Here is a 115,343-nt window from a genome sequence, read left to right as displayed (position 1 = left end):
GATGGCGTGGGTCCAGATGCAGAAAACCCGTTTGCTGACATTGATCCTATGGTTGATGCCATTGTAGTCGTTATCAATGCAACCGAAGGAGAATTGTCTCATACAGTTCCCACAGCGGCAGGATTTGAATTGCATAGCATCCAAGCGAGCTCAATTGATCCCATGGTCCGCGGTGCATCATTTGTTGCAGGTGAAGGGGAGGAAGTCGAAGGCACCTTTACAGTACCAGCGTTGACGACCGCCGTGTTTGTGATCCCGCAAATGGGCGATCAAGGAGCAGGTCTTTCTGCACTGGCGACCTCAGGTGCGCCTGATGTTGTACCTTATGGCAGTACGCTAGTGTATTTGCGCGGTTCAATGAACGACTGGGGTGCGGTACAGCAATTTGTTTATCAAGGTGATGGTATCTATGAGACAACGGTAGAGCTTACCGCTAATACAACCTACAACTTTAAAGTTGCTGATGCGGATTGGGGTTCTGAGTCTGGGGTTAACTTTGGCCCTCAAACTGGCGATGCGACTGTTGTTTTGGGTGAAGCCAAACCTATCGAAAATCCAGGTGATGGCAATATATCCTTCACACCAACCTATGACGCACCTTATACTTTCTCGCTTAATGCTGCTGAACCTACAGCACCAGAACTGACAGTAAACGATGCTAGACCCTTTGGTGAGACTGTCGTTTATCTGCGCGGTGTTGAAGGTGATTGGGGAACAAATAACCCGATGACATACGATGGTGAGGGTGTCTACACCGCTACTATAGCGTTGTCTGCAGGCGAACAAGAGTTTAAAGTTGCTGATGCGGATTGGGGTGCATTTGGTGTCAACTTTGGTGTTGCTGATGGTGCCGATCAAATTACCACAGGTAGCACGACAACCCTTGTCGGTTCCAATAACAATGTTCGATTAAACGTTGAGACAGCAGGAGATTACGTCTTCAGTTTTGATGCATCGGATTTAGAGAACCTTTCTCTGGAACTTTTTGCTCCGGGTATGTATGGCGCTACGGAAATATTTGTCCGTGGTGGTCACAATGGTTGGGCCGCAGATACAGCGATGACCTTCGACGGTAGTCACAAATACTCTGTTGAACTAGACTTAACCGAAGGGGATATGCAGTTTAAAGTCGCTGATGCCGATTGGGCTGACATCAATATGGGTGAAAGCTCTGATGGTTCACAGGTGACTTTAGGCGACCGAGTGAAGATAGAACCCAACAGTGGAGGTAACATGCAGTTCAGTGTTCCCGCCACAGGTACTTATGTGGTTGAAGTGAAAGGCCCTAACCCGGCTAATCCTTCAGTGGTATTTAACCGCAAAACCAACTAAACCTCGGTATCAATAAAATTCAAAATCCCGGCGAAAGTCGGGATTTTTTTTTGTTACTATAACAGCAAATGTTTTTTAGCACGCTTAGGTGAAAATTAAAAAAACATCATGAAGAAATTGTCATTCTATTTCATTGCATTGCTGATCCCCTTTGTTTTGCTTTTATCAATCGAAGGGGTGTTAAGGATAATTGAATTTCGTGAGCCTCAACCTTTGTTTATAGAAGCAACAGGGCAGGCAGGATATTTAATGCCAAATGAAAAGGTTATTCAGCGTTTTTTTCCTTCAGCGAATTTGGCTCCCAATGTCAGTCCCGACACGCAGTTTTTTAGGCAATCTAAATCGCCCGATAGCCTTCGAATTGTTGTACAGGGTGGCTCAACAGCTGCGGGTTTTCCTTATGGCCGTTGGGGCTCACTTTCTGGCATGTTGCAACAGCGTTTTAAACGCCTTTATCCAAACAAAGATATTGAAATTATCAATACAGCAATGGCATCGGTTAATTCCTACACTTTGTTGGATTTTGTCGATGAAATTATTCAAATTGAGCCTGATTTAGTGCTCATATACGCTGGTCACAATGAATACCTGGGAATCATGGGGGTGGGGTCAGCGTATGCCTCCAGAGGAGGGCGCAGTGCTAATTTACTTTATTTGGCACTAAAAGACTGGCAATTGTATCGAATGGTTGAGTCACTTTATTACGGTTTTGCTGCTAGCGTGGAACAAAATACCGAATCGGATCAACTCAACGACAGAACTCTAATGGCCAGAATTGCCAAAGATAAAGATATTCCACTTAACAGTGATATTTTTCATGCGGGTATTGCGCAATTCGAAGGCAATCTTTCTCTTATCTTAGACAAATATGAAGATGCTGGGATACCAGTAGTGATCGGCGATTTGGTCAGCAATGAAAAAGATCTCATTCCTTTTTCAGCCATTAACGCACTTGCGGGCGAAGAAATACAAGAAATTACCTTGATGGGTTCGACACAACATCGGGAATTGATATCGAATTTGAGGCATGTGATTGACAATGACCTGTCGAATAATTTAGCTGCAGACTATTTTAAACTCGGGCACGGGCTATTAATGTCGGGGCAGGAAAACAAAGCCAAACAAGCCTTTATCGACGCTAAGGATCACGACACCTTGCGCTTTAGAGCGCCGTCTGAATTTAACCGAATTATTGAAGCCTTGAGTGATCGCCCAAACGTTTATTTGGCGGGTGTTCAAGAGGCTTTTGTCGCCGATTCACCAGAGGGAGTGATTGGTAGCAAGCATATGCTGGAGCATTTACACCCCAGTGTGCGAGGATATTTTATTCTCGCCAACGCCTACGTTGATGCACTAATCCTGAATGATTTATTGCCAGAACCGGCAAATAACGATTTACAAGGTGCTTGGCAAGAACAGCCTGTAACGCTTGCCGATAAACTCTACGGAAACTTTAAAGTTGAAAGGTTGGTGTCAGATTATCCGTTTACCACTGAAAAGAAAAATGTCATTTTGCCACCATCCGACTCTTTAGAGTCGTCTGCGTTGAAAAAGCGAGTTGATGGTGCAGATTGGTTAACAATCAATCAAGATTTATTGAGGGCATATCAGGAAAATAGAAACCTCCCTGAAGCCGCAAAGGTTGCTGGTTTAATGGCAGATGCTTTGCCAAATAACACGCAACTTACGTTTATTGCGGGTATGCTTTACAAGCAGATTAACAATCTGCCTTTGTCTACTCATCATCTATTGCGGGCTGTAAACCTTAACCCTGAAAACCTGCAAGCACGATTATCCCTCGCGCAAAATTATTTTCAGTTGGGTAACAAAGCGCGAAGCTTAATGCAGTTAGAGCAAGTCAAACGGCAGCAACCAGATCACCCACAGGTCGATCAATTTATTCAAATGGTTAAAGATCATTAATGATAAACTGCTGCTCTAATTCAATTGTTTTATTTATCTTCTTCGGCCCATTTAGAGCGTTGTATGTATGTGCTAGCCCGAGCGGTTTGGCCAGTTTTCATCAACATATCAGCGGCTTGCACATTTAATCTAGCCTCGTAAGGTAAGGCATCAGCTAACATAAGCTGGGTTTTAATGACTTGTGAGGAATTACGCTCTGCTTGATAATTAGTTTGTGCGTGTTGAACCATACTTAACCAATTCAGCTTTTTGTCGAACAAGTCTTTTCCAAGTTGTTGTTGCCAATTTTGTGGCGCAGGAAGTTTTAATAGTTGAGGCTCATCGACAAAAGGATAATCAGACTTGAGTTGGAGCGCTTTGGCAAAACCATAATATTCTTCCGCTTGCAGCAACATCCGTTGTTTCCATGCAACATTAGGCGTGATTTCTTGTTTAAATGATATAGCTTTGGACATGCTCATTGACTGATAAAAGGCGTCAGACAATAAAAAATATCCTTCTACGTTTGGGTGTAAATGCTCGAGCATTAAATTGTTACCCACCACACCGAGAGGGGATTGCTGTTCAAAACGTTGTTGCGCGTTGACTAATATGGCGCCATAGCGCAGCGCATGATTTCGGATTATTGAGTTGATCGCTTCGGGCGCTCTAAATCGCAGCAAGTCGAGATCCTTAGCTTGGGTTAAAAACAATTTGGCTTTTGTTGAATCGCCCAAAGCATTAAATATTCTCCCTAGCTGAAAGTGGGCATCTGCACTATCTGTGATTGAGACACTTTTAGCGGTTTGCTCAAGCAGCACGTTATCAACGGATTGTGTTGTAATTTGTTCGCTAAGTTGCCGTAATGCATTTTCCAAGTTTGAGGGTGTTGGCAAGCTGGAAAATGGCCGTTGGTCGAGCAGATTGCTGACGAGTGTCGAGATGAACACGGGAATGCCAGCACCTTGATATTTTTCCAAAATCAAGCTCAGATTTTGTTCAAATTGCGCCACGCCAGCGCTAAATAGCTTACTGTCCTGGGGGATCGTTTTATGTTTAGCAACCTTAGCCATAAAGGTTCGAGACGCTGCAAAATTAGCTTGTACCGTCGTTTCTGATTCCTGGTTTTTTTCCTCTATAAAAGCGACTTTCAGGCTATGGTAAAGACTTTGTATTAACTGAAAGGTTCTGTACTCTTTTAATTTTAAAAAGAGTAATGTGGTTGCCGCAGAGCTCGCGGCTGTGTAGTTTGAACCCACTCCCATGATGCCAAGAAATTCGTTGTGTCCCATATAAATTAATACTGCATCAGGCTGCTGCGCGATAATTTCATCCACCAAATCCAAATTGGTGTAGGAGTTGACCGCCGCTAGTGAGGTATTGATGATCTCGACGTAATTGTCTGGGAAAGACTGTTTCAGTCGGTGATCTAACATGCCGGCAATTGAGGCACCTAACCCGTAAGGAAACCCGGCGGCCGTTGATCCGCCTTGAACGAAAAAGCGCAATCCATTCTTGGGTTTTTCAGCGCGAAAAAAGTTTGCTTCTATGGTTACACTAGGCACGTCCGAAGCGTTTGGAAAATAGCGTTTTACGATGTCAGGACGAGGCAACAAATAGTCTGGCGCATCAGGGTTAGGAATAAATAATGGATATGACTGACCATAACCCGCGAAACGAAGACCTAATTCGAGCAATATAAAGAAAAGAAAAGGGATGAATACGGCAATGGCACGAAACAGCCAGACTTTCATGTTAAACCTTTGATGGCGTGCTAATTTGGTTAATTCATCAACCTAACCCAATCTATGATTGCCTTCAAGGTTGAATTCGTATTCAATGTAAAGATTACGTGAAATAGTTGTCGTTTCTTAGTTAAATACAGGTCACAGAAGTAGCGGTTTATATATGACGATCATTCTTGGCATTTCAGCCTACTATCATGACAGCGCAGCCACTATCGTCGTAGACGGTGAAATTGTTGCAGCAGCGCAAGAGGAACGATTTTCGCGGGTCAAACACGATCCCGCTTTTCCTGCTCAGGCGATCCTGTTTTGCCTTGAACGTGCGAACTGCACACTGGAGCAGATAGATGCAGTCATTTTTTATGACAAGCCTATGCTTAAGTTTGAACGTTTACTCGAAACCTATCTTGCTCATGCGCCGTCAGGCTTCCTCTCTTTTTTACGCGCAATGCCCATTTGGCTCAAAGAAAAGCTCTATCTTAAAAGTGTTTTGCGGCAGGAGCTTCGCACGCTCATCCATCAAGGAAGAGCAGATAAAAATCAAACGACAATAGCCGAAGAGAAGAAATACGAGAAGCGTCCTAACTTACCGCAATTATTGTTTAGTGAGCATCATCAATCCCATGCGGCATCTGCGTTTTTCCCCAGTCCATTTGAAAAGGCTGTGGTGTTATGTCTTGATGGTGTTGGCGAATGGGCGACCTCAAGTGCGTGGTTGGGGGAAAAGAATCAACTTACTCCGCTGTGGGAAATTCAGTTTCCTCATTCATTAGGGTTACTCTATTCGGCATTTACCTACTATTGTGGATTTCGGGTTAATTCCGGCGAATACAAGTTAATGGGGTTAGCGCCTTATGGTGAACCCAAGTATGTGGACACCATATTCAATCATCTTATTACCGTAAACGAAGACGGCAGTTTTGCTTTAGATATGTCTTACTTCGATTATCCAGCGGGTGATCGAATGACTAACAAAAAGTTTGATGCTTTGTTTGGTGGGCCTGCGAAACAACCCGATGATCAAATCACTCAACGAGAAATGGATCTTGCGCGGTCAATTCAGGTTGTCACGGAAGAGATCGTGTTAAAGATAGCCAAGTATGCTCATCAACAGACCGGTATGGAGTATTTGTGTTTGGCAGGTGGTGTTGCTTTAAATTGTGTCGCGAATGGGCGTGTACTGCGTGAAGGGCCGTTTAAAGATATTTGGATCCAACCTGCTGCAGGCGATGCCGGTGGATCACTCGGGGCCGCATTGTTAGCTTGGCACGAATATTATGAAAAGCCCCGGGATGTGTCTACCCAGTCATCCGACTCCATGCAGGGCGCGTATCTGGGCACAGAGTACACGAATGCAGAAATCGAAGGATTACTGAAACAGAAGGGGGCACCATACTCTTACCTAAACGATGATGAGCTATTTGCAAAAACGGCAAAATACATAGATGAAGGAAAAGTGATTGGCTGGTTCCAGGGAAAAATGGAGTTTGGCCCCCGTGCGTTAGGGAACCGCTCAATTATTGGCGATCCTCGCAACCAAACGATGCAATCTCAAATGAATTTGAAGATAAAGCAAAGAGAGTCCTTTCGACCCTTTGCACCTGCAGTTCTAATAGAAGATTCAAAGACCTATTTTGATCTAGAACATGCAAGCCCATACATGCTGTTAGTGGCCGAGGTTAAATCTGAGCATCGAATCAATAACAACAATAGCGCTCTACGTTTTGGTATAGAACGGTTGAACGAAGCGCGATCTGTAGTCCCTGCGATCACTCATGTAGATTATTCTGCCCGGGTACAATCGGTGGATCAAAAGACCAATCCAAGATTCCATCGGTTATTGAGTGAATTTAAACAAATGACTGGCACTGGCATGCTAATCAATACTTCTTTTAATGTAAGAGGCGAGCCGCCTGTTTGCTCTCCAGAAGATGCGCTGAGGTGTTTTCTGGCAACAGAAATGGACATGCTAGTGCTTGAAAACTGTATGCTGTTTAAAGCTGAACAAGACCAAAAGCTCATTGTAAAAGCAAAGCAGGTAGTGTTTGAAAAGGATTAACTAACACTATGAAATATAAACGAAATGTCTGGTTACGCGTAACATAAAGTATGTTGATTTTATTAAAAAAAGACGATCATGAGAACCTAAGAGCATTTGCCATCACAATGATGTGGGTGTTTCCTGCCGTTTTCATGTTACTTTTACCCTATGTGTTTGAGCAAATTATACCTTGGTGGCCTGCGTTGCTTAGTGGCGTACTGGCGATTCTCTACATCGTTCATCCGTCAGGTTTGTATTATCCTTATCGTGTCTGGATGTGGATCGCGTTGATCTTAGGCTGGTTAAATACGCGGATCATTCTTGGGATCGCATTTTATGGTTTGATTTTACCCATAGGCATTTTGCTTAGAATTTTTGGAAAATTACAATATTCAGCTATGTCCAAAAACAAAGTAAAAAACACCTCATCGTTTTGGATTTCAAGTGATAAGTCCAAAACCAAATCCAATTTAAAGGACCCATTTTAATGCTGGAGTTTATTCAAGATCTTTGGGCGTTTTTACGCGTGCGTAAAAAAATTTGGTTGTTACCCATAGTCGTCGTCCTGGCACTGTTGGGCGCCCTCGTGGTGGCGACACAACAATCTTCTTTAGCAACGTTCATCTATACCTTGTTCTAAAAAACCCTGCGCACATTGTCGAATGAAATGCTGAATTTCAGCGATGTTCACGTCGTGTGTGGCAGGTGAACTTGCGCCCAGAGGCGGGAACCTGCCATAACCTGCCAACAAACAGTGCCAGGACACAGCAGGATAATAGTGACCGATATTTTGGCGATTGATTTCCTGTGTCAGATCGCCACCTTTGTCCCAACAATCAAGAATGTGTAACAACGAATCTGACAGATGTTTATTGTTTGCATTGTCCAACCAATAATTTCCCTTGTTACGAGAATTCACTTTGTAATGACAGACAATATAATCCCGGATCCCTTCAAAACGACTCGAAATCAACTGGTTAAATTCTGCCTGGTGTTGGTTGCTAAACTGACCAGAGGTAAAAGCGCTGATGAAAGTCTCTACTGTATATAGAACCAAATGCAATGCTGTGGCTTCCAGAGGCTCAATAAAACCCTGTGATAAACCCACAGCGAGACAGTTTTTAACCCAATGTTGTTTGGCACATCCCACGCGCATTTTAAGATGTTTGACCGGTACTTCTGCGTCAAGCAATCCTAACTTACTTCTTAACTCCAGTTCTGCCTGTTCAGGTTCTATGTATTGAGTTGAGTAAACATAACCATTGCCAGTGCGGTTGGTGAGAGGGATATCCCAGCTCCATCCGGCCGACATGGCCGTTGAAATTGTTTCTACGTTTCTCGGTTTGGTTGCTGCAGAGGGAATGGCAACTGCCGCATCGTTAAAGAGATTGTCTTTGTATTCAACAAATTCCGTGCCCAATGTTTTTTGTAATAAGACTGCCGCAAAACCACTACAATCGACAAACCAATCTGCGGTGTAGCTATGGCCATTTTCATCGATCAATGCCTGGATATCACCGGATAAATGGGTTTTAACCTCATCAATTTTAGCTTCAATGTGTTTAACACCGCGGTCTATTGCAACACGTTTTAAGTATTCCCCCAGCAGTGCGGAGTCAAAATGATAGCCATAATTGATTGAAAGCGGGAATTTGGCTTGGGTTTTGGGATGTTTAAAATGTTTGGCTAAATAGGCAGACAAAAAGTACTGATTTGGATGGGGATCAACATCGTGACCCTGTCTACGTAACAGGCTATTAATTAAAAAACCTCCGGCGGTTTGCCGATCTGGACGAGAAGGGAATGGATGGAAGTAGTGTTCAAACCCCGGTTCTAAAGACCAGCCTTTGAAGGTGATCCCGTTTTTATAGGTGGCATTGCATTTTGGCATCCATTGTTGTTCCTCAATTCCTAGAGTATCGAAGAACACTTTTAAATGTGGGGTAGAGCCTTCTCCCACGCCAATAATACCGATGTCCGGTGACTCAATTAAGGTGACAGTGAATTCGTGCTGACTCAGGGTATGTTGAAGCAGGTTGGCAGTCATCCATCCTGCGGTTCCACCGCCTAAAATGATGATCTTCGGATCTGGCTTTTTACTCACTATTTATTAACACCTTAAGCGCACATCTAATTAACAAAGATTAACATTGGCATTTTTTCCTGACTATAACGAATCTGGGTTAAATGCCCTAATGGCGGTTGTTCTGAGGTCTGAACTGACCTGAATACGTATGCAGAGGTTTGTTTCACTTGAATCGCAAAGGTAGTATCTGCTCTTTAAGGTTGTTAACGGTTATTTAACAAATTCTGTCGGGACTCATTGATGCCATGCTAAATCCAAAAATAATGGTAGGTTGCCTCCTGCTTGCCGCCTCTTTTACTAGCGTATCCTTTGCAAAAAACGTTAAGGTGACATCACCGAACAAAGCACTTGTGGTCGAAATCAGTGACGAAGGGGATGTTCTGAGCTATCAAGTCTCTTTAAACGGACAAAGGATCCTAAAGCCGTCAAAACTTGGTTTGTTGTTTCGTGAAAAAGCAGGCTTTGCACAGCCATTGTCGATCGCTAAAACACAATCCGGCCAATTGGATACAACCTGGGAGCAACCCTGGGGAGAACGAAAATTTGTGCGGGATCATCATAATTATTTGATGATTTCACTGAAAACTGGCGACAATCAAGATTTCGATGTGAGCATGCATTTTAAGGTTTTTGATGATGGTTTTGGTTTTCGTTATGAGGGACAGGGCAGCGCATCAGAAGAGGTAGCTGTTATAGATGATTTAACCGAGTTTGTGTTTGAATCGCCAGAGCAAACACAGTCTTTGTGGATCCCTTCGAGAGCGTGGAATCGCTATGAGTTTCTCTATGAAAATACCTCAATGGACAAAATCGATCGGGTACACACACCGGCGACCTTCAAACTGCCGACCGGCGAGCATATAAGCATTCATGAAGCGGCATTAGTTAATTTTGCTGCGATGACGTTGGATCAGCAGCGCACAGGCACCTTAAAATCGGATTTAACGCCTCGCTTTGATGGATTAAAAGTCTTAACTAAAGGCGATTTTAAAAGCTCATGGCGCACCGTCCAGGTGAGTAAAGACGCCGTGGGGTTGCTCAATTCCGATCTGATTTTAAATCTAAATGAACCAAACAAATTAGGTGATGTTTCCTGGGTTGAGCCAGGCAAGTATATTGGCATCTGGTGGGGGATGCACCTAGACGTCAATACCTGGGGCAGTGGTCCAAAACATGGTGCGACGACAGAACGAACAAAGGAATACCTGGATTTTGCCGCAAAATATGGTTTTGATGGCGTGTTAGTCGAAGGTTGGAATCTGGGATGGGATGGCAGTTGGTTTGACAACGGTGATGTATTCAGTTTTACCCAGAGTTATGACGATTTTGACCTCAGCGCTGTTTCTACACATGCAAAATCTAAAGGTGTGCGTCTAGTCGGGCATCACGAAACCTCAGGAAGTATCAGTAATTACGAGGCGCAAATGGAAGAAGCCTATGCTTTATATCAAAAACATGGCGTGCGCCAGGTGAAAACCGGGTATGTTGCCGATGGCGGCAATATCAAGCGTATTGATGAAAAAGGCATTGCTCGCAAAGAATGGCATGATAGCCAGCTAGTGATTAATCATTATTTGCACAGCATACAGCGGGCAGCGGAATATCAAATCAGCATCAACACTCACGAGCCGATAAAAGATACAGGATTGCGCAGAACCTATCCAAACTGGATAAGTAGGGAAGGCGCAAGGGGGCAAGAGTTTAATGCCTGGGGCTCGCCTCCAAATGATCCAGCTCATACTGTGGAATTGGTCTACACTCGCATGTTGTCCGGACCAATGGACTTTACACCAGGTATTTTCAACTTAGCGTTTGAAGGGCTAGATGCAGAGAATCGAGTTCAAACGACATTGGCCAAGCAGTTGGCATTATATGTCGTCTTGTATAGCCCAATTCAAATGGCTGCGGATTTGATAGAGCACTACGAACAAAATCTGCCAGCGTTCCAATTTATTCAAGATGTTCCCACCGATTGGCAACAGAGCAGAGCGTTGGCTGGAGAGCTTGGGCAATATGTGGTGTTTGCTCGCCAACAACGAGATAGTCAAGACTGGTTTTTAGGTGCCATTACCGATGACAAAAAACGCAGGGTTGAAGTTTCACTGGATTTTCTGCCGCCAGGAGCGGTTTTCGAAGCACAGATTTACCAAGATGGTAAAGATGCCAATTGGCGCGACAACCCATATGATCTGGACATTATTAAAAGGCAGGTTAAGCATAGTGACAGCTTGACATTAAATTTGGCGTCAAGTGGCGGCGTAGCCATTCGCTTCAAAGCATTGTAGGGGAAAATATGAAACAGGTTAGTCAGCAAAAACAAATGAGTGTCAGCCGGAACTTTATACTAAGTTTAAGTTTCCTCCTCTTATGTGTGAGTCATTTAACGTCTGCAAAGTCCATCGAGCATTTAGAGCCCGCATTTTGGTGGGTTGGTATGGCACATCCTGAATTGCAACTTATGGTCCATGGGCAAGAGATTGGTCTGACAACACCGCAAATTGATTACAAAGGGGTTGCGCTTACATCTGTTGAAACCACCGATAATCCTAATTTTCTGTTTATCAATTTGAACTTGGCCGACGATGTGAAAGCGGGAAGCTTTGATATTGTCTTTACGCGAAACGGTTTGACTGTTGCCAATTATCAATATGAACTGAAAGAAAGGGAAGCGCTATCTGCGCAGCGCGAAGGTTTTTCACCCAAAGATGTTATTTATCTTATCACCCCAGACCGTTTCGCTAATGGCGACACCAGCAATGATTCGATGGACTCTCTAAAAGAGCAAAAAAATCGTCAGTACAAAGGCGGCCGTCACGGTGGAGACATACAAGGGATTATCAATCATTTGGATTATCTTGATGTCATGGGCTTTACCCAAATTTGGACCATGCCGTTAATGGAAAACGACATGGAACGTTATTCCTATCATGGCTATTCAACAACGGATTATTATCAGATTGACCCAAGATTCGGTTCTAACGAACTGTATAAATCCCTGAGCCAACAAGCCAAAACCAGAGGGATAGGCATTATCCAAGATGTGATATTAAATCATATCGGATCTGAACATTGGTGGATGTACGATAGACCCAGTAGTGACTGGATCAATAACAACTACGAGTTTACGCCAACCACCCATATGCGCGAATCGCTCCATGATCCTCATGCGGTCGAGTCAGATATCGTTGGTTTCAATGATGGTTGGTTTGTTCCAACTATGCCTGATCTAAATCAGCGAAATCCATTGCTGGCGACTTACTTAATTCAAAATGCGATTTGGTGGATTGAATACGCGGGTTTGTCAGGTCTTCGTGTGGATACTTATTCGTACTCAGATATGGACTTTTTATCCGATTGGACAAGACGAGTGATGCTTGAATATCCAAATCTAAACATTGTAGGTGAGGAATGGTCGGTCAACCCATCGATAGTAGCGTTTTGGCAAAAGGGTTCACCACGACACAATGAATATAAAAGTGATTTGCCAAGTGTTATGGACTTTCCAACTCAGGTGAAGTTAGTCAATAGCTTAACCAAATCCGAAACCTGGGCCACAGGCTTGCGTGAACTGTATGAAAGTGTTGCCAGTGATTTTGTTTACGGTGACCCATACAATCTTGTGGTGTTTGGTGACAATCATGATATGAGCCGTATTTATTCACAGTTAAATGAAGAAACGGACCTGTTTTATATGGCAATGTCCTACGTATTGACCACTCGAGGAATCCCGCAAATCTTCTATGGAACAGAAATATTAATGGCCAACCCTGGTACCGATGACCACGGTATAATTCGCACCGACTTTCCTGGGGGATGGCAGTCTGACAAGGTCAACGCATTTACTGGAGAAGGATTATCAAAAGCCCAGCGTGATGCTCAATTGTTTATGAAAACATTATTGAACTGGCGCAAAACCAGCTCTGCGATCACCCAAGGAAAGATGAAGCATTATACGCCTAAAGATGGGGTGTACGTGTATTTCAGGCACAGCGAAGAACAAGCAGTGATGGTGATATTAAATAAAAACGATGTTTCAGTTGATTTACCCTTGGCGCGTTTTTCCAAAATGATAGGTGAGGCGTCTCACGGCATCAATGTTATTGAGAAATCTAGGGTTAGTTTAAACAATAAGTTAACCCTTTCTGCAAAAAGTGCGACAGTTTTAGAACTAAAATAAGCGAAGTTATCGCGGGACATAGTCGCTTTAAAAGCGAACGAAAATAAGAGTAGGTATAATGCAAAAAACACAACCACAGTTAAGTTTCTGGCAAATATGGAATGTCAGTTTTGGCTTCTTGGGCGTCCAATTTGGCTTCGCTTTACAAAATGCCAATATTAGTAGGATCTTGTCTGATCTGGGTGCTGATTTGCATTCATTATCATTGTTTTGGCTCGTCGCGCCTATCATGGGGCTACTTGTTCAACCGATTGTTGGTGCCGCTTCAGATCGCACCTGGAACAGAGTAGGGCGTCGCAAACCTTATATTTTGGCTGGGGCTTTTGCCGCTGCATTGGGAATGTATTTGATGCCCAACGCGCCTTTGTTCGTGGCAATCATGGCACCTATGTTTTTTGGTGCAATGATGTTGGCAATCATGGACGCGTCATTTAATGTGTGTTTTCAACCTTTTCGCTCGTTGGTGTCCGATATGGTGCCTCCAGAGCAGCGCAACAAAGGCTATTCAATTCAATCTTTATTGATCAACATCGGTGCCGTTGTCGGTTCGATTCTTCCTTTTGTTTTAACTAACGTGGTGGGCTTAGAAAATACCGCAAAAGTAGGTGAAGTTGCGCCTTCTGTTACTTGGGCATTTTATATAGGTGCTTCAGTTTTACTTGGTTCTGTTATTTGGACAGTGATCCGCACAAAAGAATATGCACCGGAAGATTATTATGCGTATAAGGGACTGGATGCTGCGCAGATGCTCAAAGAACAACAAGTCAAACGCAGTCTAGGCGAAAAACTAAGTGAGTTTTTTAAGTTAGTGGCGAGTATGCCCAAGACCATGCGCCAACTCGCAGTTGTGCAGTTTTTCTCGTGGTTTTCATTGTTTATTATGTGGGTCTACACGACGCCAGCTATTACCCAGCATATCTGGGGAGTAGAACCCAAATGGTTTGATCAGGACTTTTTGTCTTCTTTGTCAGAAGTTCCTGCAGATATACTTATTGCCAAAGGTGCTGCTGGAGATTGGGTTGGGATTATGTTTGCGGCGTATTCTTTGTTTGCAGCGCTATTTTCTATCGTCTTGGCAAAATTGGCAGACAAATTTGGTCGCAAATTTATATACTCCAGTTCGCTGTTACTGGGTGGGTTAAGTTATATCAGTTTTATGTTTTTTCAAAATCCAGAAGCAACGGTGGTCAATCTATATATCACTCAGGTCACAGTGCCAGCAGGTGCGGTAAATCTGATGATCCCCATGATTGGTGTAGGGATAGCCTGGGCGGCGATTTTGGCAATGCCATATGCAATGTTAGCCGGTGCATTGCCAGCTGATAAGACCGGAGTCTACATGGGAATTTTTAACTTCACTATCGCGATGCCGCAAATTGTATCAGGCCTGCTATCAGGCTTTATTGTCAGTTATGTATTTGATAATCATGCTATCTACATTCTAATAATGGCAGGTATATCGATGTTATTAGGTGGTTTGGCGGTCTATTTTGTGCAGGAACACGAACAGGTTACAGATTTAGAAGCCGTGTCCTAATGAATGTAAAGAGCCGAGCATACGCTCGGCTTTTTTATTCATTTACGAAGTTAATTGTCTTGGGCGTGAAGCTACTATTAATCGCTACCGCAAGATTTTCTGACAACAACATCCACCGCCATCAACTGAGGGGCAACCTCTTCGCCATTAATCAATTTTAACAAGCTGTTGACCAACAACTGACCTGCAAGGCTAGTATTTTGGGCCACAGTAGTCAGTGCTGGGTTGGTAAAACGTGCAACGGGAATATTGTCGTAACCTACCACTGCAACATCATTTGGCACATTCAATCCTTTGTCTTGAAAGGCCTGCATGACACCAATTGCGATCAAATCGCTGGCACAGAATATAGCGTCAACATTTGTTTTTTGACGCATTAAACTGACGGCCGCCTGATAACCCGATTCTTCTGTCGATATCGCTTCAATTTGGTTAGCAGAATCGACAGACAAATTGTGCTTGTGAATCGCATCGCAATGTCCCAGGTAACGAGCGTGAAACTCGGGGGCATGATTGTCTGCACCGCCTATAAATGCAAAATGCTTTTTACCTAACTTAATGAGATGTTCGGTAATATCGAATCCGCCTTGATAATTGTCACATCCAATAGAGACTCCAGGGTGGTCTTTATCTTCCGCTCCCCAGCGAACAAAATGGGTTTCTTGCTCTTCAAGTTGGGTCAATTTATCTCGATAATCGACAAAATCACCATAACCCAACAAAATGATCCCATCGGCTTTGTTTGTGTCTTCAAAATCTGCATGCCAATCATCACTCATGTTTTGGAACGAAATGAGCAGATCATATCCTGCTTGAGCACTGGCTTTGGTAATGCTGCCTAACATGGATAGGAAAAATGGATTGATCAACGAATCATCGGTGGTGGGATCTTCAAAAAGCAGTAGCGCAATTGTGCGGCTCTGCTGTTGCCGAAGGTTACTGGCGTTTTTATCGACTTTGTAATTTAATTCTTTCGCTATGGCTTTAACTTTGTCCCGGGTTTCCTGATTAACCAACGGGCTGTCTCTCAATGCTCGAGACACCGTGGACTGAGAAACGCCGGCTAAATGGGCTATATCAAAGGAGGTCGCTTTTGCTTTCATACCATTCTACTTTCAAAACTCATTAGTCAGGATGAACCATCACCAATTTGAAAATAATTCATAATAACTAACGTTTATACACCAGGTCTGACCTGAAATCTTGTATTTATTTTGTCATATCAACAACGTCATGGTGACGTATTTGCGGCTAAACGCTTTATATTCTTGGTTTTGCCCATACATGAACAACTTCGCATGGGTAGTTAATTTTTTTAAAAAGCGTTTTGCCTTTTTATCAAAGTGCTATACTGCGTTCTTTTTTCAGCATTCGATTTACAGGGGAACACTCAATGGCCGAGACAGACATTCGTCCGACCAATTTTATACGTCAAATTATCGATAAAGATTTGCAATCTGGATTGCATTCAACAGTTTGTACTCGTTTTCCCCCAGAGCCAAATGGTTACCTTCATATTGGGCATGCCAAATCCATATGTTTAAACTTTGGAATTGCTCAGGATTACAAAGGAAGCTGTAATTTACGTTTTGATGACACCAATCCTGACAAAGAAGATATCGATTTTGTCAATTCGATCAAAGATGACGTGCACTGGCTAGGTTTCGAATGGAATGGAGAGGAGCGTTATTCTTCAGGATACTTTGATCAACTGCATGGATATGCGGTGGAACTGATTGAGAAAGGTCTAGCCTATGTGGATTTTTCGAGCCAGGAAGCCATGCGTGAAATGCGCGGAACGCTAAAAGAGCACGGCAAGAACAGCCGATTCCGCGAAACGTCTATTGAAACAAACTTAGCTGAGTTTAGCAAAATGACCGCCGGGGAATACGCTGAAGGTCATTGTGTGTTGCGCGCTAAAATCGATATGTCGTCTGCATTTATGTGCATGCGCGATCCCGTCATTTATAGAGTGAAGTTTGCTCACCATCATCAAACCGGTGACAAATGGTGTGTTTACCCGATGTATGATTTCACCCATTGCATTTCAGATGCGATTGAAGGGATCACTCATTCATTATGCACACTCGAATTCCAGGACAACAGACGATTATATGATTGGGTCATCGAGAATATCAGTATTCCTACGCAACCCCGTCAATACGAATTCTCCAGACTGAATCTTGAATTTACTGTTTTGAGTAAGCGAAAGTTGATCCAGTTGGTTGAAGAAAAATTTGTCAGCGGTTGGGACGATCCCAGAATGCCGACCATTGCAGGACTGCGACGTCGCGGCTACACGCCAGCTTCAGTTCGCGAGTTTTGTAAACGCATCGGTGTGACTAAGATGGATAACATGGTCGAAATGGGTATGTTAGAAGCCTGTATTCGTGATGATTTAAATGAAAACGCGAATCGCGCAATGGCTGTCCTGGATCCGGTGAAAGTGGTGATTGAAAATTACCCACAGGATAGTAGCGAAATGTTAAACGCGGCCAATCACCCTAATGATGAAGGTCGAGGGACACGCGAAGTACCTTTTTCAAGAGAGCTATATATTGAAGCGGAAGACTTCCGTGAAGAGGCGAATAAAAAATTTAAGCGATTGGTATTGGGCAAAGAAGTGCGTTTGCGAAACGCATATGTGATCAGAGCCGATAAAGTTGAAAAAGATGCTGACGGTAAAGTCACTACAATTTTTTGTCACTATGATGGCGATACGCTAGGTAAAGATCCCGCCGATGGCCGCAAAATAAAAGGGGTTATCCACTGGGTGAGTGCTATCCATGCTGTACCTGCTGAAATTCGTTTATATGATCGCTTATTCAACGTGCCAAACCCTGCCGCTGAAGAAAACTTCGCTGCAGCCATTAACCCTGAATCCTTGGTAACCAAACAAGGTTGGGTTGAGCCAAGCTTAAAAAATGCAGAGCAAGGGGTAGCGGTCCAATTTGAGCGCACAGGCTACTTTTGCCAAGATAAAGACAGTAGTGAAGAACGGCTTGTATTTAATCGAACAGTTGGTTTACGTGACACTTGGGCAAAAATGGGTGGCTAACTGACAGGTTTCCAAAACAAACGTTTCGTTGGACCAAGGTAAAACTTCGATGCTTATTAACCAGCGCCAATCGGTTGTAATTTAACTGATTGGCGCTTTTTTGTTTGCTGGCTATTTATTTCGGTTGTGCAACGAAGGTGTTGCCGGTTTTGTCGCTGCTGTCATCACTCATTAAATATAGATACAGTGGCATGATCTGCTCTGGTGTTTTCAGCGTTTTTGGGTCTTCGCCTGGAAATGCTTTTGCTCGCATTGTGGTGCGTGTACCGCCAGGGTTAATACAATTAAATCTTAATGAGGAGTTTGCATACTCATCTGCCAATACTTGCATCATACCTTCGGTCGCGAATTTTGAGATCGAGTAGCTGCCCCAAAATGCTCTGCCTTTATTGCCTACCGAAGATGAGGTAAAAACCACAGATCCATTAGGTGCGAGTTGCAAAACATCTAATAACGCTTGCGTCATCAAAAACTGACTTTTTACATTGACCTGCATGACTTCGTCATACATATCTTCGCTAATCTGATGAAACGGTTCCAAATGACCCAATATACTGGCATTGTGCAGAACACCATCCAATCGACCAAATTGGTTTTCTATTGTTGACGCCATGTCTTGGTAGTGCTTTTTTGTGGCGCCTTTTAAATCCAAAGGTACGATAGCAGGCTCTGGATATCCTTTTTCGACGATTTCATCGTAGACTTTTTCGAGCTTTTTGACCGTACGACCTAACAAAATAACCGTCGCACCAAAGCTCGCATAAGATAGGGATACTGCGCGTCCGATACCGTCCCCAGCACCAGTAACTAAGATGATTTTATTTTTTAAAGAGTTTGCTTGTGGTGAAAAATTGAGCATTGCTAAAGTTGCGTTAAACTAAGGGAGAGGGATCTTATCATTAGCATGCATTCTGAGGTATCCATTTCTTTATGAGAAACAGCTAACAAATACTTAACAAACCTTTGCAAATAGGTAACAAAGTCAATACTATGGGTGGAATGATAACTGGTCATACTTGTTGAGAAAGCGATTTGTTGAAGCTTTAAACTAACTTTGATTAAATTGTGAGCTTTTTCTCTAAGTTACTAAGAATTAACCGTATTGTGGGAGAAATAATGAAAAAACTGTTAATCAGCACAAGTATCGCTGCAGTGTTTGTGCTCGCTGGTTGCGGTGGTGGAGATGAACTTAAACAAATTCAGGCTGAGACACCGAGCACGGTGCCGGCTTCAAGAATTATGTTTGATCCTACCAACAGTGTACTCAACGTTCCTAATGATTTGTTTTTCGCATTGGTAGAACAAACAGATGACGGCACGTTAGAGTTGCCCGACGAAGTCGCAGGGCAGGCTAACGGTGGAACGCCTGATTTTGGTAATCCTTCCGCTGCACTCGGTGCCCTGGATGGTTGGTCGACACAACATCCTTTTTTCTTTTCTACTAGCCATCCCGCCGGTGTATCCTTAGATGCGTCGTCTGCTGCTGCACCGGGTGCAGTACGAATTTTTGAAGGTGCAATAGGTGGTGACTTAAATGATCCGGACTGCACAACAGCGCCCCCGATCACAGGGTGTAAAGTAGGCGAAGAGCTTACCTTCGGTGTGGATTTTATTACCCAAGCCAATGGAAACGATGTTGTTATCGTTCCCCTTAAACCGTTCAAAGAATCTACCTCTTACTACGTTGTTGCAACCACCGGATTAACCGCAGGGGGTCAAGCGCTTCAACCCTCTACAACCTACGAGCTCGTGAGTCAGGACATTAATACTTTACCCTTGGCTACAGAGTCACAACGTGGACTTCAGGGCATTATTAATTCTTATGAAGCAGTATTGACCGGTCAAGCAGGGGTAAATCCTGATTCAATTATTTTTACATTCACGTTCACAACCCAATCGACAACGCAAATAGTAAATACGGCTAAGCAGTTACAAATTGCCGGATTTGCACAAGCCTTACAAGCAGGTCAGACACCTCAGCAAGCGGCGGCTTTCTTGCCAGTTATGCCGGTTACTGAAGCGCCAGTTGACAATGCATTTGATGTCTTAGCGTCGGTGCTTATCCCTGCCGACCAGCTCGCTCAACTTACAGCGGTTGGGTTAAATACCTGTAGTGGTTTAATTGCAGCCGTGACTAACCCTGCTTCGCCATTGTTCTCAACGGCTGCTGGTGTGTTTCCTTCTGTTGGTGCATTCTGCGCAGCTTCAATGAAGGCTGGAACCGTAGATTTACCCTATTATTCTAGTGCTGCAGATCCGCTCAACGGTCGTTGGACAGCGGCTTGTACAAATGGCCTAGCTTTGCAAACAATTGGTGCTGAACAGATTGGCGCATTGTTAGCCAATGGAACTATTACGGCTGGCCCGAATAATGCGCTTTGTCAGGCAGCTTCAGGTGGGCAGTTGCTAGATTTGGATTTAACGAACCTTGGTATCAATGATTTGCGTCACGTTACCCGTTACAGTCCAATCCCTGCGCGCCAGGGTCGTAATGAAGATGGAACAGAAACACTCGATGTGCAAATTACTGTTCCTGACGAGTCTGTTATCGCAGTGTTGGCAGCATTACCTGGTTCAACTGTTGCACCAGTGACCAAGCCAGAGTCAGGGTGGCCTGTTGTGATCTTACAGCACGGTATCACGTCTAAAAAAGAAGACTTCCTTGCAATTACTGGCGCGTTATCTGTGGCAGGTTATGCAACAGTAGCCATTGATCATCCGCTGCACGGCAGCCGTGGATTTGAAGTTGACGGCCGAACGGTTAATACGTCAAGAGGTTTTGGTGGTTCAACAACGGACTACATGAACCTGGCATCGTTATTGACAACTCGAGACAACAATCGTCAAAGCATTGTGGATACTATGGGATTGAGATTAGCACTCAACGCAGTTGTGGACACCACAGGTGGAACTGTTGATTTGGATGTGGGTAAAGTTTCTTTCATTGGGCAAAGCTTAGGGTCGATTTCTGGCATAGGCACGGTATCGATGTCTAATCAATCCTTTGGTGAAGGCAACCCTCTGGCTGCATTTGATGGAATGTATGCGTTTGAATCAGCAGTCTTTAGTGTCCCTGGTGGCGGTATTGCTGGATTCCTGATTGAGTCTCCTAGCTTTGGAAGCTTGATTAAGGGTTCATTGTTAGCTGCTTCTAGTACTGACTTTCAACAATTTCTTGGTGCATTTGCTGCGCAAAATGGCATCCCAGTTGAACAAGCTTTAGCGCCTGCGTTCGATGCATTTGAAGCGCAACTCAGTGCGGCTCAACTAGCTGAAGTCAATGCAACTTTTGCCAGCTTCGTATTTGCCGCGCAAACCATTACTGATGCTGCTGATCCGAATAACTATGCTGCATTGCTAAGTAGCAATTCCTCGTTCATGTTTCAAGAAATTGTGGGCGGTGGTTTAAATGATGATGGCAGTACTGCTTTGCCAGATCAGGTGATCCCAAATAGTACAACTCGCTCTCCCACATTTGCTGGAACAGAACCTTTGGCAGCGTTCGCAGGTTTGCAAGGCGTGTCAAGTACCGCGCCAGGTAATGGCTTGGTGCGTTTCATTGCTGGTGTTCACTCTTCGTTGCTTAACCCCTCACCAAGTGCGGCGGTTACAACAGAGATGCAAAGACAGGCAGCTGCGTTTTTAGCAACACAAGGCACAATTGTGATTACTGATACTTCTGTGGTTGCTAACTGATCGATTAGTCGAGCTTTATAGGCCAAGTCATTGACTTGGCCTTTTTTTTGCCTTTAACTTCGAGTTTAAAACAATAAAAATGTCCCCACATTATTGGGGTAATTTAAAAATGGAGTGTTAATTTGGATTTTTTATTTCAGTATGGTTTGTTTGTCGCTAAAGCAATTACCATAGTCGTTGCGATTTTGCTAGTTGTAGGAGGGGTTATCGCTTTGGCCTCCAAACAAAAGCAGGGGGCAGGTAATTTAGAAATTAAGTCATTGTCTGAGCAAATAGATGACTTAAAGCAAAATGCACAACAATTGTTGCTTTCAAAGGAACAACTTAAAAAACGCGAGAAAGATAAGAAAAAAGCGGATAAAGAAAAAAAGAAAAACAAATCAAATGACGAGAATGAGGACAAGCCAAACTTGTTTGTCATTGACTTTAAAGGATCAATGGATGCCCACGAAGTTGATAACCTGCGAGAAGAAGTGACCGCTGTTATTTGTAGTGTACAGGATAAAGATGAGGTGCTTGTTCGATTAGAAAGTGGTGGCGGTGTCGTCCATGGATATGGGTTGGCTGCTTCTCAACTACAGCGACTCAAAGACAATGGAATACACCTTACTGCAGCGGTGGATAAAGTCGCCGCAAGTGGCGGATACATGATGGCATGTGTGGCCGACACGGTTCTGAGCGCAAAATTTGCAATTATTGGTTCAATAGGCGTCATTGCTCAACTTCCTAATTTCAACAAATTGCTTAAAAAGAATAATATAGAATTTGAACAACACACTGCAGGTGACTTTAAACGCACGTTGACTATGTTTGGCGAAAATACCGATCAAGGTCGTGACAAATTTAGACAAGAATTAGAAGAAGTGCATGTAATGTTTAAAGATTTCGTTTCTGAACATCGCGATAACATTAATATCGATAAGGTCGCGACGGGTGAATATTGGTACGGCAGCAAAGCCGCGGAATTGGGACTGGTTGATACCATCCAAACATCAGATGACTTTCTTTTAGGTAAACTTGATTCTCATAAAATTTATTCAGTGAAATATACTAAAAAGAAACCTTTGCCCGAAAGACTGGGAATGGCTGCGTCAGCGGGCTTAGAGTCAGCCTTTGTAAAGCTATGGACAAAAGGGCAGAGCCTATTTAGGTAATGCCCAGTAAGATATACTGTGTAACTATTAAAAAGAGCGACTAATGTCGCTCTTTTTGATTGCCAAGGTTCATCGAATTACCAGCCACATTGACGATCTTTATTTTGCTCGTCCAACCAACCTTTTAGCGGTGCAAAGTAATCTAAAATGGCCGTCGCGTCCATTTGATCTTTGCCTGTTAAGGTTTGTAACGCTTCTTGCCAGGTTTTACTCTGACCTAATTCAAGCATGTCATTCAATGCCTTACCCGCTTCAGCACTGCCATAAATTGAACATCGATGCACTGGACCCTCGTCACCAGCGATTTCACACAAAGATTTGTGGAACTGGAACTGCAAAATATGAGCGAGGAAATACCTTGTGTAGGGCGTATTAGCCGGCACATGATACTTGGCTCCTGGGTCAAATGCATCTGCTGGGCGCTCGACTGGTGCCATCAAACCTTGATACTTTTCTCTAAGCTCCCACCACGCCGTATTGTATTGTTCTGGTGTGACTTCACCAGAGAGCACTTTCCATCTCCACTGATCGACAAGCAAACCAAAGGGTACAAAAGCGATTTTATCCAGGGCGAGTTTTAATAACATGCCAATATCGTTGGATGCATCTGGTACTTGATCTACCAAACCAATTTGTTTTAGGTATTTGGGTGTAATTGAAAGGGCAATAGTGTCGCCAATAGCTTCATGGAAACCATCGTTAGCTGAACCTTGGTACAATAGCGGTAGGTGATTATAGGCACGTTGGTAATAATTGTGTCCCAATTCATGGTGAATTACGGCAAACTCTTCACCGGTTTTTTGAATACACATCTTGATCCGAAGATCATCTTTACTGTCAATATTCCATGCAGAAGCATGACATACGACATCACGATCGGCTGGCTGGCTAAATTGAGAGCGTTGCCAGAAAGTTTCAGGCAAAGGTTCGAATCCAAGTGATGAGAAAAATGACTCTGCCTGTTTAACCATTTTCACTTCATCGTAGTCATGCTGAGCCAACGCGGCCGTAACATCTATGACATCTAATTTTTCTTCCGGTTTGACAATGTCGTATATGTTGCCCCATGTTTGTCCCCACATGTTACCCAGCAAATGGGCAGGGATTGGTTTATCTTGCGATACCACATCCTCACCATATTGTTCGCCAAGCTCAGCACGAACATGGCAATGTAATGCTTCATAAAATGGTTGCACTTGTCCCCAAAGGCGATCTAGCTCTGCTGCAAACGCGTCGGCTGGCATATCGTAGCTGCCGCGCCACAATTCACTCACATCTGCTAGTCCCAGTTCCTTTGCGCCTTCATTTGCAAGTTCAGCTTGTTCAGCGAATAATTCTTTCATTGGCGGAGATACTTGTCGCCAGCCTTCCCACATTTCTAACAATAATTCATGGTCGCGTTCAGTAGCCATGATGTTAGCCATTTCTGTCAATCGGAAACATTCGTCTTCTGAGCGGCAATACTTACCACTGCCATACATACCGCCTAACTCTGATCCTAATTGCGACAAACGAGCGGCCTTGGCCTCGTCAGCTGGTGCTGGCATTACTAGACCGTTTCGCATCAAGTTCAGTTTTCTACGGGTATCTGGATCGACCTCTACGTTATTAAATTTGGCGGACTCTTTCGCCAATTCAGACGCCCGAGCCGTTAGTTTCCCAGACAAATGGGCAGTAACAGCCGCTGTATCTTGATTGATGTAAGTCTGATATGCCCACTCAGCTTGCGCTGCGGGCAGCTGTAGCGCAGCAAGTTCAGCTTGTGCATCATCGATAAACTTTTTAGCATCTTCGGCTGTTAGTGCAGGCTCTTCAGTCAATGCTGGAGATTGACTATTTCCGCAGGCGCTTAACCCCAGAGAGGTAAGCATAAATAGTGCGATTTTTGTATTTCGTAAATACATTTTATTCCTCGTTTTAGAAATAAAAAAACGGCCAATAAGCCGTTTTTATAAATATTTAGTCAAACTAAACCCTATCTTGGTAATCTAGAACCAGGGTTGCGTTCAAGGATCTGCTCCGCCCAATAAGCTTTAACTGAGAATCCTGAATCCGCTTTTTTCTTTGTAGCTTTTTTGGCTGCAGGTTTTTTCGTCGCTTTAGCTGCTTTCGCTGGTTTTTCAGTTTTTTCTGCAGCTTTTTCAACTTTGGCTGGCGCCGCAGAACCTGAAAGTTCTTGGGTCATTTCTTCCAAAGCCGCTAAACGAACGTTTTTTCCGCCATCTACACTATACCAACCACCTTTGGCTTCGATTTCGGGTGCTTTTCCATTAGCGGCTGTGTAAGCTTGTACAAAATTTTCAACGACTTGTTCTTTATCCAGTTTACTCATTGCGTGATTAAACCCTTTTCTAGTTAATTGTATTTGAATTTCGTAGCCAGCTTTTATACCTTGTTTTGCAAATAAAGTCTAATTTCGCATTTTATGTAGCGAGACTGTGTTAAAAATGTAAATGGAACCCTTGATGACCTTAAGTAATAAAACGTTGCTAGACTATTTAAATCAATTACTACAACCACAAAATGTACGTGATTATTGCCCTAATGGATTACAAGTTGAAGGCAAAGAGCACGTCTCAAAAATAGTCTGCGGCGTAACTGCTTCACAAGCCTTAATTGATCAGGCGATTTTACATAAGGCCGATGCAATTTTTGTTCATCATGGTTTTTTTTGGAAAGGTGAGAATGACTGTATTCAAGGGATGAAGCGCAAAAGAATCAAAGCACTATTAGACAACGATATAAATTTGTATGCTTACCATCTTCCTTTGGACATTCATCCTCAATTTGGCAATAACGCTCAACTTGGTAAATTGTTAAGTATTCAAGATTGCAGGGTAATTGATCCTCGTGACAAACAGTGTGTTGTTATGCGAGGGGAGACTCAATACCCAACTAGCGCAGAAGATTTTACCAACAAAGTTGAAAAGCTACTTGGCAGAAAACCTCTTTTAGTTGATGGGGGCGGTCATCAAATACGCACTATTGCCTGGTGCACAGGCGGAGGGCAAGGGTATATTGAGCAAGCAGCAGAAAAGAATATAGATGCTTTTGTTAGCGGCGAAATTTCTGAACAAACGGTGCATACTGCCAGAGAAATGGGTATTCATTTTATCGCTGCCGGGCATCATGCAACAGAGCGCTATGGTGCGAAAGCCATAGCCGACCATTTGCAAGAGCAATTTAATTGTGATGCAGAATTTATTGATATCGATAACCCAGCATAATTTTTCATCAGACAGGTTCAAAAGAATTAGGCGAACAGCGACGTGATCCAAACATAGGTATTGCCTAACCATTCGTACCACCAACGTTCGAACTTTTTAATGTTTTGCGAATCTGGAAAAAAAGCTCCTAATGTTGGGTTATCTGATTCTCTCACAAAATGATGGGTGGGCGCTGCGATGGGGGATAACCCCGCTTGCTCGAATAAAAACACTGCGCGTTTCATATGGGTTGCCTGAGTCACTAATGCGAAGGGTTTTCCATTTAACATTTTGCGCAGATTTTGAGCTTCTTCACCAGTATCTCTGGATAACTCAACAGCAATTATTCGGTTTGAGTCAACGCCCATTGCAGTAATGAATTGTTTAGTCATGTGGGCATTGCTGAAAGTTTGGTTTCCAACATGCCCCGAGGTGATGATTTTGGCTTGTGGGTTGAATTGCAAAATACGTATGGCTTCTGCAGCGCGCACGGAGGAGCAGGGAGAAAGCTGCGAGGTAATCGGCAGCGCTCTGTCATTTACATGCTGACAGCCCAATACTACGATATAGTCGACAGGCTTGGATAAATCATACTGGGGGTACTCACGTTCCAGTGAATAGAGAAGATGGTTAGGTAACGGGGAAAATGACACGACGACGAGTCCTAAAGTTGCAAACGATATTGACCATTTCGCTTTCACATAATTTTGTCTAAATAAAAAAAACAACCCGACGATCATTAAAACAAGTATTATAGGAATTGGCATGACAAAAACGCCTATAAACTTTTTTAATAGAAAAAAATCCACTTTATAAACACTCCATTACTCGTTTTGGTTATACAACAATGACAGAACCTTCCGATCACAGCTTTGACGCGATAATTGAAAAGTTTGCGCAAAATATCTATGGTTCTACCAAAGGTAGATTGAGGCATGAACTACTCGTGCACCACCTAAAGTATCATATCAATTACGCACAGCCTACGCTTGATAAATCGTTGCAGGTGATTGATGTTGGTGCCGGTACGGGGATCATGTCTGCAGAATTTGCCCGTTATGGTCATCAAGTAACATTTAACGATATATCAAATGATGCCCTTGGCTTCGCGAAGGGCCAATTATCCGATTTTAATAATGTGCACTTTTTATCCGGTAGTTTAAGCGAATTATCCATGCAAAACCGCTTCGATATTGTGCTGTGTCATGCGGTTTTGGAGTGGCTGGTCGACCCACACGCAGCCATCGTTAAACTATTGTCATTGCTGAAACCAGGTGGTCATCTATCCTTGAGTTTTTTCAATCAAGATGCACATCGATTTGGAAATTTACTTTACGGAAACTTCGACTACGTGATGGCCGGTATGCCACAGAAAAATACTGTGCGGTTAAATCCCAAAAATGCACTAAGTCCAAACCAAATATTGACCTTCATCGAAACACTGGATGTCACAGTTTTACATACTGCAGGGTTAAGGTGCTTTCATGATTATCTGTACGATCGCGACAAGCAAATTGAAGAATATAATGTTCTGAAAAAAATGGAGATTGAATATGGAACGCAATCACCCTACAAGTGGCTAGGTAAATATTTTCATGTGATTTTAAGAAAAAATCGCCAAGAATAATCCGAGGTTAAACTAAAAAGGTGTCTTCTGATTTTTTACCGTCGTTAAACATTTTAATATTTTGTAATGTGGTAAGCGCAATCTGCTGCAAAGCTTCGTGGGTAAAGAATCCCTGATGCCCGGTAATTAATACATTAGGAAAACCAACCAGGCGGTCAAAAACTTCATCTTGCATGATTTCCCATGATTTATCTTCAAAGAACAGTTCGGATTCCATCTCATATACATCCAATCCTAAGTAACCAATTTTTCGTTTTTTCAACCCTTCAATGACAGCCTTCGAATCGATTAGACCTCCACGAGATGTGTTGATCAACATGACATTGTCCTTCATTTTCGCAATACTTTGTTCGTTGACTAAGTGCTGGCTTTCGGAAGTTAAAGGGCAGTGTAATGTAATAATATCTGACCTTTCGAGCAGGTTTTCGATACTGGTGTAATCCACATTGTGCAGTTGCGAAATCGAAGCGTCAGGGTAGGGGTCGGTGACAAAAATGTTACAACCCATTCCATGTAAAATGTTGATCACGCATCGACCAATTTTTCCGCTACCTACGACCCCAACAGTCTTACCATGAAAATTAAACCCAACCAGCCCGTCTAAACTAAAATTATTCTCGCGGACTCGATTAAAGGATTTGTGAGTTTTCCTATTAAGCGTCATCATAAGCGCTATAGTGTGCTCAGCAACCGCCTCGGGTGAATAGGCAGGTACCCTGGAAACGCTAATGCCAAGCGCCTTGCAGTGCTCCAGATTGACATTATTAAAGCCTGCGCAACGTAGCGCAATATGCCTAACTCCGTAATTTTTCAGTTTATCTAATACGCTGGAGTTGAGTTGATCATTAACAAACACACAGACACAATCGTATCCTTTGCACAAAGGCACTGTTTCGAGGGTTAGGCGTGCTTCTTGAAAATCTATTTGCAGGCCTAACGCCTCATTTGTCCGAGAAAAATATTCTCGGTCATGTTTCTTGCTGCTAAAACACAGCGTTTTCAATGGCTTGTTCTCACTAGGTTTGAGCGAATTTGTTAAAGTTGTTTTTCGATGTCTTTTGCCATGTCTTCGGGCTTGGTATTCGGTGCATACCTTCCCACTACCGTGCCATCACGAGCAATAAGAAATTTAGTGAAGTTCCACTTGATGCTTTTACTTCCGAGTAATCCCGGAGCCTGATCTTTTAGAAAGTTATATAAAGGCGAGGCGTTCTTGCCGTTTACTTCAGACTTTTTAAACAATGGAAAATCAACATTGAAGTTCAACGAGCAAAATTGCTCAATCTCTCCATCATCCCCTGGTTCCTGGTGTCCAAATTGGTCACAGGGAAATCCCAACACAACAAGCCCTTTGTCTTTATATTCATCATAGACACTTTGAAGACCTGTGTACTGTGGGGTAAATCCGCATTTACTCGCAGTATTTACGATAAGAATAACTTTGTCTTTATAGTCTGCAAGCGATTTTGTTTGGCCATTATTAAGAGGCATTTCAAAATCGTAGATGCTGGTACTCATAGTATGTTCTCTTTAATCCATGTAATTGAGAAGGCAGTCTACATGTTTCACTACTAATCGGCCAGACCATCAAACTAATTGGCCAGGGCAGTGCACTTTGGCAATCCAAACGTTGGCTATACAGCCTTACATTAATGGATCGTAATTCCATTGATGCCCTTCGTAATGCACCTTTGCCTTGCCATATTCTCGTTCAGCTCGCCATGTGCGATTATTTAATTTTACAACGACACCCGCATACAGACGTTTGTTAGCAATGAGTTGTATATCTTGTTGATAGGACTCTTTGAGGAGTCTCATTTTTTCGACTTTCATTTCAAGCCATTCTAGTAGTTGAATCTCACCTCTAAACAATTCTTCAGCTTCTTCGAGCTTCTTTTTCAATTCAGGATGTATCCTTTTACTACGGATGATGTCGAATTTGTCTTGATGCCTGGATTTGTTGTCTTTTATTTGCTGTAGCAATTCATCAACCGTATCTTTTCTCTCTAGGAGAGTATTAAATCCTGGGCTGAAATCTACATTTAAGTGACTACCGGAAACGGCCCCAAGCGTGCCAGCCGTCACCGCCGCATTGCATTGAATGTCGCATGCAAATAAATTTCCATTGGGTTTGTCAATGGGCCCCACTGTCACGCTGCCACCACACACAATTTTGCTGTATGCAAGCTGCCTACCTATGGTGACATTACTTTTGCATTGAATGTTTAGTCCTTGACCGTGTTGGACGTGGACACTGCCATCTGAAACGAGTTTTGTGCTAAATTCAGTGCTATTCTCATTCACTTTACCCATAGCGCCTTCAGTGATGATGATATCTCCACCGGCAATAATGGTAGCAGATTCAACAAAACCATTAACAGTAACGTCTCCGCTGGCGTGGATCTCCATTTTTTCAGTCACATCACCATTAACAAGCACTGCACCGTCATACTTGATGTTCCCTGTGCCAACGTTCACACCTTTGCAAATGAAAGTATCGTCAACCCACATTTTGTCATTTTGAAATTTAGGCATTCCGGTAATTGCTGCAAGATAAATATTTTCGTCTTTGTCACTTACCTTGGTGCCATCGCCTGGTCGGAATTTAATCCATTTACCAGGCTTTCGCTCTAATTTCGAGCCAGTCACGGTAAAGCCGTGTCGTCCATTGGTTGGTGGATTTCGTTTGAGAATTTCTGTTTCAGCTTTTACGCAAATGACATCGCCCAAATTACGCATGTCTACTCTGCTAGACCCAGAAGTTTGTGGGCGAAGTATGCGCTCTAACGCATTTGGTACAAGAGGCTTTAACTTGGAGTCGCGACCATTTTTAACAGGCAATCCTTTGGCAACTATATCCTCAATTACAACTCCAGGTTTGGCTTTTTTCGCTTGAATAGCCATTGCTCTAAGGCGTTTTTTACTTAATCCGCGGACAATGCCTTTTTCTTTAGCTTGTTGAAGAAGTTCTTTTGGCGAAGGGGAGTGCCCACCATAAGTCGTTGTAATGCTGAGCGAACCTATCATGTCATTGTCTTCAATCCGAAACTTTACTACAGCGTCTTTTTTTTCCGCTACGGTTTCGACGATAGGTTCATTATTGCCATCTTTTGAGGCTGTCTTATAGGCGTTGAACGCATTGAGCAAATTGTCTTCGGACAAATAAAAGTCTTTGTATGGACTTTTATCGAAAGCTTTACGCAGCGCTTTAACGTCAAAATTGCCCATAATGTCAGCGGGCTTAATAACGACGTCAAGAAACACTTGTGTTTGGTCTAACTTAAATTCAATCCCATTCATCGCGACACCCAGATTTCCGTAACAAGACTTGTGAATTATATATCGACACTTTTACAGATAATATTATGTAAATGGATGGTTAATCTACAAATTTTCAGCATATTGATATAAAGCCCTGAGAATAGCCTGTTTTTCAGGGTTATTCTGATGTTCTGTGCTCAGTTGTTCAATTTGCATAATATACTCATCTAGTCCAATACTGGCCGTTGATTCAGGGTCGGCTAGCCTATGTTGTCGATGTTTTTGCCATTGCATTACTTGCTCATGATTAAGCGTGCTTGGATAATTTCTAGCTTTGTATCGAAATAACATAGTTTGTAGGCGGCTATCATCAAATTGCCAAGTCTCGGTTTCTAATTGTTTGGTAGAAGCTGTTCGGATCTGTTCCATGACTTTTTTGTCATGGTCTGAGAAAAAGCCACCCGAATAAAGCGCAAAATCTACATCGAGTGTTGTCGTTTTCTGTTCTTCTTCGAAAAGGTTGATGAGTTTGTGTTGAATAGACGAAGCTCGCTTAATTTTGGTCAGGTTTTCCAAACATTTTTTTCTGTCAATACTCAGTCTCTGTGCATTGTCTTCGGTAAGGGTTTTTGCTGAAGCAAGGATTGGGCATTTGTTTAGGTGAATGAGTTTAATTGGAAGTCTTTGTTCTCCAGGTGCCAACTCTGATGAGGGTTGATACAGCTTGTCTTTTAACTCTGAAGGTTCTAAATCAAACAAAGGCGATGGGTCGAGGGCTAAATTCAAGCAAATAACCGCATTTTTATTTGTCGGATGCCACGCCACAGGCACTATCCATGTACAACATCCTTGAATAGCGGGTAGTTTTGACGAAATATGTACTAAAGGTGTAAAACCCTCTATATCAATTAACGCTTTAACCTTGTTTTTTGAGCGAAGATTGAAGGCGTAATCAAATAATTTCGGTTGAGCTTCTTTCAATTTCTTGGCCAACCCTATAGTTGCATAAACATCCGACAATGCATCATGGGCATCCGCATGGCTTATCTCATTAGCTTCACTTAGCACTTCCAGTTTGAAATTTGGTGAACCATCGTCTTTGTATACCCAATTTATGCCTTCTGGTCTCAACGCATAGCAGGTTCTAACCAAGTCAATAATATCCCAACGGCTATTACCGTTTTGCCACTCTCTGGCATAAGGGTCATAAAGATTTCGATATAGAGTGTAGCGCGTCACTTCATCATCAAAACGAATGCTATTGTAACCGGCACTGCAGGTCCCAGGTCGAATCATTTGCTGGTGAATTTTTTTAATAAATTCAGCTTCAACAAGGCCATCTCGAAGGGTCAATTGTGGGGTGATGCCTGTTACCAAAGCAGCTTGCGGTTGAGGCAAATAGTCGTTGGGGATCTGGCAATACCATTTTACTGGCCGATCAATGATATTCAACTCTTCATCGGTGCGAATTCCTGCAAATTGGCATGCAACATCTTTTTGAGGGTTTACGCCCCAGGTTTCATAATCATGCCAAAATATAGAGCGGCTCAAATTTTTCTCTCATTCTCTACGACTTAATTTATTGCCCCAAAGAGTAACAAACCTGGGAAGGACACTCACCTAACTTTTAAAAAAAAGTGCTTTTCCATTAGTGGAAAAGACATTATTCCAAAAAAACCGTGATTTTTTTAGAAATCGTTAGGTTTTTTAATCAGTTATGTCTATCTTTAACTTGTGGGTTGAGCAAATTAGACGCCGCCCGTTTGACTATTACTTAGGAGGCACAGTGGAGTCTTTAAAAGTCAACGATTATATGAATAGACGTCCGGTTACATTTACCACAGAAATGCCAGTCGCTGAAGCAGTTGAAAGGTTACTGGGTGGTAGACATACCGGCGGAGCAGTGATTGATATTAAAAACAAACTTGTTGGATTTTTATCTGAACAGGATTGTATAGAACAAATGATAGAAAGTAGTTACTACCGAGAGCAAGTAGCCAGAGTTAAGGACATCATGCGAACTGAAGTTCTATCTGTGAAATCTTATGATTCAATACTAGAAGTTGCACAAAAAATGTTGGCTGAAAAACCAAAAATCTATCCGGTGGTTGATGATGACGGCTATTTTTTAGGTTGCATTAGCCGCGCAGACGTACTTTATGCGATTGATGTACAACTTCGAGACGGTTATAAACGATAACGCTCAAGTTTATCGCGATTATTACAGACAAACGCTAGAATTTCGCAGAGTATTCTTCTAGGATCTCTGCGTTTTTATTTCTGAATTGAGTATCCTTTGTCTGCCCCTAATCCACCAACGACTTTAACCATCAAACAAATGTATGATGCGTTGCCCGAATGCTTGGGTGCAGATCGGCACAAATTACGCCGCAAAATACGTCAAATTACTAAGAAAAATAACGAGGATTCAACTGAGCGACAAGTTTCCCTTCAACAACAAATTTTACGTTCCCAACAAAAAAGGATGTCGCGAACGCAAAATGTTCCCGAAATTGAATATCCAGATCTGCCAGTTAGCGAACATCAACCACAGATTGCCGAGGCCATTCTCAACAATCAAGTCGTTATCATCGCGGGAGAAACTGGCTCGGGCAAAACCACGCAAATCCCCAAAATTTGTTTGCAATTGGGCAGAGGCATCGACGGGCTCATTGGTCACACTCAGCCAAGACGCTTGGCGGCGAGAACCGTAGCTGGGCGCATTGCAGAAGAATTAAATTCTGAATTAGGCCATTTCGTAGGATACAAAGTACGCTTTAACGATCAGGTTAGCGAAAATTCCTATATCAAACTAATGACAGACGGGATCCTGCTTGCAGAAATGCAAAATGATAGGTATCTCAGTCAATATGATACTTTGATTATCGATGAAGCCCACGAGCGTAGCCTGAATATTGACTTTATTCTTGGCTTTGTCAAACAGCTGTTACCCAAACGCCCTGACTTGAAGGTGATTATCACCTCAGCAACCATTGACCCCGAGCGTTTTTCTGAGCACTTTGACCAAGCACCCATCATTCAGGTAAGTGGCCGCACTTACCCGGTCGAAATGCGCTACCGGCCATTGGAAGAATACGTTGATGGCGCCGACCAAGTGCAAGGGATTATTCGCGCAGTGGAGGAACTCAGTAACGAAAAACCCGGTGACATTCTAGTTTTTTTAAGTGGTGAACGAGAGATTCGCGATACTGCAGATGCTCTGCAAAAACGCCAATTTCGGCATACAGAAATATTACCGTTATATGCCAGACTTTCAGTAGCGGAGCAAAACAAAATATTTCATTCCCATTCTGGACGCCGAAGGATTGTATTGGCAACTAACGTTGCGGAAACCTCTTTGACTGTTCCGGGAATAAAGTACGTTGTTGATCCGGGCTTTGCCCGGCTTTCTCGCTACAGTTACCGAAGTAAAGTACAACGCTTGCCTATCGAAGCCATTTCTCAAGCGTCTGCTAATCAGCGCGCCGGTCGCTGCGGTAGGGTATCTGAGGGAATTTGTATTCGTTTGTATTCAGAAGATGATTTCCTTAATCGAACAGAATTCACGGATCCCGAAATTCTTAGAACCAATCTTGCATCGGTTATTTTGCAAATGCTCTCTTTAAAACTGGGGGACATTGGTTCTTTTCCATTTGTACAACCACCAGATAATCGTTTTGTGAATGACGGATTTCGTTTACTAGAGGAAATCCAAGCGGTTGAAAAGCGCGAAGGTAAGTTAGTTTTAACCCAAATTGGCAGGCAAATTTCAAAATTGCCGATTGATCCACGTTATGCGCGTATGGTTGTAGAGGCAGGTAAAAATGGCAGTCTAGCCGAGCTTATCACTATTGCCGCTGGGTTAAGCATACAAGATCCTAGAGAACGACCTCAAGATAAACGCAGCGCCGCAGACCAGTGCCATGAAGCCTATACTGACAAGCAATCTGATTTTATCGCTCTGTTGAATTTATGGAACCAATTTAAATCAGAACAAAAATCCCTTTCTTCAAATCAACTGCGCAAATGGTGTCAGCGAAATTTTATTAATTATTTGCGAATGCGCGAATGGCAAGACGTGGTTAGCCAGCTTAAAAAGGCCATCGTGGAATTAGGATATCGTCTTAATTCTCAGCCTAGTGAATATCAAAATATACACAGTGCTGTATTGTCGGGTTTGTTATCACATATCGGGTTTAAGGATAAAGAACGAGAGTTTTTAGGTGCTAGAAACATGCGGTTTTCTATATTTCCTGGCTCTCCGATATCTAAAAAGCCACCCAAATGGACGGTAGTTGCCGAATTGGTCGAAACATCCAAATTATTTGGACGTTTTGCAGCAAAAATTGAACCTGAGTGGATTGAGCCACTGGCCACACATTTGACAAAAAGCCAGTACAGCGAACCTTACTGGTCAAAACGTCAGGGAGCTGTGCTCGCGTTAGAAAAAGTACTGTTATTTGGTGTCGCAATTGTCAATAGCCGTAAAGTTCAATACAGCCATATTAATCCTGAAGAATGTCATGAAATTTTTATCCGCGAGGCGTTAGTCAACGGCGAAACAAAACTCACGCAGGCTTTTATTGCCCATAATTTGTCTTTGGTTGAGCAAGTACTGACGTTAGAGGATAAAACCAGGCGACGAGACGTTTTAGTTGATGAAGAAGATCTTGTTAGTTTTTATCAGCAACGCATTGCAAAGAATGTGGTTAATGAAAAAAGCTTTAATAAGTGGTGGAAGTCATTAAATGAATCGCAGAAACAGTCTTTAAATTTTGATTTGGACTCACTCAAAAAACATCAACCGCAAAAAGCCAATGCATTTAACTACCCAGATGAGTGGCAACAAGGGAATCTACGTTTAGCCTTACAGTACAAATTTGAACCCAATCATGCTGATGATGGGGTCAGTGTTGTCATTCCACTACCGCTATTAAATCAAGTGGAAGAGCAGGGGTTTGACTGGTTGGTACCGGGTTTTCAACATGAATTGATTGTCACATTAATTAAATCCTTGCCGAAAAAGTTGCGCCGCAACTTTGTGCCTGCACCAAATTATGCCGATGCGTGTATGGAAGATATGTCTCGCACAGACAAAAAGGGTAACGGGCTAACGTTTATTGAGGCATTAAGTCGCAAATTGCAAAGAATGACGGGTATTGAAGTCAGTAATGAGGAATGGCAGTTACAAAGTTTACCGGCGCATCTAAGATTCAACTTCGTCGTTGTTGATGGTCAAGGTAAAACCGTTGAGCAAGGCAGAGATTTGCACAAGTTGAAAAACGCTTTGCAAGGCAAGGTTACCCAAACACTCAAAAAAGCCGCAAAACCCGATATTGAAAAGCAAGAATTAACCACTTGGTCGTTTGGTGAACTCGAAACAGAGTATGTGGATCGTGCTCAAGGCTATGAAGTCAAAGCCTACCCAGGGTTGGTTGATGAAGGCAAGTCGGTATCTATCCGGTTATTTGATAACAAAGAAAATGCGCAAGCGTCGCATAATCTCGGGGTACGCAAATTAGTTAAATTGAATATTCCATCACCCCTAAGTTATTTGCAGGAAAAACTGCCTAATAAAGCGAAACTGGGACTGTATTTTAACCCTTTTGGTCAAGTTAAAGCGTTGATTGACGACTGCATTGATGCTGCTATTGATCAAATGCTTTTGCGTGTCAATGACACCAGCCAATCACAAATTAGAGACCCTCACGGTTTTGACACGATAAAGGAACAGGTTAGGGCCAATATTAATGACGAAGTACTGCAAATCGCGGCAAAAGTAGAAAAAGGCTTAACGCTGGCCCATCAGATCCAAAAGCGTTTAAAGGGCAATGTGCCACTCAATCTAATTAGTGCTCACGGCGATATCAAACAACATTTGTCGAGCCTGGTGTTTCCTGGTTTTGTGGCAAGTATCGGTGCGGATAAACTGGACGATTGGAATCGGTATATCACAGGCATTCACAGACGTTTAGAAAAGTTACCTATCGATCCAAATAAAGACAGAATGCACCAGATGGTCATTGACAAGGTTCAGCAATCCTACCAATCCAGTTTGAAAAAAATTCCTGATGGCAAGATGGTCCCGTCTGAGCTAAAGTTTGTTCGGTGGATGATCGAGGAGTTACGTGTTTCATTGTTCGCTCAACAGTTAGGCACGTCCTTCCCCATTTCGGCAAAAAGAATAGAAAATCATTTGCAATCATTTTGAACAATGTTCGTTGACTTTGTAAACAATGCGCCCTATAAAAGTCATTGAACGCCATTCGCTAGGAAGAGGTAAAAAATGCTGGGATACGATGATAAACGTAACTTTTTTCGCATGATGTTAAATTCACCCTGTGAATTGACGGTGCATGACGAAGAGTCAAGCCGCTCTTTGCAGGCAGTATGTAAAGATATAAGCGCGACAGGCATGTCGTTCGAAGTTGAAGAACAATCCGTAGAAATTGGCACTCAGGTAGATGTATCGATTGAATCTACAAGCAGCCAGATCCCTTCTTTAAATGCAAAAGCAAAAATAGTGCGTTGCGATAATATCTCTGAAAATAGCTGTGTGATTGGTGTAGAAATCAGCGAAATGAAATAACTCTTCCCACGTCAGGATTAGTATTTCAAAGTAAACAGGGTGGTATTAATTTACATTAAGCCACTCTGCAAACCAACCCTTTCAAATAGAATCCCTCTGGGTATTGGCTGGCGACAGGATGATCCGCAGCTTGGCCAAGCTTGTAAAGATAGTGAACGCTTTTTTGTGCATCCAATGCAGCATCAGCCACCACTTTTTGAAACAAATCAGACGATAACAACCCAGAGCAACTAAATGTAAATAACAAACCACCTGGCTTAAGGATCTGCATCGCAAGCATGTTAATGTCTTTGTATCCACGGCACGCTCGATTAAGAGATGCTTTAGATTCTACAAATTTGGGCGGATCAAGAATGATCATATCAAACTTGCTGCCATTTGCTTTGTATTCGCGCAATGCTTCAAAGACATCTTTATTAATGAAATCTGCTTTTTCTGTATCAAGTTCATTGATAAGTAAGTTTCTCTTAGCTAAAGCTAGCGCATTATCCGAAACATCTATGTTGGTCACGCGACTCGCGCCAGCTTTTAGTGCGTAGCTGGCAAATGTGCCGGTATAGCAAAAACAGTTGAGGATATGTTTGTTTTTAGCAAAGGATGCAGCGATCTGGCGATTGTCTCTTTGATCTAGGTAAAAGCCAGTTTTGTGGCCATGCTTTAAATCAACAATTATTTTGACATTATTCTCTGTAATCACGACTTCATCAGGCACATCTCCATGAAGGGTTTGCACCACTTGCTGTAAACCTTCTTTTGCTCTGACTCCGACATCACTACGCTCATGGATTGCACATTCCGGAAAACATTTATTTAACGCCCAAACAATTTTAGATCGATGTTTTTCCGCACCGGCTGAGAGTAATTGGCAGACTAAAACATTATCGTATTTGTCGATAGTAATACCGGGTAACCCATCAGCTTCAGCAGCAACTAAACGGTAACCGGTTATTCCTTGACGCTCAAACAAAAATTCACGTAGTGCATAGGCTTGTTCAATTTTACGTACAAAGAAACCATTGTCGATGATATCGTTTTGATCAAAACTCCAAACCCGTGCTTGGATTTGAGATTGGGGAGACCATGCAGCTTTTGCCAAAAATGTCCCATCCGAGTCAACAATATCTACCGTATCACCACTTCTTAATTTGCCCTTTATTTCTTTGATCGCACTAGCAAATACCCACGGATGTTTGCGTAATAATGATTTTTCGCGATTAGGTTGCAGAACAAGGGTTGCAGTCATGATGTATTCCTGTCGTTTTGTGAATGGGAATTGTACCTCAGCCACGTTAATATAGTGAATCTTACCCGATGAACTAGGCAAAGTGATGCAAAAAAGTTCAGAAAAAATGCACTATGTGCAGCATGAAATTAGTGCAACAGATATTAAAATGGTTATCGCACAGACCAATATTCCCATTCTGCAAGCCGGGCAGGTGCTAGTTAAAGTGCATAGTTTTGGCATTAATCGTGCCGATACACTACAACGACAAGGAAAATACCCTCCACCACCCGGAGAGAGTGACATTTTGGGGTTGGAAATGGCGGGTCATGTGGTTGAGACCTTCAGTAATGTAACTGATTACCGCATAGGTCAGCAGGTTTTTGGCCTTGTTGCCGGTGGCGGGTATGCGGAATATGTTGCCGTCGATGTTAGGCATATTATGCCCATTCCTGCTCAATGCGACTGTATTCAGGCTGCTGGGATTGCGGAAGTATTTTTAACCGCTTATCAAAGTCTATTTAGTATAGGTCAGCTCAAACCTAAACATTCAGTATTAATCCATGCTGGAGCAAGTGGTGTCGGTTTAGCGGCCATTCAATTGGCCAAATTGGCGCAATGTACGATCGCAACGACAATATCAAATCAACAAAAGGCCGCAGCATGCCTGGAGGTTGGTGCCACATATTGTATTTTGTACCCGCAAGAAGATTTTGTTGAATCACTAAAATCTAAACATTTCGCGGCAGACATTATCATTGACTTTGTGGGAGGAGATTACCTTAACCGAAACCTTAAAGTGCTTTCCTTAGATGGCAAAATTATTCAATTGGCTATGTTAAATGGCCGGTTTTCTGACCCTGTTGATATCGCAACATTGTTGCGAAAAAGAGCGACTATTCAAGGCAGCACTTTGCGCAATCGAAGTGATGAATACAAAGCAGAATTGATAGAGTCTTTTTCTCAAAATTGTTTACCGAAGTTTGATTCAGGGCAACTTAAAGCCAATATCCACAAGACTTTTTGTGTACAGCAAATCAATGAAGCACACAAGTTATTAGAGCAGAATGAAACGATTGGGAAGTTAATCTGCTCTTGGTGATTTAAGATTTATAAAGGCTATTCGAAGCCTTTATCTACTATTAAGTTTGAGGAGTTTGCCGCTTCTCGGGCTAAGTCATCGCAGCGTTCGTTCTCAGGATGACCAGAATGGCCTTTCACCCAATGCCAACTGATCGTATGTTTGCTTACCGCATCGTCAAGTTGCTTCCAAAGATCAACGTTCTTTACCGGTTTTTTATCTGCGGTTCGCCACCCGTTTTTCTTCCAATTTTTGATCCATTGATTAATGCCGTTTTTCACATATTGGCTGTCAGTGGTGAGAGACACATTGCACTTTTCCGTCAGTGTTTTTAACGCTTCAATTGTGGCAAGCAGTTCCATTCGATTATTTGTTGTGTGTTTAAATCCTTGGCTAATTTCTTTTCGATGTCGGTTGAAAACTAGCACGGCGCCGTAGCCACCGGGCCCTGGGTTACCTAAACATGAGCCGTCTGTAAATATCTGAACTTGTTTCATTGAATTATTGGTGAATTAATCATGCTGGCCAGTATAATGACCTTAATTTGAAAATGCACTTGAGTTGTTATACATGCGACAAATCGTACTAGATACAGAAACGACTGGAATCGACCCCAGACAAGGCCACAGAGTGATTGAAATCGGATGTGTTGAGCTGGTTAATCGAAAATTGACCGGTAACCATTTTCACGTCTATATCAACCCTGACAGATTTGTCGAGCAAGAAGCCATTGAAGTGCACGGAATTACCAACGAATTTCTTGCCGATAAACCCAAATATAGAGACGTCCATGAAGGCTTTGTTAATTTTATCAAAGGAGCCCAATTGGTCATTCACAATGCGCCATTTGATACGGGGTTTATGGATCATGAATTTGCGCTGTTTAATCCAATAAACCCTGTTAAAACCCATGATATCTGCACAGTGCTCGACACCTTAGTCATGGCCAGGGATTTGCACCCAGGCCAGAAGAATAATTTGGATGCTCTTTGTAAACGATACGGAATTGATAATTCCCATCGTGAATTGCATGGTGCCTTATTGGATGCCGAAATTTTAGCCGATGTTTATCTGTTGATGACAGGTGGACAAACCGACCTGAATTTGTCGGGTCAAAAATCTACTGATAGCAATTCTGAGCAACAAACCCAAATTCAACGGATACAAAGAGGACCAAAACCATTCAAGATCATTCAAGCTTCTGCCGATGAACTAGAACAACATGAAGCTCGTTTAACACTAATTGAGGACAGCAGTGGTTCGTGCATTTGGCGTCAATAAACCAAAACTGAAGAGTCTTTGGTCGGCATTTTTAGTGCTGGCAATGTGCTGCCCAATGTTTGTTGGCGCGCAACAGCAGACGAATGAAAAAGTTGATACCTCACCTTTGCAAGAATTGGGTGATGAGTATCACAATAGCATTAAACTTCTGCAAAATCGTTTTCGGATAGATTACCAGGTGGATGAAATTACCATGGTATTCTTTCGTGAATTTGGCAGTGCGCCTGTGGTGTTAGTTCGGCCAGATGGCTCTAAAATTTTTCAAAGCCAAGCAGACGGTGAAAATGTTTATTGGTACGACTCAACGACCTTCGACTTAATCAACATCAAAAATCCTACCCCTGGTCCTTGGCAGGCAGTAGGGCAAATTTTGCCGGAAAGCAGAGTGATGGTGTTGAGTGATTTAAAACTCAATGCTGAACCTTTGCCGGACGTACTTTTTTCTGGGGAGATCCTCAAGCAAACAGCGCAACTGACTAATGGCGGTGAGGCCATCGACAATGTTGAGTTTCGAGATGTAGTGTCTTTGGAAATCAAATTTGTTTCTACCAACAATCCAAATTACAACAATTTCGGCGCTGAATCACAAACGATCGCGATCTTCGAAGATAATGGTCGCGGTATGGACGAAACTCCCTTAGATGGCATTTTCACCGGTCAATTTAATTTGTCCGTGGCAAATGGTGAATGGACGCCGGTATTTGTTGTTAGCACACCCATGTTGTCAAGAGAACAGGTTGATCCTCCGCTTATGTTGTTGCCCAACCCGATCAAAATATCATTAGAAGAAGACGGTGGGGGAGACGGGTATCACAAACTCATCATTGATTCTGAGCGTGAATACGTAGATATGAGGACCTTGCTTATTGATGGAAAAGTACGTTTTCCTAATGGGGATGTGCAAAACTTTTCCCTTACCGAGCAATCACCCGTTGCGCGGGAATATTTGATTGTCAATTACGAATCAGGGGTGTATCGAATTAAACTTACCGCCTATGGTAATACCCAGAATGGTAGAGATTTTATTTTAGATGTTCCAGAGTTTACCCACCTTGTAGAAGAACCTGCACCTGCTGTGCAGTCGCCAAACGCGCCGAGCGATACCCAAGCGCCGGTTAGTACGGATAATTCCGCACAAATGGCGAATCCTGCACCCATTATGGAACAAAACAAAGAGGGGATGTCACCCACGCTTTTTTGGGGGCTGATTATAGGTCTTAATTTATTGGTATTGATTGTTGGCGCGTTGATGTTGTGGATTTTTCTTCGCCCTAAGCCGGTCAAACAGGCGAAGCGAAAAGATCCCGCACCATCAGAGAAAATCGGTTTAATCGCAAAACTTAAATCTATTTTTGCAAAATTTTCTAAACAAAAAGCCAGCACCAAAAGCGAATCAAATAAAGAAGAAACGGAAAGTGGGATCATTGATCTGTCTATACCAAAAGGTTAGTTTATTTAGGCCATTTCTGATGGCCTTTAGCGAGTGAAATCCATCTACTCAAACGAAACATATTTGGCCTACCGAAATCACCAAATACTGGCCAACACACTCTGTGATTTATGTTGTTAAGAAACGCATTTTCACGTTGTTCTGTGTAAAAATAAATCAATCGATTCGTTCCAGTAATGATATCGACAAAAAGCCGCAAAAAGCTGTTGACTCACCTTTGGCTAAGCCGTATCATCTGCGCCGCAGTTGAGTTAGGGGCTTCTATACAGGCCTTGCAAATCACTAGATTTAAACTCAATCGCCAAGCAATACAGTCGCGGAGTGGTAGTTCAGTTGGTTAGAATACCGGCCTGTCACGCCGGGGGTCGCGGGTTCGAGTCCCGTCCACTCCGCCAATTGTGTTGTGTTATTTGCGAATGGAGTGGTAGTTCAGTTGGTTAGAATACCGGCCTGTCACGCCGGGGGTCGCGGGTTCGAGTCCCGTCCACTCCGCCAGCAAATACATCCCGTTTTAAATGCGGAGTGGTAGTTCAGTTGGTTAGAATACCGGCCTGTCACGCCGGGGGTCGCGGGTTCGAGTCCCGTCCACTCCGCCATTTAACGGCAAAATGACTATCCTTTTGGATAGTTTTTTTATGTCTAAATTTCACCAAAACACCTGCATCAAGCTGCTACGCAATTTCTTGGGTTAAACAATGTGTTGCACCTGGAGGTAAACTGAACGTTTGCGTTAGGGCCGTTTCCACACAAAGCATAGTGCTATATCCACGGCTTTTCATGTCCTTCATTTTTTCGCTGTTCTCGGCCCAAGGGTTCCAAACAACAATGCTGTCATGTCCACTAGATAACACCTTAGTCGTTTCTGCGCCGTCCAAGATGTCAACCTGCTCTGCTGCAAACAAGTGTACACGATCAGTTTCTTGAGAAAACGTGTACGGAATCGGTGTATCAAATTCATGCCAATTTTGGGTTTTATCCTTGTAGTTTCCCCGTAGTCCTTTCAACTCGACCGCCAATATATCCTTCACATTAAAATAGGTATGCAGGGCACAATTAAGGTTTACTGATTTAGTGTCGTTGTTTTTAGTTTGAAGTGAAATTTTAAGGGTTTTACCGACGAGCAGTGTTAGTGTTAAGGACGTTTCGTGGTTCCAACCTGGCCCATTATTGCTATGTGGTACAAGTGTTACTTGTGTTGCTTCAGAGTGCTCCAGTGTGCCAACAATGCGCCAATTTTGGGTTCTTACAAACCCGTGAGAAGGTAGATCATTGCGATCCTGATTGTGCGCATCACTAAACCATGGCCAACATACAGGTATACCTCCACGAATGGCACTTTGATTATCAAAAATGGCATTCTCGCTGACCCATAATCGATCTCTTAGATCCGTTTTAGGAACAAAGCTCAGCACATGACCTCCGAACAACGACACCTCGGCAGTAGAGTGGGGCGTGTCAATATGTAGAATTTCAACCTTACCTTTCTTGAGCGTTTTAATACCTTTGCAATTTTGCATATGAGTTCCTGAAAAGATTTTGCCATTTTTATTGAGGGGATTTCATTGGTTAATGATATAAGAATTCATCAAAACAAAAAAATGCATTAAAAAAGGCGACTCTTCGGGCCGCCTTTCTTCACAGTTTATGCTGACTTATTTACTAATGTGAGCAACCAAATCAAGTACTTTGTTTGAATAACCAATTTCATTGTCATACCAAGAAACAACCTTAACAAAGGTGTCAGTTAATGCAATTCCTGCTTCTGCGTCAAAAATTGACGTTCGGGTGTCACCAATAAAATCTTGAGAAACTACTGCATCTTCGGTGTATCCCAAAATTCCTTTTAGGCTGCCTTCTGATGCTTGTTTCATCGCGGCACAAATTTGTTCGTACGTAGCAGGTTTGGCTAAATTTACGGTTAGATCGACAACAGAGACGTTGGCAACAGGAACACGAAACGCCATCCCAGTCAGTTTACCGTTTAACTCTGGAATAACCTTTCCTACAGCTTTCGCAGCGCCAGTCGACGAAGGAATAATGTTTTGTGAAGCACCACGGCCGCCGCGCCAATCTTTTGCAGAAGGCCCATCAACGGTTTTTTGTGTTGCTGTTGTTGCATGCACGGTAGTCATCAAGCCATCAACAATACCAAAATTATCGTGTAAAACCTTTGCCAGTGGGGCAAGGCAGTTGGTTGTGCACGAGGCATTAGACACAATGTTTTGTCCAGCATAGGTGTCTTCATTAACGCCCATAACGAACATGGGGGTAGCATCTTTAGACGGGGCGGACATGACCACTTTTTTAGCGCCAGCGTCAATGTGCTTTTGCGCTGTTTCCTCAGTTAGGAATATGCCGGTTGCTTCAACAACAACGTCCGTTCCGACATCTCCCCAAGCTAAGTTAGCTGGGTCTCGTTCTGCACTTATTCTGATTGTTTTTCCATTGACAACTAACTGACCGTCAACTACATCTACATCACCATTAAATTTTCCATGAGTCGAATCATATTTAAGCATGTAAGCCATGTATTCGGCGTCGAGAAGATCATTGATCGCTACGATTTCGATATCTGAACGTTCGTTTGCCGCTCTAAAGACAAAACGACCGATGCGGCCGAAACCGTTAATTGCAACTTTAATTGCCATGGAGATTCCTCACTGTCACTATATGTTGTAAGATAATTACAGAAATTATGGATCAAACTTGTTAATAAGGCAAAATATTCCCCAATAAATGTTATTTTATTACGGAAATGGCACTGCAAACGTATTCAATAACGTTTTGTTTACAACTTAGCTGATAATGATTAACTCGGACTTAGTATCAGTCTAGAATTTTTTTAACAGGACACAAATTAGAATGACATCTCCTTTAATCGACAAGCTTGTAGAGCTTAAAGGTGTAGAATCCAACTACATAGATGCTTGGGGCAACCCAGCGACGGTCAGTGAACAAAGTAAACATAAGCTTTTGCAAGAAATGGGCTATTCTGTTGACGATGAATCTCAACTTGAAAATCAAGTTGAGCAAGAGTTTCAACGCAATTGGATGTCACCGTTAAATCCTGTTCAAGTTAATCGAGAAAATCAGGAGGTTTACATTACGGTCAGATTACCGATTGAATTGGTCAATGATAATTTTACTGTATCTATTTCGTGTGAATCCGGCGATGTTATCGAACAAGAATTTGTGCCAGTCGACGGCGATTTGATAAATTCTAGTGTGATAGATGACGTTGAATTCCAAGAGTATCTTTTACAAATCAATAATCCTATTCCATTGGGTTATCACAACCTTAATTTATTAGCGCATGATGGTGATGTGATCGCGTCGATGCGCCTGATCATGGCCCCAACTGCGTGTTACCACCCCGAGGAAATGCTTGATGGTCAGAAGGTGTGGGGCTTGAGTGTGCAACTCTATTGTTTGAGAAGCGCTAAAAACTGGGGGATTGGTGATTTTTCAGATCTTGCCCAGTTAGTTGAGTCGTCTGCCAAAAATGGTGCGCAGTTTATTGGGCTTAATCCTATACACGCTTTATATCCGGCGAATCCTAACGCTTGCAGCCCTTATGGTCCATCGTCGAGACGTTGGCTAAATTTCATTTATCTAGACGTGACGGCCATTGATGGATATCAGGCACAGAGCGTTCAAGACATCGTCGCGGAACCTGAATTCCAGTCAAGTTTGACTTATGTGAGAGACGTGGATTACGTCGATTATGAAGCCGTTACCCGTCTAAAGTTGCGCGCTTTGGAAGCGATATTTGAAGTCCAGAACGATATGTATTTGAGTAAAAATACAAAAATAAATAAAGCGTTCAAAGCCTTTGTTGCACAAGGCGGTGAGAGTTTGCAAATGCTTGCAGTATATGACGCGCTTCAAGCCCACTTGGCAGGAGAGGGAAAACCTTCTTGGGGATGGCCGGTTTTTCCAAAAGAGTATACCGATTACCAATCGCCAGCGGTCGCCAAATTTAAAAAAGCGCACGCCAAAAAAATAAAGTTTTTCCTGTTTCTTCAATGGCAAGCCGCATTGCAATTAGACGCTGCCAACAAGAAAGCAGAAGACGCCAACATGGCGATCGGCATTTATCGTGATTTGGCGGTTGGTGTGAGTGAAGGTAGTGCCGAAATTTGGGGCAACAAGGATTTGTATTGTACGAATGCAAGTGTCGGCGCACCACCCGATGTTTTAGGTCCTTTGGGGCAAAACTGGGGGTTGCCTCCAATGGATCCGGAAAAACTTTATCAACAACAATACCAACCCATTATCGACTTATTCGATTCAAACATGAAGTCATCGGGTGCACTTCGAATCGATCACGTGATGGCTTTATTGCGTCTTTGGTGGGTGGTCCGCGGTGACGATGCTAAAGATGGTGGTTATGTTTATTATCCAGTAGATGATTTGCTCGGAATATTAGCGCTTGAGAGCCAACGCCATAAAAGCCTAGTCATTGGCGAAGATTTAGGCACTGTCCCAGAAGAAATCAAAAGTAAACTGGCAGAAAATGGTGTGTATTCCTATCGCGTGTTCTTCTTTGAACAGGCGGAGGATGGTGGATTTTATTCTCCCTCACATTATCCTGTGCAATCGATGGCAACATTAACCACACACGATATGCCTACCTTGTCTGGATATTGGCATTGTTACGATTTGGAGCTGGGTAAAGAACTAGGTTTGTACCCGACTGACGATATACTCTCAACCTTATATACCAGTCGTCATGACAACAAACAGCAAATACTAAATAGCCTGCATGGTCATTATTCAATACCTGAATGGATGGACAGAGACGTTCACCACTTGTCAATGAATAAGGACCTTAATTTTGGTATGCAAACCCATATGGCTGGCGGTTCAAGCGCGCTGCTTAGCTTGCAACTGGAAGATTGGTTACAAATGGATAAACCGGTTAATATTCCAGGAACCTTCAACGAATACCCAAATTGGAAACGAAAATTAAATCGTGAACTCGAGCACATCTTTACTGACCCAGAGTTAGTGCAACTTGCGCAAAACTTGACAAACGCTCGACTTAACGCCAGTAATAAAGACTGAAACTTAATCACCAAAGAAAACAAAGAACCGAAGTAGTCGGTTCTTTTTCTTATGAGGCACCAATATGTTGTTAGAAGACCAATTAGAACAAGCGCAGTGTAGAGACCCATTTGATGTTCTTGGAATGAAAAAAGACGGTGACCTAACCCATTTTAAGACATGGATACCAGGCGCTCTTAAGGTCAGTGTGTTTGAGTTGGTTTCAGGCAAAACAATTGGTGAGTTGCAGCAAACGGGCAGTTCAAGTTTGTTCACCGGTAGTTTTAAGAAGATACAAGGCGGGCTTGTGTACGCTTATAAAGTTGAAAATAGTGAACATGAATATGAAGTGATTGATGCGTATCAATTTCAAGAGCAAGCCTATCATGCTGTGCATTACGTTGATCATGCTCCGGAAAATGTATATCACCAATTGGGTGCGCAATTATTAGATCTGGATGTGGGGCTAGATGGTCCAATCAGTGTTACGCGCTTTGCTGTATTTGCTCCAAATGCTAAGGCTGTTTCAGTAATCGGCGATTTTAATTATTGGGATGGTAGTTGCCATCCAATGCAACGCACCTCAATGGGATATTGGGTATTAATCATTCCTGGTGTGCACGCAGGGCACAAATACAAATACCAAGTTAAAGATTCTTTTGGGAATTCATTGCCTCACAAAGCGGATCCAGTTGGTTTCAGTGCCGAGCAATATCCTTCGCACGCGTCGATTGTTTACGATCATTCCCGTTACGAATGGAATGATAGTGAATGGTTGAAGAAAAATTCTGGCGACAAGTATCGGCAGGCCATGAGTATTTATGAAGTACATTTGGGTTCTTGGAAACGACCCGGAGATAATTCAGCTAGTCGCTATTTGAGCTACCATGAATTGGCTGATGAACTCATCCCCTATGTTAAAGACATGGGCTACACCCATCTAGAGGTTTTGCCGGTTTCCGAATTTCCGTTTGATGGTTCTTGGGGGTATCAGCCTGTCGGCTTATTTTCGCCGACTAGTCGTTTTGGTGATCCCGATGACTTCAAGTATTTTGTTGACCAATGTCATCAAAATGGCATAGGTGTCATCATTGATTGGGTGCCCGCGCATTTTCCAGAGGATGGCCACGGTTTAGCGAGATTTGATGGCACTCACGTGTATGAATACGAGGATCCGCGTAAAGGGTGGCATCCAGACTGGAATTCCTGCATTTACGATTTTGGCAAAGAAACCGTCAGACAGTTTTTGGTCGCAAACGCGCTTTTTTGGGTGGATAAATTTCATGTGGACGGATTGCGTGTCGATGCAGTTGCATCCATGTTGTACCTCGACTATTCACGCAAAGATGGCGAATGGATCCCGAATGTTGATGGCGGAAATGAAAATTACGAAGCGATCAGCTTGTTACAATGGATGAACCAAGCTGTTTACGAAAAGTTTCCTCATGTAATGACCATAGCTGAAGAATCTACTTCCTTCCCAAAAGTTTCTCGACCTGTTTATGAAGGGGGATTAGGTTTTGGATTTAAATGGAATATGGGTTGGATGCATGATTCTTTGCACTATATAAGTAAGGACCCATCTTATCGTCGATACCACCATGGAGAAATTACCTTTAGCATGGTGTATTCATTTAACGAGAGTTTTGTTTTACCCATTTCTCATGATGAAGTGGTTCATGGGAAAGGCTCTTTGCTACGCAAAATGCCGGGAGATGAGTGGCAACAAGCCGCAAATCTTAGATGTTATGCAGGGTTTATGTATGCGCACCCTGGCAAAAAACTAAATTTCATGGGCAACGAAATCGGCCAGGCCGCAGAATGGAATCACGATAGTTCATTGCAATGGAATTTATTAGAGTTTGATAAACATAAGGGGATTCAAACGCTCTATCGAGATTTGAATGCACTATATAAAACATTACCTGCACTTTTCGAAAGTGATCATGAGCCTAATGGTTTTAGCTGGATTGACCATGAAAATGCAGATCAATCTATGCTGTCTATGCTCAGACAATCCAACGACGGTAAGCAAAAAGTAGTCATTGTTAGTAATTTTACTCCTGTACCTAGAGATGATTTCCGAATTGGTGTGCCACAACAAGGAAACTATAAAATTGTTCTTAACTCAGATGATAAAAAATACTGGGGAAGTGGTTACAATGAGCAGGACACGTTGACGTCAGACGATACGCACTGGAACGGCCAGGAGCAATCCATTCGGATTGATTTGCCGCCGTTAGCGACCCTGTTTATTCTGTTGCAGGAATAACTTTAACAGGTATGACAAACGAAATTTATACAGTCACAGAAGGCAAGCCTCACCCGTTAGGTGCGACATTGACTGAAACGGGATGTAATTTTGCCGTTCATAGTCCTAATGCAGAAAAGGTGATGCTTTGCTTTTTCAAATCTGACACTGAGGAGCCAATTCAGTGCTTTGCTTTGCCGGCAAAAACGGGGCAGGTATGGCATTGTCATATTGAGAATATCCAAGCGGGTCAATTGTATGGCTATCGTACCCATGGTAGCAGTCAGCCTCACAAAGGCAGGTACTTTGATCCTGATAAATTACTGATCGATCCTTACGCAAAACAGATCAATCGCCCGTTGGTTTGGAATAATCGCCAATACGATGGTGACAGTCATTTCATGATCCCAAAATGCGTGGTGATTGATGCGCGGAAACAAAGCGAGCAACGAAGACCACTTAGACCACGGAACAAATTATCTGATACCGTTTTATACGAAGCTCACGTTAAAGGGATAACGAAGTTACATCCAGAAGTGCCTGATGAGCTAAGAGGGACATATCTTGGCGCTTGTCATCCAGCGATAATTAAGCATTTAAAGTCGCTTGGGGTTACTGCCGTTCAGTTTCTACCTTGTATGGCATTTATGCCGGAACCATATATTAGCGAAAAAGGCCTGACCAATTATTGGGGTTATAATCCCGTCAATTACTTCTGTCCTGAACCCAGATATGCAAAGCTAGACCCCATCAGTGAATTTAAAAAGATGGTCGATACCTTTCACGAGGCAGGCATAGAAATTATTTTGGATGTGGTTTTTAATCATACCGCGGAGGGCTCGAAAGACGGCCCGGTTTTGTCATTCAAAGGCTTTGACAACGCGTCTTTTTATCTATTTGACCGTAATGAATTTGGCGTCGTCGATTACGAAAGTTACGTTAACAATTCCGGATGCGGTAATAGTGTCAATACGGCGTATCCATATGTACTAAAAATGGTGATGGACTCACTCAGATATTGGGTGAGCACAATGGGGGTAGATGGCTTTAGATTTGACTTGGCGGCTAGTCTTGGTCGCGACCCGTACGAATATTCGAGCCTAGCAGGGTTTTTTCGCACCATTCGACAAGATCCGGTTTTAGCGGATGTTAAGCTCATAGCTGAGCCTTGGGACATAGGTCATGGCGGATATCGCTTGGGGCAATTTCCCTCCAATTGGCAAGAGTGTAATGATAAGTTCAGAGATACAGTACGCGGGTTCTGGCGAGGTGATGGCGGTTTGACAGGAGAGTTTGCCACGCGTTTATTGGGCTCCAGAGATATATTTCCCAAGGGACAACGATCGATTCACACGTCAGTGAACAACGTCACATATCACGACGGCTTCACACTTCACGATTTAGTGACTTACTCTTCACGGCATAACGAAGCTAATTTGGAAAATAACCGTGATGGTCACGGGCATAATCTAAGCGCTAATTATGGTGTCGAAGGGCCAAGTCAGTGCCCCAATATTAACGCATTGCGCGAAAAGCAAAAGCGTAATTTATTTATCACATTGATATTATCTCAAGGGATCCCGCATATTTTAGGTGGAGACGAATTGAGTCGTTCACAATCAGGCAATAACAACGCCTATTGCCAAGACAACGAGTTAAATTGGCTAAATTGGAATTTAAATGAACGTCAGCAAGACTTTTTAGATTTCTGCAATCGAGTGGTTCAACTACGTAAGGAGAGTGTCATCTTGAAGGAGTTGTCATTACTCGATGACAACTATAATTTGCACCACAATGTAGATGAGGTGAATTGGTATCGGCCTGATGGCGCAACAAAAGTTGCTCAAGACTGGCAAGACCCGAACAACAAAGCCTTTGCTGTTGAATTAAAAGGTTGTGGCAAATACACTGATGAACATTGGGTGCTGATATTTAACGCCTTTGACAATGATGTTCGATTTCATCTTCCAACCTTGCCAGAAGGGGGGTGGCGTCTTGAAGTTGATACCCGATATGGCAAATGGAAGCATCAACCAAAAGCAAAAGTGAACCATGTCTTCCTACAAGCGTACAGAAGTGTTAGCGTTTTTAGACGAGTCAAATAATGTGGTGGTGTGATGAAAACAAGCGAACAACAATGGAAAGAAAAGCTCTCTGACGAAGAATTTCGTGTTTGCCGGCAAAAAGGAACTGAGCGTCCGTTTACGGGGGAGTTGCTAAATAATAAGGATACTGGTGAATACACCTGTACCTGTTGCGGAAATGTGTTATTCACCTCTGAAGACAAGTTTGACTCAGGGTGCGGCTGGCCGTCATTTTCAGCGCAGTCTCAACACCAAAATGTAGAGTATCACCGTGATACTTCGCATGGCATGATACGAACTGAGATTGTTTGCAAACATTGTGATGCCCATTTGGGTCATGTATTTCCAGATGGCCCCAAACCGACGGGTCAACGTTACTGCGTTAACTCTGTATCTATGAAATTTCGCGCCAAAGAAGACAACTAGCCAGTTTTTTTAAATTATTTTTCGTAATCCAATTTCACTATCGACAGGGTCTTTTTAACCAAAATTGACAGTTATGTTACTGTAAGGAAGATATTGTCGGAAACTTACCGTCAATTCACTGTAGATAAAGCTTTTTCTCTCAATACTGAAAATTTACTCCAATTTGTCGGAAAGCGCCGATGCCCTTAGAATGGCGCGCGATTTTATCCAGGTAACTAAATTAGGGTAGTAAAGAATGAATCAGCAGTACGAACAGGAACTTTTGAGTAGTTGGCAGGAACGTCAAGAATATGCAGAAATGATGCAACCATTATTGGGTAAAATGTATCGTGATAGTGCAGTTGAAATTTCTATATTTGGTCGTCCAATGTTAGGTGCCAGTGCAATTGATATTATCAAGGCGCATCGTACTGTTAGATTGCATACCGGAAATAAACTTAGACTCAGGGAAAGTTGGCCAATTTTAGAAGAAATGTGCAAACATACTTTGGTTCCGGCACATGTCGATTTAGGTCGCTTGGCTTACGAATATCACCATAACGATGAATACAAGAACCTCTCAATCGAAGATTATGTGGCGCAGCAACTAGGTTCAATTTTGGACAAACAAGATGGTCATGCTGTACAAGACATTGTTTTATACGGCTTTGGTCGCATCGGTCGATTACTTGCTAGATTGTTGATTGAGAGACAAGGGAAAAACAACAAGTTACGTCTTAAGGCGATTGTAGTTCGTGGTGGAAAAGAAGGTGATCTTGAAAAACGTGCCAGTTTGCTAAGAAGAGATTCTGTGCACGGTCCATTTAATGGCAGCATTACCGTTGATCACGAGCGCAATGCATTAAAAGCAAACGGCTCCTTTATTCAGGTTATTTATGCAAACTCACCTGACCAAGTTGATTACACTCAATATGGTATCAAAGACGCCATCGTCATCGACAACACGGGTATGTGGCGTGACGAAGAAGGGCTAGGGTTACATTTAAAAGCCAAAGGTACCAAAAAAGCCATTTTGACTGCGCCAGGTAAGGGAAGTGTTAAAAATATCGTTTTTGGTGTGAATGACGACGATATAAAAGATACTGACACCATCCTTTCTGCAGCTAGCTGTACAACCAATGCTATTACACCGGTTTTAAAGGCCTTGGATGAAAAGTTTGGCATTGAAAATGGCCATGTTGAGACTGTCCACTCATTTACCAACGACCAAAACTTGATTGATAATTTTCACAAGGCGGACCGTCGTGGAAGAAGCGCCGCATTGAACATGGTTATTACCGAAACCGGTGCTGCGAAGGCTGTGTCTAAAGCTTATCCACAGTTACAGGGCAAGCTAACGGGAAGTGCGATTAGAGTGCCAACACCAAATGTGTCTTTGGCTATTTTGAACTTAAATTTGGCTACCGGCACTGACAAAGAAGAGATCAATGATTTCTTGCGGGATACATCATTGTTTTCTAGCATGCAGCATCAGATTGACTTCACTTCTTCAAAGGAGATTGTTTCAACTGATCTCGTCGGTTCACGTGCCGCTTCAGTGGTCGATTCACAAGCTACTATTGTTGCGGGGCAGCGCGCTACGCTTTACGTTTGGTATGACAATGAGTTCGGATACAGTTGCCAGGTAATGCGAGTTGTTCAAGCAATGGCCGGTTTACATTACCCTACAATCCCTGCTTAATCACAAAGTAATATATCAGATTGATTAAAGCTAAAATGTGGCCGAGTGTTGCGATACACTACGGCCACTTTTTTTAGCAGTCGTGCCTACATGAAAATCACAAAAAAGAAATTGTTGACCGGTTTAGGTGAGCTAGCGATTATGGGGCTAATCATTTACGCCATCAGTAACTGGCAAAGCAGAAATTTATTAGACGATGATGGCTCCGTTATTATTGAAAACCAGTTTTTAGTCTCATTAAATGGCGAAGTTGATCCGTTATTCGAAGAAAACAAACGAACTCTCATTTACTTTTTTGCTCCCTGGTGCAAAGTGTGCGAATTAAGCATAAACAATCTTGATTATTTGAATGATTCTGACCTTAACGTCGTGCGCGTGGCACTTGATTATCGTTTAGAAAACGACGTTGCCGAGTTTGTATCGAATAATGATGTAGAAGGGAAGGTGTTGCTTGGATCAAACAACCTAAAATCACAATTTCAAATTCCGGGCTATCCTACCTACTACTTACTTGACGAGCAGCGAAAAATTATTGGCCATTCTTTTGGTTACAGCACAGCATTGGGTTTGAAGCTAAAAAATTTCCTAAATAAATAAGCCTCAGTAGGTTATTTTTGTTCAGACTGTGTTAGATTTGTCCGCGATAAAAACCATAGAGACTCGCCTTGTGAAAATAAGCAGCAATTTTGATTCTGGCAATATCATTGTCGATAAAGCCGACAGTCCGCAAGATATTCAACTTCGTATTAAAAAAGACAATCAGTCTGATTTTTATCAATGGTTTCATTTCAAATTAGATGGTGAACCCTTTGTCGAACACCGATTAATCATCACAGATCTCGCTAAATCAGCCTATCCGGATGGATGGCAGGGATACCAGGCGGTTGCGTCCTATGACCGTCAAGAATGGTTCAGAGTAGAAACAGAGTTTGATGGTGACGCACTGACGATAAGCCATACGCCAGAACATCAATTTACTTACTTTGCTTACTTCGCACCTTACAGCTACGAACGCCACCTTGATTTGCTAGCGATGGCGCAATTATCTTTCGATTGCAGAGTGCAAAACCTCGGTCAAACTCTTGATGGAAGAGATTTGTCGATGCTTGTTGTAGGACAAGCTGAGGAAGGGAAAAAGACCATTTGGATCACTGCACGTCAACATCCTGGAGAGACAATGGCCGAGTGGTTAACTGAAGGGTTGTTAGGGCGTTTATTAGACGAAGATGATGGCGTTGCTAGAGATTTGTTAGATAAGGCAGTGTTTTATATCGTACCAAATATGAATCCTGATGGGGCAGCTCGTGGTCATCTTCGCACCAACGCTGTCGGCGCTAACTTGAATCGTGAATGGGCGACTCCCAGTATGGAAAGAAGTCCTGAAGTGTTTTTAGTGATGGAAAAAATGGCTCAAACAGGCGTTGATATGTACTTAGATGTGCATGGAGATGAAGCGTTACCGTACAATTTTGTAGCAGGAAGTGAAGGCAATCCAGGCTACACCGATCGTATTAAATCATTAGAAGACGCGTTCAAATCTGCTTTGCTTGTTGTGACACCAGAATTCCAAGATGAATTTGGCTATCCAAAAGATGAGCCTGGAAAAGCAAATATGACCGTCGCATCTAACGCAGTGGGTGAAAAGTATGACTGCCTTGCCTATACGTTGGAAATGCCTTTTAAAGACAATGCTAATCTTCCGGACCCAGCCTACGGTTGGTCACCGGTAAGAAGTAAGCAACTTGGTGAAGATGTGTTAGTAGCAATTAATGCAGTTTGCAAGCAACTGCGGTAGTCTATTCATATAGCGATCAATGCAGTATCGAACAGTTGGTTGTGATTAAAACATTAAAACAATAAAAAAAGGGGAGTCAATTGGAAGCCTTACATGATTTTTTAAAGCTCATGGATAGCTATTTAGGTGGGAATGCGCTGTTTCCGTTCATCTTATTAGGAACAGGTTTGTTTTTTACTCTGTACCTAGGGTTTCCACAAATACGCTACTTTAAGCATGCCTGGAAAGTCGTGACCGGCAAGTTCGACAAAGACGGTTCGCCTGGTGATACCACTCACTTTCGTGCATTAACCACTGCACTGTCCGGAACCGTTGGAACCGGAAATATTAGTGGTGTGGCGTTTGCCATCTTTTTAGGTGGCCCTGCAGCACTATTTTGGATGTGGGCAACTGCGTTTTTTGGTATGACCACAAAGTTTGTTGAGGTAACGCTTTCACATAAATATCGTGAAAAAACCGAAGATGGCACCATGGCCGGTGGCCCCATGTACTACATGGACAAGCGCCTCAATATGAAATGGCTCGCTGTCGCTTTTGCTATCGCAACAGTGATCAGCTCATTTGGTACCGGCAACCTTCCGCAAAGTAACGGAATTGCGACAAGTATTGAAGAAACCTTTGGTTTTGAACCGTGGATAGTTGGTAGTGTCCTTGGCATTCTATTGGCGTTAGTCATTTTAGGCGGGATACAACGAATTGCTGCGGTGACGTCAAAAATCGTTCCCTTCATGGCTGTTGTTTATCTTATTGGCGCGTTTGCGGTGATATTTGCCAATTTAGAAAATATTGGCCCATCGTTCGCAGCTATTCTTGGTGATCTGTTTACTGGTTCAGCGGCAACGGGAGGATTCTTGGGTGCGTCTATTGCTTACGCCTTTAACCGAGGTGTTAACCGTGGACTATTCTCCAACGAAGCGGGACAAGGCTCTGCACCTATTGCCCACGCCGCGGCAAAAACTGACGAGCCGGTTTCTGAAGGCATGGTATCTATTCTTGAACCCTTCATTGATACCATTATTATATGTACGCTGACTGGTTTGGTGATCTTGTCTTCAGGTGTATGGAAAGAAAAACATCAAAACGTTTTTGAGCGCTCGAGCTTGGAAATCATTGCCGGCACCTATGATGAGACTAACGAGCAAGACCGCCTCAACCTCTATCGTTATTTGAACCATATAGATGGCTCTGATGTCGAAAAATACAGCGGCGAAATACAAGTTGTATCAGGTAAAGCGGTTAGCGGCGGTTTTACAATAATGCATGCGCGCTCTTTGGCGGAAGACGTAGTGATCAGTGTTGGAGGCGTTGAAGACCCATTTACCGGCACGATTAAAGTGAATGATGGGGATATTGTTAAAGATAATATTGTATTAAGTGGAAAGTCATTAGTGCATTCTGCGAGATTGACAACGATTGCCTTTACCAAAGGATTTTTTGGTGATTTTGGACAATATATCGTTTCAATCGGACTACTACTTTTTGCGTTTTCGACCGCCATTGCATGGTCGTACTACGGTGATCGGGCGATGACTTATTTGTTGGGGGCTCGCTCGGTTATGCCTTACCGGGTCGTTTATGTTGCAGGCTTTGTATGGGCATCATTCTCTGACACGGAGTTGGTATGGACGTTGGCCAGTGTTGCAATTGTCGTGATGACGCTGCCCAACTTGTTTGGCATCTTAATGTTAAGCAAAGAGATGAAAGGTTCGATCAAAGATTATTGGGCTCGCTTCGATAAGCAAAACAAGTCCTAATAAGCTTTTTTCAAGTATTAAAAAACGCGGCTAGTCCGCGTTTTCTGTTGTAACAAGGCCGGTGAAACAGCCTTAAATCGTTTTTTGGGAGTATGAATATGGCATTAACTAATTGCCCTTCATGTAATAAGAAAATTTCCGACAAAGCCAAGACCTGCTCGCACTGTGGTTTTGCTGTAGGAGATGCTTCGGCGGAAGATCTGTTGCGTAAAAAGAGTTTGAATAAATTTAAACAGCAACACAGTATTCAAAATCAATCGATGTTAGCTATGTTGATGTTTGTTTCTGGTTTTGGATTTATGTATTGGGGAGGGGCGCAGCCAGGGGATCTTCAGCATACCTTAGCCATCGCCTGCTCAGTGCTTGGCTTTGTCTGGTACGTGGTAAACCGCATCCGTTTAATTTTTATAAAACGAGCAGACTGATGAATGTAGACGCAATGGTCATGGCAATGACGGAAGAGACTTATCAGAGACTTTTGCAGGCCGTCGAGACAGGCAAGTGGCCAGATGGAAATCTATTGACTGAAAGTCAACGGGAAAACAGTATGCAAGCAGTGATGATGTACCAAACCAAGGTACTTAAAGCTGATCAACACATGATGTTAAACGAGAACGGTGAAATCAACCATAAAAGCCGACAACAACTCAAGAATGAATTTGCCCCACAAGACAGCATAGCGCGGTTTAAACAAGATGATTTTTAAAAATTTATTTAAGCCAAAATTTCAGGATCCGAATCCGCAAGTAAGATTGAACGCAATTGAGAGCCTCTCGCCAGAACAAGCTGAGCAAAAGACGCGTTTACATGAATTAGCCTTTAATGACGAGGATGCTAATGTCAACTTGGCAGCATTGACCAAACTAAATAGCTTTGCCCTATGGTGCAAAACCGCTGAGATCGCCAAAACGGAACGAGTCAGGAAAAAGGCTCAATCTATGGTTGAAGCGGCACTATTTGATAGCGGAGAGTTGGATATTTCTGACACTGAGCGCAAGCAATTTATAAAGGAGTGCAAAAGCATACCTCTTTTAGAAAAGACGCTGAAACTTAATTGGTTGCTGAATGATGAATCAGGGTTACTGCTTAATGTGTTGGATAAAATAGGCAAGATTCACCTAACCAAACAGGTGTTGTTGAATTCAGAATCTGAAACCGTTCAACAGCAATTGTTGGCAAAAATCGAAGACCAAAATCTACTCAATAAAATACTTAAAAAAACACGTTTTGCCTCCATAAAAGAGCAGGCCAGGCTGAAGCTTGAGGCGATTGAACAGGCAAAAACGAAACCCATCGATGTTGAAAAACGTGCTCGCTTGGTTCTCTCTCAATTATTGGCATTAAAAGATCATAATGATTTAGAATCTATTCGAGTATCTATGGCTCAACATGTCCAAGTATATGAACAAATCAGTACAGAATTTGACTGCTTGCGAGCTGAAATTAAATTGAATTTGCAGGAGCGTTTTGAGCAGATTGTTAACCAAGTAAACCGACAAATTGAACGATTATTGCCTCAATGGCAAACAGATAAAGAACGCATCGAAATCGAAGATAAATTATCTTGTATCGAAGAGTCTATCGATACTTGCATTAAAAGCGTTAACAAAGCTTTTGCAGCGGATATCAGCAGTATTACGCTTGGTGATGTTGAGAAATTCGAAAACACACTACAATCCTTACAAAATGATCTAGATAGTCTTCGCGCAGAGTTAGTCAACAAAGAAATTGGCGGCGAATTTGACAATATTCATAAAAGAATTGAACGTAGCAGCAGTAGAACGATTTTATGCCGGTCAACCTTATCCAAGCTTCCAGAATTTCAGCAGAATTTGTCGTCTGCTCAATCATTGTATTTGCAATTGCGTGATCTCACTAAACCCAATGACTTTAGCCAGATAGAGGCGTCAAAAGACTATTTGAAAGAGCAAAAGAGTCTTTGGAAAGAACTAAAAACTCCGTTTGCCGCCAATTGGCCTGGAGAATTACAGCGCCAATGGTCTGACTTAGTTAATGAATGGAATAGTGCCATTGAAGGTTTGCAAGCTACGTTGAAACAAAATGAAGCAAAATGTCGTAGTAAGTTGAAAGCGATAGAAGGCATGGTTCAACAGGGAAAATACAAAGCGGCTATTGGTTTGTTCAGTAAAACCCGAGTGCTTTTCGAATTGTTACCTGATAAAAGCCAGTCGTCATTATCCCGTTCTTTTTCCAAAGTGTCTGAGCAAGTCGAAAACCTAAAGGACTGGCAAGCTTATATTGCGCAACCCAGAAAGCCGGCACTATTAGATGAAGTTGAGCAATTGCCCGGCCAAAACCTGTCGATTGAGCAGCAAGCAAAGGAAGTTAAACGTTTGCGCCATCAATGGAATAGTTTAGGTAATATCGAAAGCGAAGCTGACACTGCTCTAAATCTGGCGTTTGACCAAGCTATAGAAAAAGCCTTTGCTCCCTGTCGAGAGTATTTTGCAGAACAAGAAAAACAACGGGATAACAATGCTAAAGCCAAATTGGTGATTATTGAAAAATTGCAAACGTTGGACGTTGACAATATTGATGACGAGCAGCTTTCAAACATCTATAACGACGTACAAAAAAGTTGGAAACGTGTTGGCAAAATAGACTACAAAGTAGTTGAAGAATTTAATCAAAAATATAGAACATCTCTCCAACCTCTCAGAGATAAAGTGTCTGCGTTTTATAAACGCAACGCTGAAGCTAAACAAGCCCTAATTAAGAGGCTTGCCAGTCTCATAGAAGCGCAAGATAGTGTTGAGGCTTCTGAGCAAGCTAAAAAATTGCAAAAGTCCTGGAAAGCAATTCCCTACGCAGGGGATAAGGCAGAAAAGCGTTTGTGGAGTGAGTTTCGCAAATTGAATGATACATTGTTCTCAAAGCGCCAAACGATGCAAGAGCAAACGAAAGCGCAGATCAACTTACAAAAAGCGCAATTCGAAAATGCCCTTAACCAATGTATTGATAAATTAAATATCGCTTCACGATTGAGTGATGTGGATGAAACTGCTGAACTTCTCTCTAACCTAATCGCTGACGAGGAAAGCTTCGAACAAGGCATTGTGAAATCATTTTTAAAAAATGTAAAAAGAGTCGAACAAGACATTGCACTGAAAAGACAACTATTCATAAATCAAAGTCACCAGGATGACATGGCTCGGGTATTTAGTGTTCTAGAGCACTCCGTGCAATCAGATTGGACAGATGAACAGCTTCGTGAGCTTCCTAAACATTGGAGAAATGCTTTTAATCAATGTAAACCACCTGAAGAATCAAGAGCAGACTTGAACATTCTTCTGGATATAACTGCTGATCAGGAAAGTCCGAAAGAAGAACTGGCACGTCGTCAAGAAATACAGTTACAACGATTGGGCGATAAGTTTGATGGGGGGAGGGATTTAACGTCAGAGGACTTATTACTAAGATGGATTCAGCATGGAAAAGTATTGGCCGAAGAAAAACCATTGTTAGAAAGGCTAAAATCTCACTTTAGTGTGAAATAACCCGTTTCACACTAAAGCATTAGCTCAATTCACCGCGCAAGTTGGTGACAAGCAGGCGTTTAATTTCTTTAACTGGCAAATTTTTGCTAAGTAAATAATGCAGTTTGGCCAACGCTGCTTCTGGCGTCATGTCGCTACCTGATACAACACCAACTTCACGCAGAACATGACCATTTGCATAGCCACTCATGTTCACTTTTCCGCTAACGCACTGTGTACAGTTGAGCACAATAATGTCATTTTGCTGCGCCTGTTCAAGTTGTGCCAATAATTCTGGATTTTGTGGTGCGTTGCCTACACCGTAACTAAGGAGGATCAATGCCTTTACCGGTTGTTGCAAGGTGTTACGTATAACTTCGGCACTGATCCCTGGATAAAGCGTCACTACGCCAATGGGTTGAGAACTCATCTTGCTAACTGATAGTGTTGTACTGCGGTTTTGTTGGATTTTTCCTGCAAGCAATTCAATATTAATTCCTGCTTGCAGTAGTGCTGGAAAGTTTGGTGAGCCAAATGCATCAAAACCGTCAGCGTCGACTTTTCGACTGCGGTTTCCTCTAAACAATCGGTTGTTAAAATATAAAGACACTTCGGCAATAGGGTAGTTTGCGGCAATAAACAGCGCATTTAGCAAGTTTACTTGTCCATCAGAACGAAGCTCTGCTAACGGTATTTGTGATCCAGTTACAATAACAGGTTTAGTCAGGTCCTCTAACATAAAAGACAAGGCTGAAGCTGTGTAGGCCATGGTGTCAGTGCCATGCAAGATTATAAATCCGTCGTATTGGTGATAATGGCTTTGAATGTCGTCTGCGATTTGTTGCCAGTCATTTGGGCTCATGTCTGACGAGTCTATCAGGCTGTCATACTCATGAATGTCGAAATTGGGCATTTCATCGCGGTGAAATTCAGGCATATTGGCCAAGGTTTGTGACAGAAATCCAGACACAGGAACATAACCATGAGAGGACGGACGCATACCTATTGTTCCACCAGTGTATGCCACATAAATTTGTTTTTTCATAATCTGCTTCAAAAATATTAACGCCAGAAGTTTAGCCTGTTTAATCGACTAAAGCACTATAACGGCTGTGCCATTGTTAAAATCAACTGCTTGTATTTCAAACGAAATTCAGAAAAGATGTAAAAAATTCTTAACAAGAGTCATGCATGAATAAATTCACCTTACTAGTGTTAGCTTCTCTGATGTATCCAGTTGTGACCCATGCCGATGTTCTGCCGATGCGAGAACGTTCTGCGATGATAGATAAAATGCTAGAAGACAGATTGGCAAATATACTGCCAACACTGATGGAAAGGGAAGGCATTGATATGTGGGTGCTGATTTCCAGAGAATACAATGAAGATCCTGTGTTAAAAACCATGTTGCCATCGACTTGGTTGTCGGCACGCAGGCGAACAATCCTCGTAGTGTTCAATCCTGGTGAGGGCAAACCAATCGAGCGCATGGCCGTTGCACGCTATGACGTCGATAGCTTATTTAGCAAGCGTTGGGATAAAGAAAAGCAACCTAATCAATGGCAAAGACTTGTTGAGCTGATACAGCAAAAAAATCCTAAACGTATTGGTATCAATAAATCACAGCACTTTGCCCTTGCAGACGGGATGAGCGCAACGGAATACCAAGAGTTTATGCAAGTGCTCCCTGATGATACTAAAAAACGAGTCGTTTCAGCTGAGATGCTTGCAGTAGCTTGGTTAGAAACGCGCTCAAAGATGGAAATGTCTGTATATCCGTCATTAATTAAGTGGGGACATGCGCTGATTGCGCGAGCATTTTCGAATGAGGTGATTACTCCAGGTAAAACAACTACCGATGATGTCGTGTGGTGGTTAAGAGAGCAAAGTCGTGAAAAGAAACTGCTTAATTGGTTCCACCCAACCGTTTCTATTCAACGCTCAAATGACCAAGCGTTTGACCATATCAAGGCCTTTAGCGGTTCAAAAGCGGATCAAATTATTCGACCAGGTGATTTGTTGCATGTTGATTTTGGGTTGAGTTATTTGCGTTTACATTCTGATCAGCAACAACATGCTTACGTATTAAAACCGGGCGAAACTGATGCGCCAGAGTATTTGAAAAAGGCACTCGCTAACGCCAACACGTTGCAGGATATCTTTACTTCTAACTTTAAACAGGGGCGTAGTGGCAATGAAGTGTTAAAGATGTCTCGGGAGCAAGCGATAAAGCAGGGGATTAAACCGTCAATCTATACGCATCCAATTGGTTTTCATGGGCACGCTGCAGGAACGACCTTAGGTATGTGGGATGCACAAGGAGGCGTGCCTGTTCAAGGTGATTATCCGTTGCATTATAATACTGCGTATTCCATCGAATTAAACGCTGCGACTTTTATTCCCCAATGGCAAAAAGAAATCCGAATTATGCTCGAAGAAGAAGCTTATTTTGATCACCAAGGAGTACAATACATGGATGGCAGGCAAACACAATTTCACCTGATCAAAAGTGAATCTCGATAATCATTAAAGTGTGCGCGAATTAACTTGTTACAGAATCTTTCAGTCACTGATACATCTGTCTGGCTTTGTTATGATTTGTTACAACACACAAGTGCTCATTTCGCATAGGAATTTCAATGAAAAATAATAGTAAAAATTCTATCAAACTTGCATCCATAGCCCTCGCAGTCAGCCTCAGTCTGGCAGCATGTTCTTCTAACATGCAATCATCGTCTTCAGTTTCATCTGCGTCTGCAGTGGCAACAGAAGCTGCCATCAAAGCTGAGTCAGAAAAACTACAGGCATTAACCGAGAAGTACTTTGATGAATCAATACAGCGCAGCCCGGTCTATGCGACCTTTGTTGGCGTGAACGATTATAATGACAGATTTAGTGATCCGATTAATGAAAAGAATCTGGCTGACGACTTAGCTTTTGAAAAAAAATACCTAGAAGCTATCAATAAAATTGATGGCACTTTGTTGAGTGGTCAGGATTTATTGAGTTACGAAATTTTTAAACGTGACCGGGAGCTTGGAATAAAAGGGTTTTCGTTTAATACACACATGCTTCCTATTAGCCAAATGGGGGGCGCACATAGTTTCTTCGCCATCTTGGGCTCTGGAAGCAGTGCTCAACCTTTTAATACGGAAAAAGATTACCGCGACTTTATGAAACGTGCTGTAGGTTTTTCGATATACATGGATAGTGTCATCGAAGCGATGCGTGAAGGCATGAAAATTGGAATGGTGCATCCAAAGCCGATTGCAGAGAAGTTAGCGCCACAACTGAGTGCCCATGTTGTTGATGATGTTACGAAGAGTGTTTTTTATGCTCCAGTGAAAGCATTGGAAGAAAACTCTGAAATCGATGATCCAACCAAACAGACACTCACTAAAGAATACACAGCCGTTATCCGACAAGTGATCATTCCAGCTTACAAGAAGGCTCATGAATTTATCATCAACGAGTATATTCCAAAGACCCGTGATTCCGTTGGCTTGTCAGCTCTTCCCAAAGGCAAAGAGTGGTACGAATATCGAATCGAGACGAATACTACTTTACCTTTAACTGCGCAAGAAATTCACGATTTTGGTAAAGCCGAAGTGGCCAGAATTCTGTCGGAAATGAAAGCAGTCAAACGCACTGTCGGATTTGAGGGCGATTTGCAGGCATTTTTTGAGTACTTACGCACTGACGATAAGTTTTACTTCGATTCTAAGGAAGCGTTGATTGCCGGTTATACCGATGTAAAAGATAAGATTAATGCCAGACTTCCAATGTTGTTTGAAGTATTCCCTAAAGCCGATTACGTCGTGAAAGCCGTTGAACCGTTTAGAGAAGCCTCCGCAGCTGGCGCCAGTTATATGGCCCCTGCGCCTGACGGCTCGCGACCAGGGATCTTTTATATTAACGCTAGAGATTTAAAAGCCCAGCCCAAGTTTGGTTTAGAAACCCTAAGTATTCATGAAGCTGCGCCAGGTCATCACTTCCAAATAGCCATTCAACAAGAAGTTGAAGGTTTACCGCGCTTTAGAAAATTTGGCGGTTATACCGTGTTTGCTGAAGGGTGGGCACTGTATGCAGAGAGTCTAGGTAAGGAGCTTGGATTATTTACCGACCCCTACATGTGGTATGGTCGCTTGTCAGATGAACAATTACGCGCCATGCGACTGGTAGTGGACACAGGGTTGCATGCTTTTGGCTGGAGTAGAGAGCAAGCGATTGATTTTATGAGAGAAAACTCATCAATGGCGGAAAGTGATATTGTCGCCGAAGTTGAGCGTTATATCTCTATTGGCGGCCAGGCTTTGGCATATAAAACCGGAGAGCGTCATATTCGCATGCTTAGGAATAAAGCGGCCGAGGCGTTAGGTGATAAGTTCGATGTGAAAAAATTTCACACTCAGGTGCTGATTGACGGAGCATTACCCATGCCGATTCTTGAAGCAAAAATTAACCGTTGGATAGAAAGTCAAAAAAGCTAAACTGACTTTGCAAGTAAACAGAAAGACGATTAAATCCTAATCTTGAGTTGAATGGATTTAATCGTCGTTTGCGCTCGTTAGTCGTCTATTTTACGAACGCGGGCAAAATTCTTTGGGCGATGGTTTGCAGGTAACTGGCATCGTTATCATGTCCTGTTATCACAACCAACAGGTCTAGTTCCTCTATGATCACGATCAATTGACCTCCACCCCCTTGAGCCGAAGCGCTGAAGTAACGTTTATCGTTGTAGTGCATGTCTGCACTCCACCAGTAATAACCGTATCCCTGATTAGAGACATCTTTACCGCCGAAGTGCACATCATCATCGCCAGTATAGAGGAGCCTATCCATTGATTTGCTCATAAAGGCTTCTGGGATCAACTGTTCTCCTTTCCATTTTCCTTTGTTTTTGGCCATAGTGCCAAATTTAAGCATTGCGCGAGAGGTCATGTTAGCACCCCATCCCGCGGTAGGTAGGCCACTTACCTCAGTCCGCCAGCCATAATTGGTGATCCCCATTTTGTGGAGCAGTTCATTTTTAATAAAATCCTTGGCTGTTCCCGGTACAACAGCTTCAAGAACTTGCATGACCAAAGTTGGATTGAAATTACCGTATGAAAAGTTCTGAGATTGTTTAGTAACAGGCGCACTGTGCTCAAATAGAGCCTGAACTTGTCCTCGGCCCTGCAATATTGTTGGCATTTTCTGAAGTTCTGTCCATTTATCATCACTTATGCGCAGTCCTCCACGCATGGTTAACGCTTGGTTTAAGGTGATTTTTTCGACGCCTGCTACAAACTTTGTTGAGTCCAGATCCGTTAGAAAAGTAATCAACGGCTTGTCCAAATCGGCCATGCTTAGATAACCGAGTTGCATGGCTCGGCCAAGAGCTAAGCCAGTATAGGCTTTTGTTGCTGACGCTTGAGGATGTGGGAGATTAATTCGGCCACGTAAATAATAGGATTCAAATAAGAGCTTGCCCTTATTGGCAATAAGTAGACTATCAAATTTACCGTGCTGACCATCTGCAATTTCCTCAGCCAACTTAATAATCATTTTTTTATTACCACCATCAATGCCCAACTCACCTACTGCAAGACCGTCTTTAGTGTCCGAAGGTTTTGCATTGATAAAAGCATTGTTAAGAAAGGGGATATCCCTAAATGATAGCTCGGCTTCGGCGGCAGTAGCTTGCGGCGCGAGGGGACGACTTTTCTCTGTACTTGAAACAGTCAAGCTGATGAAAGCACTTAACAAAGTGCTCGCCATCAAAATTCTAATTATTACGTTGATAATCATAGTTTTCCTTTGGTTTTCTCTAAGCCCTACTTAGATTGAGTTCAATACATGCTAAGCACGGCTTATCTTTAAGAGTGGATTAACAACAGCAAAGATAAACAAATGAAAACGTAATACTTGAAGTTCTGCTGATTTTTCGCTGACGTCTCTCTACATTTATTCAATTGCCGAAAGATTAGAAGTTTGAAATCGTGGAGTTGGCCACATGTTGAGGATTATTATAAGGTTATAGTTTTATGTCTTAATGGCTGTTCTTGACATCAATCGATTTGGCTGAAAAGATAATGTCATGAACACTTGCCTTTCACTTAACAAAGCACGAATTATCATCATTCCATAGGAATGGTGGGTTTTTGTTCGTGTATAGATAGTTTAACCCGCCTTAGAGGCGGGTTTTCTATTTCTGCCTCTTGGCACAATTTTAGTAACAGGAGGGAATATGAAAAAAATAGCAGTGTTTGGAAAACCTGGAAGCGGAAAATCTACGCTTAGTAAGAAGCTGGCAAGAACTACAGGTATTACCTTGCATCAACTCGATTCAATAGTTTACGAAAAAAATGGTGATTTTGTTGAACGAGGAGTCGTTGATGCAGCGCATCAAAATATTGTGTCATCAGAAAGCTGGATCATTGATGGCCTTGGCCCAATGGAGCTATTCTATAAACGCCTGCACGCTGCTGACACCCTAATTTATATAGACTTGCCCTATGTAGCCAGTTACTGGTTGGTGACAAAAAGGTTATTAAAGGGAGTCACACCAGAGGGATGGCCAAAAGGTAGCTCTATTGTTAAAGGGACGCTGAATAGTTATAGAACGTTAAGAAAGTGTCCCCAATTCTGGAACCACAGTTTTAGAAAAAAGTTAGACGAGGTTTCAACCGGAAAATCACTCTTTGTCATCTCATCATTGTCCGAATTAGACAATTTTGTTGAAACCTATGTAAGGCTGTAGTGCATGTTTTAACGTGTCACTTTACCACAAAGAAAATCGACGTTATAAAGTGCGCGTTTTGAGCTGGTAGTAGCACATATCCAAATTGCCATTGCCTTTAAAATGAAAGAATTCATTGTCGAGCTTTCGCGCGCTTTTTAACCGATTTTGCGCAGCTTCTGAGTTTTGCTTTAACACTTGAACGTTGATTCTTTGTTCTCCGGGCACATTGTTTGCCATTTTAGCCCAAAGAATTTTTGAACGAGACGATTCGTCTTCAATCACGCCACTGGCAACATTGATTGACGCACGGGAAAGAGATTGGATTACCGGCATACCAAAGATAACCTTGCCAAAGGTGCTCATATTGCGGTCTAAATGGCGCGTTGCTTGACCAACAACAATATAAAAGTCAGTGGTTGCGCTGTCTTTTTCCGAGCTGCGCGCCATTGCCACGGTTCCTGGACAATGTAATAACCATTCTTCTTTTGTTTCTGGATCATGACCTGCAGGAAACCCGTACAAAAAACCAGTTTGCGGCGCCATAAAATCTGGTGATTGTTCAAGCTGGAAGTTAGATTTTTCTGGGGCGCTTCGGGTAAATTCGGCTTTTAAGGGCGATTTAAATTTACTGGATTTTTCACCACTCATATCGCCGCCCTGAGCGACAAAGCCGTCTATTACGCGGTAAAAATCCAGTCCGTCGTAAAAGCCTTCATTGACCAAGTTTTCAAAGCGCTTCGCATGTTTGGGAGCCATAAAGGATGCAAGTTCAATGATCACAAGCCCTTTGTCGGTTTGCAAATAGACCAAATCTTTTGAATTAGGTGTGCGCCATTGATTATCGTCTTGTGCAGCAAGTTCGCTAGACAGAAAAGTAAATAAGAAACAGATAAATACAACTTTTATAGTGGACACTTAGTTCTCCCAAAAAAAAGCCCGCGATTGCGAGCTTTGATTGTCTTTTACTTTACTTCTATTCCCGCAGCTTGTTTGTCTGCATGGTAACTTGATCTCACCATTGGTCCGCAAGCCGCGTGAGTAAAACCAATTTTGTGCGCATAATCTCCCAACTCATTGAATTCGTCTGGGTGCACGTAACGTTTCAAAGGGTAGTGGTGTTTGCTCGGTTGCAAGTATTGACCCAGGGTCAGCATGTCGACATCGTGAGCGCGCAAATCGTCCAGCACTATGGCAATTTCGTCTTTATCTTCGCCCATCCCCATCATCAAACCGGATTTTGTTGGGATCTGAGGATGTTGCGCCTTAAACTTTTTCAGTAAATCTAATGACCATTGATAGTTGGCTCCGGGGCGACATTCGCGATAGAGGCGGGGAATGGTTTCTAGGTTGTGGTTGAAAACATCAGGTACACCTTGTTTAAATATCTCAAGGGCTCTATCCATTCTCCCTCGGAAATCTGGCACCAGCACTTCTATTTTTGTAGAGGGACTATGTTCGCGGATCGCATTGATACAATCAACAAAGTGTTGAGCACCACCATCACGAAGGTCATCACGATCAACTGAGGTAATTACCACGTATTTCAGTCCCATTTCGGCGATGGTTTTTGCAAGCTTTATGGGTTCTTCAGCGCTTGGTGGCAAAGGTTTACCATGGGCTACATCGCAAAAAGGACATCTGCGTGTGCAGATATCGCCTAAAATCATAAATGTTGCTGTACCATGGTTGAAGCATTCGGCAAGGTTAGGACAACTGGCTTCCTCGCAGACTGAATAGAGGTTGTTTTTACGTAACGTCTTTTTTATGTGATCTATTTTGTCAGTTGTTCTGGGAAGCTTGATTTTTATCCACTCAGGCTTGCGTAACATCTGCTCTTTTTCAGTTGGCACGATTGTAATGGGAATGTGCTTAACTTTTTCATCATCACGGAGTTTTACACCCGCTTGTGGACGTGAATTACTCATCAAAACCTTCTTTAAATTCTTTACAGTCAATACTCAGTAACGAGCAAAAGTGATCAACCAATGTTGTGCCAGCGGCTGATACCGTATCAGGCCCGCCTATATCTGCGCAATTTAGCATTTCCAACCCGGCATAACCACAAGGATTAATACGTTGGAACGGTGATAAGTCCATATTGACGTTTAATGCCAAGCCATGAAAAGAGCACCCTTTGCGGATCCTTAGTCCAACAGAACAGATTTTTTTATCGTTTACATAAACGCCTGGCGCATCAGCTTTCGGGTATGCGTCAATGCTGTATTCTTTAAGCGCATTGACAACACAGGATTCCAATGCGGTGACTAGATGTCTTACCCCTAGTTTCCGTCTTTTAATATTTAACAGGACATACATGGTTTGCTGACCTGGTCCGTGATATGTCACTTGGCCACCACGATCAACCTGAACAACGGGAATGTCGCCTGGCGCTAATATGTGCTCCGCTTTTCCCGCCTGACCTTGAGTAAAAACAGGTTCATGCTCAACCAACCAAATTTCGTCTTTCACCGTTTCATCCCGTGTATCGGTGAATATTTGCATCTTATTGAGTATGGGTTGGTAGTTTTGTTTCCCAAGTTGTCTAATGATGATTTTATCGGTATTCAACAACGCACCTGTAAACCTGACACTAGAGTACAACTCTAACGAGTTCGAGGCTGGAAATTTCAGTGTAAATGGTTTCCATATGTTCTTTACTGGTCACCTTCACTTTTAACGACAACGAGTGATAAGTTCCTTTTGAGCTAGGTTTCACAGTCGGGTTGTAGTCGCCTGGTGCATGTTTTTGTAAACACGAAACAACGTCATCTGTCAGTCTCTCGTGCGCTACTCCCATTACTTTAAATGTTTGAAAGCAGGGGAATTCTAATAATTCATCAAATTTAGTATCCATCTCTTTTACCAAATCGTATTTACTCTCTCAGCCTTCAAAACCGAGTTGGAGTTTAAGATAATCAATAGCCTGATCGATAAAACCGCCTTCTTGAACTTCTTGTAGCGTAACCAGAGGATATTCAGCCACATCTTCCCCCTCAAGTTGCAAATAAAGTTTGCCAACAACTTCGCCTTTAGCGATGGGAGCCTCAAGTTGCTTGTCTAGTTCAAAATTGGCTTTTAGGTTCTTTACCTGGCCGCGAGGGATGGTTATGGGGGTGTCTTGGTTAATTCCCAAGTCTACAGTTTCTTTATCACCCATATATATTCGGTGGGAAGCAAAACTATCACCCGCTTTGTACGGTGTCACTGTCTCGAAAAAACGGAAGCCGTAGCGAAGAAGCTTTTTATTTTCAATCTTGCGCGCCCGTTCGCTGTCTGTACCCATGACTACGGCTACCAGGCGCATGTCACCTTGGGTCGCAGAGGTTACCAAGCTATATCCGGCCTCCGACGTGTGGCCCGTCTTGATACCATCAACATTCATACTCTTGTCCCACAACAAGCTGTTACGGTTGTATTGTTTAATGTCGTTGTAGGTGAATTCCTTTTCTTTATAAATGGCGTATTCGTTCGGTACATCCGTGATCAGGGCACTGCCTAATATCGCCATATCACGAGGGCTGGAATAATGATCTGGATCATGCAAGCCATGACTGTTGACAAAGTTGGTTGAGGTCATGCCCAGCTTTTGCGCATGAAGATTCATCATGCTAACAAATGCACCTTCACTACCGGCAATGTGCTCTGCCATCGCGACACAGGCATCGTTGCCTGATTGGATAATAATGCCCCGATTTAAATCTGCCACTGAGACTTGTTTGCCCACTTCGATGAACATTTTGGAAGAGTCAGGGAAATTCTTCGCCCAGGCATTTTCTGAAATCGTTACCATGTCGGTTTCACTAATGTTGCCCAACTCAATTTCAGTGCCTATCACGTAGCTCGTCATCATTTTGGTTAAACTTGACGGCGCAAGTTGAGCATCGGCATTCATCTCGGCAATAACATGGCCGGTATTTTGGTCGATTAAAATATAGCCTTTTGCCGCAACGCTAGGTGGGGGAGGGATGACGACCGCTGATAAAGCGCTAAATGAAACTAATGTCACGCCTACAGATGAAAAGATACCGACAAATAGTGATTTGAGTTTATTCATTGACCTACCGTAATAATTAATAATTGCTTGAATCGAATAGATTCGGCGACTGTCTGATACACCGTTGCCGCTAACCTTCGCTCAATTCACGTTAATATACCATTTTTGACTGTGCTTTTTAAAAAATGTTGTCTAGAAATTTACCTGTTACATCGCAAATTGCTTTAAGGGGACGGTGCAATACGAAAAGCATTGCCATAACCGTCTCGGCGAAGCCGCTGTAACAATTCGTTAGCGTGATTTTCGTTCTCGAGTGGACCAAGGTGTAACCGATACAGTCCTGAATCATGAGGTGTATTCACATCAACTTGATAAAGATTTTTAAGCCCTTGGGCGAGTTGATCAATTTTGTTTTCGTCCTTTAGCGCGGCGACTTGAATAAACCAAGCATCTAGGGTTGCATCTTGAGTCGCTGGCTCTAGTGGAATATTTGCGCCAACAGTTAGAATGCCATTTTGATCCACGTGCATGACTTCAACTTTTACTGGTGCAGTGCCGGATTGAAGTACGCCAATTTTCATTGCCGCTGCATAGGAAAGATCAATAATTCGATTGTCGTGAAATGGCCCTCGATCATTGACCCTAACAATCGCTTGTTTATTGTTGTTTAAGTTAGTCACCCTAACAAAGGATGGCAGAGGCAGTGTTTTATGTGCGGCACTCATCGCAAACATGTTATAGGTTTCGCCGTTTGCGGTAAGGTGACCATGAAACTTTTGTCCATACCACGAAGCAATTCCAGTTTTTTCGTAGCCTTTTCCGCTGGTTAATGGACGATAGTGCTGGCCTAAGACAGTGTAAGGTCGCATAGAAGCTGGCAAGTAAGGCTCGTACTGAGGAGTTACATTACGAAAATCAATGTCGCGACTAATTTTTTTTGGATGTGAGTCGATTTTCTGGCTGTATCGACCAGATGACGTGCATCCATTGATTAGCACTAATAGTACGATAAATGCGAGACCCTTCATTGGTTGCTCATTTCTACCAATAATTGTTCACTGAACTGATAAACAGCCATTGCGTATAGAGGACTATGGTTGTAGCGAGTAATTACATAAAAATTTGGCAATCCTAACCAATGTTCCTGGCCATTTTCCGTTTCAAACGCCAAGAGTTTAACGCTTTGCTGTGAGTCTAAACTAACACCATCTGGTAGTTTTACCCCTGCATCTCGTATCTCTTGCCATTGATGCTTGAACTTTAACTCTTTGCTCACTAGTGAATAGGCGTTGTCTGGTACGGTAGACACTTTGTGCGCGACATTTTCTTCGGCTTTCCAGCCATGCTTTGCAAAATAATTAGCGACACTGCCAATCGCATCAATGGGGTTATTTAATAAATCACGAATGCCATCACCATCAAAATCGACCGCATAATGGCGGTAACTTGATGAAATAAACTGCCCCCAACCCATAGCACCGGCATACGAACCCTTAACTGACTCTATGTCAAATCCCTCTTCTTTTGTAAGCAAGAAATATTGTTCTAACTCACTATTAAAGAATTTTGCACGGGGAGGGTAGTAGAAGCCTAATGTGTAAAGTGCATCAAGAACTGAATATTTGCCTTTATAAGTGCCGTAAAATGTTTCTACGCCGATGATCGCAACAATGATTTGAGCAGGAACCCCTGTTTGTTGTTCTGCACGAGCGAGCGTTTCTTCATGCGCCCTCCAAAATTCTAAGCCTTTTTGCAAACGTTTATCGGTAAGAAAAATGGGATAATACTGAAACCAAGGCTTAGCCTCCCAAGGACGAGCAATTGCCTCTAGAATACTTTCGTTTTTGTTGGCTTTGGTTAGAACAGCTCTGACGTAAGCGGGGTCAAACTGGTGCTTTTGTTCCATTCTTTGCACAAAGTCATTGATAGGCTTAGTTTCCGATGTGTTGGCAGATGAAACTGCTTGCAACATAAGCCCAAGCCCAAAAATTAATAGGGATTTTGATAGCGCACGCATAATATCTCCGTCGTATTTTATGTTTTATAGAGATTATTTAATTCTTATTGTCTAGACAGCAGGCGTTTTTGTGTACTGATAGCCATTAGAATGCCAAATCCGGCTAATAAAGTCACCATCGATGTGCCACCATAACTTACCAATGGCAAAGGCACACCTACAACAGGTAATAATCCAGAAACCATGCCGATATTGACAAAAACGTAAACGAAGAAGGTCAACGTAATACTTCCGGCTAATAGTTTACAGAATGCGTCTTGTGCTCGCATGGCGATGAATAGTCCAACCACTATGATGTAGCAGTAAATCGCCAGGAGTCCGAGTATTCCGAACAGCCCAAATTCTTCGCTAAAAACAGCAAAAATAAAATCAGTGTGTCGCTCAGGTAAGAATTCAAGTTGAGATTGAGTGCCTTGTAACCAGCCTTTCCCCTCGACACCACCTGAACCTATCGCTATCTTAGATTGAATAATATGATAGCCCGATCCGAGTGGATCACTTTCAGGATTAAGGAAAGTGAGAACGCGTTGCTTTTGGTATTCTTTCATTAAGAAAAACCACATAACTGGCGCAAATGCCGATGCCAATGCGCCCACAAGTAAAATAAGGTTCCAGCTCATCCCAGCTAAAAATAGAACAAAGACTCCTGAGCTAGCGATCAACAAAGATGTTCCAAGATCCGGTTGCTTAGCAATAAGCAGGGTAGGCACCGCTACAAATGCAAATCCGATGCAAATATTCAGAACTTTGGGCGGCAAATTGTCACGACTGATGTACCAGGCGACCATCATTGGAACTGCCAGTTTCATGATTTCCGAAGGTTGGAAACGCACAAAGCCCAAATCTAACCATCGTTGAGCACCTTTACCCATCACGCCAAAGAACAAGACGCCAAGGAGCATAAGAATACCGACGATATAAAAATATATTGAAACTCGTTGATAGGCCAGAATAGGAACTTGGGCAAGGACAAACATCACCACCATGGCGACGCCCAAACGAATTATTTGGCGCTGAATTAGTGCTAAATCTTGCCCGCCAGCTGAGTAGATTGTCGCAAGGCCTACAGCCATTAAGGCTATCAGTCCTAACATCAGCGCTCCATCAATGTGCACCTTGCTAAGTAATGATTGTTTATTGGGTTCTAGTTTAGTGCGCAACATCTGATATCACTGCGCTTCATCGGTGGAAGACGCCAATTTGGCAATCTGTTCTTGTTTGTCTTGAAAGTAAAAGTCGAGAATGTTTCTGGCGATCGGTGCAGCTTGAGAACCGCCACCGCCGGCATTTTCCAATGCTACAGAAATAGTAATTTCAGGGTTATCGTAAGGGGCAAAGCCAACATACATTGCGTTATCTCGATGTCGCTCATTTATTTTTTCAGCATCGTAGGTTTCGTCTTGCGCAATACTAACCACTTGCGCCGTGCCGGTTTTTCCCGCAGAGATATAAGGAGTATTGGCGAATGCAGTACGAGCCGTTCCATGAGGCTCATAAATGACACCCAGCATGGAGGCGAGGACGAGATTCCAGTTCTCAATGTTTTTGACCTCAATTGGCTTTAATGATTTTTGTGGTTCGAGTAGAGTCTCTCCATTGACTATCTTTCCTCGCAGAATCTGTGGAACCGTTCTTTCCCCTTTGTTTATTAGAGCATTAACTGATTTAGCCAACTGCAAAGGTGTCGCTGTCCAGTAACTTTGTCCAATCCCAACTGAAATGGTGTCTCCGATATACCAGGGTTCATTGTATCTAGCTTTTTTCCAGCCTCGGCTGGGCATGTTGCCGTCAGATTCTTCATATAGATCGATCCCGGTATAATCACCGAAACCAAAATGTGTCATATGTTCGTTAATTTTATCGATACCGAGATGATAGGCGAGGTCGTAAAAGAAAAAATCGCAAGACACTTCGATAGATTTTTTAGCATTAACCAGACCATGACCCCAAGGTACCCAGTCGCGCCAAACATGGGAAACATTTTTTAGTTGATAACGACCGTTATCAAACATTTCAGTATCTTGATCTATGACGCCTTCTTCCAATCCTGCTAGCGCAAGATGGGGTTTTATTGTAGATGCTGGCGGGTACTGACCTTGAGTTGCACGGTTGATCAGTGGTTTATCAGTGGAACTCAATAAATAATTGTATCGTTTGCTACTAATACCATGGACAAAATAATTCGGGTCATAACTGGGGTTACTGTACAAAGCAAGCACGCCACCGGTTTTTGCGTCTAAGGCAACAACAGAAGCTCGGGTTTCATCCAGTTGGCGTTGGATTTCCAGTTGGAGTTTAACATCTAGATTGAGCACGATGTCTTGGCCGGGTGTCGGCGGCTGGAAGTCGAGCGTGCGAATAATACGTCCTTTACTGTTAATTTCGACTTCCTGATAACCTACGTTTCCATGTAACAAAGCCTCGTGATAACGTTCAACACCCAATTTCCCAATATCATGAGTCGCAGCATAATTAGCTTCATTGCCAGCTTCATTAAGCTTTTGTAAGTCTTTTTTATTGATCCGTGCGACGTATCCTAAAACATGTGTTAATGCACTACCATATGGGTAATGACGGGCCAATCGGGCCTCGATAGAAACACCGGGGAATTTGTGTTGGTGAGCAGAAAACACCGCAACTTCTTTATTTGATAAGCGATTTTTAAGGGAGATCGGTTTAAAACGTCGCTGTCGTTTCATGTTTTCTCTGAAATCATCGATATCATCTTGTTCGATGTATAATAACGAGGCGAGTGACGCAAGGGTTGCATCTAAATCTTCTATTTCTTCGGGTGTTACATCCAAGGAGAATACCGGTCGATTTTCAGCTAATAGTATTCCGTTGCGGTCGTAAATAAGGCCACGATTTGGCGCAACAGGTAGCACCTTTATTCGATTTCCATTGGAACGGGTTTGATAGTCTTCATGGCGTTCAACCTGAAGGTAGTACAAATTGCTCACTAACAGCAACATCATTCCCATTACTAAAAGCATGGCAATAAACGAGCGCCGAGCAAACAAATTTGCCTCAGCTGTGTGGTCTTTTATTGCTATTCGTTTAGGCGCCAAAATTATTCTCGGTGATAAGGATGATTGGTATTGATTGACCAAGCGCGATATAAACTTTCCGCTACGATAACGCGAACAATGGGGTGTGGCAGTGTTAGTGGCGATAAGGACCACTTTTGTTCGCTTGCTTGAATACAGCTCGGAGCTAACCCTTCTGGTCCTCCGATTAACAAACTAATATCACGGCCATCCATTTGCCACTTAGTTAAATTTTGTGCAAGCTGAGGAGTGGTCATTGCCTGTCCTGTTACTTCAAGGGTTATGATTTTATTTCCTTTGGGTACAGCGGCGAGCGTTAGTTCCCCTTCTTTTTGCAAAATGCGTTTAATATCAGCGTTTTTACCGCGCTTGCCAGCTGGAATTTCGGTAAGGCTTAAGCTGATGTCTGCGCTGAATCGCCTCTCATATTCACGATAGCCTGATTCTACCCAAACCGGCATTTTACTGCCAACAGCAATCATTTGAATACGCATGTTATGGGCCGCTTAACTCCAAAGTTTTTCTAACTGATAGAAGTCTCGGGTGTCATCTTGCATCACATGAACAACAATTTCGCCCAAATCTACCAACACCCATTCACCTTCTTGTTGTCCCTCGACACTTAAAGGTGCATGGCCAGCTTGCTTAGTCTCATAAACGACATTTTGTGCAATCGAAACCACATGTCGCTTAGAGTTTCCAGAGCAAATGAGCATGTTGTCGGTTACGGTGGATTTTTCGCTCACGTCGATATCAACAATATCCCTTGCTTTTAAATCTTCCATTTTATCAATGACAAACTGTTTAAATTCTTTACTATCCAAAAGGTTTCCTCTAAAAATTAATTAACCTATGTTTCGCTCTAGTGTAACAGAATCCTTTTCTACACGCAGTGCCATCCGCTTCGGTAAGATAGGTGTTTTTACTTTAAACTAGGTTAGCTGGGGGTCAATCATGCATCGTTATGGCAGATAAATCACAAGGTATAAACAACAAACACAGGTGACATAACTCAATGTAAGGGCGCACAACTGCGGACTGCTTGAATCTTTGGTCTGCTAGTTGCAATTTATTACTGATAGCCAACAACGATTTTTGATCGAGCCTGGTTAATGCAGACTGATATAAACTCTGTCGATTTTTCCAAATTCTAAATTGATTCCAATTAATCGATTTACCAGACCCTTGTAGCTGTTTTAAATGTGATAACGTCTGCCATTCTCGGGTAAGCGCCCAAATAATAATTGTCGGTTCTACACCTTCGGCTTCTAACCGATACAATAACTTAACGGTTTTTAACGGGTCACCTGATAGCAGGACGTCAATGAGTTGGAATACATTAAATCTCGATTGATCAACAATCGCTTTTTCAATTTGTTGGTCACTGACCTGACCGTCAGGAAAAGACAATAGTAATTTATCTACTTCCTGTTTCGCAGCTAACAGGTTGCCTTCACAAAATTCACTGATTAATTTTGCGCTGGAAGGTGAACTATTGATACCAATCTGCCGCATGTAATTGCCGATCCAATTTTGCAGCTGTTGTCCTTCCAAAGGGTAGCAAGGAATATATACGCCATTTTTATCTAATGCTTTGAACCATTTGGAATTCTGAACATCTTTACCAATTTTACCGCCGTGTATCACGATCAATGTATCTGGGTTTGTCGCATCGGCAATCTCTTTGAGTATTTTACTGCCTTCTGCTCCAGGCTTCCCAGTGGGTAACTCCAATTCAATAAATTGCTTATCACTAAAAAGAGACAGGCTCTGAGTCGCTTCGACCAATGCGTTCCAACTAAATTGTTGATCCACTGAGAGGTGTTGACGCTCGTCAAAGCCTTGCTTGAACGCAAATTTACGAATTTGTTCAATGGTCAGCATTTTTTGCAACGGCTCTTCGCCAAAGACCATATAAAAAGGTGATAAGCCTTTTTCGAGATGTGTGTCAAATCGGTTGGGGTAAATTTGCATTAGCTGGTTTGGTTTTCAATGCTAGGCAACATTCTTACGAGGCGATCTACAGCTTGACGTCGAAGTTCGCTTAGTACCAAATCGAGTTCTCTTGATTTAGCTAGTATTGCGTCAGGATCGTCTTGATATTCCCTTGTAACATCAAATTCAAAAGATTGCGCTTCTTTACCCGGAAATATGACTTGAAAACGGATGGTAAGCACCAATTCATATTCAGCGACTTGCCCCGTTGAAAATAACGACAGTAGACGTCTGTCTAGCGAATCAGGCTGTAGGTATATTGCAATCGTTTGCTCTTGCATTTGGGTTGGTTCTGACAACACAAAGGGAATTTGATACAAGGTCAAATACTCTTGCAAGGTTCGTTTCAAGGGCGAGTAATCTTGCCCGGCCATCACATAAATCTGCGAGAAGCCTTCAGGTAAAACTTGCGCTGAACGCAATTTAAACCCACAACCATTAAGCGCCAACATCAATAATAGTAAGATGGCTTTCATTACGAATGTTGGCTTTGTATGATGCTTCATAGGATTAATTCGCCACGATATTCACCAGTTTCCCTGGTACATAAATCACTTTCCTAACAGTTTTACCCTCAGTAAATGGTAAGACATTATGTTGGTTAACAGCCATCTCTTTAACACTTTCTTCCTGCGCGTCGGCTGAGACTGTCATTTTTGCGCGAACCTTGCCATTCACCTGAACAATTATAAGTTTTTCATCTTCAACTAGCGCTTTTTCATCGTAGCTTGGCCAAGTTTCAGTAGCGATTTCGGTTGACTGCCCAAGTTGCTGCCATAAGACATGACAGATGTGTGGTGTAATTGGGTTAAGCATTAGCACCATAGATACAATCCCTTCTCTGACAAGTGCCTTGTCCTGATCAGTTACTTGCGGCGCTTTTTGGAGCGCATTCAATAACTCCATGATCGCAGCAACGGCAGTGTTAAAGGTTTGTCTGCGACCGATGTCGTCACTAACCTTTTGGATACTTTTGTGGATCACTCGACGCAAGTTTTTTTGATCAGGAGTTAACGTAGCTGAATCAAGTTGTTGCGCATGTCCTAAAGCAACATGGTCTTGCACTAATTTCCAAAAGCGCCTCAAGAATCGATTCGCGCCTTCAACACCCGAGTCAATCCACTCAAGGGTTTGTTCAGGTGGTGCGGCGAACATTGTAAATAAACGAATAGTATCTGCACCGTAAACGTCGATAACTTGTTGTGGGTCAATTCCGTTGTTTTTCGATTTCGACATTTTTGTCATACCACCAAATTCAACGGCTTTTCCATCGGCTAACAAAGTTGCTTCGACAACTCGGCCTTTATCGTCTTTAACTGTTTTCACATCAGCAGGGGAGTACCAGGTTTTTTTCCCTTTACTATCTTCTCGATAAAATGAATCAGCCAGAACCATTCCTTGGCACAGTAACTTTTTATAGGGTTCATTAGACTCAACTAACCCTTCGTCCCTCAATAGCTTGTGGAAAAAACGAGAATACAATAAGTGCAATATGGCATGTTCGATACCCCCGACATATTGATCAACAGGTAGCCAATAGTTCGCTTGCTCTGGAGAAAGCATGGCCTGATCGTTTTTTGCACAGGTATAGCGAGCGTAATACCATGAGGATTCCATGAATGTATCGAAAGTATCAGTCTCTCGCTGTGCTGGTTGTCCGTCGTATTCCGTTTGTGCCCACTTAGGATCTGATTTGATCGGTGAAATGACCCCATCCATCACGACGTCTTCAGGTAATACAACGGGAAGCTTGTCTGCAGGAACCGGGACTGAATCACCGTTTGCTAGATTCAACATCGGAATAGGCGTACCCCAATAACGTTGTCTGGAAACTCCCCAATCACGTAATCGATAATTGACCGTACGTTTTCCTTTTTCCTGGTTTTCTAAAACTTTGGCAATTTCGTCAAAAGCTTGCTCTGAGGTGAGCCCATTAAATTGTCCAGAGTTTATCAAACGTCCTTTTTCGGTATAGGCTTGTTGTTCGATATTACAAAGATCATCTCCATCTTCTGTGGGTTCAATGACTTGACGAATTTCTAGGTTATATTTGGTGGCAAATTCGAAATCTCTCTGGTCATGTCCGGGTACCGCCATTACTGCACCAGAACCATAGTCCATGAGGACAAAGTTTGCGGTCCAAATTGGTACCTTAACTCCTGAAATAGGATGTACTGCAAACAATCCGGTGGCGCAGCCTTTTTTCTCCATTGTCGCCATTTCTGCTTCAGCAACTTTTGAGTTTTTACATTCGTCAATAAACGCCGCTAATTCTGAGTTGGTCTTTGCCGCTTCTAATGCAATAGGATGTGTTGCGGCAACAGCAACATAAGTGACACCCAGCAATGTATCGGGTCTGGTCGTGTAAACGTCAAAATCAGCAATATCTGAAATCTTTTCGCTTAGTGTAAAGGTGATTTCTACGCCTTCTGAACGACCAATCCAGTTTTTTTGCATTGCCTTTACTTGCTCAGGCCACTGATCAAGCTGTTCCAAATCTTGTAACAATTCTTCCGCGTAGTCAGTGATTTTGATAAACCACTGGGGAATTTCTTTTTGTTCTACTACCGCACCAGAGCGCCAACCGCGGCCGTCTATTACCTGTTCGTTAGCTAACACTGTATGATCAACTGGGTCCCAGTTTACCGTTGCATTTTTTTTGTAAACCAAGCCTTTTTCGTAAAGGCGGGTAAAAAACCATTGTTCCCAGCGATAGTAATCCTGTTTACAGGTAGCGACTTCACGATCCCAATCGTAGCCAAAACCTAACGACTTCAATTGGGTTTTCATATATTCAATGTTTGAGTAGGTCCATTTTGCCGGTGCAGTATGATTGCTTATCGCTGCATTTTCTGCAGGTAATCCAAAAGCATCCCACCCCATCGGCTGTAAGACGTTTTTCCCTTGCATCCTCTGATAGCGACTTATTACGTCACCTATGGTGTAGTTGCGAACATGACCCATATGCAAGCGACCACTAGGGTAAGGAAACATCGATAGGCAATAAAATTTTTCTTTTTTATCGTCTTCGATCGCAGTAAAAATTTTATTTTTTTCCCAATGCTGCTGAACCTGTGATTCAATTTGTTGCGGGTCGTACTGATTTTCGGCCATTAAAACGGTTTTCCAAAACTTGAATTATTTAAAAAGTAGCGGTTGAGGCCATATTTGGCGTCAATTATCTATTTTTACAAGAATACCTTAGCTACTGCCTGTGGAACAATACTTAATACCATATCTTTAATCGAAATAGACTAAACATCCCTTGACGGATTAAATTCCATCAAAATGCTGCATTTTTAGACGATTGTTTTTCACAGTTCATTGGGACCAGTTGACACACCTTGTTTTACGGGTTTCACTGTTAGAAATAGTTTAGAAGTCTCAAGGTTATGTCGGAACACCACACACTGAGTCCATCCCAACTTACTGCCATACCCAGTCGCCGTATGGTCAATCAGGCGCTCAAAGATGACAGCGTCTTGCAAGCCACGTTTATCGGCCAACAAAGAGCTCGTGAAGCACTGTCTTTTGGGCTGGGGATCCACGCCAAAGGATATAATCTTTATGTTATGGGGGAGCACGCTACTGGGCGTTATACACTTGTGCATGAACATATTGCCGACACTGTCGACTCAGTACCAACGTCTGATGAGTGGTGTTACATCAATAACTTCGAAGACGAAAGAAGACCTTTTTGCCTAAGGTTAAAACCCGGTGAGAGTAAGGCACTTCATAAAGATATGGAAAACTTGATTGACGAGTTGATGGACACGTTTCCTGCAGCCTACGATAACCCTGGTTATCAACGCAAAAAAGCATCCATAACTCGAGAATTTGAGCAACGTTACGATCATGCGATTGACGAGGTTGAGCAGTATGCGCAATCTAAAGGTGTGGCGCTTTATGAAGATGGGGGAACTATAAGTTTTTCTCCTATTGTCGACGGGAAACCGATAAATGACGCCGAGTTTGCCAAACTTAGTGACGAAAAACGGCAATATTTTTATGAACTTATCGATCATTTAGAAGATCGCTTGAGTGAAGCTCTAATTGAATTGCCAAAATGGAAACGGCTTTCCTCAGAACAACTAAGGAAATTAAAGAGTGACACGGCAGAGCAGGGCATTCGTCCTTTACTAAAATCCCTCGAACATAAGCATGCCAACGATTTAGCCATTCTAAAATTTTTACGCCAATTAAAATCTCATTTAATTGAAACCATAGTAGAAGTGCTAGTCCCTGACCAAAAAGATGATAAGCAAGACGAATATGACAAACGGGAAATTTTTGAAGAACAATACCTGCCAAACATTTTGGTTTCTCATGAGTTAAACGACAGCGCCCCTGTGGTGTATGAACCGAATCCAACACATCAGAATCTATTTGGTAAGGTTGAGTACACTAACCTTCAAGGTTCGATGTATACCAGCTATAGAATGATCCGCCCAGGGGCCCTGCACCGCGCTAATGGTGGTTTTTTGTTATTAGATGCTGACAAAATGATTGAACAACCTTATGTTTGGGATTCATTAAAGCTTGCGCTCAAATTTGGTGAGCTAAAGATGGAATTACCACAGCTGGATGTAGGGATGGTTAATTCGATGACGCTAAACCCGCAACAAATCCCACTTGATGTCAAAGTTGTCTTGTTGGGTTCTCGCGAGTTGTATTACACACTGCAAGACTACGATGAGGAATTTGACGAATTATTTCGTGTTCTGGTGGATTTTGACCATGAAATTCCACTAAGTAAAAGCACCTTGTTTGATTTTGTTGGCCGGGTGCGGTTGCACGTTAAGTCATTGGGGCTTGAAGGTGTTACAGCTGGGGCAATGCACCGTTTAGTCGAATATAGTATGCGCTTGGCAGAGCATCAGGAGCATTTGTCAGCAAGGTTTTCTGATGTCATCGAGCTGATCAACGAAGCACATTATTTTTGTTTGCAACAAAAACAAAGTGAGATTCATGTTGATCACATTGAGCAAGCGCTGTTGGCTAAGACTGTGCGTACTGGCCGTGTCAGCCAGTCTTTGTTAGAAGATATTAAGAATGGTCAGATTCTGATCGCAACCTCTGGTACTCGTGTAGGTCAAGTCAACGGCTTAACAGTTTTGGAAATAGGCGATAGTGTTTTTGGTACGCCAGCAAGAATCACCTCTACGGTGTATGCAGGCGGTAGTGGTGTTATCGACATAGAGAGAGAAGTTGAACTAGGGCAGCCAATCCACTCTAAAGGGGTTATGTTGTTAACGGGCTACTTGGGGCACAAATATGCACAGTATTTTCCATTAACGCTCTCTGCAAATATCGCTTTAGAGCAGTCATATGGTCATATTGACGGAGACAGTGCTTCACTGGGAGAATTGGTTGCATTGATTTCTGCGTTGATAGATATACCTACTCGGCAGGATTTAGCGATTACAGGTTCAATAAATCAATATGGGGAAGTGCAATCCGTTGGCGGCGTGAATGAAAAAATCGAGGGATTTTTCACCTTGTGTCAGCATCGAGGTTTGACTGGCACTCAGGGCGTTGTGATCCCGCATTCCAATCATTTGAATCTAATGCTAAATAAACACGTTATCCGCGCTGTAGAAAAAGGTCAATTTCATATTTACACGGTTAAAACAGTGGATGATGCAGTGTCATTATTAATGAATAAAGATGCTGGAAAACTAAATTCAAAAGGGCGCTATCCAAAAGGAACAATTAACTATTTGGCTGTGAATCGTTTGTACAATATTGCAAATATTGTTCATGGGGCAGATGAATAAAGATTGACTGCACAAAATGCAAAACATGAATAAGAGTAAACTGAATGACTATTGAAAAAGACAAAGTAGTGAATTTCCACTATCGGATAAAAGATTTACAAGGAACCGAACTAGAGAGTAGTTTTGGGCATGACCCAGCCGCTTATCTGCATGGTCATAATAATATGATGATAGGCATAGAGAAGGCCTTAGAGGGTAAACAAAAGGGCGATGAATTTTCGGTTGAGTTGCCGGCTTCTGAAACCTTTGGTGAAGTTAAAGAAAACGCTGAGCAACGTATATCAGTTAAACATTTACAAGGCGAAAAAAACAAAAAATGGAAACCTGGCATGACAGCAGTCGTTCATACTGACAAAGGTGCTATGGAAGTTTCTATTGTTAAAGTTGGGAAATTCATGGTGACAGTGGATACTAACCATCCTCTTGCCGGGCAAACGCTTTTATTTGATTTAAAAGTAGAAGAAGTCAGAGCTGCTAGCCAAGAAGAAATCGCTCATGGTCACGCACATGGTGTTGGTGGACACCAGCACTAGCTGGCTTCTGCATAGGGATGAACTGCTTGGAGTAGGGTATCTCTCAAGCTATACACTACTCCAGCGATTACTTATTGTAGAGCAGTAATTTGAGTGTCTTTGAACCGATAGACCTTGTTTCGACCAGAATTTTTAGATTCGTACAAAGCGACGTCCGCGCCAGCAAAAAGTTTATCTAGGTTGTACCCACAATCATTAGTATTGGAAACGCCGAAACTTGCAGTGATAGTGAAGGTGTTGTCGGTTTCTGACGTGTCAATTTTTTCAATTGCAACACGACACAATTCTGCTACACGTAACGCTTCGTCGAGTTGACATCCTGGGAGCATAATTGCGAATTCCTCGCCGCCCATCCTGCCAATCAAATCAATGTTACGACACACTAATTTAGCTTCCAAAACAGACTTCCGTAGCGCCCAATCGCCAGTCTGATGTCCAAACGTGTCGTTAACTTTTTTAAAATGATCGAGGTCAAACAGCACAAAACTGACAGGTTGGTTTTGCTGCTGCGCTTGGCGTAAATGTTTTTGGGCTCTGAGGTTAAAATAATGGCGATTACTGATGCCAGTTAACTCATCTGTTTCAGCCATTTTTCGTAATTTTATTTGAATTTTACGACTTCGGTACAACCAGCCAAATAAAAGAAATAACAAACTAAGGGATAACGCCAGGGCAAGTTTATTGTTTTGTGATTGTTCTTTTGCTAATTCAGCCTGCGTTTTAAGTAAGGTGTTTTGCTGATCAAGAAAAGCAATAGTGTTGTCTTGTTCGAGTTTTTCATATTGTGCTTGTTGGAAAGCAAGGCTTCGAGTTTTTGTTTCATCCAAGTAGGCTTTTTCGGCTTCACTATATCGCTTTAGGTATTCGACTGTATCGCGATAATCATTTTTAAATTCAGCAGCTCGATATAATACTTCAAGTGATTTGACGAGTGCTTTAGTTAGGCCGAAATTTTGTATAGATTCGTAAGCTTTTAGCGCATATTCGGTGGCTAAATCTGCTTGTTCCATCGATAAATAATTTTTCGCCATCAAGGCGTAATGTACACCAATAAGTGGGGGGTACTTAGCATCAATGGTGTCAGTTAAAGATTCTGATAATAGCTGCTGTGATTCTTCTATTCGGTTTTCATTAGCAAGTGACTCAGCTATGAAGGTGATTATGACATTGGCAACCAGCTGTTCACTATGCTGCTCACAAAAATCAACACTTTGTTTTGCATAAGTGTAATCTGACAAAATGTTGGCAAGTTCAAATTCTGCTTCAACTTTTGTTTGTCGCGCGAAACATTCTTGTCTAGGCGTAATATCTCGATTGAGTAACTGATTCGATACGTTTAGACCAAGTTGAAATTGTCTGGCTTGATTATAAAAAATGCTCACTACTACGTAGCTTCTATCGATGCTTTTTTGATCCGTAACTTTTTGTCTTTGTTCAAAAAGTCGGTTTATTGCTTTTGCCCCCAGATAAAAGTCACGCTTGATGGCATAAGTATTAACCAAAGAGCCTAATGCTCGAAGTTTAAGGACTTCAGAAGCGTTGCTATTCTCAATTTGTATATAGGATGCAATGGCGTCTTCGACGCGTCCATTGAATGTGTCTCGGTAACCCTTTAAATATCGATAATAGTGTAACTGTTCAGGCGTAAAATTATCCCGAGACAGTTCTATTTCATTCATAACCCCCTCAAAGCCAGAAAAATCCGCACTGCGCATTTCGTCAGCTTTACTCAAAAGGTCATCTAGTTCAGGGTTGGACGCGTAAGCAACCAAATAAAATGTCATGCAAAAAATGACAAATGCAAAAAAACGCATTATCAGTTCTCAGATGTTTTTTCTTCCCCATCATCGTTATCAGGCGCATCTCCTTCTTCTTGCTCTTCATCTTGTTTTTCTGGGAACAATGCACACCAATATTTGCCCTGTTTATCGAGTAAATCCGCGACTTCTTGTTCAGCTCTTTGAGCCAATGGATTGTCGATTACGTTGCTGTCCAACATCGCTATTTTATGTTCAGTATTTAACGCTAATGACTCAATTAACTGTATGGCTGTCATAACTAGACCTTTTGTGGTTATTGCGAATGTAATTACCCTATTATTAAACACTTATGTTCCAATAAGAAAGTAGTATTACCCATTTTTATTTAATTTCTTCGCTCTAAGCAAATTTTGAAGTTTCTCTTGTATTACACCATCTATTTGTCTTGTCTCGTTTGGAGGGATTACCATGGTTGAGTGGTGTTCCACTTTGACGTTGCTAAATTGCGAAAGTGGTATCCATTTTATGCTGGGTTTTTCTGTTGGTAACGTTGCAGACTCGTAAATAGCGACCCGATGTTCCGGCGGGTAAGATTGTAATAAAACATCCATTAACAGTTGCCTGTGATGGCCTTCTGTTTGAAAACTTGATAAGGCCAAATCACCAACAAAGCCTATTTGCCACAATATCAAGTACGCAGCTTGATCAATATTTCTTGTATGACGAATGAATTGGCTGGCTTCATAGTGGGATATTCCATATTCACCCGGGTCAATTCCCATATCAGAATATAAACAGTCTTCGGCAGAGATCCCTGGCTCCATATGCCCATGAAATCCTTCTTCTTTTGCCTTCTCAATCACTTTGTGTGGAGCCCAGGCAAACACGCCAGGATGACCATAAAATGCGCCGACGACTTTTTTATCCTTTCGAACTTCGCCTAACATGGCGTCAACCATTTGCTGGTAACTTATGCGTCGATCTTTTCCCTCTTGATAGAATGGTTGGAGACTGATGGTATTTTCATTCATGCTCTGAAGCCATTGTTCAGCCAAGACATTAGTGACGCCCATAAATACCACATCCGCTTCTTCAATAAACTTGCGAGATAGCGGAGCTAAATGTGCTCCAAGAACCATACCTAGGCCAACACAAACGATACTACCTTGTTTATTTGTCATATTTTAGTTTGCCGTTTTAATAGGTGAATCTGTTGATCTTAGCTTTATAATTTGCAGTTAACTGTGTGAAATATAGACAACATAGATCAGCAAGTTCTTGTTAAGTTATCTAAAAAAGTGTGTTTTTTTATCCTGCAAATTCGTTTATCGGCATTACTTGCCATTGTGTCAATATTGAAATGTAAGAACTTCGCAATGCGGCCAATGGCCTCATTATTTTCTTCGTATTTGGCGTAAGCACTATCCAATCCAAGTTTTTCAAACCCGTAAGTCAAAAGAGTAGTAATGGCCTCTTTCGCTGTACCGTTTCCATAGAATTCAGGGTACAAAAGAATTCCAAATTCAGCAGTGGTGCCATGTAATTGATGATCTTCTTGGGGTAAAAAACCCATAACTCCTAGAGTTGCTCTATCTTTTGGATCAACAACCTTAAAAAAGTGAGCAGGTTGGGTTTGAGTATTACATGTGACCATCTGAAAAAGACGTTTAGCTTCTTGTTCTGATAAAGGTTGCATAATTTTAAGCATGATACCCGGATCACAATACAACGCGGTAAAATGGGTGAGATCTTCTGGTAAAAGTGAAAAATAATGAAAACGAGAAGAAATTAATTGCGGTTCAGCTATGTTCATCAAAGATCATGTCCATGTTGTTTAAAGTGAGCCGCTAGTGCGTCATGGTCTTGATGTAAATCATCGTTAAATTTATGAGGGCTATATCTACGATTTGCGAATTCAATCACGCCATTTGGGCATTTGCTGCGATTGAAAATAGTAAAATAGTTGTTCATCAGTGGGAGTCCAAGAATTCCTTGATTTGGCCAACCTTCCAGTGTGGTGATTTTAAAAGAAATTAAATCTGCTTCGGGGGCATGAGTTTGCCAGTATGTAAAGGGTGACATACTTAGCAAAACACTTTCACCATCTGCGCCTTGAAGTTCAAGTTCAATGTCTGGCCATTCACTAAGCACTATCGAATCCATTGGAATACCAACTTCAACACCAGTAAAAGTAGCAAAGTGCTCTAATATTTCGCTAAAGCTTGAATTAACCTGTTCGAATTGGTTTGTCAGCGCAGCGAACACTTGTTTAGGAAAAATGATTGCAGAAGCCCCAGAATCAACGATTCCATTGGATACATAAGCGTTTTTATAAGATTGTTGAAGCGCTGGAAATGGAATTTTTGAAAAGCCCTTAAGACCAACGGACTTAATATGAACGTTGTAATACTTGTCATGAACCACAGCAACACTTAAAAAATCGTTGTTATGTATGTTATCGTGTTGCTTGGGATTGCCGAGAACTAGTATTCCAGTATTTAGTGGGTGAGTGTGTTGCTGGTCACAAGACAATGATTTGGAGTTGAAAATACTCGAACGGTGCACCACGAAGGCGAATTCATTCGCAACAACTTTATGGGATAACAATTCACTAAAAATGGGCGAAATTTCTTGCTTAGGTAAATCGAACAGTTCCTGTTTCAATGGGGCTTCAGGTTTTTGTTGAAATTGTTCAGGCCAAGGGTAAGTGACAAGTGGGTTAACGTTATATTTTTGTAATAATTTTTCTGCAACTTGGCCAATGTTCAATTCTGCGAACGCTAGGCCCATGATACCGTCAGCTGCCATAAAGGTATCTTTTTTAACATTGTTAGCCAGCGCAATATTAACCTGTTCGACAATAATTGATGTGTGTTGACCAACACTTTTCCCGAGCTGAATATCTGCTTTAACGACTGGACCTGTCCAACTTCCTTCTCCATAAGCCATGTGTTGTATCATTTGCGTTGGATGGAAAGTACCTTTTTCAACAGATTCGGCGATCACCACTAAACTGCTACTGCCTGTATCAACTATCAAGTTTATCGGTGTTTCGATGTTTTCGATGAACACTTGAACCGTGAGATCGCCTTTGGCTAATGCATTGTTTAGTGGGAGCAGCAGAGATTTTGTCATCAATAACGGTTTCGTATTATTTAGCAACTATCGAAGACATGAAGAACAGCCGGGGCAAATAATTAAACCCTTGGAATGTCAATTTTCTTATCGACGCTTTGACGAAACATAACCAATATATGTCCAATAACTTGAAGTTTTTCAGCTTGAGTTTCACGTAAGATAGCGTCCATTATTAACTGCTTTTCTTCACGGTCGTCAGTTGGGACTTTAACTTTGATTAATTCATGGTGATTAATAGCGTTTTCTATTTCTGCCAACACGCCCTCAGTTAAGCCATTGCCACCAAGTTGCACAACGGGTTTAAGAGGGTGTGCCAAGCCTTTCAGATATTGTTTTTGTTTATTAGATAACTTCATTTAGATTATTTCTTACAATTTTATTGATGATCAATGGTTGAAAACCTTTATTCTAACGCCATCTTGGTTTTATACCTAATTTGAATCGTTGTGAAAGGGAAAATAGTCAGGTAACGGTGAATAAATACACAACATCCTGTTCTTGGCAAAGGAAATTGCAATTCATTTTTGAGCGAATAACTGATTTTTTTGACTTTTTTTAAACAGAATCTGGTTAAAAGACGTATGTATTAAGCAGTGACTAAAAAGTGTTTAGTTAGACAGGTAGGTTTTAAGACTTATCACGAGAATCTAAAAATTGGAATGTGTTTGCGACGACGAACTTTTTAGTGCAAACCAAGTCGAAATTGGTTAATCAAATGCTGGTTACCACATGAGTTTTGACAGTAACTTTAAGGCGCTTGATTAAGCGCATTATGAATCAAATTCAATTATCTTTGGTTCATTTAGAGTATGTCCCAGTGGGTTATATCTGGTGGCTACCAAGTTTAAACTGTAGTACTCTTTGGGGTATTGCACTAAAGGCAATAATGCCGGTTGGCAGAATTTAATTAATAGAGGTTTAAAGCGTTGAGCGATATGGCAAAAAATCTGATCCTTTGGTTGGTCATTGCAGTGGTACTGATGTCCGTGTTCAACAGTTTCTCTCCTGGAGATTCAAATCAAACACAGACGGCGTACTCTGAATTTATTCGTGACGTCAACAATAAAGTCATTCGTGAGGCGACGATTAATCCTCAGACTGGTGAAATTAAGGGTATCACCTCAAATGGCGACCGATTTGAAACTCAAATTCCTTATCATGATGATCAATTAGTGTCTGACCTGATCAAAAACGGTGTAAGAGTGGAAGGAAAGCCGCCTGAGCAGCAATCTTTCTTGTCGCAAATATTTATTTCTTGGTTCCCCATGTTACTGCTAATTGGTGTATGGATTTTCTTCATGCGTCAAATGCAAGGCGGCGGCGGTCGAGGGGCAATGTCCTTCGGTAAATCCAAAGCGCGCTTATTAGGCGAAGATCAAATCAAGACAACTTTTGCCGATGTTGCTGGATGTGACGAAGCCAAAGAAGACGTGTCTGAATTAGTTGACTTTCTTCGTGATCCAACCAAGTTCCAAAAGCTCGGCGGGAAAATTCCAAAAGGCGTGTTAATGGTGGGTCCTCCAGGAACTGGTAAAACCCTACTTGCTAAGGCCATCGCTGGCGAAGCTAAAGTCCCTTTCTTCACAATTTCAGGCTCTGATTTTGTAGAAATGTTTGTTGGTGTTGGTGCATCTCGTGTCCGTGACATGTTTGAGCAAGCTAAAAAATCAGCGCCATGCATCATCTTTATTGATGAAATTGATGCGGTCGGGCGCCAACGTGGTGCAGGTCTTGGTGGTGGTCATGATGAACGTGAACAAACACTAAACCAAATGCTCGTTGAAATGGACGGATTTGAAGGTCATGAAGGTATTATTGTTATTGCTGCTACCAACAGACCTGACGTGCTCGATCCTGCATTATTGAGACCTGGCCGTTTTGACCGTCAAGTCGTGGTTGGGCTGCCTGATATTCGTGGTCGTGAGCAGATCTTGAAAGTACACATGCGCAAAGTACCTATTGCTGACAATGTTGAAGCCTCTGTTATTGCTCGAGGAACACCTGGATTTTCAGGTGCAGATCTAGCCAACCTTGTAAATGAAGCGGCTTTGTTTGCCGCACGTTCGAGTAAACGAGTTGTGTCGATGGAAGAGTTCGACAAAGCAAAAGACAAAATCATGATGGGCGCTGAGCGTAAGTCTATGGTGATGTCTGAAGAAGAAAAAACCAATACCGCTTATCACGAAGCTGGCCACGCGATTGTAGGTCGCTTAGTACCTGAGCACGATCCAGTTTATAAGGTTTCTATTATTCCACGAGGTCGAGCCTTGGGTGTGACGATGTATCTCCCTGAACAGGACAAATACAGCCATAGTAAACAACACCTCGAAAGCATGATTTCTAGTCTTTTTGGTGGAAGGATCGCAGAAGCGATAACATTGGGCGAAGAGGGTGTCACGACCGGAGCGTCTAATGATATCGAAAGAGCCACTGATATCGCGCGTAAAATGGTCACTCAATGGGGCTTGTCAAATAAAATGGGGCCGATGCTATACTCTGAAGAAGAGGGTGAAGTCTTCTTAGGACGCAGTATGTCAAAGGCAAAACACATGTCAGACGATACCGCTCGAGCCATCGATGCAGAAATTAAGGCGATTATTGACCGTAATTACGACCGTGCAGAGCAGATCCTCAAGGACAATATGGATATTCTTCATGCGATGAAAGACGCGCTAATGAAGTATGAAACCATAGATGCAAAACAAATCGATGATTTAATGGAGCGCAGACCTGTTAGACAACCTGCAGATTGGGACAGCCGGGATCAGGGGCCGAATGATAAGCCTAAAGGCGGTGAATCGGTTACTAGTGAAGACGATAAACCTTCTGCGCCGACTAACGTTGGCAAGCCAGGCGATATCACCAGCTAATAGATCAACACAAAGATTAGGGTCGATTCAGGTAACTGAACCGACCCTTTTGCTTTTTTAAAAAGCTGGGTTTTACGAAAAAACATGGTCAATTATGCAGTTTAAAAGTGTAAATCTAGATTTATCGGTTCCCCGAGTTATGGGGATCCTCAACGTCACTCCTGACTCTTTCTCCGACGGCGGCCAGTTCTATCAAAAAGAACATGCACTGCGTCAGGCAGAAAAAATGATTAAAGATGGTGCTCATTTTATTGACATCGGTGGCGAGTCAACAAGGCCGGGTGCAAAACCAGTTTCATTGCAAGAAGAATTAGACAGAACAATACCTGCTGTTGAGTCTATAAGTTCAACTTTTGACACTATTGTATCGATCGATACGAGTAAACCTCAAGTAATGCTAGAGGCCGTGGCTGCTGGTGCAGCTCTAATTAACGACGTTCGAGCTCTGCAAGAAGATGACGCTTTACAGGTTGCCGCTAGCACCGGAGCAAATGTTTGCCTAATGCATATGCAAGGACAACCTCGTAGTATGCAAGTTTCCCCGCATTACCATGATGTTGTCGATGATGTCGCCGCATTTTTAGCTGAGCGTGTAGCGGCTTGTGAAGCGGCTGGTATCAGTCGAACTCAAATTTTAATTGATCCCGGATTTGGCTTTGGCAAAACCTTGTCGCATAATTACCAGTTACTTGATAGGTTAGAAGAATTACATTCATTGAAGATCCCTTTGCTAGTAGGCATGTCGCGAAAATCAATGATAGGGAACGTGCTAAAACGAGACGTTAACGATAGACAGGCAGGGAGTATTGCTGCGGCAACCATTGCCTGTATTAAAGGCGCGCAAATCCATCGCGTGCATGATGTTAAAGAAACCGTCGATGCGCTGAAAATTGTGTCGGCAATGCGTACAGATTTTGAGTACAAATAAGGACAAATATAAATGGGCTCAAGAAAATATTTCGGAACTGATGGTATACGTGGCAAAGTAGGTGAAAGTGTTATTCACCCTGAATTTGTAACTAAACTCGGCTGGGCAGCGGGCAAAGTGCTTGCAGGTCAAGGCACCAATAAAGTACTTATTGGTAAAGACACTCGAATCTCTGGCTACATGTTAGAGTCTTGTTTAGAAGCAGGCTTGTCTGCTGCGGGTATTAACATAGGTTTGTTGGGACCCATGCCAACACCAGCTATTGCCTATCTTACTAAAACCTTTCGTTCTGAAGCTGGTATCGTTATCAGTGCTTCCCATAACCCTTTTTATGACAATGGTATTAAATTCTTTTCATCAAACGGTTACAAGTTAGATGACGAAATAGAACTAGCAATTGAAAAACAAATGGATCAACCCATGCACTGTGTGGAATCCAACAAATTAGGCAAAGCATATCGAATAGAAGATGCCGCTGGTCGTTATATCGAATTTTGTAAAGGCACTTTTCCGTCAGAATTAAATTTGAAAAGTCTGAAAATTGTTGTCGATTGTGCGCACGGCGCGACATATCACATTGCCCCCAATGTGCTTTCTGAGCTTGGCGCGGAAGTGATTGAAATCGGGACAGAGCCAGACGGTTTAAATATAAACCATCAAGTGGGTGCAACCTCGATGAAAGCTATTCGAGATGCTGTGCTTGAGCATAAAGCGGACTTGGGATTTGCTCTTGATGGTGATGGCGACCGTATCATGATGGTGGACCACAAAGGTAATGTGGTTGACGGAGATCAACTAATTTATATCATTGCTAGAGATTCTCTTAAATCTGGACGTTTGAACGGCGGTGTTGTCGGAACTTTAATGAGTAATCTTGGTTTGGAGATTGCGCTTAACAAACTTGGTGTTGCCTTTGTACGTAGTAAAGTCGGCGATAGATATGTTATGGAGCTATTGCAAGAGCGAGGTTGGTCAATCGGTGGTGAAAATTCAGGGCATGTGTTGAATCTTAATGTTACCTCGACGGGCGATGGTATTGTGGCCGGACTACAAGTTCTAACGGCAATGCTACGAGCAGATATGACCTTGCACGAATTATGTCAGGGGATGGATATGTATCCGCAAACGCTAATTAATGTACGTTTCAGCGAAGGTCAGGATCCCGTCGAAGATGAATCTGTTAAAACTGCCGTATTAGAGGCCGAAGACAAGCTTGGAAAAAGTGGCCGTGTTTTGTTGCGTAAAAGCGGAACCGAACCATTAATCAGAGTAATGGTTGAGGCAGAGAAACAAGCTGATTCGTTACAGTGGGCAGAACATATTGCAGAAGCTGTTCGTAAATTATGCAGCTAATAACGCATATTGAATAAAAGTGGCCTCGCTACTTGTATATTGACAGCGGGTTAGTTAATATCTCGCCCGCTTTTTCACCGGGCTAAGGGAGTAAGAAGTGCAAAGTCAAAGAATGCCACTCGTGGCGGGTAACTGGAAAATGAATGGCGATGTTGAACTTGCAGAGAAAATGCAACAAACATTCGGTGCCACTTCTATTGAAAATGTTGACATTCTAATATGTCCACCGTTTCCATACCTTAGCAGTTTAAGTAGCGATTCATTTGCTAAAGGGGCTCAAAATCTGAGTCAATTTGCAAAAGGAGCACATACAGGTGAAGTGTCAGCGACTATGTTAGCTGAAGTTGGCTGCCAATATGTGTTGATTGGGCATTCAGAGCGTCGACAAGATAACGGTGAATCTGACGATGTCGTTGCTTTAAAAGTTCAGGCGGCACTAGAGAATAAAATAATACCGGTTCTTTGCGTCGGTGAAACTGAAGCCATTCGTGAGAGTGGTGATTTTTTGAAGTGCATCGCGGCGCAATTGGATAAAGTTATTGCGTTGGTTGGAATAACACAATTTGCCCATATGGTTGTAGCTTACGAACCTGTTTGGGCGATTGGGACAGGCAAAACAGCAAGTCCAGAACAAGCTCAAGAAGTGCATAAGTTTATTCGCCAACATTTAGCGGGATTAAATAGCGAAGTCGCTCAAGGTCTTCGTATTTTGTATGGTGGCAGCGTGAAAGCCGCTAATGCCAAAGAATTGTTTTCACAACCTGATATTGATGGCGGGTTGATAGGTGGAGCCAGTTTGGATCCACAGGAATTTTTGAATATTTGCTTAGCAGCAAAAAGTTAGAGATATAACATGACGTATTTTTACGAAATTTTAATTGTAGTGTATTTGATCGTTGCCTTAATGTTGATTGGTATGGTGCTAATCCAACAAGGGAAAGGCGCAGACATGGGCGCATCTTTTGGTGGTGGCGGTTCTAATACCGTTTTTGGCTCAACCGGATCTGGAAACTTTATGACTAGAACAACTGCTATTTTGGCTACGTTGTTTTTTGTGATAAGCCTAATTTTAGGAAATCAAACGGCTGATAAAGAGAAAGCCATCGATGAGTTTGAAACGCTTGGTATTCCTGGAATTGAACAGCCTGTTGACACAGATGTTCCGGCAACTGAGAATCAGGAACCTGCTGGCGATATTCCAAACTAAGTTAAATTAAGATTTTGCGGATGTGGTGGAATTGGTAGACACGCAGCCTTGAGGGGGCTGTGGCTTCGGCCGTGAGAGTTCGAGTCTCTCCATCCGCACCAATTCAATAAAGCCCAGCAATTGCTGGGCTTTTCATTTTTAAAAGGTAAATGGTTTTTATTGGTATCTTGTTTTATCTAAATGCAGGTTAATCACTATCTTTATGCAAGAATCCTACACCAGATAAGCCTCCCAATCCTAAAAAGAACCCTGAGTCATACCAACCGCCACTGTTGTAGATCGCGTAAACGGCTACTTCATCCATAAATAGAGACAATATCCAAGCTACGGGAAAAATAAAGCCATGCCACAACCCGTACCAGAAGCCAACGGGTTTAATCGTCGCCGCTTGCTCAAATGTCACAGCGTCAGCGCATCCAGTTAACCATAACAACGCTAATATTAAGATGAGTATTTTCATATCGCTCCCTTCGCACAATTCTCTGGTATATCATAGTTCAGCAAAACACTCGTGAATTGCTATAGATCAATAATTTTTGTACTTTAAAAAATGCGGACCAGATTTGCTATCTTAATTAATATTACTTCGTATGGTGGATTTTTATGAAAATTGGATCTGCAAAAGATTATTTACTGGGTTTGCCGTTCAGTGAAGAAACCTACCCATTTGGGCCTGATGTAATGGTCTTTAAAATCAAAGGAAAAATGTTCGCCACTTTGGCCGAGGATGAAGCGGAGGGAAGAATGAACCTGAAATGTGATCCTCACGAAGCACTAATGCTTAGAGATCTGTTCAAGGCGGTCATTCCTGGTTACCACATGAACAAAAAACACTGGAACACAGTTTGTTTAGATGGAACTATCCCACAGGGCGAGATTGAACGCATGATAGACAATTCTTTTTCGCTAGTGGTTAAATCCCTACCTAAAAAAGTGTCACAACATATCCCTTGGGAACAAAAAAGCGCCTGAGCATCAAACTCTAGTTTTGATTTAGTGAGCGCTTTTTAAGCATAACTACCCAGTCCTGATCAGCTGGTTTAGGGGCACTTCCCAGATTTAGCGGTGCTTCATTTAGCAATAACTTTTCATTATTTCCTCTTTGAAGCGCTCCTCCTTCTGCAGGATCGAACCAGAAAATATCATAAGTCCCTTTGCTGGCCTCTTTAAATAGATTGTCAGGAAGCGTTCGTTTTTGATCTAGATAGATAACAAAGGTCCCATCAAAGTTTGCACACAGTGTCTTTGTGTCAGCATTAGTATTTGCATTACAGGGTTTCCTGTTCCAGAACGCAACCTCTGCCTCAAAAAACTGTTTGGCAATTTTCGTCAACCTCCAAAGGTTATCTCTTTGTCGCCAATCTTCAGAAGTGAGGTCGTTATGCGGGTGCTTAGCGCCAAAATACCATTCAACGCCTGCAGCACCACTTAATAACCCGCCCCACAAAACATGTTTTTGCAAAGAATGATGCGCGCTGTCCAATGAATCGGGTAGGGCACCTGTATGCCACATACCAATTTCGTCCATTGTGATTAGCCAAGGGTGCTGTGCCTGGATTGAAGCATGTGTCCAATATTGGATCACATCGTATACCTGCTTTCGATTGTCCACTTGAAGAGAGAGACCATCAATATCCTTAAAACCCAATAGCGGATTTAGAATATCTCCTCGAGTTGGTTCGTGAGAGTGGGTGTGCAGAAGAACTGGGTGATTAAAAGGATCCTGTTGCTTTAAGTAGCTAGACATAGCTTTTCGTTGCGCGGTATTTTGAGCATTGGGTGTCCAATCTGCAAATCCATTCTCTTCACCTAAATTCCACACAAGCCCTAAATGGTGCCCAAACCTAGCTATGAGTTCATTAAAGTAAAGTTTTCTAAGTGGCCCTGTGTCACCTTTGTCTAATAGCATTTCGTTTTCTGTTTCTTGAACAACCATATGCAGTAAAATGCCTTTTTGTTGCATATGTTCGAATAGCACTTCCCATTGAGCGAGTTTACTCACGTCGAATCGAGTAAAGTCTTTGTGATCGAGATAGGGCCACACATCTTTGCCATCGCCAAGAATATTCATAGTGAGAAAATACACTGAATTCATGCCTTGAGATGACAAATAATTTATTGCACCAATGAGTGAACGTCCTTTTTTGTCTCCCCATTGGGGATCTCCTTCAACCCAGTCTGATAAATGTTCGGTGTATTGGTGAAGAGACTTGTTAGGTGCGGCTTCACCCTCGCGGGCTTTTGCAGGTATGACATAGGTATTATCGAAGTCGGTGTACCCCAATAAATTTTCAGGACTATTTGCGCCGACCTTCAGCCAATGTTTGCCAGTGTTTTCAAACATGAAATGGCTATTTTTCGCAATTAATCGACCATTCGCTCGAAAATCATTGCCTTGTTTATCAGTCGGAGTAACTAGAAAACTGCCTATAGCATCTGACAGGTTTATCGTTGGCGTGGCATCGTCGGGCACCTTTATGGCGATATTTTCTGCAGAGTACAAGGTTGCTTCATATTCCCATTCACCTTGTTTGGGTGGGTTGAATTTTACTTGCCAAAGATCACCCGACATTGCGCTTGTTTCAGCAGCGTTCCCGTCAGCGGCATAATAGCCGGGGACAGTGAAGCTTTGTTGACTATGCAAATGTCTGAATTTTACCCATAATTTATAGTGTAAAAAGGGGTTGTAGGCATCAGTTTCAGAAACATTTGGGCCATCAAAATTTAATGTGACGGTATGCCATTGACGGTAAATAGGTATTGAAGGGGCGGGTGGTTTTTGACTGATTTTTATTGCCTTTGCTGGCAGTTGAAGCCGTTCAACTGAGAGTAACTCTGGTTCACCACCGCGGTTTCCTGCTCCTGAAGCGGTATAAACATAACCATCGATAATTGCCGCACCTGTTCCATGTCGTCCAAGATTTAGAGCCGGCCATTTTGTCCATGTACGTTTGTTTAAATCGAATGCTTCTACCTCATTGTGAGCCATTATTTGTTCGTCACTTTCGCCACCTATTACTATTAGCTGGTTCTGCCATACCAGTGCAGATGTGCCAGCACGTTGGGTGGGGATTTCATCAAGGGTAGTCGGTACAAGCCAAAGTTGTTTAGCAAAATCATATACATTGCCATGTGCTATGGTCAGTGAAATATCTTGTTGTGTTTTTTTGGATGTCGTCCTACCGCCAAATGCATAGAGTTTATTTTCATATAACGCTGCCTGAAAATGATCTCTTGCATGAGGTGCGTCGGGCAGTACTGACCATTCACCTGTTTGCGGATCATATTCATCCAACCAAGGCTTATAACCATCCAGGTGACCATTTACAATTCCACCAACAATATAAATCTTGTCATCAAATGCTATTGCGCCTGCACTTCCCCTTTGACGATGCTCTGGAATGTCATCTCCCCACTCAAAATTGTCTTCTTTTGGATCATAAACTAACACCTTCCCGACAGGCGTTTCATTGGGCCAAGGGCCTGTCATTGCCCCCACAATGTATATTTTGCCGTTGTAGGGGACAGGTTGGAAATGATGCAGCTCAATTGGAGGGGTAGCTCCTTCGGACCAGCTATTCGTCTTAGGATCAAAAATACTGGTAGGTTTGATTCCTCGCCCGCCCATTAAATATAGTTTACCACCTATTGTGGTAAAACCTGCTTCGTGGCGAGCATGAGGCGCTCCTATCACTTTTAACTCTTTCCACGCCGATGATGGCTTTTCTACCGGGACGACATTATTTATATGACAGCTAGTCACAACGAAAGAGCTAACAATTAATAGTACTTGCAAAAAACAACGCATTTTATCAAAACCTACAAAGAAATTTATAACCATTGTAAGCGCTTACAATTCATTGTCCAGTGGGTTTTTTAACGTTAATTAGAGGTGCGATATGCGTATGATTTGGGGAGTGAGTTGGAAATCTCATAGCTCAATGATGTGTTTAAAGGTTGATTTACGCCCGTTATAGAACCGCCATATATGAATTTCTTACTCTCAACATAAATTCTTAATGAAGAAGTGCAAAATTTCCTGTCGATTATCGTTTCATACCGCTATACTATGCGCCGCATTTAAAAGCGATTAAAAAATCAAAGAAAATAAAGGATAAATAGTGACTCCTATTACAAAAACATTTCAGTATGGACAGCATACTGTCACGCTAGAAACGGGTGTGATTGCCCGACAAGCCACAGCAGCCGTAATGGCAAGCATGGATGACACTTCAGTTTTAGTGTCAGTTGTGGGTAAAAAAGAGACTAAAGCCGATCAGGATTTCTTCCCATTAACCGTTAATTATCAAGAAAAAGCATACGCTGCAGGTAAAATTCCTGGTGGCTTTTTCAAACGTGAAGGTCGTCCTTCTGAAAGCGAAACGCTAACAGCTCGTTTGATTGACCGTCCTATTCGTCCATTGTTTCCAAATGGATTCATGAACGAAGTACAAATTATTATCACTGTAGTGTCTGCTAACCCAGAAATTCCAACTGATATCATATCGTTAATCGGTACTTCAGCAGCTTTAGCAATTTCAGGTATTCCATTTAACGGACCTGTTGGTGCTGCACGTGTTGGTTACAAAGACGGCGAATACATCCTAAATACTCGCTCTTCTGAACTTGAGACAAGTGAACTTGACCTGGTTGTTGCTGGCACGCAAAGTGCAGTCTTAATGGTTGAATCTGAAGCCAGCGTTTTATCTGAAGAAGTTATGCTGGGTGCAGTGATGTTTGGTCATGAAGAAAGCCAAGCGGTTGTCAATGCAATCAGCGAATTTGCTGCAGAAGTGGGTACAGAAAAGTGGGATTGGCAACCTGTTGCCGAAAACACAACACTTAAAGCAAAGATCGCTGAACTCGCTCAAGAAGGTATGACACAAGCGTACCAAATCTCTGACAAAATGGAGCGTAAAGACGCTGTTGTAGCAGTAACAGAAAAAGCAGCTGCAGCGATTTTGGAAGCTGATCCTGAGCAAGATGCTAAAGAAGTTTCTGAACTACTGCATGATCTTGAAAGCGACGTAGTCCGTTCTCGTATCTTGGCTGGTGAGCCTAGAATTGATGGCCGCGAACCGGACATGATCCGTGCATTGCACGTGAACACGGGTGTATTGCCAAGAACTCACGGTTCTGCACTATTTACTCGCGGTGAGACACAAGCATTGGTTGCGGCGACCCTTGGAACAGAGCGTGACGCGCAAATGATTGATGACTTGAACGGTAAAACTGATAGCCGATTCATGTTGCACTATAACTTTCCTCCCTATTGTGTGGGTGAGACTGGATTTGTTGGTTCACCTAAGCGTCGTGAAATTGGCCATGGTAAGCTAGCTAAGCGTGGTATTCAGGCAGTTATGCCATCAGAGCAAGAATTCCCGTACGTAGTTCGTGTTGTGTCTGAAATTACTGAATCAAACGGTTCCTCTTCAATGGCGTCTGTATGTGGTACTTCATTAGCGCTAATGGATGCTGGTGTTCCAATCAAAGCTTCTGTTGCGGGTATTGCAATGGGCTTGGTTAAAAGTGATGAGAACTTTGTTGTTTTGTCTGACATATTGGGTGATGAAGATCATCTTGGCGACATGGACTTTAAGGTGGCGGGTACTACTGAAGGTATCACCGCATTACAGATGGATATCAAAATCGAAGGTATCACCCAAGAAATCATGCAAAAAGCCCTTAAACAGGCTAAAGAAGCACGTTTGCACATTTTGGGTGTAATGGATGAAGCCCTTGGCGGACACCGTGAAGAAATGTCTGAATTTGCTCCGCGTATTTACACGCTGAAAATTGATCAGGACAAAATTCGCGACGTAATTGGTAAAGGCGGCGCGATGATACGGTCTATTACCGAAGAGTCTGATACCAACATCGAAATCGAAGATGACGGCACAATCAAAATCTTCGCTACTGAGCGCGCTAAAGCAGAAATCGCAATTGGTAAGATTGAACAGGTTACTGCTGAAGTCGAAGCGGGTAAAACCTATCACGGTAAAGTCACTCGTATCGTTGATTTTGGTGCATTTGTAGAAGTGTTACCTGGCAAAGAAGGCTTGGTTCATATTTCACAGATCGCTCATGAACGCGTTAATAAAGTTTCTGATTATTTATCTGAAGGCCAAATGGTCGATGTGAAAGTAATGGAAATCGATCGTCAAAATCGCGTACGATTGAGTATAAAAGAATTACTAGAAAAACCGGCAGCAGAAGAAGCTCCGTCGGAAGAGTAATTAATAGATTGATTTAAAAAGGAGCGTTAAGCTCCTTTTTTTATTGTCTGCAACAAAGTAAAGAGATGATTAATGGATAAACAAAAAGAACTTGAAATCGAAGCGGCTACCTTTAGACGACTACTTCAACATCTAGACGATAATAAAGATGTACAAAATATCGACTTAATGATCCTTGCTGATTTTTGTCGCAACTGTCTAGGTAAGTGGTACAAAGCTGCAGCCATCGAACATGGCGTGGAGATAGATTACGAAGAAGCTCGTGAGAGGGTTTACGGCATGTCATATTCTCAGTGGAAAGAGAAATATCAGGCCGATGCAACACCAGAGCAATTAGCGGCATTTGACGCTCGCCAAGCGCAAAAAGGCGGGTGTAGTTAAATTAATTCGATCAAGAGGTGTGGAATGTTTCCCGACCATCAGTACCTGTATGAAATGTATCAAGCGGACAAAATTGAAAATATTGACAAGATCCATTTAAAACCTGTCGATATTGAAGAGCCGTTAAATCACTTATTCACACCGTTGCCCGCTCTTGAAGCTGAAGTAATAGGGTACTCTTACCTTGGACAAGCCATTCGTAAATTTGTATGGGGAGATGGTCCACTATGCGTATTATGTTGGTCGCAAATGCACGGAGACGAGTCTACCGCAACAGCCGCTATTATCGATGTTCTTAACACGTTGTGCAGTAGGTACGACGATAAATCAATTTTAGCGTTAAAGGAAACCTTGACCATCCACTTTGTACCTATGATTAATCCAGATGGCGCGATGAAAATTCAAAGAGAGAATGCACAAGGCATCGATATAAATAGAGATGCTCGCGCGTTGCAATCACCAGAGGGCAAAACCTTAAAGGGATTAATCGATATTCTTAAGCCTTCATTGTGTTTTAATTTGCATGATCAAAATCGCTATTACCGAATTGCCAATTCTCAACAGCCCACTACGTTAGCATTCTTGGTACCCGAGGGCGACGAAGCAGGCACGTTAACCGAAAATCGATTGTATGCAATATCACTATTGGACAGCGTGATAGGCGACTTGCAGGAGTTTATGAACGGGGGAATCGCCAAATATAGTGACACTTACTCGCCTCGTGCCTTTGGCGACTATGCAAGTTCAGTTGGCGTTCCTTGTATACTCATCGAATCCGGAGAATATATCACCGATCCAAATAGACAGCAGGCAAGATGGCTAAATTACCTTGTACTGATGAAGATGTTCCACCTATTGGCAACAAATAGTCAAGAAAGATCTGCGCCGCACTATAAAAACTTGCCGGATAACATTGAAAATGGCATGTCAGATTTGCTTATCAGGAATGTTACAGTTCATCGAACAGATATTGATTACATGCTTGATATGAGCTTAAGAATTGAGGGAAACAAAGGCTATATTTATGAGCTCGGCGATTTACAGCAACAGGGTGGATTTGAACAATTTGATGCAAATGGGGCGATGTATTTAACAGGTATGACATTTGAAGTCACTCAACCGCTTGATTTGACAGATGCAGCATATATCAATTTATTGAAACAGGGATATTGCCGATTTGGTGGTGACATTTCACAAATCAATAATCTTTCAAGTTGGCCAATAGTCAAAGGTCTTGGATTCAACGAACCAGCAAAGTTTTGGTCAGAAGGCTTACCGCCAACCTGTTTATTCAAACAAGACGATTATATTGTTGCCGTGTTACTCAAAGGAAATTTGATTGTATTGGATTAAACACCTCTTAAGTGTCGATAAAATGCGTAATTAGAAACAATTTATTGCCAAAAGATCATTTATAACCCTGCCAAATGCGATAAGCTATCGACTGGTTAAGCCTATATAATTTATTAAAATGAAAAAACACATTGTCGGTTGCTTTGCAGTTAGTTTGTTGATGCTCCACGGGTTATTGTTCGCGGATGAATATCTTAATACGTTACAGTCGCAAGATATTTTCTCTTTGGAATATGCCTCGGGTCTAGATATTTCGAAGGATGGCAAGACTGTTGTTTTTGTTCGAAATTTCATGGATATCCAAACCGACAGGAAGTTGAGCAACATTTGGTCTATCGATACGAAATCAAAAGCAATGCGTCCTATTACAACAGGCGACCACAGTGATTATTCGCCGCTATTGTCTCCTGATGAAAACAAGATAGCTTATATTTCGACTCGCACAGGTCGCCCGCAAATTTACATCACTTGGCTAGACAGCGGCCAAACCGCTAAAATTACCAACTTAACATCATCGCCCAGTAACCTCAGCTGGTCCCCCGATGGAAACAACCTTGTATTTTCAATGTTTGTTGAAAAACCGCAATCAAACCCAGTGAGTCTGCCTGGGAAACCTAAGGGTGCCAAATGGTCTGATCCGGCTATTTATATCGATGACGTTTACTACCGCTTTGATGGTGGAGGTTATACTACCAAGGGATCAACGGAAATTTTTACTATTCCAACATTGGGCGGCACGCCGCGGCAATTAACCAATGATGAATTTGATAACAGCGGACCGTACTCCTGGAGTATAGACGCCAAAACGATCTTTTTTTCGGCCAATCGTCATGAAAATCGCGACTTTGCACCACTAAACTCCGACGTTTACGCGTTATCAGTTGAAGATTTATCCATTAAACAACTTACAACACGGGATGGACCTGATAATAATCCTGTGGTTTCCCCCAACGGCAAACTCATTGCCTTTACTGGTTTTGATGATAAGCGACTTAACTATGACAATGCGCAACTATTTGTAATGGAAGCTGATGGTAGCGATATACGGCAAGTTTCTGAGGCGTTTGATCGCAGCATTGATGGATTAGCTTGGGATGATGATTCTAAAAATATTTACATTCAATATGACGATAAAGGTAAATCAGTACTAGCATTACAGTCACTTCGGCGGGGCACAAAACGCACAATACTTTCAGAGTCCTTGGGTGGACAGTCGTACGGTCGACCTTATACAGGTGCTGAATTTGCTGTAAGTGCATCAGGGCAAGTAGCTTTTACCCTTTCAGATCCGCTTCGTCCTGCAGATGTAGCGTTAATCAATAAGAAAAAAACGATACAACTGACTCGTTTAAACGACGATTTTCTTGGCCATAAAGCATTGGCAAAGATCGAAGAAATTTGGTTTAAGTCCTCGGCAGATGAACGAGATATTCAAGGATGGATTGCTTATCCCCCAGGTTTTGACAATTCGAAAAAATATCCACTTGTGTTGGAGATTCATGGCGGTCCCGTTACTGCATATGGCCCACACTTTTCAATGGAGGTTCAGTTGTTTGCCGCAGCAGGAAATGTCGTGCTTTATACTAACCCTCGTGGCAGTTCGAGCTATGGCAAAGAGTTTGCCAATACTATTGATAAAAACTACCCAAGCCAGGACTATTACGACCTAATGTCAGGTGTTGACGCTGTCATCGAAAAAGGATTCATTGATACCGATCAACTATACGTTACTGGCGGTTCGGGGGGCGGTGTATTAACGGCCTGGACGATTGGGCATACAGACCGATTTGCAGCAGCTGTGGTCGCAAAGCCTGTGATAAATTGGTACAGCTTTGTGCTCACAGCAGATTTTTATCCTTTTTTCTATCAATACTGGTTTGACAAAAAACCCTGGGAAGATTTAAAAACTTATATGGAATATTCGCCAATCAGTTACGTGGGAAATGTAAAAACACCAACTATGTTGCTGACCGGGGAGGCTGATTTTAGAACTCCTATTTCAGAAACCGAGCAGTATTATCAAGCGTTAAAGATCCAAGGTGTCGACAGTGCAATGGTAAGGATCCCTGGAGCGTCCCATGGCATTTACCGTAAACCGAGTAATTTAATGGCAAAAGTCGAATATATCCTATGGTGGTTTAATCAATATGCGCCTAAAACAAAGGAAGCTCTAAATAATGATTGATCAAGGTGTTCTTTTACTCATTATTTATGTTTTTGTGGCACTGGGTTTTTCATTTTTGTGTTCTGTTGCAGAAGCCGTGTTATTGAGTGTGTCGTCTGGTTATATTTCTTTGTCTATGAATAGTGGTGAAGCATCAGGTAAGATCCTTCATGATTTCTACGAGGATATTAATCGTCCGCTATCGGCAATTTTAACCCTGAACACCATTGCACATACCATGGGTGCCGCGGGGGCAGGTGCCCAGGCTGCGGTGGTATTTGGCGATGCTTATCTAGGTCTTGCTTCAGCGGTGTTAACTTTTCTCATCCTGGTTTTTTCTGAGATCATTCCTAAAACGCTGGGAGCAACCTACTGGCGCCAACTAGCGCCGGCAACGTCCTTTTTCCTCAAATATCTCGTACTTGTGTTATATCCTTTCGTAAAAATGTCAGCAAAACTCACGGGCAGTTTTACAGAAGAAAGTCCGCTTAAGGGGCTTAGCCGCGCTGAGTTGCACGCCATGGCCGCGCTTTCCCATAAGGAAGGGCAGCTAGAGCATCAAGAAGCCAATATTCTTCAAAGTTTGCTCAGTCTTGAAGCATTAACGGTTCGCGAGGCGATGACGCATAGAACGGTGGTTTTTAGAGTGTCTGAACAAATGACTGTTGAAGAGTTTTATCACAAGCATGCCAGTGAAGTGTATTCGAGGATCCCTGTTTACGAAGGTGATGACTCGGAACAAGTTAGTGGTTTTGTGATGAAGGCGGATCTGTTGCTTGCTCAGGCTAGAGGAAATGGGGATAAAACCCTCGCCACTTACCGCAAAGATATGGTGGCTTTGTTGAGCAGTACACCTTTATCAGAAACTTTCCCACATTTTCTTCAATCTCGTTCGCATATGTTGTTAGCGATTGATGAATATGGTGGATTAGAGGGTATTTTAACCTTAGAGGATTTGTTAGAAAGCTTGCTTGGGATTGAAATAGTGGATGAAAAAGACAAACACATAAGCATGAAAAAAGTCGCAAGACTTATGTGGAAACGTCGAGAAAAAGAGTTGTTCAACATAGAACAAGAAAAGCAGTAGATAGAGCAGGGGAATTATGTCTGAATTACTGGTTTGCAAAAATGTCAGCAAACAATATCAGGACAATGAAAATGTTGTAAGTGTACTAAAAAATATTAACTTTAGTGTTAACGTCGCTGAACAAGTCGCGATCTTGGGTAGTTCAGGATCTGGCAAAAGTACCTTGTTGCATATTTTAGGCGCATTAGACACACCGACATCTGGTACGGTTTTATTTGAAGGTAAAGACATTTTTTCGTTTGATGAAAAGCAACAGGCGAGTTTTCGAAATCGCTCCCTTGGTTTTGTATATCAATTTCACCATCTTTTGCCTGAGTTTAATGCGTTGGAAAATGTCGCAATGCCATTACTAATCGGCGATGTGTCATTTCACGTTGCCACTACAAAAGCCAGTGAGATGTTGGAGAAAGTAGGGCTTAGTCACAGGCATACGCACAAACCTGCTGAGCTTTCTGGGGGAGAAAGACAAAGAGTGGCGATTGCAAGAGCGCTAGTAACTGAACCAGGCTTAGTTTTAGCTGATGAACCTACAGGCAACCTTGATCATAAAACAGGACAAAGTATTTATAAGTTGTTGAATGATTTGCGTGAACAGGTGTCCACAAGTTTTATTATTGTTACTCATGATAACGAGTTAGCGCAAAAACTTGATCGCACTTTAGACATCACGGATGGCACTTTATCAGAGCGTATGTCAAAAATCGCATCTACTCCGCACTCAGCGCACGTTAAAAGCTTATGAATTTAGTTGCCCAATTGGCTTGGAGATTTCGCTCTGGCAAACGACAAAATGGTTTTATTTCGTTCATTTCGGCGTCTTCAACGTTGGGAATCGCTTTAGGGTGCATGGTGCTCATTCTTTTGCTCTCTGTGATGAATGGATTCGAAAAGGAACTTAAAGACAAGTTATTGGGTTTTATTCCTCATGGTGAAGTCTACGCTTACAGTGCTGATGGACTAACAGATTGGCGGCAACAGCTGCAACGTTTAGCGTCAGATCAGCATATCCTTCACATAGAACCCTATACAAAAGCATCTGGATTGCTACAAAAAGGTGCTCAAATGAAAGCTATCCCTGAGTTGGTCGGTATCGATCCCAGTTTCTCGGCCAAAAATCGTTTGGCGCAATCAGTCGACGCCGATGTTTGGAAAAAATTTAGTAATACACCTGATGCTGTATTACTAGGCAGTTCAATCTTAAAACAAATGGATCTTGTTAGAGGTGATAAGGTTCAATTGCTGTTACCCCGTGTTTCAGATGATTTGTCTTTTCAGGCACCGAAAACGGTATGGTTAACCGTAGTGGGTGAAATTAATATTGGCGGTGAACTTGATTCACAGATTGGATTTATGCACATGCCGCTTGCTGCAACAACCTTGGGGACTACTAATGGTGCTCAGGGTTTACGTTTCGTTTTCGACGACCCTTTTATTGCGCCAGAATCCATGCGCGGTATTGGTTTTTCGTTTGATCAACATGTTTACATGACGGATTGGACAAGGACTCAAGGGCATTTGTATCAAGATATCCAACTTGTCAGAACTGTGGTTTACATTGCGCTTACCTTAGTCATTGCGGTTGCCTGCTTCAATATAGTTTCAACGTTGGTGATGGCGGTAAATGAAAAGCAAGCGGAAATCGCGATGTTAAAAACCATGGGGGCAAGGGATCACTTGTTGCTGAAAGTCTTTTTGCTTCAAGGCGCATTTAATGGGGTTATGGGAACGCTGATAGGTGTTATTGCAGGCGTACTGCTGGCGCAAAATCTCACAAGTATCGCATTGTTTTTTGAGTCGGTTTTAGGATTCCGGTTCTTATCTGGGGACATTTACTTTATCGATTTTTTGCCCTCTGAGTTAAAATGGACAGAAGTTTTTATTACCGCCGCTATCGCGATTGTGTTGAGTTTATTTGCGACCTTATATCCTGCAATGAAAGCCACTAAGATTAACCCTGCTAGGGCATTAGGCCAAAGGTAAACACGCTCGATTGCAATCAAAAAAAGGGTCTTTGAAAATACCCTAATGAAATGATTAACCCCAATCCCGGATAAGAAATGTCGGGATTGGGGTTGATTACATTGTTGAGTGTAGTAGCGACTATCCTCTAAAGCGTGTCAGTCAGTTTTTTTGTGAACTGAGGCCGGTTCGAACTCATCCAAGTCAAGCTCTTCTTCTTTTTCTCCTGCGTCTGGATCGTAATAAATGGCAGTGTCCAAATCATTTTCACTTTTAGCCACAACACAGGCTACTGTACAATCGCCTGTGATATTGACCGCTGTTCTGGTCATATCCAGGAGTCTGTCTACACCAAGAATTAACGCTACGCCGTCGACGGGCAAACCGACCTGAACCAGCACCATAGCCAACATCAAGGTGCCCACGCCAGGAACTCCGGCTGTGCCTACAGACGCTAGCGTTGCGGTTAGTACTACCATGAGCAAATCTGAGGTCGTCAAGTCGATTCCATAGACTTGCGCAATAAATACCGTCGCAACACCTTGCATAATGGCAGTGCCATCCATGTTAATCGTGGAGCCCAAGGGTATTGTGAAAGATGCAACAGAATTCCCAACCCCAAGTTTTTTGGTGGCTGTTTCCATTGTCACTGGCAACGTTGCGCTACTACTAGATGTGCTAAACGCAAATAATGCGGCTTCACGCATCTTTTTAAACAGTACGATTGGGTTCAAACCGGCGAATATTTTTAAAATTAACGAGTAAGTAACAGTGAGATGGATCGCTAAGACTAATAACACCAAGCCAAAATACCAAATTAGTGATGCAATACTCGAGGGATCTATTGTCGTGAATAGTTTTGCTAGCAAAGCATAAACACCGTATGGCGCTAAATTCATCAAAATAGTGACAAGTTTCATGATGACGGCGTTTAAATCATCGAATAGTGCTGCCACTCGTTTTCCAGGCGCTCCGGTCATTGCCATAGCAAGACCAAATAAAACCGCAAACGTAATGACCTGTAACATTTTTCCTTCAGTGAACGCAGCAAATGGATTGGAGGGGAAAATATCGATAATGACTTGTGCTAACCCTGGGGCTTCTTTAGGCGTATAGGTTACGGACTCTGGCATGCTTACCCCTACACCAGGCTCGACAATTAAAGCGGCAATGATGGCAACAGTAATTGCTAAGGCGGTAGTTCCTATGTACAAAGCGACAGATTTCCCTCCTAGCCTTCCCAATTTGCTGGGTTCAGACAAGTTAGCGATTCCGCAGACTAAAGAGACAAAAACCAGGGGTACAATCAACATTTTTAGACTGTTGATAAAGATTTGTCCCGTCACATGAAATATACCTTCGACTAAAACAGCATACGTAGAAACAGTGACTCCGAATACACTAAAGGTGAAATCTCCGCTATCATCAAACAACCATTTTAGTAAAACACCGGTAACAATCCCGGCAATCATGCCGATAAAGATTTTAGTGGTGAGACCAAGTTTTTGTGGGGACTGCTGCATAATTGTCCTAAAATTAAAGTGATTTTAGATAGCGTAGCAAGATTGTTGCGCGAGCTAAACCATAAAAACGCATACAGTGAGTACTTGAATTGAAAAATCGTATATGTGGGAATAACGACATGATTTCACGCTTGAAGGTGTTTATCACCAGTTTGATGCTTTTAACTCTTACTGCTTGCGGTGGAGGTGGCTCGGTTGAACGAGAGCCTACTACTGGAGGCGGTGTAGGGGGAGGGGGCACAACTGCTCCTACATTTAGTGTTTCGCTGGCCGTTGCGGGGCAAAATGGTGAAGACACCAATGCACTCAGTGCGACTGTTCCTTTGGTAATCACCGCAACAGTAAGTAGTTCAGATGGTGGTGACGTATCCAATCAGCTCATTACATTCACTTTTAGTCAAACTGGACTCGCTAATTTTTCTAATGATACTGGGACTGCGTTGACTAATGCACAAGGCGTAGCAACGATCGGACTAACGGTTGGCGAAAACTCGGGTGACGCATTAGTGATTGGCGCGCTAGATGCAGATACTCAAGGTCAAATTGGTTTTAGTTCTTCAGGTACCGCAACATCTGGTGACACACCCGCATCACTCGAAATCTTTGCCAGTGCAACACAATTGGCGTCCAGTGGCTCTGATGAAATCGAACTTATTGCAGTAGTTAAAAACGCACAAAATATTTTGTTGTCAGGTGTTGATGTTTCGTTTTCTGCTAATAACGGGGCTGAATTGCAGATAGTACAAGGTAGCTCCGCTGATGACGGAACCGCTAGAGCAATTCTTACAAGTCGTAATAACCCAGAGAACCGGCTTATTACCGCTACAGTATCGACCGGCACATTTAGTGAAGCTGTAGATATTCAAATTGTTGGTACAGAAGTGAATGTTGATGGGCCAACATCAGTGGTTCTTGGAGACACCATAGACGTTACAATTAAAGTTGCTGATTCCGATGGCAATGGTTTGGCTAATCGCACCGTATCGGTTACCGCTTCACAAGGTACAATTGTGTCTGAAGCAACAACAGATGCAGAAGGTCAGGTGACGGTTCAGTATCAAGCCAGTAATTCGGGTGAAAACACAATCACAGCTAGCGCTTTAAATGCACAAGGTGAGTTAAACTTTAATGTGCAGGAAGACAGTTTTAGTTTTACAACCGTACCCACGGAGGATGTTCCTCTTGGCACTGATACAACATTGAGCATCACTTGGTTAAAGGATAATGTGCCCTTTGCAGGTGGTAATATTACTTTAAGCTCTTCTCGAGGTAACATAACGACTCCAACAGCTGTGACAAATGCAGAAGGTATTGCGACTTTTGTTATAAGTTCGTCTAATGCCGGTTTAACAAGCATAACCGCAGAAGGTGAAGATGGTGATGGTCAAACAGTTAGCGCAAGAACCCAGTTTGAATTTATTGCAACAACCCCTGCAACTATCCTTGTTGATGCATCGCCAGATTTAATTGGTCCTGAAGGCCAAACCACAACGATTTCAGCCATTGTGCGCGATGCGACAGGAAACTTAGTAAAAGGCCAAGTGGTCAACTTCCGAGTAGATGATGTAAGTGGTGGATTTGTATCCCCAAATTCATCGACAACTGACAGTAATGGTATTGCATCAACGGTTTATACCTCTAATGCGGTGAGTAGCGAAGATGCCGTAGTTGTACATGCTGAAATGGCTGCAAACACAGCAGTTACAGATTTTACAACGCTCACTGTAGGCGATAGAGCCTTTGATATTTCTTTGGGAACAGGCAGGACCATTCAGGTTCCAGATGATTCCAGTTATTTAAAAGAATTTTCCGTGTTTGTCAGTGATGCAGCTGGTCGTCCGGTGGGTAATGTTGACCTAACGGTTTCATCGACACCCGTTAAATTTTCTGCGGGCGGCGTTTATCGCAAAGGATTTTGGGTATATAACGTTGATCTCGATGTTTGGCAGCCCCAGGTGACAGCAACGTGCGCAAACGAAGATATTAACGGTAATGGTTCACTTGATGTCGGTGAAGATACAAATGGCGATGGTAAGTTAACCCCTGGTATCGTTGGTACTATCGGTTTTGCGAGTGATACGGATTCAACAGATGAAAATGGACAGGCAAAAGTTGAGGTGCGTTATCCTAAAGCATTTGGTCCTTGGACTGACGTTGAGATTAGTGTATTTGGCCAATCTTCAGGAAGTGAAGCAGTAGAAAGTCAGGAATTTACTTTTGCTGTGGCGGCTGTTGATTTAGATGATGAAGCGTCACCGCCCCCGCCTAACCCATTTGGGGCAGGATTGCTTTGTACTGATACGGATTAAATAAAAAGCGCTCTAAGGAGCGCTTTTTTGTTTCTGGCATTGATGGCAGGGTATCTAAGTGTCAACAAGCCTTTGTCGTAAGGACTATCTTTGAAATGGGTAAACCGAGCCAAGATTTAGGATTTGTGTTAATTCGTCCAAAGCGGTGCGTGATTCTATCAACAATTGGGGATCACGCAAATCGTCATCGCCCAACTCATCTCTGTAGTGTTTGTCTACCCAACTATTAAGCTTTGCGAAGTTAGCGTCATCGATTAACGTATTTTGGTTTACCGCCCCTAACTCTTGTTCTGTCATAGCAACTCTCAAGCGCAAGCAAGCTGGGCCGCCACCATTGCGCATGCTTTGTTTAACATCGAAATAATGTACGTGTTTGATGGGAGTGTCTTGCGTAATCAAATTACTTAAATATTTTGACACCGAATCGCTTTCTTCGCAGTCTGTTGGTGCAATAATAGCCATCTCACCAGAGGGCAAAGTAATGATTTGCGTATTGAATAAGTAGGTTTTAATGGCCTCTTGAACGGTTACCGCTTCAGTATCCACCCTAACAAAATGGACTTTTTCATCACCAAATTTACGTTGAATTTCATCCAATGCATTTTGTGTGTCGAAGAATGCTTGCTGGTGATAGAACAGTACATTCTGATTGCCAACTGAGATGACGTCATTGTGGAAAACGCCTTGGTCTATGACATCAGGGTTTTGTTGGATAAATACGGTAGTGTCATCGTCCAACCCATGCAAACGAGCAATTGCCTGGCTGGCTTCTAATGTTTGTCGCGCAGGAAAAACCGTAGGGGCAGGTTTGCTTACATCAAAAGCGTGTCTACCATAAACAAAGATCTCAACACCGGCTCTTCCATATTCTGAACAAAGTCTAGTGTGGTTCGCCGCACCTTCATCACCAAAATGTTCATTGTCTGGCAAGTGAACGTGATGTTGGAAGTATTTATCGTTTTTAAAGGTCGATTGCAAAATGCGACCGGTAACTTCAGGTTCCAACGAACGGTGAAATTTATTAGTCAAATTTGCTGGTGTAAAGTGAACCTTCCCGTCGTGAGTATCGGCACTGGGAGACACGGTGGCAGCGTTTGCTGTCCACATGCTTGATGCTGAGCAGCATGCAAGAAAAACCTCAGGAGCGCGCTTTGAGGCTTGTTCTAATACGTTTGCATCACTACCAGTGAATCCTAGTCTACGCAACGTATCAATGTCTGGTCTTGCTTGAGGGGCTAATACACCTTGGGTCATTCCTAAGTCGTGCAGCGCTTTCATTTTAAGTAAACCCTGTTTAGCTGCCTGTTTTGGGCTACTTTTAGCATTGGCATTATTGAGTGATGCAACGTTGCCAAATGATAAACCGGCATAGTTGTGAGTAGGCCCTACAAGACCATCAAAATTCACTTCTACTTGCTTCATGGATTTCCTCTTAATTATTGTGGATACAGCAACTGATTCAGACAATATGCTCAGACTATTCGCTATATCAATCGCTGATTGATGACGTTTCCAGTAATGTGGTGCAGCGATTATACGTGTTTTGATCCTCTAGCCAAGGGCGACGGTTGAAATTTGACCAATTCTGGTTCAAGGCGCGAAGGAATATTTGGATAACTATTAATAAGAACTTGTTTTCTATTCACTTTGCCGATATATGTTAAAAAGGAATGATGGGAGGTGTTAACACATTTGACACCTGTAAAAGAGAATAAAACCCATATAAATCAAAGGTTAATAAGTAATTTATGGCAAAATCACTGGTTATTGTCGAGTCGCCAGCTAAGGCGAAAACAATAAATAAATATCTCGGCAAAAATTTTATTGTGAAATCGAGTGTAGGTCACGTTCGTGATTTGCCGACCAAAGCATTAGGTAAAGCACCGGCTAAAAAACCGGCCAAAGAGCTTAAGGAATGGTCAGACAAAAAACGTGAAAACTATTTGCGAGAATTCGAATATCAGAAACTCGTCGATCGCATGGGGATTGATCCTAAAAACGATTGGAAC

The 115,343-nt window shown here is 42.5% G+C and carries 91 protein-coding genes and 4 tRNA genes (2 of these 95 cut by a window edge); 54 read left to right on the top strand and 41 right to left on the bottom strand.

From position 1 onward, the window contains the following. Positions 1–1,332, top strand: the final stretch of a protein-coding gene (locus tag FM019_RS06390) for an alpha-1,6-glucosidase domain-containing protein (RefSeq protein WP_143835090.1). Its footprint begins 3,057 nt before the window's first position; 1,332 of the gene's 4,389 nt are visible here — the last part of the coding sequence; its start codon lies beyond the left edge, outside the window; its stop codon occupies positions 1,330–1,332. A gap of 108 nt (positions 1,333–1,440) precedes the next feature. After that, positions 1,441–3,255 (top strand): SGNH/GDSL hydrolase family protein, encoded by a 1,815-nt coding sequence (locus tag FM019_RS06385; protein WP_143835089.1) that lies wholly within the window; start codon positions 1,441–1,443, stop codon positions 3,253–3,255. Positions 3,256–3,284: 29 nt separating this feature from the next. On the opposite strand, the gene FM019_RS06380 is transcribed toward FM019_RS06385, so the two are convergent. Beyond that, positions 3,285–4,988, bottom strand: coding sequence for an SGNH/GDSL hydrolase family protein (locus FM019_RS06380; RefSeq protein WP_143835088.1), 1,704 nt, complete (start codon positions 4,986–4,988; stop codon positions 3,285–3,287). A gap of 154 nt (positions 4,989–5,142) precedes the next feature. Here FM019_RS06380 and FM019_RS06375 point away from each other — a divergent pair, with 154 nt between their 5' ends. Genes FM019_RS06375 through FM019_RS20800 form a run of 3 tightly spaced genes read left to right on the top strand, consistent with a single transcriptional unit; the run spans position 5,143 to position 7,660 of the window. Beyond that, on the top strand, positions 5,143–7,038 hold the full coding sequence (locus tag FM019_RS06375; protein ID WP_143835087.1) for a carbamoyltransferase: 1,896 nt from the start codon (positions 5,143–5,145) through the stop codon (positions 7,036–7,038). A gap of 50 nt (positions 7,039–7,088) precedes the next feature. Then, on the top strand, positions 7,089–7,508 hold the full coding sequence (locus FM019_RS06370; RefSeq protein WP_143835086.1) for an SxtJ family membrane protein: 420 nt from the start codon (positions 7,089–7,091) through the stop codon (positions 7,506–7,508). Beyond that, complete coding sequence (locus FM019_RS20800) at positions 7,508–7,660, top strand: DUF5989 family protein (RefSeq protein WP_185969210.1); 153 nt, start codon at positions 7,508–7,510, stop codon at positions 7,658–7,660. The genes FM019_RS06370 and FM019_RS20800 overlap by 1 nt, the downstream gene beginning before the upstream one ends. On the opposite strand, the gene FM019_RS06365 is transcribed toward FM019_RS20800, so the two are convergent. Beyond that, positions 7,631–9,124, bottom strand: coding sequence for a tryptophan halogenase family protein (locus FM019_RS06365; RefSeq protein WP_260681552.1), 1,494 nt, complete (start codon positions 9,122–9,124; stop codon positions 7,631–7,633). The genes FM019_RS20800 and FM019_RS06365 overlap by 30 nt on opposite strands. Before the next feature lie 227 nt (positions 9,125–9,351). On the opposite strand from FM019_RS06365, the gene FM019_RS06360 reads away from it, so the two are divergent. Genes FM019_RS06360 through FM019_RS06350 form a run of 3 tightly spaced genes read left to right on the top strand, consistent with a single transcriptional unit; the run spans position 9,352 to position 14,820 of the window. Continuing rightward, positions 9,352–11,391, top strand: coding sequence for a glycoside hydrolase family 97 protein (locus tag FM019_RS06360; protein WP_143835085.1), 2,040 nt, complete (start codon positions 9,352–9,354; stop codon positions 11,389–11,391). Positions 11,392–11,399: 8 nt separating this feature from the next. Continuing rightward, positions 11,400–13,283: a glycoside hydrolase family 13 protein gene (locus FM019_RS06355; protein ID WP_260681551.1), complete on the top strand. Its 1,884-nt coding sequence runs from the start codon at positions 11,400–11,402 to the stop codon at positions 13,281–13,283. Positions 13,284–13,341: 58 nt separating this feature from the next. Next, a complete protein-coding gene (locus tag FM019_RS06350; RefSeq protein ID WP_143835084.1) occupies positions 13,342–14,820 on the top strand; it encodes an MFS transporter in 1,479 nt (492 codons plus the stop codon). A gap of 77 nt (positions 14,821–14,897) precedes the next feature. Here the strand turns inward: FM019_RS06350 and FM019_RS06345 are convergent, their stop codons facing one another. Beyond that, positions 14,898–15,923 carry a LacI family DNA-binding transcriptional regulator gene (locus tag FM019_RS06345; protein ID WP_143835083.1) on the bottom strand — a complete coding sequence of 342 codons (1,026 nt, stop codon included), beginning with the start codon at positions 15,921–15,923 and terminating at the stop codon, positions 14,898–14,900. A gap of 290 nt (positions 15,924–16,213) precedes the next feature. On the opposite strand from FM019_RS06345, the gene glnS reads away from it, so the two are divergent. Then, positions 16,214–17,878, top strand: coding sequence for a glutamine--tRNA ligase (glnS, locus tag FM019_RS06340; RefSeq protein WP_143835082.1), 1,665 nt, complete (start codon positions 16,214–16,216; stop codon positions 17,876–17,878). A gap of 115 nt (positions 17,879–17,993) precedes the next feature. Here glnS and FM019_RS06335 read toward each other — a convergent pair whose 3' ends face one another. Then, on the bottom strand, positions 17,994–18,737 hold the full coding sequence (locus FM019_RS06335; RefSeq protein WP_143835081.1) for a YciK family oxidoreductase: 744 nt from the start codon (positions 18,735–18,737) through the stop codon (positions 17,994–17,996). 257 nt (positions 18,738–18,994) lie between these two features. On the opposite strand from FM019_RS06335, the gene FM019_RS06330 reads away from it, so the two are divergent. Both FM019_RS06330 and sohB read left to right on the top strand, forming a co-directional pair. Further along, positions 18,995–21,574, top strand: a complete 2,580-nt coding sequence (locus FM019_RS06330) for a VolA/Pla-1 family phospholipase (protein ID WP_143835080.1) — start codon at positions 18,995–18,997, stop codon at positions 21,572–21,574. Positions 21,575–21,696: 122 nt separating this feature from the next. Further along, a complete protein-coding gene (gene sohB, locus FM019_RS06325; protein ID WP_143835079.1) occupies positions 21,697–22,728 on the top strand; it encodes a protease SohB in 1,032 nt (343 codons plus the stop codon). A gap of 77 nt (positions 22,729–22,805) precedes the next feature. Here the strand turns inward: sohB and FM019_RS06320 are convergent, their stop codons facing one another. Next, the gene (locus tag FM019_RS06320; RefSeq protein ID WP_143835078.1) at positions 22,806–24,632 is read right to left on the bottom strand and encodes a M2 family metallopeptidase; all 1,827 of its coding nucleotides are present in this window, start codon (positions 24,630–24,632) and stop codon (positions 22,806–22,808) included. Between the two features lie 71 nt (positions 24,633–24,703). Next, on the bottom strand, positions 24,704–25,060 hold the full coding sequence (locus FM019_RS06315) for a hypothetical protein (protein WP_143835077.1): 357 nt from the start codon (positions 25,058–25,060) through the stop codon (positions 24,704–24,706). Between the two features lie 133 nt (positions 25,061–25,193). Between FM019_RS06315 and FM019_RS06310 the strand changes: the two genes are divergently transcribed. After that, entirely contained in the window at positions 25,194–25,955 is a 762-nt protein-coding gene (locus FM019_RS06310) for a Nif3-like dinuclear metal center hexameric protein (protein ID WP_143835076.1), read from the top strand. Positions 25,956–25,981: 26 nt separating this feature from the next. On the opposite strand, the gene FM019_RS06305 is transcribed toward FM019_RS06310, so the two are convergent. Further along, a complete protein-coding gene (locus tag FM019_RS06305) occupies positions 25,982–26,701 on the bottom strand; it encodes an ElyC/SanA/YdcF family protein (RefSeq protein ID WP_143835075.1) in 720 nt (239 codons plus the stop codon). Positions 26,702–26,781: 80 nt separating this feature from the next. On the opposite strand from FM019_RS06305, the gene FM019_RS06300 reads away from it, so the two are divergent. Next, on the top strand, positions 26,782–27,561 hold the full coding sequence (locus tag FM019_RS06300) for a methyltransferase domain-containing protein (RefSeq protein ID WP_143835074.1): 780 nt from the start codon (positions 26,782–26,784) through the stop codon (positions 27,559–27,561). A 7-nt stretch (positions 27,562–27,568) separates the two neighbouring features. On the opposite strand, the gene FM019_RS06295 is transcribed toward FM019_RS06300, so the two are convergent. The 4 genes from FM019_RS06295 to sbcB all read right to left on the bottom strand — a co-directional run bounded on the left by FM019_RS06295 (position 27,569) and on the right by sbcB (position 32,373). Beyond that, positions 27,569–28,564 carry a 2-hydroxyacid dehydrogenase gene (locus tag FM019_RS06295; RefSeq protein ID WP_143835073.1) on the bottom strand — a complete coding sequence of 332 codons (996 nt, stop codon included), beginning with the start codon at positions 28,562–28,564 and terminating at the stop codon, positions 27,569–27,571. A 32-nt stretch (positions 28,565–28,596) separates the two neighbouring features. Then, positions 28,597–29,079: a glutathione peroxidase gene (locus FM019_RS06290; RefSeq protein WP_143835072.1), complete on the bottom strand. Its 483-nt coding sequence runs from the start codon at positions 29,077–29,079 to the stop codon at positions 28,597–28,599. Positions 29,080–29,205: 126 nt separating this feature from the next. Continuing rightward, positions 29,206–30,861 carry a DUF342 domain-containing protein gene (locus FM019_RS06285; RefSeq protein ID WP_143835071.1) on the bottom strand — a complete coding sequence of 552 codons (1,656 nt, stop codon included), beginning with the start codon at positions 30,859–30,861 and terminating at the stop codon, positions 29,206–29,208. 84 nt (positions 30,862–30,945) lie between these two features. Beyond that, positions 30,946–32,373 carry an exodeoxyribonuclease I gene (gene sbcB, locus FM019_RS06280; RefSeq protein ID WP_143835070.1) on the bottom strand — a complete coding sequence of 476 codons (1,428 nt, stop codon included), beginning with the start codon at positions 32,371–32,373 and terminating at the stop codon, positions 30,946–30,948. 235 nt (positions 32,374–32,608) lie between these two features. Between sbcB and FM019_RS06275 the strand changes: the two genes are divergently transcribed. From FM019_RS06275 to FM019_RS06265, 3 genes are all read left to right on the top strand, one after another. Next, positions 32,609–33,022 (top strand): CBS domain-containing protein, encoded by a 414-nt coding sequence (locus tag FM019_RS06275; RefSeq protein ID WP_143835297.1) that lies wholly within the window; start codon positions 32,609–32,611, stop codon positions 33,020–33,022. 96 nt (positions 33,023–33,118) lie between these two features. Further along, positions 33,119–37,033: an ATP-dependent RNA helicase HrpA gene (gene hrpA / locus FM019_RS06270; RefSeq protein WP_409553364.1), complete on the top strand. Its 3,915-nt coding sequence runs from the start codon at positions 33,119–33,121 to the stop codon at positions 37,031–37,033. Between the two features lie 75 nt (positions 37,034–37,108). After that, a complete protein-coding gene (locus FM019_RS06265) occupies positions 37,109–37,411 on the top strand; it encodes a PilZ domain-containing protein (protein ID WP_143835069.1) in 303 nt (100 codons plus the stop codon). Between the two features lie 55 nt (positions 37,412–37,466). Here FM019_RS06265 and FM019_RS06260 read toward each other — a convergent pair whose 3' ends face one another. Further along, the gene (locus tag FM019_RS06260) at positions 37,467–38,654 is read right to left on the bottom strand and encodes a class I SAM-dependent rRNA methyltransferase (protein WP_143835068.1); all 1,188 of its coding nucleotides are present in this window, start codon (positions 38,652–38,654) and stop codon (positions 37,467–37,469) included. 85 nt (positions 38,655–38,739) lie between these two features. Between FM019_RS06260 and FM019_RS06255 the strand changes: the two genes are divergently transcribed. Beyond that, entirely contained in the window at positions 38,740–39,735 is a 996-nt protein-coding gene (locus FM019_RS06255) for an NAD(P)H-quinone oxidoreductase (RefSeq protein ID WP_143835067.1), read from the top strand. 17 nt (positions 39,736–39,752) lie between these two features. On the opposite strand, the gene rnhA is transcribed toward FM019_RS06255, so the two are convergent. Continuing rightward, the gene (gene rnhA, locus FM019_RS06250) at positions 39,753–40,211 is read right to left on the bottom strand and encodes a ribonuclease HI (RefSeq protein WP_143835066.1); all 459 of its coding nucleotides are present in this window, start codon (positions 40,209–40,211) and stop codon (positions 39,753–39,755) included. Positions 40,212–40,284: 73 nt separating this feature from the next. Here rnhA and dnaQ point away from each other — a divergent pair, with 73 nt between their 5' ends. From dnaQ to FM019_RS06225, 5 genes are all read left to right on the top strand, one after another. Further along, positions 40,285–40,995, top strand: a complete 711-nt coding sequence (dnaQ, locus tag FM019_RS06245) for a DNA polymerase III subunit epsilon (protein WP_143835065.1) — start codon at positions 40,285–40,287, stop codon at positions 40,993–40,995. A gap of 43 nt (positions 40,996–41,038) precedes the next feature. Then, positions 41,039–42,445, top strand: a complete 1,407-nt coding sequence (locus FM019_RS06240) for a TIGR03503 family protein (protein WP_143835295.1) — start codon at positions 41,039–41,041, stop codon at positions 42,443–42,445. A gap of 318 nt (positions 42,446–42,763) precedes the next feature. Then, positions 42,764–42,840, top strand: a tRNA-Asp gene (locus FM019_RS06235). 23 nt (positions 42,841–42,863) lie between these two features. Next, positions 42,864–42,940: transfer RNA gene (locus FM019_RS06230), tRNA-Asp, on the top strand. Between the two features lie 24 nt (positions 42,941–42,964). Further along, positions 42,965–43,041 (top strand) — tRNA-Asp (locus FM019_RS06225). A 75-nt stretch (positions 43,042–43,116) separates the two neighbouring features. On the opposite strand, the gene FM019_RS06220 is transcribed toward FM019_RS06225, so the two are convergent. Continuing rightward, the gene (locus tag FM019_RS06220; RefSeq protein WP_143835064.1) at positions 43,117–43,962 is read right to left on the bottom strand and encodes a D-hexose-6-phosphate mutarotase; all 846 of its coding nucleotides are present in this window, start codon (positions 43,960–43,962) and stop codon (positions 43,117–43,119) included. A 135-nt stretch (positions 43,963–44,097) separates the two neighbouring features. Beyond that, entirely contained in the window at positions 44,098–45,093 is a 996-nt protein-coding gene (gap, locus tag FM019_RS06215) for a type I glyceraldehyde-3-phosphate dehydrogenase (RefSeq protein ID WP_143835063.1), read from the bottom strand. A gap of 214 nt (positions 45,094–45,307) precedes the next feature. Between gap and malQ the strand changes: the two genes are divergently transcribed. The 11 genes from malQ (at position 45,308) to FM019_RS06160 (ending at position 61,000) form a co-directional block, all read left to right on the top strand. Next, complete coding sequence (malQ, locus tag FM019_RS06210) at positions 45,308–47,512, top strand: 4-alpha-glucanotransferase (RefSeq protein WP_143835062.1); 2,205 nt, start codon at positions 45,308–45,310, stop codon at positions 47,510–47,512. Between the two features lie 64 nt (positions 47,513–47,576). Beyond that, a complete protein-coding gene (glgB, locus tag FM019_RS06205) occupies positions 47,577–49,763 on the top strand; it encodes a 1,4-alpha-glucan branching protein GlgB (protein ID WP_143835061.1) in 2,187 nt (728 codons plus the stop codon). A gap of 11 nt (positions 49,764–49,774) precedes the next feature. Further along, entirely contained in the window at positions 49,775–51,847 is a 2,073-nt protein-coding gene (glgX, locus tag FM019_RS06200; RefSeq protein ID WP_143835060.1) for a glycogen debranching protein GlgX, read from the top strand. 12 nt (positions 51,848–51,859) lie between these two features. Then, the gene (gene msrB, locus FM019_RS06195; RefSeq protein WP_143835059.1) at positions 51,860–52,252 is read left to right on the top strand and encodes a peptide-methionine (R)-S-oxide reductase MsrB; all 393 of its coding nucleotides are present in this window, start codon (positions 51,860–51,862) and stop codon (positions 52,250–52,252) included. Positions 52,253–52,487: 235 nt separating this feature from the next. Continuing rightward, on the top strand, positions 52,488–53,933 hold the full coding sequence (locus tag FM019_RS06190; protein ID WP_143835058.1) for a glyceraldehyde-3-phosphate dehydrogenase: 1,446 nt from the start codon (positions 52,488–52,490) through the stop codon (positions 53,931–53,933). Positions 53,934–54,023: 90 nt separating this feature from the next. Then, a complete protein-coding gene (locus tag FM019_RS06185) occupies positions 54,024–54,530 on the top strand; it encodes a TlpA family protein disulfide reductase (protein WP_143835057.1) in 507 nt (168 codons plus the stop codon). A gap of 70 nt (positions 54,531–54,600) precedes the next feature. Then, positions 54,601–55,728 (top strand): carboxypeptidase family protein, encoded by a 1,128-nt coding sequence (locus tag FM019_RS06180; protein WP_143835056.1) that lies wholly within the window; start codon positions 54,601–54,603, stop codon positions 55,726–55,728. 80 nt (positions 55,729–55,808) lie between these two features. After that, entirely contained in the window at positions 55,809–57,482 is a 1,674-nt protein-coding gene (locus FM019_RS06175; RefSeq protein WP_143835055.1) for an alanine/glycine:cation symporter family protein, read from the top strand. A gap of 98 nt (positions 57,483–57,580) precedes the next feature. Beyond that, positions 57,581–57,907 (top strand): zinc-ribbon domain-containing protein, encoded by a 327-nt coding sequence (locus tag FM019_RS06170; RefSeq protein ID WP_143835054.1) that lies wholly within the window; start codon positions 57,581–57,583, stop codon positions 57,905–57,907. Next, positions 57,907–58,188, top strand: coding sequence for a YeaC family protein (locus tag FM019_RS06165; RefSeq protein ID WP_143835053.1), 282 nt, complete (start codon positions 57,907–57,909; stop codon positions 58,186–58,188). The genes FM019_RS06170 and FM019_RS06165 overlap by 1 nt, the downstream gene beginning before the upstream one ends. Next, positions 58,178–61,000, top strand: coding sequence for a DUF349 domain-containing protein (locus tag FM019_RS06160; RefSeq protein ID WP_143835052.1), 2,823 nt, complete (start codon positions 58,178–58,180; stop codon positions 60,998–61,000). Before FM019_RS06165 ends, FM019_RS06160 begins: the two co-directional genes overlap by 11 nt. 19 nt (positions 61,001–61,019) lie before the next feature. Here FM019_RS06160 and ansA read toward each other — a convergent pair whose 3' ends face one another. Continuing rightward, a complete protein-coding gene (gene ansA / locus FM019_RS06155) occupies positions 61,020–62,024 on the bottom strand; it encodes an asparaginase (RefSeq protein ID WP_143835051.1) in 1,005 nt (334 codons plus the stop codon). A 146-nt stretch (positions 62,025–62,170) separates the two neighbouring features. On the opposite strand from ansA, the gene FM019_RS06150 reads away from it, so the two are divergent. Continuing rightward, the gene (locus FM019_RS06150; RefSeq protein ID WP_143835050.1) at positions 62,171–63,502 is read left to right on the top strand and encodes a M24 family metallopeptidase; all 1,332 of its coding nucleotides are present in this window, start codon (positions 62,171–62,173) and stop codon (positions 63,500–63,502) included. Positions 63,503–63,618: 116 nt separating this feature from the next. Beyond that, positions 63,619–65,469, top strand: a complete 1,851-nt coding sequence (locus FM019_RS06145) for a DUF885 domain-containing protein (protein WP_143835049.1) — start codon at positions 63,619–63,621, stop codon at positions 65,467–65,469. A gap of 85 nt (positions 65,470–65,554) precedes the next feature. On the opposite strand, the gene FM019_RS06140 is transcribed toward FM019_RS06145, so the two are convergent. Next, positions 65,555–66,769, bottom strand: coding sequence for a serine hydrolase (locus tag FM019_RS06140; RefSeq protein ID WP_143835048.1), 1,215 nt, complete (start codon positions 66,767–66,769; stop codon positions 65,555–65,557). A 439-nt stretch (positions 66,770–67,208) separates the two neighbouring features. Between FM019_RS06140 and FM019_RS06135 the strand changes: the two genes are divergently transcribed. Further along, positions 67,209–67,721 (top strand): adenylate kinase, encoded by a 513-nt coding sequence (locus tag FM019_RS06135; RefSeq protein WP_143835047.1) that lies wholly within the window; start codon positions 67,209–67,211, stop codon positions 67,719–67,721. 42 nt (positions 67,722–67,763) lie between these two features. Here the strand turns inward: FM019_RS06135 and FM019_RS06130 are convergent, their stop codons facing one another. The 14 genes from FM019_RS06130 to leuS form a co-directional block, all read right to left on the bottom strand. Next, entirely contained in the window at positions 67,764–68,618 is an 855-nt protein-coding gene (locus tag FM019_RS06130) for a peptidylprolyl isomerase (protein WP_260681550.1), read from the bottom strand. A 47-nt stretch (positions 68,619–68,665) separates the two neighbouring features. Next, entirely contained in the window at positions 68,666–69,628 is a 963-nt protein-coding gene (gene lipA, locus FM019_RS06125) for a lipoyl synthase (protein ID WP_143835046.1), read from the bottom strand. After that, positions 69,621–70,271, bottom strand: coding sequence for a lipoyl(octanoyl) transferase LipB (lipB, locus tag FM019_RS06120; protein ID WP_185969209.1), 651 nt, complete (start codon positions 70,269–70,271; stop codon positions 69,621–69,623). Before lipB ends, lipA begins: the two co-directional genes overlap by 8 nt. A 22-nt stretch (positions 70,272–70,293) precedes the next feature. Then, on the bottom strand, positions 70,294–70,557 hold the full coding sequence (gene ybeD, locus FM019_RS06115; RefSeq protein WP_143835044.1) for a DUF493 family protein YbeD: 264 nt from the start codon (positions 70,555–70,557) through the stop codon (positions 70,294–70,296). 27 nt (positions 70,558–70,584) lie between these two features. Beyond that, positions 70,585–71,757 carry a serine hydrolase gene (locus FM019_RS06110; protein WP_143835043.1) on the bottom strand — a complete coding sequence of 391 codons (1,173 nt, stop codon included), beginning with the start codon at positions 71,755–71,757 and terminating at the stop codon, positions 70,585–70,587. Positions 71,758–71,921: 164 nt separating this feature from the next. Beyond that, the gene (locus FM019_RS06105; protein WP_143835042.1) at positions 71,922–72,725 is read right to left on the bottom strand and encodes a septal ring lytic transglycosylase RlpA family protein; all 804 of its coding nucleotides are present in this window, start codon (positions 72,723–72,725) and stop codon (positions 71,922–71,924) included. Next, positions 72,722–73,714, bottom strand: coding sequence for a lytic murein transglycosylase B (gene mltB / locus FM019_RS06100; RefSeq protein WP_143835041.1), 993 nt, complete (start codon positions 73,712–73,714; stop codon positions 72,722–72,724). Before mltB ends, FM019_RS06105 begins: the two co-directional genes overlap by 4 nt. A 44-nt stretch (positions 73,715–73,758) precedes the next feature. Beyond that, entirely contained in the window at positions 73,759–74,877 is a 1,119-nt protein-coding gene (rodA, locus tag FM019_RS06095) for a rod shape-determining protein RodA (RefSeq protein WP_143835040.1), read from the bottom strand. A gap of 6 nt (positions 74,878–74,883) precedes the next feature. Continuing rightward, a complete protein-coding gene (mrdA, locus tag FM019_RS06090; RefSeq protein WP_143835039.1) occupies positions 74,884–76,782 on the bottom strand; it encodes a penicillin-binding protein 2 in 1,899 nt (632 codons plus the stop codon). 2 nt (positions 76,783–76,784) lie between these two features. After that, positions 76,785–77,255: a 23S rRNA (pseudouridine(1915)-N(3))-methyltransferase RlmH gene (gene rlmH / locus FM019_RS06085; RefSeq protein WP_143835038.1), complete on the bottom strand. Its 471-nt coding sequence runs from the start codon at positions 77,253–77,255 to the stop codon at positions 76,785–76,787. A 12-nt stretch (positions 77,256–77,267) separates the two neighbouring features. Further along, on the bottom strand, positions 77,268–77,585 hold the full coding sequence (gene rsfS, locus FM019_RS06080) for a ribosome silencing factor (RefSeq protein WP_143835037.1): 318 nt from the start codon (positions 77,583–77,585) through the stop codon (positions 77,268–77,270). Positions 77,586–77,709: 124 nt separating this feature from the next. Continuing rightward, positions 77,710–78,735: a DNA polymerase III subunit delta gene (holA, locus tag FM019_RS06075; protein WP_143835036.1), complete on the bottom strand. Its 1,026-nt coding sequence runs from the start codon at positions 78,733–78,735 to the stop codon at positions 77,710–77,712. Next, a complete protein-coding gene (gene lptE, locus FM019_RS06070) occupies positions 78,735–79,262 on the bottom strand; it encodes an LPS assembly lipoprotein LptE (RefSeq protein ID WP_260681549.1) in 528 nt (175 codons plus the stop codon). The genes holA and lptE overlap by 1 nt, the downstream gene beginning before the upstream one ends. 4 nt (positions 79,263–79,266) lie before the next feature. After that, the gene (gene leuS / locus FM019_RS06065) at positions 79,267–81,870 is read right to left on the bottom strand and encodes a leucine--tRNA ligase (RefSeq protein WP_143835035.1); all 2,604 of its coding nucleotides are present in this window, start codon (positions 81,868–81,870) and stop codon (positions 79,267–79,269) included. 278 nt (positions 81,871–82,148) lie between these two features. Between leuS and FM019_RS06060 the strand changes: the two genes are divergently transcribed. Both FM019_RS06060 and FM019_RS06055 read left to right on the top strand, forming a co-directional pair. After that, the gene (locus FM019_RS06060; protein WP_143835034.1) at positions 82,149–84,533 is read left to right on the top strand and encodes a Lon protease family protein; all 2,385 of its coding nucleotides are present in this window, start codon (positions 82,149–82,151) and stop codon (positions 84,531–84,533) included. Between the two features lie 44 nt (positions 84,534–84,577). Beyond that, positions 84,578–85,066 carry a peptidylprolyl isomerase gene (locus FM019_RS06055; RefSeq protein WP_143835033.1) on the top strand — a complete coding sequence of 163 codons (489 nt, stop codon included), beginning with the start codon at positions 84,578–84,580 and terminating at the stop codon, positions 85,064–85,066. A 71-nt stretch (positions 85,067–85,137) separates the two neighbouring features. On the opposite strand, the gene FM019_RS06050 is transcribed toward FM019_RS06055, so the two are convergent. The 6 genes from FM019_RS06050 to yhbY form a co-directional block, all read right to left on the bottom strand. After that, a complete protein-coding gene (locus FM019_RS06050) occupies positions 85,138–86,880 on the bottom strand; it encodes a GGDEF domain-containing protein (RefSeq protein ID WP_143835032.1) in 1,743 nt (580 codons plus the stop codon). 2 nt (positions 86,881–86,882) lie between these two features. Beyond that, positions 86,883–87,122 (bottom strand): hypothetical protein, encoded by a 240-nt coding sequence (locus tag FM019_RS06045; RefSeq protein WP_143835031.1) that lies wholly within the window; start codon positions 87,120–87,122, stop codon positions 86,883–86,885. 75 nt (positions 87,123–87,197) lie between these two features. Further along, positions 87,198–88,007, bottom strand: coding sequence for an SAM-dependent methyltransferase (locus FM019_RS06040; protein WP_143835030.1), 810 nt, complete (start codon positions 88,005–88,007; stop codon positions 87,198–87,200). Between the two features lie 86 nt (positions 88,008–88,093). Further along, positions 88,094–88,639, bottom strand: coding sequence for a GNAT family N-acetyltransferase (locus FM019_RS06035; protein WP_143835029.1), 546 nt, complete (start codon positions 88,637–88,639; stop codon positions 88,094–88,096). Beyond that, positions 88,639–89,961 (bottom strand): pepsin-like aspartic protease, encoded by a 1,323-nt coding sequence (locus tag FM019_RS06030; RefSeq protein ID WP_143835028.1) that lies wholly within the window; start codon positions 89,959–89,961, stop codon positions 88,639–88,641. The genes FM019_RS06035 and FM019_RS06030 overlap by 1 nt, the downstream gene beginning before the upstream one ends. Positions 89,962–90,023: 62 nt before the next feature. Further along, positions 90,024–90,320, bottom strand: coding sequence for a ribosome assembly RNA-binding protein YhbY (yhbY, locus tag FM019_RS06025; RefSeq protein ID WP_143835027.1), 297 nt, complete (start codon positions 90,318–90,320; stop codon positions 90,024–90,026). A 570-nt stretch (positions 90,321–90,890) separates the two neighbouring features. Here yhbY and ftsH point away from each other — a divergent pair. The 6 genes from ftsH (at position 90,891) to FM019_RS05995 (ending at position 96,423) form a co-directional block, all read left to right on the top strand. Further along, positions 90,891–92,834 carry an ATP-dependent zinc metalloprotease FtsH gene (gene ftsH, locus FM019_RS06020; RefSeq protein ID WP_143835026.1) on the top strand — a complete coding sequence of 648 codons (1,944 nt, stop codon included), beginning with the start codon at positions 90,891–90,893 and terminating at the stop codon, positions 92,832–92,834. A 94-nt stretch (positions 92,835–92,928) separates the two neighbouring features. Beyond that, a complete protein-coding gene (gene folP, locus FM019_RS06015) occupies positions 92,929–93,762 on the top strand; it encodes a dihydropteroate synthase (RefSeq protein ID WP_143835025.1) in 834 nt (277 codons plus the stop codon). A gap of 12 nt (positions 93,763–93,774) precedes the next feature. Beyond that, on the top strand, positions 93,775–95,115 hold the full coding sequence (gene glmM, locus FM019_RS06010) for a phosphoglucosamine mutase (RefSeq protein WP_143835024.1): 1,341 nt from the start codon (positions 93,775–93,777) through the stop codon (positions 95,113–95,115). 112 nt (positions 95,116–95,227) lie between these two features. Further along, entirely contained in the window at positions 95,228–95,959 is a 732-nt protein-coding gene (tpiA, locus tag FM019_RS06005; protein WP_143835292.1) for a triose-phosphate isomerase, read from the top strand. 9 nt (positions 95,960–95,968) lie between these two features. Further along, positions 95,969–96,322, top strand: a complete 354-nt coding sequence (gene secG, locus FM019_RS06000; protein WP_143835023.1) for a preprotein translocase subunit SecG — start codon at positions 95,969–95,971, stop codon at positions 96,320–96,322. A gap of 16 nt (positions 96,323–96,338) precedes the next feature. Continuing rightward, positions 96,339–96,423 (top strand) — tRNA-Leu (locus FM019_RS05995). A gap of 86 nt (positions 96,424–96,509) precedes the next feature. Here FM019_RS05995 and FM019_RS05990 read toward each other — a convergent pair. Next, the gene (locus tag FM019_RS05990) at positions 96,510–96,782 is read right to left on the bottom strand and encodes a hypothetical protein (protein ID WP_143835022.1); all 273 of its coding nucleotides are present in this window, start codon (positions 96,780–96,782) and stop codon (positions 96,510–96,512) included. 143 nt (positions 96,783–96,925) lie between these two features. On the opposite strand from FM019_RS05990, the gene FM019_RS05985 reads away from it, so the two are divergent. After that, a complete protein-coding gene (locus FM019_RS05985; protein WP_143835021.1) occupies positions 96,926–97,294 on the top strand; it encodes an MmcQ/YjbR family DNA-binding protein in 369 nt (122 codons plus the stop codon). 10 nt (positions 97,295–97,304) lie between these two features. On the opposite strand, the gene FM019_RS20795 is transcribed toward FM019_RS05985, so the two are convergent. Next, on the bottom strand, positions 97,305–100,163 hold the full coding sequence (locus FM019_RS20795; RefSeq protein WP_185969208.1) for a DUF5060 domain-containing protein: 2,859 nt from the start codon (positions 100,161–100,163) through the stop codon (positions 97,305–97,307). Positions 100,164–100,443: 280 nt separating this feature from the next. Here FM019_RS20795 and pnp point away from each other — a divergent pair, with 280 nt between their 5' ends. The 7 genes from pnp (at position 100,444) to FM019_RS05945 (ending at position 109,523) form a co-directional block, all read left to right on the top strand. After that, positions 100,444–102,558 (top strand): polyribonucleotide nucleotidyltransferase, encoded by a 2,115-nt coding sequence (gene pnp / locus FM019_RS05975; RefSeq protein WP_143835020.1) that lies wholly within the window; start codon positions 100,444–100,446, stop codon positions 102,556–102,558. Positions 102,559–102,630: 72 nt separating this feature from the next. Then, positions 102,631–102,939 carry a DUF1244 domain-containing protein gene (locus FM019_RS05970; RefSeq protein WP_143835019.1) on the top strand — a complete coding sequence of 103 codons (309 nt, stop codon included), beginning with the start codon at positions 102,631–102,633 and terminating at the stop codon, positions 102,937–102,939. A gap of 24 nt (positions 102,940–102,963) precedes the next feature. Continuing rightward, positions 102,964–104,292: a M14 family zinc carboxypeptidase gene (locus FM019_RS05965; RefSeq protein WP_143835018.1), complete on the top strand. Its 1,329-nt coding sequence runs from the start codon at positions 102,964–102,966 to the stop codon at positions 104,290–104,292. Between the two features lie 160 nt (positions 104,293–104,452). After that, positions 104,453–106,477: a S9 family peptidase gene (locus tag FM019_RS05960; RefSeq protein ID WP_260681559.1), complete on the top strand. Its 2,025-nt coding sequence runs from the start codon at positions 104,453–104,455 to the stop codon at positions 106,475–106,477. Beyond that, positions 106,470–107,543, top strand: a complete 1,074-nt coding sequence (locus FM019_RS05955) for a CNNM domain-containing protein (protein ID WP_143835016.1) — start codon at positions 106,470–106,472, stop codon at positions 107,541–107,543. The genes FM019_RS05960 and FM019_RS05955 overlap by 8 nt, the downstream gene beginning before the upstream one ends. A 16-nt stretch (positions 107,544–107,559) precedes the next feature. Continuing rightward, positions 107,560–108,285: a lipoprotein-releasing ABC transporter ATP-binding protein LolD gene (lolD, locus tag FM019_RS05950; RefSeq protein ID WP_143835015.1), complete on the top strand. Its 726-nt coding sequence runs from the start codon at positions 107,560–107,562 to the stop codon at positions 108,283–108,285. Next, positions 108,282–109,523 (top strand): lipoprotein-releasing ABC transporter permease subunit, encoded by a 1,242-nt coding sequence (locus tag FM019_RS05945; protein ID WP_143835014.1) that lies wholly within the window; start codon positions 108,282–108,284, stop codon positions 109,521–109,523. Before lolD ends, FM019_RS05945 begins: the two co-directional genes overlap by 4 nt. Positions 109,524–109,660: 137 nt before the next feature. Here the strand turns inward: FM019_RS05945 and FM019_RS05940 are convergent, their stop codons facing one another. Next, positions 109,661–111,025, bottom strand: coding sequence for a dicarboxylate/amino acid:cation symporter (locus FM019_RS05940; protein WP_143835013.1), 1,365 nt, complete (start codon positions 111,023–111,025; stop codon positions 109,661–109,663). A gap of 119 nt (positions 111,026–111,144) precedes the next feature. Here FM019_RS05940 and FM019_RS05935 point away from each other — a divergent pair, with 119 nt between their 5' ends. After that, positions 111,145–113,334 (top strand): Ig-like domain-containing protein, encoded by a 2,190-nt coding sequence (locus FM019_RS05935; protein WP_143835012.1) that lies wholly within the window; start codon positions 111,145–111,147, stop codon positions 113,332–113,334. An 84-nt stretch (positions 113,335–113,418) separates the two neighbouring features. Here FM019_RS05935 and astB read toward each other — a convergent pair whose 3' ends face one another. Next, entirely contained in the window at positions 113,419–114,756 is a 1,338-nt protein-coding gene (gene astB, locus FM019_RS05930; protein WP_143835011.1) for an N-succinylarginine dihydrolase, read from the bottom strand. Positions 114,757–115,082: 326 nt separating this feature from the next. Between astB and topA the strand changes: the two genes are divergently transcribed. Further along, positions 115,083–115,343, top strand: partial view of a type I DNA topoisomerase gene (gene topA, locus FM019_RS05925; RefSeq protein ID WP_143835010.1) — the 5' end (the start) only. It continues 2,376 nt past the right edge of the window; only the first 261 of its 2,637 coding nucleotides appear in the window; the start codon lies at positions 115,083–115,085; its stop codon lies beyond the right edge, outside the window.

It is taken from the genome of Aliiglaciecola sp. M165, assembly GCF_007197995.1.
In the GTDB taxonomy this organism is placed as follows: domain Bacteria; phylum Pseudomonadota; class Gammaproteobacteria; order Enterobacterales; family Alteromonadaceae; genus Aliiglaciecola.
The sequence above is the reverse complement of the archived record's forward strand: the minus strand, read 5'-3'. Positions and strand labels throughout refer to the sequence as shown.

Coding starts and splice junctions, on each gene's coding strand:
- secG (WP_143835023.1), top strand. CDS start 95,969: ATGACGTATTTTTACGAAATTTTAATTGTAGTGTATTTGATCGTTGCC.
- FM019_RS05960 (WP_260681559.1), top strand. CDS start 104,453: ATGCTCCACGGGTTATTGTTCGCGGATGAATATCTTAATACGTTACAG.
- gap (WP_143835063.1), bottom strand. CDS start 45,093: ATGGCAATTAAAGTTGCAATTAACGGTTTCGGCCGCATCGGTCGTTTT.
- FM019_RS06220 (WP_143835064.1), bottom strand. CDS start 43,962: ATGCAAAATTGCAAAGGTATTAAAACGCTCAAGAAAGGTAAGGTTGAA.
- FM019_RS06185 (WP_143835057.1), top strand. CDS start 54,024: ATGAAAATCACAAAAAAGAAATTGTTGACCGGTTTAGGTGAGCTAGCG.
- mltB (WP_143835041.1), bottom strand. CDS start 73,714: ATGCGTGCGCTATCAAAATCCCTATTAATTTTTGGGCTTGGGCTTATG.
- FM019_RS06190 (WP_143835058.1), top strand. CDS start 52,488: ATGAATCAGCAGTACGAACAGGAACTTTTGAGTAGTTGGCAGGAACGT.
- FM019_RS06150 (WP_143835050.1), top strand. CDS start 62,171: ATGAATAAATTCACCTTACTAGTGTTAGCTTCTCTGATGTATCCAGTT.
- FM019_RS06055 (WP_143835033.1), top strand. CDS start 84,578: ATGACTATTGAAAAAGACAAAGTAGTGAATTTCCACTATCGGATAAAA.
- FM019_RS06335 (WP_143835081.1), bottom strand. CDS start 18,737: ATGCTCAATTTTTCACCACAAGCAAACTCTTTAAAAAATAAAATCATC.
- FM019_RS06300 (WP_143835074.1), top strand. CDS start 26,782: ATGACAGAACCTTCCGATCACAGCTTTGACGCGATAATTGAAAAGTTT.
- FM019_RS06135 (WP_143835047.1), top strand. CDS start 67,209: ATGAAAAAAATAGCAGTGTTTGGAAAACCTGGAAGCGGAAAATCTACG.
- FM019_RS06370 (WP_143835086.1), top strand. CDS start 7,089: ATGTTGATTTTATTAAAAAAAGACGATCATGAGAACCTAAGAGCATTT.
- FM019_RS06035 (WP_143835029.1), bottom strand. CDS start 88,639: ATGAACATAGCTGAACCGCAATTAATTTCTTCTCGTTTTCATTATTTT.
- FM019_RS06360 (WP_143835085.1), top strand. CDS start 9,352: ATGCTAAATCCAAAAATAATGGTAGGTTGCCTCCTGCTTGCCGCCTCT.
- FM019_RS06110 (WP_143835043.1), bottom strand. CDS start 71,757: ATGAATAAACTCAAATCACTATTTGTCGGTATCTTTTCATCTGTAGGC.
- lptE (WP_260681549.1), bottom strand. CDS start 79,262: ATGAAGCATCATACAAAGCCAACATTCGTAATGAAAGCCATCTTACTA.
- FM019_RS06050 (WP_143835032.1), bottom strand. CDS start 86,880: ATGCGTTTTTTTGCATTTGTCATTTTTTGCATGACATTTTATTTGGTT.
- malQ (WP_143835062.1), top strand. CDS start 45,308: ATGACATCTCCTTTAATCGACAAGCTTGTAGAGCTTAAAGGTGTAGAA.
- FM019_RS05985 (WP_143835021.1), top strand. CDS start 96,926: ATGAAAATTGGATCTGCAAAAGATTATTTACTGGGTTTGCCGTTCAGT.
- FM019_RS06030 (WP_143835028.1), bottom strand. CDS start 89,961: ATGACAAAATCTCTGCTGCTCCCACTAAACAATGCATTAGCCAAAGGC.
- FM019_RS05955 (WP_143835016.1), top strand. CDS start 106,470: ATGATTGATCAAGGTGTTCTTTTACTCATTATTTATGTTTTTGTGGCA.
- FM019_RS20795 (WP_185969208.1), bottom strand. CDS start 100,163: ATGGTTATAAATTTCTTTGTAGGTTTTGATAAAATGCGTTGTTTTTTG.
- leuS (WP_143835035.1), bottom strand. CDS start 81,870: ATGGCCGAAAATCAGTACGACCCGCAACAAATTGAATCACAGGTTCAG.
- FM019_RS06105 (WP_143835042.1), bottom strand. CDS start 72,725: ATGAAGGGTCTCGCATTTATCGTACTATTAGTGCTAATCAATGGATGC.
- FM019_RS05935 (WP_143835012.1), top strand. CDS start 111,145: ATGATTTCACGCTTGAAGGTGTTTATCACCAGTTTGATGCTTTTAACT.
- FM019_RS05965 (WP_143835018.1), top strand. CDS start 102,964: ATGTTTCCCGACCATCAGTACCTGTATGAAATGTATCAAGCGGACAAA.
- holA (WP_143835036.1), bottom strand. CDS start 78,735: ATGCAAATTTACCCCAACCGATTTGACACACATCTCGAAAAAGGCTTA.
- rlmH (WP_143835038.1), bottom strand. CDS start 77,255: ATGCGTATTCAAATGATTGCTGTTGGCAGTAAAATGCCGGTTTGGGTA.
- FM019_RS06165 (WP_143835053.1), top strand. CDS start 57,907: ATGAATGTAGACGCAATGGTCATGGCAATGACGGAAGAGACTTATCAG.
- FM019_RS06305 (WP_143835075.1), bottom strand. CDS start 26,701: ATGCCAATTCCTATAATACTTGTTTTAATGATCGTCGGGTTGTTTTTT.
- glgX (WP_143835060.1), top strand. CDS start 49,775: ATGACAAACGAAATTTATACAGTCACAGAAGGCAAGCCTCACCCGTTA.
- dnaQ (WP_143835065.1), top strand. CDS start 40,285: ATGCGACAAATCGTACTAGATACAGAAACGACTGGAATCGACCCCAGA.
- folP (WP_143835025.1), top strand. CDS start 92,929: ATGCAGTTTAAAAGTGTAAATCTAGATTTATCGGTTCCCCGAGTTATG.
- tpiA (WP_143835292.1), top strand. CDS start 95,228: ATGCCACTCGTGGCGGGTAACTGGAAAATGAATGGCGATGTTGAACTT.
- yhbY (WP_143835027.1), bottom strand. CDS start 90,320: ATGAAGTTATCTAATAAACAAAAACAATATCTGAAAGGCTTGGCACAC.
- lipA (WP_143835046.1), bottom strand. CDS start 69,628: ATGAGTAATTCACGTCCACAAGCGGGTGTAAAACTCCGTGATGATGAA.
- FM019_RS06160 (WP_143835052.1), top strand. CDS start 58,178: ATGATTTTTAAAAATTTATTTAAGCCAAAATTTCAGGATCCGAATCCG.
- FM019_RS20800 (WP_185969210.1), top strand. CDS start 7,508: ATGCTGGAGTTTATTCAAGATCTTTGGGCGTTTTTACGCGTGCGTAAA.
- rodA (WP_143835040.1), bottom strand. CDS start 74,877: ATGTTGCGCACTAAACTAGAACCCAATAAACAATCATTACTTAGCAAG.
- FM019_RS06285 (WP_143835071.1), bottom strand. CDS start 30,861: ATGAATGGGATTGAATTTAAGTTAGACCAAACACAAGTGTTTCTTGAC.
- FM019_RS05940 (WP_143835013.1), bottom strand. CDS start 111,025: ATGCAGCAGTCCCCACAAAAACTTGGTCTCACCACTAAAATCTTTATC.
- FM019_RS06315 (WP_143835077.1), bottom strand. CDS start 25,060: ATGAGTAAACTGGATAAAGAACAAGTCGTTGAAAATTTTGTACAAGCT.
- ybeD (WP_143835044.1), bottom strand. CDS start 70,557: ATGGATACTAAATTTGATGAATTATTAGAATTCCCCTGCTTTCAAACA.
- FM019_RS06255 (WP_143835067.1), top strand. CDS start 38,740: ATGCAAAAAAGTTCAGAAAAAATGCACTATGTGCAGCATGAAATTAGT.
- FM019_RS06240 (WP_143835295.1), top strand. CDS start 41,039: ATGTGCTGCCCAATGTTTGTTGGCGCGCAACAGCAGACGAATGAAAAA.
- FM019_RS06290 (WP_143835072.1), bottom strand. CDS start 29,079: ATGAGTACCAGCATCTACGATTTTGAAATGCCTCTTAATAATGGCCAA.
- FM019_RS06170 (WP_143835054.1), top strand. CDS start 57,581: ATGGCATTAACTAATTGCCCTTCATGTAATAAGAAAATTTCCGACAAA.
- msrB (WP_143835059.1), top strand. CDS start 51,860: ATGAAAACAAGCGAACAACAATGGAAAGAAAAGCTCTCTGACGAAGAA.
- FM019_RS06380 (WP_143835088.1), bottom strand. CDS start 4,988: ATGAAAGTCTGGCTGTTTCGTGCCATTGCCGTATTCATCCCTTTTCTT.
- FM019_RS06045 (WP_143835031.1), bottom strand. CDS start 87,122: ATGACAGCCATACAGTTAATTGAGTCATTAGCGTTAAATACTGAACAT.
- FM019_RS06040 (WP_143835030.1), bottom strand. CDS start 88,007: ATGACAAATAAACAAGGTAGTATCGTTTGTGTTGGCCTAGGTATGGTT.
- FM019_RS06145 (WP_143835049.1), top strand. CDS start 63,619: ATGAAAAATAATAGTAAAAATTCTATCAAACTTGCATCCATAGCCCTC.
- astB (WP_143835011.1), bottom strand. CDS start 114,756: ATGAAGCAAGTAGAAGTGAATTTTGATGGTCTTGTAGGGCCTACTCAC.
- FM019_RS06350 (WP_143835084.1), top strand. CDS start 13,342: ATGCAAAAAACACAACCACAGTTAAGTTTCTGGCAAATATGGAATGTC.
- FM019_RS06330 (WP_143835080.1), top strand. CDS start 18,995: ATGAAAAAACTGTTAATCAGCACAAGTATCGCTGCAGTGTTTGTGCTC.
- glmM (WP_143835024.1), top strand. CDS start 93,775: ATGGGCTCAAGAAAATATTTCGGAACTGATGGTATACGTGGCAAAGTA.
- FM019_RS06355 (WP_260681551.1), top strand. CDS start 11,400: ATGAAACAGGTTAGTCAGCAAAAACAAATGAGTGTCAGCCGGAACTTT.
- FM019_RS06310 (WP_143835076.1), top strand. CDS start 25,194: ATGACCTTAAGTAATAAAACGTTGCTAGACTATTTAAATCAATTACTA.
- FM019_RS06060 (WP_143835034.1), top strand. CDS start 82,149: ATGTCGGAACACCACACACTGAGTCCATCCCAACTTACTGCCATACCC.
- FM019_RS05945 (WP_143835014.1), top strand. CDS start 108,282: ATGAATTTAGTTGCCCAATTGGCTTGGAGATTTCGCTCTGGCAAACGA.
- FM019_RS06140 (WP_143835048.1), bottom strand. CDS start 66,769: ATGATTATCAACGTAATAATTAGAATTTTGATGGCGAGCACTTTGTTA.
- FM019_RS06385 (WP_143835089.1), top strand. CDS start 1,441: ATGAAGAAATTGTCATTCTATTTCATTGCATTGCTGATCCCCTTTGTT.
- glgB (WP_143835061.1), top strand. CDS start 47,577: ATGTTGTTAGAAGACCAATTAGAACAAGCGCAGTGTAGAGACCCATTT.
- FM019_RS06260 (WP_143835068.1), bottom strand. CDS start 38,654: ATGACTGCAACCCTTGTTCTGCAACCTAATCGCGAAAAATCATTATTA.
- FM019_RS06265 (WP_143835069.1), top strand. CDS start 37,109: ATGCTGGGATACGATGATAAACGTAACTTTTTTCGCATGATGTTAAAT.
- FM019_RS06320 (WP_143835078.1), bottom strand. CDS start 24,632: ATGTATTTACGAAATACAAAAATCGCACTATTTATGCTTACCTCTCTG.
- rnhA (WP_143835066.1), bottom strand. CDS start 40,211: ATGAAACAAGTTCAGATATTTACAGACGGCTCATGTTTAGGTAACCCA.
- FM019_RS05970 (WP_143835019.1), top strand. CDS start 102,631: ATGGATAAACAAAAAGAACTTGAAATCGAAGCGGCTACCTTTAGACGA.
- FM019_RS05990 (WP_143835022.1), bottom strand. CDS start 96,782: ATGAAAATACTCATCTTAATATTAGCGTTGTTATGGTTAACTGGATGC.
- FM019_RS06345 (WP_143835083.1), bottom strand. CDS start 15,923: ATGAAAGCAAAAGCGACCTCCTTTGATATAGCCCATTTAGCCGGCGTT.
- glnS (WP_143835082.1), top strand. CDS start 16,214: ATGGCCGAGACAGACATTCGTCCGACCAATTTTATACGTCAAATTATC.
- lolD (WP_143835015.1), top strand. CDS start 107,560: ATGTCTGAATTACTGGTTTGCAAAAATGTCAGCAAACAATATCAGGAC.
- ansA (WP_143835051.1), bottom strand. CDS start 62,024: ATGAAAAAACAAATTTATGTGGCATACACTGGTGGAACAATAGGTATG.
- FM019_RS06375 (WP_143835087.1), top strand. CDS start 5,143: ATGACGATCATTCTTGGCATTTCAGCCTACTATCATGACAGCGCAGCC.